Genomic DNA, 115,343 nt, shown 5'->3' with positions numbered 1-115,343 from the left:
CGAAGCCGAGCGCCAAGCGCATGACGAGCGGGTCGAGCCGGATGCTCACGGGCCTGACCAACGGCAGCCGCTACTACGCCCAGATCAAGGCTGTGGCCGCCGACCCCCTCTGCAGCTCCGTCAGCCCCATCGCATCGGGGATTCCCGCGGCCGGTAACCCGACCGCTCTGACCGTGACCGTGGTTCCGGCCGGGAAGGACCAGGTCAGGGTGAGCTGGACCGGCCAGGGCCGCAACACGAAGGTCGCCGTCATCGCGGGCTCCGAGGGGAGCCTGACCAAACATCCGTTCCAGTCCGCCTGGTACCCGGCAACCACATCCTCCATCACGCTGACCGTCCCGGCCGCCCTGCGCGCCCAGCTCGGAACCGGATCCGGCAACCCGATCTTCGTGAAGGTGGCCACCTACAACTCCCTCACCGCCGGCACGACCTTCCCGCGGGTGGCGAGCGTCACGAATGCCTACCGGCTCTCGCTCGCCGGCAAGTACAGCTGGGCTGCGGCCACGACGACGACCAAGGCCCTCCGCGTGGCCGAGTACAACGTGCAGAGTGTCGCGGCATCGGCGAAGCTCAGTGGCCGCACCTGGGCCCAGCGCCGGTTGAAGGTGGCCGCCTCCATCAAGGTGTCCGGGGCGGATCTGCTCGCCGCCGTGGAGCTGACGACCGCGGCCGCGGGCAACGGAAAGACGCAGTGGGAAGACCTGCGCGACCTGCTGGCGCAGCCCGGGTACGGCGGGTACCGGATCGCCAATGACAACGTCGGCGGGGCCGGCACGGGTGCGACCAAGGGCGCGCATTTGTTCTACGACCCCACCGTGGTCAGTGTGGTCAGCTCCGGAATCGTCTCCGGGAAGGACGTCACGAACCTCTACTACCCGGCCAGCTGGCCGGCCGGGCTGACCGACCGGTACCTGTCCTGGGCCAAATTCACGATGAAGAGCACCGGCAAACCGTTCTTCGCCGCCTCCGTGCACCTTCCGGCGGGCAGCAGCTACGCCACTCTCCGCGTGCGCGAGGCTGCAGCGATCGACAAGTACCTCACAGCCAAGGCCGGGACCCTCCCGATCGTGGTCATGGGTGACCTCAACTCGAGCTTTGCGGCATTGCCCGACGGGCCCCAGACCACGTTCACCCGGGCCGGGTACTACGACGCGAGTTCCGCGGTGCAGAAGGCAAACCCGCGCTACCCCACGGCGAACATCACGAACCAGGTCGACAACAAGACAGTCGTCGGGTACCCGTACACGCCGTACCTGTACCAGTACGCGGCTCCCCGTATCGACTACATCCTGGTCAAGAACTCCCCGGGTGCGCTCGCCTACCGGAACCAGCTGGTGCTCGTCAACGGCAAGTTCGACCCTGCCTACCAGGGCTCAGATCACAACCTGCAATGGGCGGACATCGGTATCAAGTAGGTCCGCACCACTGCGGTTCAGCGCGGTGACGGCGCTTCTGCCTCTCGGGTCACGGGCCGGCGCACCAGTGGCGTCCAGAAACCCACCGGGTCGATCAGCCAGCGGGTCGCCCGCTGAACGGGCCTCGTGCCCAGGAGCAGTGCCAGCGCGATTCCGCCCAGCAGGAGTGCGGCCACGGCGGCCACGTTCCAGTGCGGCCACGCCCCGATGATCGGCAGCAGGGGGTACAGGATGAGGATCTGCAGCACGTAGACGTAGATGGTCCCCTCGCCGAGCGGCGTGAAGATGGTGCGGGTGCGCGGCACGATCGCGAGGAAAGCGAACATGAGCACCGTCGCCACGGCGAGCACCAGGACCCGGACGAGGACGTTCTCCACGTTGCTCAGGCCGAACTTGTCGACCTTGCCGTACATGTACAGCCAGGCCCGGGCGATGCGGTCCTGCAGCAGGAAGATTGCGAACAGGGCGACCACGAGGAAGGCGGCCACCGACACGCGCAGCCAGAGGCGCGAGGTCAGCCGCTTGAACGACTCGACGTGCGCGGGGGTGACGAGCAGGCCGAGGGTGAAGAACGGCAGGAACGACAGGATCCTCGCCCCGGCGAGCTCGCCCGACACACCGCCGTAGGTCACGGACAGGATGGACACGGCAATCGAGATCAGCAGCGGGTGCGGGATGCTCAGCAGCAGCGGGGTCATCAGCCGCCAGACCACGAGGGCGAGCAGGTACCAGATGGCGAAGCCGGGGATGAAAAGGTTCAGGCTGAAATCTGCCCCGTTGAAGATCATCCGCTCGAGGGCCAGGAGCAGTTGCACCACCACGTAGGGAATGAGGAGCAGGGTGACCAGGCCCCGATTCTGACGCGGGGTCCCCCGGAAGTTGCGCGACAGGTAGCCCGAGACCAGGACGAACGCCGGCATGTGGAACGCGTAGATCCACTTGTAGAGGGCATCCGCGGCGTCGATGGGAATCGTCTCGAGCAGGTGCCCCAGCACGACCAGGACGATCAGCAGTCCTTTGGCGTTGTCGAGGAAGGGATCCCGCAAAGCCACCGAATTCTCACTCATGGTCTCAACTTATGTGGCGGGGCGGGCAATGACGAATCCGATGGCGGTGAAGCCGAGGTCCAGTGGGGCGGAGCGGAGTGCGACACCACGATCGCGCCCTGCCGAGAACGGGGACAGTGCTAGGACAGAATGGAGCCAACCGTTCCGATTCAGCAGGACGATAGCCGATTCACTGGCCGTGCCGTGGTTTCCGCCATGTTCGCTTGTCCGTTTAGCATCAGGAGCACACCATAGGTACGGCACCGCGACACTCCCTCTCCACGATGATTCCGGGTTTTCGGTACGACATCCAGGGGCTGCGTGCAATAGCGGTGGGCATGGTCGTCGCTTATCATCTGTGGCCGAACCGCCTGACCGGCGGGTATGTGGGCGTTGACGTTTTTTTCGTCATATCCGGCTACCTCATCACCTCGCATCTCCTCAAATCGCCTCCCCGTGACCTTCGTGGTCTGGCGCGATTCTGGGAGCGCCGGATCCGCCGCCTTCTGCCGGCATCGCTGCTCGTGCTGGCCGCGACGGCCGTCGCGGCTCGGCTGGTGGCGCCGCCGACGCAGTGGGGTTCGATCGCAAACGGCGTGATCTCCTCGGCGCTGTATGTTCAAAACTGGGCGTTGGCCCGGAGCTCTGTCGACTACCTGGCAGCGACGGACGTACCGATCCCAACACAGCACTTCTGGTCGCTCTCGCTCGAGGAGCAGTTCTACCTGGTTTGGCCCCTCCTCGTCCTGGCTGCTTTCTGGTTTGCCTCGCGCTACAAGCGCGGGGCACTGGGGGCGGTCCGCACCATGATTCTTGTTGTCATCGCGCTGTCACTGCTGACGTCCATCATCGTCACTGCCTCGGAACCCAACATGGCGTATTTCGTTACGCCCACGCGTATCTGGGAACTCGCCGTCGGCGGCCTGGTCGCCACCATGCCGCCCCTGACGGCCCTCGGACTTCACCGCGCCGTACCAGGGCTCATGGCCTGGGTCGGGCTCGGGGGCGTCGTTGCAGCCGGCCTGGCCTTCACGGAGGCAACGCCATTTCCTGGATACGCGGCGATCCTGCCGGTCGCAGGGACCGCGCTGGTCATTCTTGCTGGGTCACAGCACAGGTTGTCGCCGTCGGCGGTTCTCAGCTTTCGTCCGATTCAATGGCTGGGGAACGCGTCCTACTCGGTGTACCTCTGGCACTGGCCGCTGATTGCCCTGCTCCCCTATGTCAGCGGTGGCGCGCTGGGCCGACTAGACAAAGTGATCATCCTCGTCATTACGCTCGTGCTGGCTGCAGCAACCAAGACCTATGTCGAGGACAGGTACCGAACAGCTCGAAATGATCGGGCGCGCGTGCCGGTGTACCGTGTGGCAGCTGCCGGAATGGCGGTAGTAACCCTGATTGGATTCGCCCAACTGGCGGAGGTTTCCGTGCGCGCCAGTGTCGCTGCGGAGAGGCTGTTGGCAATTCAGGACGAGCTCGGCCCATGTCTTGGCGCGGGGGCGATCGCGAAGGGGCCGGAGGAGTGCCCCGAGAATGCCGGGTCTGCCGGCGATGCCGATCCATTGCTGGCGATGGATGACAAGTCCGACGCATACTCGGACGACTGCTGGGCGCTGATGCCCTTCACCGATCGGAAGGTCTGCACCTACGGCCAGGGTGAAACTCACATGGCCTTAGTGGGCAACTCGCATGCTGACCAATGGCTGCCTGCCCTGCAGGCCCTTGCCAGACATCGTAATTGGACGATTACCACCTTTCTCATTGAGCAGTGCAATCCAACCGATGCCGCACTGGGGTTCAACACGGTGGAGAAAACGGACAACTGCCTTGCCTGGGGAAAGTGGGTCATGGACGAGACGAAAGGCGATACATATGACCTCGTCATAACCTCCGAGAGGCAATCGGTCCCCGTGAAGGGTGAGACGCTCGCTACCACTCGCGACTCCGCAGTGCAGGGCTACAAGTCTTACTTGACCACGTGGAATGAGGCGGACACGAACGTCCTGGTGATCACTGACTCGCCCTATCCGTGGCAAGCGCGCGTGTCGATTCCAAGCTGTCTCTCACGAAACCCGGGCCGGGCAGATCTCTGCTCGGGAACGATGGAGACCTGGCACAAAATAGATGCCCTGCGGTTTGCGGCAGAAGAGCTGGCGCTGCCGAGGATCACCACGTTGAACATGGACGAGTACTACTGTCCGGATGACGTGTGCCCGGCCATCATCGGGTCCGTCATCGCGTACTCAGACGGCTCTCACTTCTCCGCGACGTTCGCAGAGACAATGGCTCCCTATATGGACGCCCCCATCACCGCGGCCCTGGAACGATGATCCGTCCAGCGAGACGCCCAGCGTCAGCGCAGGAACCGTCGCGCTTCGCTCAGGAAGGCGTCGGCGTAGCCGTCCGCCGGAATGTCACCCAGGTAGTAGGTCTTCAGCGCGTGCCGGGTCTCCCGCAGCGGGTCCGGCCCGATCAGGGCGTCGAGGCCGGCGTCGACGCTGGTGAGCCCCGAGTCGATCAGATACGCCGCCTTCGCGATCGGGAAGTCCGTGAGGAATCTCTTGACCGGGACGTTCATCACCGCCATGGCGAACGGCTTCTCTGAGTAGAGGAAGTCGGGCACGACGCTCGAGACGTCGGAGACGAGCGCATCCGCGGCGTTGAAGCAGTCGGTGATGCTCAGGGTCCGTTCGGCCGCCTCGCCCCACATGTGCGCTCGGCTCGATGCGACCGCATCCTGCCTGAGCATGGCCTTGATCCGCTCCGACTGCGCGGCGTGCGCCGGGTTCCGGTCGGTGTAGGGGTGCGGTCGGTAGATGACCGTGCAGTTGCGCGCCAGCAGCCCGCGCACGATCTCGTAGCCGATCGGCAGCGATGAGTAGTCGGAGTCCGCGTTGTGGCCGGCCCAGGTCGGCGCGTACAAGACCGTGGGGGCTCCCGGCGCGGCCTGCGCTCGCGCCCCGACCGCGATGCCTTCGACCTGCGGTCGCCCGACGATGGAGAACACCTCGGCCGGCACGTGCACTCCGTGCGAGGCGAACCGGTCGATGGCGGCCTGGCCGGCGACGAAGTTCTTGTCGAACATGCGAAACACCGGGTTGTAGCTGGGGGCCTTGTCGCTGTCGCCGTGATTGAGCTGGATGTGGGTGAGGTGCGGGTAGCGCACGAAATGGGAGTTGCGCACGGCGTTGTTCATGTAGAAGACGGTCTTGAGCGACGGAACGATCATCGCGTCCATGTCGGCCATCTCCTTGCGCAGCAGCACCGGGGCCGTGGTGAGCCTCGCCACACTGTCGAATGTGCCCTGATTGCGCACGATCACAAAGAAGCTGGCGTCGAGCCGCTCAAGGTAGGGCAGCCACATGGCCAGCTGGTACTCGGTGCCGTGCGGCGCGTCCCAGTGCACCGCGAAGACCGGCTTGCGCGCCTGGAGAACTTTCGTGACGACGCGTTCGGCGCCGCGCCGGGCGCGAATCCTCAGCACGCCGTCGATGAGGACTGCGAGGGTCGGCACGGCCGCTGCGAGGGCGACGAGCACCAGCCAGCCCGCGGGGGAACCGAGGGCGGCCAGCGCAGCGAACACGATGATCGCCAGGGCGTTGATCGGGAAGATGAATCCAGCGCTGAACAGGGGAGTGTTCCTGATTGCGGCACCGGGGAGGTGCGCCGAAAACGGGATCGCACCGCGGGCGACCCTTTCCGCGGTGCCTTCCCCCACGACGAGCCCGGCGAGGACGGCGGCGGCGAGCCAGCCCGGCCACCACTGCACGTCCCCGGCCGCGAACACCGTCGCGACCGCGAAGACGACGAGCGTTCGGGCGATGATGAAGGATCCCGTCGGCCTCACCGACCGCGCGAGCTCGGGCGCGAAGCGAAAGTTGAACACGATTGTGGCGGCGAAGCCGAGAGTCGCCAAGGTGAGCGTCAGCCAGGGCCAAGCACCGGCGAGAGCCGCGCACAGGGCGGCGACGGCGAGCAGGTCGGCCAGAAGGCCGTCGCCGGCGGCGGTGACGAAGCGCCCAGTGAAGGATCCCCTGACGGGCGCGGTGCTCATGGGTGTGGTGGTTCGCTGTTGAGCGGTGCGGGGGTGGGGAGCAGTACCTCGGTCAACAACTCACGTACCTCCGGCGACTGTGGGTTCGAACCACAGATAGATCTACTTCGTCACGGTATCAGACGGTTTGTCATCGAATGGCCCAAGAGCGCCGACACTCGACGCGCTGGTATGCGCTTCCGCGCTGTCCGGTCGGCGACGACTCGTATGCAAGGATGTGACGGGGGATGGTCGGTGGTTCCTCGGAATCCGGTGAGGTCTGGAGTGACAAGCGCATGGGCGTGCTGGGGAGAGTGAAGCAGCTCGTGCGAATCGCGCGGCAGGGGGCCAATGCGAGCACTCGCGAAGTGCCCCTGGTGAGTGTGGTTGTCCCCTTCTACAACGTGGAGTCATATCTGGGTCAGAGCGTTGACTCCATCCTCGCCCAAACGCTAACCTCCCTAGAAGTGATACTCGTTGACGACGGATCCACGGACGGCTCTGCTCGGATCGCGGCCGACATTGCCGCCCGGGACTCACGCGTCCAAGTGTTGACCCAGGCGAACGCGGGCCCCGGCGCCGCTCGCAATGTCGGCGTAGCCCGCGCGTCCGGTGCCTACCTGACCTTCGTTGATTCGGACGATCGGCTCCCCGCCGGCGCCCTCGACACACTCGTGCGCTCGGCGATGACGAATGACGCCGACATCGTCGTCGGCGCCATCAGGAGATTCGATTCCAATCGCGTCTGGCTTCCGGAATGGGTGAAGGGTGTCCACTCCTGTCCGGCGCAGGGGATTCGCCTGATCGAACTCCCGGGGCTGCTTCGCAATAACTACCCGGTGGGAAAGGTCTTCCGCCGCGCGTTCTGGAACTCGCACGACCTCGCCTTCCGTCGCGGAGTGATATACGAGGATCAACCGCTGATAGCGCAGATGTACTCCCGGGCGCGGTCGATCAATGTGCTGACGGAGATCACCTACGACTATCGCAGGCGCGAAGACCGTTCATCGATCAGCCAGCGACCGGAAGAGATCGCGGATCTACGCGACCGCATCGCGGCCTGGAACCTGAGCCTCAGCACACTGCTTGACGAGGCTGCCGCACCGGTTGTGGCCGGCTGGTACGACACCATCTACGGCACCCACCTGCACTGGTACCTCGACAACGATTCGATCTCCGATGGCGAGTACTGGCAACTCCTCGTATCCGTCGTCCGCCGCCTCCGAGGCCGAGAGCCAGAGGGTGTTCTGAGGAACACCTCGCCCGAGAAGCGCGTCGCAATCCTCCTGCTCGCAACAGGCAGGCACGCGGACTTCCTGGCGTTCAGGAATGCTGGCGGATACGACCTCGGCAGATTCCCGAGCCGTGTAACGGCGGCGGGCCTGCTGCACGAGTTGCCCCTGACCGCAGACGCGCTGGCAAGCCTTCCTGATGAGGTGCTCCTCACCCCGGAATCCTCCATGGCCCTGGGGCAACAGGTGCTCCGAGGCGGTTGGGTTGGCGAAGGGGCAGAGACAAGGCTCCAACTGGCCGGTCACGCCTTTATCCCTACCCTTGACCTGAGCGTCACTGCGTCACACATCGAGGTCTTTGCAACGAACCGGGCAACCGGCGAGATCGCCCATGCCCGGGTGCAGCGGTCCAACGACTCGGTGCTGCACCCGTCGCGGCCGGGCGATCTGGCCGAATACGAAGGCTCAGCCTATGTAGCCGAGTTCGCCCTTGCCTCGCTGCGGGGCCAGTCGGTCGTGCCCGCGCATTGGGACCTCTCGATCAGAGTGTCCTCCGGGCCGTTCAAGGTCACGGAGCCATTACGCAATCTCTCGTCCAAAGGGGGCCTGACCGAGACGGCCTGCTGCGTGTCCGACGGCGACGTGCGGGCCCGTGTGGCGAGCCAGACCAACCGGCATGTGGCTGTTCGAATCTTGCTGGAGAAGCCCGCCGCGCTGGTCGACCATGTCGCACTGCGTGGGAGGGACCTCGCCGTCTCCTTCAGATCAACCGGCGAGCGTCGCTTCGTGAGACTTCACCTGCAGGCCGCTGGGCTGCCGATCAGTCAGGTCATCCCGGTGTCCGAACAAGCCGACGGAAGCTTCGAGGTCGCCGCGCGCATCTCCGTGGTCGACGAGCACGACGGATCCGTTCCGTCGGCGGTTTCCTGGACAGTACGCGTTGAGGATTCAGCCGGCAAGCGAGTGCCGCTCAGCTGGGCAGAGGGCCGCAAGCACGGCCCCCCGCTCGGCACGGGAACGCTGCGCGCCTACGGCTCCGCGACCGGCAACCTCAAACTGGAGGAATATCCGCGGGGTTGCTTCTTCGTGACCGGTATCAGCACCGCGCCAGGCGAACTCGTTCTCTCGGGCGCTGCCGTGTTGCCTGACGATTGTGCCCTGCACTCGGTCGATGGTGGCGAGCTGATGGCATCCTCCACCATAGGGTCCGTCCCTGACGCGGCGGACATCCGCGTCGCCTTAGCCGAGGTCAACTCTGCCAGGGCGCGGGCCGTGAACGCGTTTGCGATCGCGGTCGACGCGTGCAGCCGGCATGAGTCTGGTCACTCCACACGAATTCCGGTGGTACTCGGTCAAGCGGCCCTTCTGGCTCTGCCGACCTGTGTGGAGAGCACGGCCATCGTGGCCGAGCGCGCCAAAGGGCGGACTCTAACGCTGCGGACGACGTCCGCCTCAGGAAGAATGCGAACTCAATGAACGATAGGAACCCCCCTGTGACGGCGCCGCTATTTTCGGTAATTTCCCCGGTCTATAACGTCGGGAGGTACCTCGAGGAATACTGCCAGTCCCTGGAGAATCAGACGATTGGCATCGAGAATCTGGAGGTCATTCTCGTGGATGACGGCTCAACGGACGATTCGCTTGAGCTGCTTCAGTCCTTCGCCGCGCGGTACCCGCATAATGTGCGCGTCGTCCATAAGGAAAACGGCGGCCAGGCATCCGCGCGAAACGCAGGCATCATTCTGGCCACCGCGCCGTGGGTCTGCTTCCCCGATCCCGATGACGTCCTCAGCCCAAACTACTTTGAGTCGATGCGCGACTATATGAAGGAGCCAGGGAGCGCAGAAACCGCGCTCTTCGCTGGGCGCGTGATCATCTGGGATGAAGCCACGGGTAAGCGGAGCGACAGCCATCCGACCAGCTTTCGATTCAGATTCGGCAATTCGACAACCGACCTCACCGCAAAGCCGAACTTCATCCATGGGAACGCCACCGTCAGCGCGTTCAAACGCGAGGTAATCGTGGCGTCCGGGCTCCGATTCGATGAGCGGCTGCGGACACGATTTGAGGACGCCGGCTTCATCGCGGAGTATCTACTCGTGTTCGACAAACCGATCCTCGGGTTGGTGAAGGACTCACGATACTTCTATCGCAGACGTTCAGACGGATCGTCGACGCTGCAAGGTAGCCACTCCGATGCGCGCTCCTACGTCGATGTTCCGCAGTTCGGGCACCTGTATGTGCTGAAGCTCGCCCAGGAACTCCGCGGGGAAGTGCCTCGATGGCTCCAATGGTTCATCATTTACGACATCGTATGGATGTTCAAGGCCGACCTCGCCGCGAAGGAGCCGACTCGCGCTCTGGCGCCAGAAGTGCTCTCCGCCTTCCACCGGTCTGTTGCTGAAATCATGACGTACATCGAACCGGAATCGGTCCTCGGATTCGACATGATGGCCGTGCCTCGCTGGATGCGGGAAGCCCTTGCCTTCGGATACTCGGAGCTGGATTACGTCGGACCGGTGTACATCGGCCCGACCGACGCCGCGCGCGATCTCATTCAGATCTGCTATCGATTCAGTGGCCACGAGCGGGCTGAGACTATTTGGGTCAAGGGCAAGAAGGTGCAGGCGCACCACGCAAAGACGCAACCGTTGGATGTCCTCGGTCGGACCGTGCTCCGTGAACGGAAGCTGTGGGTTTCATCTCTGGGGGCCATCCGATTTGAGCTTGACGGCAAGTTGCAGCCATTCATCACCAGCGAATCAAGCAACAGCGCCCACAAGTTCCGTCGCGAACAGATTCTGCGGGCGGAACGATTCCGGAAAACGAGCGGGATCCCCATGCGGTTCCGACAAGTTGAAGGCCGCATGAGCACACTGATGCTCGAGCGCGTCAAGGGGTGGTTGAGCGTCCGCAAGAGGGCGCTCCGCAAGGCCCACAGGCAGGACGTTCTCCTCGGGGCCATCCTGCGGTTGATGCCGGTCAGGCGAGCCTACGCAGGCGCCTGGGCGCTCCTCGATAGGGAATTCCAAGCGAACGACAGCGCCGAGGAGCTCTACCGGTGGGTCCGCGCCAACAAGCCCCAGGTGAAACTCCGTTTCGTCCTGCGGAAAGGTACTGCAGATTGGGCGCGCCTGAAAGGTGATGGGTTCAAGCTCGTCGACTACGGTTCCTACCGCTGGAAGGTGCTCATGCTCCTCGCCGAGCATGTCGTGTCGAGTCACATCGACGCATACATCTCCAACCCATTGCCGTCCCAACGCTATGGACGGCCGCAATGGAAGCTCACCTTCTTGCAGCACGGAATCATAAAGGGGGACATTTCTCCTTGGCTGAACACGAAGAACATCGATGTCTTCGTAACCTCAACGGAGGACGAGTATCGGTACATTTCGGGGGAGTCGGTTTACAAGTTCGGGCCGAAGGAGGTGCGGTTGACGGGCCTGCCTCGACACGACGCATTGTTGGCCAAGAGCGGTGCGCTCCGCGATAGTGAGGTCACCCAAATTCTGATCGCACCTACGTGGCGGAAATACCTGGCGGGTCGCGTTCTCGGCGCAGATTCGTCGGTGCGGGAAGCAAACACTGAGTTCATGCAGAGCGAATACGCGCAGGCTTGGCAGGAGCTGGTGCAGTCGGAGGAGCTTCGGCAATTCGCGGCAGGCAATGGCCTCAAGATCGTCTTCATGCCCCACCCGAATATCCAGCCCCACCTTGGCGAATTCGCGATCCCCCACTGGGTCGAGACAAAACTGTACGGGAACATCGATGTGCAGGATGTCGTATCGAGGTCCGCAGTGATGATCACCGACTTCTCATCCATCGCATTCAACATGGCGTACCTGTACCGGCCCGTCGTCTACTACCAGTTCGACACTGCGCGCTATGAAGCCGAACACATCGAGGGCAAGGGGTATTACGACTATCCGACCCACGGCTTCGGCCCGGTGGTACCGGATGTAAACGGCGTCATGGGCGGGCTCAGATCCTTGTGGAACGATCGTGAATTTGCCGGAGGCTACGCCGATCGGGCGAAACGAACGTTCCCGGTTCGTGATGGAAGGAACTCCGAACGCGTGTTCAAGGCGATCAGTGACTTGAACCGGCCGGTGTCTTTTGCCAGAGGCTCGAAGCCGGCGGCGGCGGATAGTTGGGAAAATCCTGACGAGGGGCTCGCATTGCAGCCTGATTGCGCGGATCGTCGCGAGGACAATCCGACAACTACGAACTTGGGGAGTTTCGGTGTCGACGGGGTAACGACCGTCGGTGGCGTCGACAGTCTTCATTGACGGACGGGCATCGGGTGTGGTCAAGCGTCACGGACGTGGAAAACCGATACGCCCTGTGCGCGGTGACCGGTGGGGCTCGTTCCTTCCCTGAGGGGCCGGGCATCGGTGAACCGCTGGCAGATGCAGCCAGGCGGGTTGAGTGAACCTCCCGGCCGCTCGTGTTCAACCGGACTACTTCTGCAGCGACGGCGCCTGCCCGGTCATTGTGGGGCACGTGATCGCATATCGCGATACCGCGGGCCACATTACCGGAACCTACGGCGAAACGCTTTCCCCCTATTTGACGGATCGTATACGCAGGACGCTGGCCGGTTAGGGCTGTTCGACTTCGGGCGGGTGGGGCCGCGCCGAACGCGCGGAAGCCACTAGTGTCCCCGGCAAGCCTTAAGCTGAAGCAAATGAGTGTCTCGGGTGGAAGTCTCGTTGCGACCAGAAGGTCGGTGACCTTCGCCGTCGACGGCGCCCCACCTTCCGGCAGCGTCGACATCCTCATCGACGGGCACCGCGTCTGGTCGACGACGCCGACCGACCCGGATGTGTACGGGCGCATCCGCCTGCACTGGCCTGCGGCCCTGGTGCCGTACATGAAGGGCCGCGCCACGATCTCGGTGCAGGATTCCGGCACCGGAGAGACGATCGCCGGCGCCGTCGGACAGATCGGGCGATCGACCTCGCCACTGGTTGTGGCCAACGACCAGGGGCACTGGCTGGCCGTCAACAAGTGGCAACGCATGGGCACATCGTTCGAAGGCGACGACTCGGGAATCCGCGGGCGGCTGCTCACCCGGTCGAAGGTGCTCGTTGACCAGCTCGAACACCTCGGCTACGTCGCCTGCATCACCGGGGGAACTCTGCTCGGAGCCGTGCGCCTGGGGGACATCCTGGCCAACGACGACGACATCGACCTGTCCGTGCTGCTGACCAACTCGCATCCCTCCGACCTCTCCCTCGACAGCTACCGCCTGGAGGACCAGCTCGGCGATCTCGGCTACATCGTCGTGCGGCACAGCAACGCGCATCTGCAGGTGACCTTCCTGCACGACAACGGAGAGATCGACTGCTACGTCGACATCTTCAGCGCCTTCTTCCGGAGCGACGAGGAGTTCTGCCAGCCGTTCCACGTGCGGTCCAACGTGCCCCGCACGTCGATCACCCCGGTGGGGTCGCGGGAGCTGGGCGGCGTGTCCTTCCCCGTTCCGGCCGTGCCGGAGGACTGGCTCGCCAGTTGCTACGGTCCCAACTGGGAGACGCCGGACCCCTCGTTCCGGTTCGCCACACCACCCGCCACGCGTCGCCGGTTCGACAGCTGGTTCGGCAGCCAGGACATGAACCGCGTCTACTGGGAAGAGGCACACGGCCGAGCGGCTGATCGCCGGCGAGCCGGCGGCGACGCGCTGCACGTGGCCGAGCTGGCCCGCCTGCTGCCTGTCGGCGCCCCGGTCGTGGACCTGGGCTGCGGAAGCGGCATCAACACCGAAGCGATCGCAGCGCAGGGGCGCGACGTCATCGGCGTGGACTACAGCTTCCGGGCGCTCGCGCTCGCCCGTGGATCGATCGCGCCGGACACGGTCGACCTGCGCTACCTCAACCTGTACGACCGACGCCGGATGCTCGAATTCGGTGCCGAGCTCGTGCAATCCGGCCGCGTGTGGCACGTGAACCTCGGCCAGGTGCTGGCCGGACTCACCCGGGAGGGTCGCGAGAACGTCTTCCTCCTGCTGCGCATGGTTCTGCGCGAGGGCGCGGTCGCCGTGGCCACCTTCGACACCAGCTATGCGGCGTGGCGCTATAGCGCCGACAACCCGGAAACCTGGCATCTTCCCGTGGACTGGCTGCGGGCCGAGGCAGGCAGACAGAAGCTCAGCGTCGAGATCGCCTCTACGTCATCCCGCCGCACGAAGCACGGGCGCCGCCGCACCGCAACGGTCGTGCTTCGACTCGCCGCTCCCTCAGCACAAGGTAAGAAGGATAACTAATGGACAATTATTTCGGCCGGATTCTCGCCCGCCTCGCTCCGCGTTCCACCAAGGTGCGCGGCGCCGACAACGCGGACCTGAGCCGACGACTGGTGGTCTGCGAAGCCGAGGTGCTGGAGCTTCGCCGGGAGGTCGATGAGCTCCGAATGGACAGCCTGCGCATCGCCGAACTGTACGACCTCGTGTTCGAGCGGTTGAAGTCGGAAGCGCCGGTTAGCAGCTAGCCGCGTCGCCGGCGCACGTCGATGACCTGCCCGGTGATGTCGGTGATGAGGGCGTCGATGGAGGCCAGGGCGACCTGTTCGGGCGTGAGCAGGGTGTCGTCGGGCTCCGCGCCGAAGGCCTGAACCCGCATGGCGGTCTTGGTGCGCTCCGGGTTGATGCAGTTCACGCGCACGCCGTGCTCCTGCCACTCCTCGGCCAGCGACTGGGTGAGGTTGACGGTCGCGGCCTTCGTGGCCGAGTACATGCCGTAGTTGGCCCGTCCGCGGGTGTACGAGCTCGACGCGAAGTAGAGCAGCTGGCCCCGGGATTCCTTCAGGTAGGGCAGTGCCGCCCGGGCGATGATGATCGGGCCGAGGAGGTTCACATCGAGCATGTTCTCCACCGCCTCCTGCGTGAAGTCCTCGACGTTGCCGATTTCGAGGATCCCGGCCGAGTTCACGACGTAGTCGATTCGGCCGGACTGCCGGTACACCTCGCTCAGGGCGAACTCGACGTCCTCGTGCTTCTCCACGTGCGTGTCCGTGGTCGACCGGCTGAACGCGAAGACGTCTGCGCCGTAGAGCTGCGCGGCTTCGAAGATGCTCAGGCCGATGCCGCTGTTGCCACCGAACACGACGACGGTCTTGCCCAGCATCGCCTTCTCCCGGTCCGCGGCCTCGAAACCCGCGGGATCGGCGGACTTGAGCTGGAAGAGCTTGTCGGCGATGAACACGTCGATGCCCTGGGTGATCTTCATGTTCTCGTCCGCGCCGGCCACGACGAAGATCGGCACATCCGGGGCGTAGCGCAGCACGACGCTGCAGTCGTCGGTCGCGACGAAGTCGGGGTCGGTATTGGCGGCGGCATACGCCCGGCGAATCGTGGAGAGCAGGAACCCCTGCGGCGTCTGGCCGCGGCGCAGGTGGTCGCGCACCGGCACGTCGGTGATGACGTCACCTCCGTGGGCCACCTCGATGATCGTGTCGGCGGAGGGGATCGCGGTGTCAACCGCGGCATAGCTGTCGAGGGCTTCGACGCAATCCTGGAGGATGCGGTGGTTCACGAACGGGCGAACCGCGTCGTGGAACAACACCTTGAGCTCGGCGTCGCCCAAGTGGGCAAGGGCCAGCTGGCTGGTCTCGTTGCGCGTGGCGCCGCCGGGCAGAATCGTCGTCAGCTTCGGGTATTTGCCGGTGACGGTGAGGTCGCGGACGGCGCCGAGGTGGTCGGGTTCCATCATGACGATGATCTCGTCGACCAGGGGCGAACCGTGCACGGCCCCGATGGTGTGCTCGATGATCGTCTTGCCGGCGATCCGGGCCAGCTGCTTGGGCATGCCCAGCCCGGCGCGCACGCCGATTCCGCCGGCCAGGATCACGGCTACCGTGCGGAGTGCGCTGTCTGTGCGGGGTGGTGTGGAGATGCTGAATCCTGTCCGGTGATCTCGTGGCTGGGGCGGTGCGGCCCGGCATCCATCGACAAATCGTAGCGCTCGCGGAGCGCGGGGGAGCGCGCACACAGCATTGCACGGCAAGATAGAGGGGTCCCCGCCCCGAGTCCCACCCCGAGAGCACATGCCTCCAGCACCCACACCGCCGCGCGTCGTCGCGGTCGTCGTCGCCTATAACCGGCGCGACCTGCTCCTCGAAGTGCTCGACGCCCTTGCGCGGCAGGACACGGCGCTGGGCAGGATCGTCGTCATCGACAACGCGTCAACGGATGATTCCGCCGCCGTCGCCGCGGCGGCAGGGCCCCTCGTCGACCTGGTCGTGCTCGAGCGGAACACCGGCGGCGCCGGCGGGTTCGCAGCGGGCCTGGCCGTCGCACTCGAACGGCACGCACCGGTCTGGGTCTGGATGATGGACGACGACACGATTCCGACCGCGTCGGCGCTGACCGAGCTGCTGGCCGCCGTGTCCGGAACGGACGCGGTCGTGGCCGGGTCCCGCGTGATCTGGACCGACGGCACCGACCACCCGATGAACACGCCCCGCGAAAAACCGTTCGTGTCCGGGGCGGAGCGCAAGGCCGCGGCCGACCGGGGCCTGCTCGCCGTGCGCAGCAGCTCCTTCGTCTCCATGCTGGTGCGCGCCGACATCGTGCGCGCGGAGGGCCTGCCCCTGGCCGACTACTTCATCTGGAACGACGACTTCGAATATTCGACCCGGCTGCTGCGAGGCCGCCGGGGCGTCTTCGTGCCCGGCAGCGTCGTCGTGCACAAGACCAGGGCGCTGGCCTCCACCGACATCGACCCCGGCCCCCGCTTCTACTACGAGGTGCGCAACAAGCTCTGGATGCAGCGCGCGTCCCGGAGCCTCAACCCGGGAGAGAAGCTCCTGTACGGAGCGTCGACGCTGCGCAGGTGGGTCCGCACCTTCATCCGCTCAGCCGACCGCGCCGTGCTCAGGGACGGGCTCTCGCGCGGACTCGCCGACGGCCTGCGCACCCGACCGCGCCACAACGCGGTCTCCCTGGCCGGGCTCGGCCCGGTGACGGATGCCGTGCGTGCCCTCGAGGGGCCCCATGACTGATGGCCCCCTGACCGGCGCGCACCCGACCGGCACCCCCGTGCCCGGCGCATCCTTTTCGCTCCTGCTGCCCGTCTACCGCGGAGACACGGCGGCGCATTTCCTGAAGGCGTTCACCACCAGCGTGCAGGGACAGACGCTGCCGCCGAGTGAGGTCGTGATCGTGCAGGACGGCCCGATCGACGCCGCCCTCGCCGCGGAGATCGGCCGCGTCGTGGCGGCAAGCCCGGTGCCGGTCGTGCACCACGTGCTCGAGCGCAACGTCGGGCTGGCGAAGGCGCTCACCGAGGGCCTCGCGCTCTGCGCGCACGACATCGTCGCGCGGATGGACGCCGACGACATCTCCCTGCCCGGCAGGTTTGCCGCGCAGGTTCCCCTCATCGACGGCGGGCTCGACCTGGTCGGCACCGGGATGCTGGAGTTCCTCGACGAGGCCGGCCGGATCGTCGGCCGCCGGGTGCCGAGAACCGGACAGGCCGAGATCGAGCGGTACGCGCGGTTCCACGATCCGTTCAGCCACCCCACCGTGGTCTACCGCCGCTCGGCGGTCTCGGCGGCGGGCGGCTACCAGAGCCTTGGCATGATGGAGGACTACTGGCTGTTCGCCCGGATGATCGCGGCCGGCGCCCTCGTCGACAACATCCCGGACCCGCTGGTGATGTACCGCGTGGGCGACGGGGCCTACGCCCGACGCGGCGGCCGCGCTCAATGGGACAGTGAGCTCATGCTGCAGAAGGCGCTTCGGCGCATCCGTTTCACCACTCGCGGCCAGTATCTGCGCAACGTCGCCGTGCGCGGCCTCTACCGGTATGTGCCGGAGCCGGTGCGCCGCTTCGCGTATCGCAAATTCATCGCCCGCGGCGGCGCTCTCAGCGAATAAACAGCGTTCTCCCCGAATTGGGGGTAGACCCTGACCCCCTCTATTTGGCCCCCGGGCGGGGCAATCCTGCCGATCTCTGTGATGCTTCATAGGATCAGTCATTGCGCGCAACCCTGCGGCAATCGACCTTCGGGGGGAATCGTCCATCATGCGAACCACACTGCGACGCGTCGCGGCCAAGTCGATCGGCCTCGTTGTCGCGGTGTCATTGCTGGTCTCCATCGGCCTCGTGGCCACCCCCGCGCAGCCCGCGGAAGCGGCCAACGGCGCCGATTTCAACCCCGGCATGATCATCAGCGACGCGATCTTCTATAACGGCCGGACCATGACCGCGGCCCAGGTGCAGACCTTCCTGAACGGGAAGGTTCCCACCTGCCGGAGCGGCTACACCTGCCTGAAGAGCTACCGCGAGTCGACGACGAGCCAGAGCGCCAAGAGCGAAGGCTGCGCGGCCTACGCCGGCCAGCTGAACGAAACCGCCGCCTCCATCATCGCCAAGGTCGGGATGGCCTGCGGCATCAACCCGAAGGCCCTCCTCGTGCTGCTCGAGAAGGAGCAGGGGCTGGTCACGGGGACACACCCTACCGCCAGCATCTACCGCAAGGCCACCGGCTTCGGCTGCCCCGACACCTCCGTCTGCGACTCGCTGTATTACGGCTTCTTCAACCAGGTGTACCAGGCCGCCTACATGTTCAAGAAGTACCAGGCCCGACCCGCGTCCCGCGGGTACGTCGCCGGCCGGTACAACACCATCCTCTGGAACCCCAACTCCGCCTGCGGCAGTTCCTCCGTGTACATCCAGAACCAGGCCACCGCCGGACTCTACATCTACACCCCGTACCGCCCCAACGCCGCGGCGCTCGCGAACATGTACGGCACCGGCAACTCCTGCTCCGCCTACGGCAACCGCAACTTCTGGCGGCTGTTCACCGACTGGTTCGGGTCGACCACGGGCGGCTACGCCACCTCGTCCTCGCTGGCCAGCCTCGACTCGACCACCATCGGCCTGCTGGGCACGGCCACGTCCCAGCCGATCACATACCCCGACGGCGGCATCGGCCAGGCCTTCCAGTACGGATGGGCCTACTGGCACAGCGCGACCGGCGCGTTCCGCACCACGGCTAACGTGGGCCGCTCCTACATCGCCCTGAAGGGACCCAACGGCATCCTGGGCTACCCAACCACCAACCCGAAGACCGAGCCGGGTTCCGGTGCGAGCCAGGCCTTCCAGAAGGGCTGGCTGTACTACTCGCCGACGACGAGCATCCATCTGGTCTCCGGCCCGGTCGGCCGGTCGTACGCCACCCTGGACGGTCCCGCCGGCGTGCTCGGCTTCCCGATCGCGGCAGCGAAGGTCGAGCCGGGCGGGGGAGCGAGCCAGAACTTCCAGAAGGGTGCCCTGTACTGGTCGCCGACCACGAGCATCCACCGGCTCTCCGGGGCAATCGCCACGGCGTACAGCTCCCTCGGCGGTCCGGCCGGCGTGCTCGGGTACCCCCTGGCGGCCCAGGTCGTCGATTCCTCCGGCACCAGCAGCCAGCTGTTCCAAAAGGGAACCCTGTACTCCTCGCCGACCCTCGGCACGAAGTATGTCCTGACCGCGCTGGGTGGCGAATACGCCAAGCTGGGCGGCGCCGCAGGAACCTACGGGCCCCCGGCCGAGAACACGACCACGTACCCGGATGGCGGACAGGGGCAGCGCTTCCAGAAGGGCTGGCTCTACCTGTCGACGGCCACCGGGCTCGACGCGACGATCGGCAAGATCGGCGAGACCTATGCGAAGTCGGGCGGCCCCGTCGGGCCCCTGGGCTACCCGGTGGCGCCGCAGAAGACCGAGCCGAACGATGGATTCAGCCAGGCCTTCCAGAAGGGCACGCTCTACTGGTCTCCGACGCAGGGCGGCTACTACCTGCTCGCAACGATGGCCGACCAGTACCTCACGGTCGGCGGCGTCGCGGGGAAGTACGGCCACCCGATCAGCAACACGACGGTCTACCTGGATGGCGGACAGGGCCAGCGCTTCCTGAACGGGTCGCTGTTCTGGTCCGCGGGGACCGGGCTCGATGCGACGGTCGGCCTCATCGACAACTCCTACCGGGCGCTGGGCGGCCCCGGCGGGCGCCTCGGTTACCCGCTGGCGGCGCAGAAGAATGAACCGGGCAGCGGGCTCAGCCAGGCGTTCCAGAAGGGCACGCTGTACTGGTCGCCGACGCGCGGCATCCACTATGTGCTGAAGCCCATGGCCGACGAGTACCTCACGGTCGGCGGCGTCGGCGGCACGTTCGGCCACCCGATCAGCAGCACCACGGTCTACAAGGACGGCGGGAGCGGCCAGCGCTTCGTGGGCGGCTGGCTCTACTATGGGGAGGCGACCGGGCTCGACGCCGTCGTCGGCAAGATCGGCTACTCCTACGCGGCGCTCGGCGGCCCCGGCGGGCGCCTCGGTTACCCGCTGGCGGCGCAGAAGTCGGAACCCGGCAGCGGGCTCAGCCAGGCGTTCGAGAAGGGCACGCTGTACTGGTCGCCCACGCGCGGCATCCACTATGTGCTGAAGCCCATGGCCGACCAGTACCTCAAGGTCGGCGGCGTCGGTGGCAGGTGGGGTCACCCGACCAGCAGCACGACGGTCTACCCCGACGGCGGGAACGGCCAGGCCTTCGTGGGGGGCTGGCTCTACTACGGGGCGGCGACCGGGCTCGACGCCGTGGTCGGCAGGATCGGCTACTCCTACGCGGCGCTCGGCGGCCCCGGCGGTCGCCTCGGCTATCCGCTGGCGGCGCAGAAGGCGGAACCCGGAAACGGGCTCAGCCAGACCTTCCAGAAGGGCACCCTGTACTGGTCGCCCACGCGGGGCATCCACTACGTGCTGAAGCCGATGGCCGACCAGTACCTCACGGTCGGCGGGGTCGGCGGCAAATTCGGTCACCCGATCAGCAGCACGACGGTCTACAAGGACGGCGGGAACGGCCAGCGGTTCGTGGGCGGCTGGCTGTACTACGGGGCCGCGAGCGGGCTCGACGCCGTGACCGGCATTGTCGGCGCGTCGTACTCCGCCCTCGGCGGGCCGAGTGGTGTGCTCGGTTACCCGGCCGCGGCCGGCAAGGTCGACGCAAAGGGCGGGACGAGCCAGGAGTTCGCCAACGGCTGGCTGGTCTGGTCGTCCGCGACCAGCATCGACCGGGTCGCCCGCGAAATCGGCGAGTACTACTACTCCAACGGCGGGCCGGCCGGCAAGCTGGGCTATCCGCTCGAGAGCACCAGGGTCGTCTCGCCCGGGGTGCTCGAGCAGGCGTTCCAGGGTGGACGCGTCCGGTGGACGACGGCAGGAGGAGCGGTCACGTTCTGAGTTGATCGGACGGCGGCATAGGATGGGCGGGGTGTCCACTCCACCCCGCATCCTCTGCATTTCGTTCTCGAATTTCCTTGCCGACTCCCGCGTGCTCCGGCAGCTGGAGGTCCTGCGGAAATTCGGTTCGGTGACGACGATCGGGTACGGCGAGGCCCCGCCCGGCGTCGCCGAGCACATCCGGGTCGACTCCGCACTGCCGTCCCTGCCGCAGACCCCGCTGGGGGTGCTCAAGCTCGCCGTCAGGGCCTACCGCTCGGTCGTGTTGGACGCCCCGGCGATGCAGAGCGCTCTGAAGCTGCTCGCTGGGCGGGAGTTCGACCTGGTTGTCGCCAACGAGGCGCGGGCGCTTCCGCTGGCGCATCGGATAGCCCAGGGCGCACCGGTCTGGGGCGATATGCACGAATGGGCTCCGGAGGAACGTACCCACGTGCTGTCCTGGCGTCTGCTCGTGGCCCCGTTCATGACCTGGGTCTGCGCCCGGTACCTGCCGGGCACGACGGTCGTGTCGACGATCAACGGCTCGATCGCGAAGCTCTACGAGGAGCAATTCGGCGTGCAATCGCGCATCGTGAGGAACGCCATCGGGTTCCAGGACCTGTCGCCGTCCCCGATGCAGGAGGGGCGCATCCGCCTGGTGCACAGCGGCGGCGCCGTGCCAGGGCGGAGCATCGAAACCCTGATCGAGGCCACCAAACGCCTTGACGACCGCTTCACCCTCGACCTCTACCTGGTGAAGGCGCGCGGCAGCGACAGCTACTGGGACTCGCTCGTCGCCCTGGCCTCCGAGTCGGACCGCGTGCGCGTGCACGACCCGGTGGCGCCCGCCGACCTGCCGCGCGTGCTCAACGCCTACGACGTGGGCGTCTTCGTACTGCCACCGCGCACCACCAACCACAGGCTGATGCTGCCGAACAAGTTCTTCGACTTCGTGCAGGCGCGGCTGGCCCTGGTCTTCAGCCCCGCGGTCGAGACGGATGTCCTGCTCCGCGAACACGACCTCGGCCGTCTGACGGCGGGCTTCAGCGTCGACGACCTCGTTGCCGTGCTGTGCGACCTGACCGAGCAGGACGTCGCCCGGTACAAGGCGAACGCGCATCGTGCGGCCGAGGTGCTCAACTCGCGCGAAGACGAGCGGGCCCAGGAGCAGATCCTTACCGAGCTGCTCGCCCCCGTGCACTGATGACCAGGGTCGGATAGAGCGCGGCCAGCCGCCGGTAGGCGAGCTCGGTCTCGTGGGTGCGGGCAATCCAGGCGGGGCCCGCCTTCGTGTCCCGGATGCCCGCGGCGAGGTCCGAGACCAGCGCGGCGGCCACGGCTTCGGGGTGCTCGAACGCGTCGGCGCCTCCGCCGACGGGCGGGGCGTCCGGGTAGAGCCCGGGCCGGAGCGGAACGTAGACCGGCACGCCGATGCCGAGGGCCTCGAGCTCGCTCGACCCGATCATGCCGGCGCTCTGGCCGACCACGGCCGTGGACGCGGCGATGAAGTCGAGGTACCGATCGTGCGGCATCCGCGGCACCAGGCGCACGCCGGCCGCGCGGGCCGCAGCTGCGCCGGGACCCCAGTCGAGGCCGGTGACCTCGTACCCCGGCGGGAGGCCGCGCACGAGCTCCCGGGCGATGGCGAGGGCATACTCGAGCCCCTTGACGTCTTCCCAGCGGGAGCAGAAGAAGACCCGGCGCTCGGGGGCCTCGGCCGGTGCGGGCAGCGCCGAGAGGGTCACGGGCACCGGGAGGTAGATCGCGTCGGGGCGGTGCGGCAGGATGTGCTCGGCCAGGTCGGGCGTCGAGTAGACCACGGCCCGCGCCTTTCGCACCCCCCAGAGGATGGAATCGCGCCAGGCCGGGTCGTACTGCAGGGTGCGGATGTCGGTCCCGTGCAGGTGCAGCACGAACGGCTTGGGCACGAACCGGGTGTGCTTGAGCATCGCCCCCGAGTGCACGTGGAGCAGGTCCACCCGGGCCGCCGCCAGGGCCAGCCGGGCCACCCAGGCCGCCCCGCGCGCGGCGAAGCGGAGGCGGCCGATCGGGCCCGACCACCCCGGGTCGGCGACCGCCCTGGGGAAGAAACGCCAGGGCTGGCCGTCGCGCGCGGCGCGCTCGAGGATGCGCTGCCCCGTGAACGCGGCATCGTTCACGTAGAGCACGCGCACCTTCGGCTGGGCCGCGCCCACGGTTACGGCCGTCCGATGACCCGGTAGGTCACGCCGGCCCAGGCCTCGGCCGAGCTGACCCGCCGGCCGTCGATGAACGCGGTGATTCCGGGCAGGTCGGCGGCGCCGAGCGTGCGGTACTCCGCGTGGTCCGCCTGCACCACGGCGGCGTCGACGGGCTCGCCGAGGTGGTACGGGGTGAACCCGAGGGACACGAGCTCGGAGTCGTCGTAGAGGGGGTCGTGCACGAGCACCTCGGCGCCGCGGGACTCGAGGGCCTTCACGGTGTCGAACACACCGGAGAAGGCGGTCTCCTTCACGCCGCCGCGGTAGGCGGCTCCCAGCACGACCACGCGAGCGCCGCGCACGTCGCCGTAGGCGCCCTCGAGCAGGCCGATGGTGTACTCGGGCATGGCCAGGTTCGCCTCGCGTGCGGCCCGCACGACCGTGGCATCCGGGTCGTTCCAGAGGTAGAGGCGCGGGTACACGGGGATGCAGTGTCCGCCGACGGCGATGCCGGGCTGGTGGATGTGGCTGAACGGCTGCGAGTTGGAGGCTTCGATCACCTTGTAGATGTCGATCCCGGACTTCTGGGCGAAGCGGGCGAACTGGTTGGCCAGGCCGATGTTCACGTCGCGGTACGTGGTTTCGGCGAGCTTGGCCAGCTCGGATGCCTCGGCGGAGCCGAGGTCCCAGACACCGTTCGGGCGGGGGAGCTCGGGGCGCGGGTCGAAGTCGAGCACCGCTTCGTAGAACTCGATCGCCCTGGCCGTGCCGGCGTCGGACAGGCCGCCGATGAGCTTCGGGTACTTGCGGAGGTCCTCGAAGATCCGGCCGGTCAGCACGCGCTCCGGGGAGAACACGAGGTGGAAGTCGCTGCCCTCGGTGAGGCCGGAGATTTCCTCGAGCATGGGCTTCCAGCGGTTGCGGGTCGTGCCGACGGGGAGGGTGGTTTCGTAGGCGACCAGGGTTCCCGGCGTCAGGTGCTCGCCGAGCGAGCGGGTTGCGGCGTCCATCCAGCCGAAGTCGGGGCGCGCGTCGGCGTCCACGAAGAGGGGAACGACGAGCACGACGGCGTCGGCGCCGGTGACGGCATCCGCATAGTCGGTCGTGGCCCGGAGCCGGCCGGCGGGGACCAGCTCGGAGAGAAGCTCCTGGAGGTGCGCCTCGCCGGGGAACGGCTCCTGGGCGGCGTTGACGAGTTCGACGGTGCGGGGGTTGACGTCGACCCCGACCACCTCGTGGCCCTTGGACGCGAACTGGACGGCGAGGGGCAGGCCGATCTTGCCCAGCGCGATGACGGCGATCTTCACAGGAATTCTCTCTTCTTCTCTCACTGTCCCGGGCTACGGGGCAGCACAACCGGTTACTTCGTACAGTTTCAAGCCAGCGTCCTCGGCGACAACCGTGAGCACGCTGGAGTCTTCGACGGCGGTGATGCCACCGTACTGGTCGGCCCGCTCGTCTTCGGCGAAGACGTACCGGTCACCGAAGTCGAGCACGTAGTCGACGCCGAGGGCGGCGGCGGCGGCACAGGCGGCCGGGGTGCCCTGGGCCAGGCCTTCGGCGAGGTCGCGGTACGACTGGGGGTAGCTGCCGCCGACGTGCGGGAAGAGGGCGGCGCGGCCGGTGTACGCGTAGACCAGCGAACTGCCGTTCCACGGGTTGCCGGCGATGACGCCGCCCTCGGGCACGATCCGGCCGACCTCGGCGAGGAAATCCCGTTCCGCGGTGCCGAGCAGGGGACTCGTGTCGCTCATCCGGTAGGTCGCCGCCAGGTTGGAGCGCGCGGCCTGGATGTTGCCGAGCTGGGTGCCGGCCACCGCGATGGCCACCAGGGCGACGGCCACGGCGGCCGAGACGCCGCGGGTGGCGGCCGGGGTCCGGCTTCCGGGCAGTATACGATCCGCCCCGCGCTGCGCGAAGCGGATGATCGCGAGCAGTCCCTGCACGGCCAGGGGCACCGCCACAATGGGCAGGAGCGCGGCGAGGCGGAAGGAGTCGTTGTACCAGAGACCGGTGATCGCGTCGCGGAGAGCGCCCTCGGGGCCGCCGTTCGCGACGGCGAACAGCAGCACGGCGACGGCCCAGGAGGCGCTGAGCCAGAGGAGGCGTCGACGGAACAGGGTGATGACCACGCCGGTGAGCACGACGATGGACGCGGCGAAGCCGAGGGTCAGGTTGCCGGGACCGGCCAGGGCGGCCTCGGCGATCGAGACCAGGAACGGCCGGTCGGGCAGCCAGGCGTTGTCGCTGGTCGCGACCCGGGTCCAGAGGAAGGCTTCGAGGGCGAATGCGGCCGCCAGGGCAACGACGGCAGCCGCGATCGGGCCGCCGGAGCGGGGTTCCCGGCGACGGCGACGCACGAAGACGACGCAGGCCTGCACGAGCAGCGGCGCGCTCAGGGCGAAGAGACTGAACAGGGCGTTCGGGTGGGCGATGCTCATCCCCAGCACCACCCAGGCGGTGAGCAGCCACAGCGCCACCGGCTTCAGCGTGGCGGCCGAGTCCTGCCTCAGCGCCATGACCAGGAGCCCGAGAGCGATCGGGACCAGCGCGACCGCGAGCAGGTTGGGGTAGAGCACCCCGAAGCCCAGCAGCACGATCGGGAACGACGCGAAGGCCGCGCTCATGGCCCCGGTCAGCACCAGGGCGAGGTGCCCAGGGCCGAAGAGCGCCCTGGCCAGGAAGATGCAGGCCACAGGCCAGACGAACGCCGCAGTGGCCACGGCGACGGCGTTCGTGGCCACCACGACCCCGGCGCCGGTGAGCTGCACCACGAGGGCGACGATGGCGTGCCACGGCGTCGGGTAGAAGGAACCGCTCGAACCGGGGGTCGACATCGTCATGTTGATCGGTGACGCGTCCCCGGTGTCGAGCACCCACTGCACCGCATTGAGGTGGAAGATCGCGTCGTAGGTTTGCGACGGGGTGTCCGCCTGAACGATGGCGGGCAGCACCGAGAAGGCGACCAGGGTGCCGCCGAGGGCGACGGCTGCCAGGCTCCAGCCGAAGACCGAGCCCCACTCCCGGGGCCCTGGGAGCGGCGGCAGCACGAAGAAGCGGCGCAGCGCGAACCCGATCGCGGCCAGCGGCAGGGAGACCAGGAACGGGGCCAGGAGGTTCCAGGGCATCCCGACCAGGGGCGCAACGACCGAGGAGAGCGCCACCGCCGACACGGAGCTCGCGACGCTCAGGCCGAGGAACGTGATGCCCCGCGCGCCGACCGCCCACGCGAACGGCGCGCCGATCAGCACGACCGTCAGCACGGCCACGGTCAGCGCGGGGATCGCCTCAAACCAGCTCACGAGTCACGCCTCCGGCCGCGCCGGGTCACTCGTCGTCGCCGGCCGAACCGGACTGCAGCGCCGCCGTTCCCGCGAAATGCGGGCGAAGCTTGTTCTCGAACATCGTCAGGGCCGACCCGATGGCCATGTGCATGTCGAGGTACTTGTAGGTGCCCAGGCGGCCGCCGAAGAGCACATCCTTCTCGGCCTTGATCGCGGGGCGGTAGGCCAGGAGCCGCTCGCGGTCCTCCGTGGTGTTGATCGGGTAGTACGGTTCGTCGCCGCTCTGGGCGAAACGAGAGAACTCGCGCATGATCACGGTCGCGTCGCGCGGGTAGTCGCGTTCGGGGTGGAAGTGCCGGAACTCGTGGATGCGCGTGTACGGCACGTCGAGGTCGGGGTAGTTCATCACGCTGGTGCCCTGGAAGTCTCCGGTCGGCAGCACCTCCTCTTCGAAGTCGAGGGTGCGCCAGGACAGCTCGCCCTCGGAGAAGTCGAAGTAACGGTCGATCGGGCCGGTGTAGACGACGGGAACCTGGCCGGCGACGTTGTTCTTGCTGAACTCCTGCGAGTCGTCGAAGAAGTCCGTGTCGAGCCTCACATCGATCTTCGGGTGGTCGGCCATCCGCTCGAGCCAGGCGGTGTAGCCGTCGACCGGGAGGCCTTCGTGCGTGTCGTTGAAGTAGCGGTTGTCGTAAGTGTAGCGCACCGGCAGCCGGGAGATGATCTCGGCCGGCAGGTCCTTGGGGTCGGTCTGCCACTGCTTCGCCGTGTAGTTCTTGATGAACGCCTCGTAGAGGGGACGCCCGATCAGTGAGATGCCCTTGTCGTTGAGGTTCTCCGGGTTGGTGCTGGCGAACTCGGCCGACTGCTCCCGGATGAGCGCGCGCGCCTCGTCCGGGCCGTAGGACGAGCGGAAGAACTGGTTGATCGTGCCGAGGTTGATCGGCATCGGGTACACCTCGCCCTTGTGGCTCGTGTACACCTTGTGCTGGTAGTTCGTGAAGGCGGTGAACCGGTTCACGTACTCCCACACCCGCTCGTTGGAGGTGTGGAAGAGGTGCGAGCCGTAGCGGTGCACCTCGATGCCGGTCTGGGGCTCGTTCTCGCTGTACGCATTGCCGCCGATGTGGCTGCGCCGGTCGATGACGGTGACGTTCAGGCCGAATTCGCGGGCACAGCGTTCGGCGATGGTGAGGCCGAAGAAGCCGGACCCGACGACGACGAGGTCGGTATTCACAAGACTCTCCATGGATCGGGGGACATTACAGGATACGTGGCGGGCGCGTGGGGAATGCCTGAATGGTCACGACAGCCCGCCCCCGGTGAGCACGGCTTCGGCGGCCAGGTTGCCGACGGCGCGGAGGGAGGCGTTCTGTTCGGTCCAGGCCACGCGGTGCGCGCGCAGGCGGGCGGCTTCCCCGGACTGGTGCGCTTCGAGGGCGCGGATCATCGCGTCGCCGACGGCGTCGACCGTGAACTCGGCGTGTTCGCCCAGCCCGTTGTCGCGCACCAGGGCGGCGCCGCTGCCCACGCCGGCGAAAACGACGGCGGTGCCGCAGGCGGCCGCGGCGTACGTCTTGGTGGGCCGGGCGAAGTCATAACCCAGGCCCGGGGCGATGCTCACCAGGGCCGCGGCGGCCCCGCGGAGCCAGGTGGCCGCCTCGCTCGGCGCGATCACACCGCCGAAGAACACGCTTCCCGGCGCGAGTTCGGCGGCTCGCCGGCGCAGCTCGGCCTCGGACGCGCCCTGGCCGAAGAAGCGCAGCTGAGCGTCGGGGAACCGCGCGAGCACCCGCGGCATCGCGCGCACGAAGATGTCCGCGCCCTGCCATTCCGACATCGTGCCGGTGTAGATCAGGTAGGGGTGTGTGCTCTCGGCGACGGGTCCGTCGAGGGTGAAGACCGTGGTGTCGACGCCATTGCCGACGGTGGCGATCTTCGCGGCGTCGACGCCGAACTCGCGGATCCGCACGGTGACCTCGTCGGAGATCGACAGCACCGTGGAGGCGTGGCGCATCACATGGCCCTCGAAGGCGCGCATCAGGGAAATGACCAGTCGCGGCGACTTGAGCGCGGTCAGGCCATCGGTCCAGATGTCCGCCGCGTAGTACGCGTACGGGCGGCGCTTGAGCCTGCTGATCACGGACACGACCGCTCCCGTTGTCGGGGGCGCCTCCGACACGGCGATGTCGTACCGGGACACGAGCAACCGCAGCACGAGCGGGATGTCGAAGCTCAGGTACTGCAGGTACCCGCGCACGTTGCCGCCGGCGTCGCGCAGCACGGGGAAGCGCGACAGTTCGAGGTCGTCGCGGTCAGCGGCCGCGGTCGGGGCCGTGGCCGGCGGGGTCGTCGTGATGACGCGCACCCGGCAGGAGCGGCGAAGGAATCCCGAGGCAAGTTCGTTCAGGCGGAATGCGCCCGCACTGACCTCCGGCGGGAACAGCCGCGTGGCGATGACCACACGTGTAGGTTTCGCCATGGCTCAGTCCGTCAGCAGACGAGTTTCTCCCGTGATCGCCGACTCGACGACCGCTTCGGCCACGCGCAGCGTCGCGAGACCCTCGCGCATGGTGACGATGTTCTGGGAGATGCCGAGGATCGCGTCGCGGAACGCCTCGTGTTCGGAGCGGAGCGGCTCCCGCTTGGTCAGGGCGAAGCGGGTCATCGACCCCTCCGTGACGCCGCGGAACGCCGCGACGGACTCCCACTCGGTGTTGATGGTGCCGTTCGCGAAGAACGTGAGGTCGGCGCTGAGGGTGTCGGCGACGAACGATCCGCGCTCGCCCGTGACCACGGTGACTCGCTCCTTGAGAGGGGAGAGCCAGTTGACGACGTGGTTGGTGATGATGCCGTTGGCGAGCTGGCCGATCGCGGACACCATGTCCTCGTGCGGGCGGCCGCTGCGCGTCGTGGTGTGGGCGGACACGCTGCGGTACGGCGACTGCGCGAGCCAGGCGGTCAGGTCGATGTCGTGCGTGCCGAGGTCCTTGACCACGCCCACGTCGGCGATGCGGGCCGGGAAGGGGCCCTGCCTGCGGGTGGCGATCTGGTAGATGTCGCCGAGCTCGCCGGCGGCCAGGCGGCGGCGCAGGTCCTGCAGGGCGGGGTTGAAGCGCTCGATGTGGCCGACGGCACCGACCAGCCCGCGCTGCTCGAACGCGGCGGCGATGCGTTCCCCGGCGTCGCCGGTGCTCGCGATCGGCTTCTCGACCAGGGTGTGCACCCCGGCGTCCGCCAGTTCGAGCGCGACGGCTTCGTGGTAGCCGGTCGGCACGGCCACGACCGCGGCGTCGATGCCCGCGGCGATGAGTTCGGTGACCGTGGGCAGCACGGCGAGGCTGCCGCCGACGCCGTGCGGGTCACCCTGGGGGTCGGCGATGGCGACCAGGTCGACGCCGTCGAGCTCCCGGATGACGCGGGCGTGGTGGCGGCCCATCATGCCGAGGCCGATGAGTCCGATGCGGAGGTTGGCCATTATGATCCTGCCTTCGCAAGTGAGTTGACGGCGGTGACGATGCGCTCCAGGTCGTCTTCGGACAGCGACGGATGCACCGGCAGGGAGAGCACCTCGCGGGAGGCCCGCTCGGTCTCGGGCAGATCGCAGACGAGGTTGAACGAGGGCAGGCGGTGGTTCGGGATCGGGTAGTACACCCCGGATCCGATGTTGAATTCCTCGCGCAGCGCGGCGGCGAATCCGTCACGGTCGTCGGTGACCCGGATCGTGTACTGGTGGTAGACGTGCGTGATGCCGGGCCCGACGAGGGGAGTCTTCACACCCTCGAGGTTCGCGTCGAGGAACGCGGCGTTCCGCTGCCGGGTCGCGGTCCAGCCGAGCACCTTGCGCAGCTGCACGCGGCCGATGGCGGCGTGGATGTTCGTCATCCGCGCGTTGAAGCCGACGAGTTCGTTCTCGTACTGCTTCTCCATGCCCTGGTTGCGGAGCAGCCGCAGGCGCCGTTCGACCTCGGGGTCGCCGGTCGAGACCATGCCGCCCTCGCCGCTGGTCATGTTCTTCGTCGGGTAGAGGCTGAACATCCCGAACGTGCCGAAGGTGCCGACCTTCCGGCCGTCGACGGCGGCGCCGTGCGCCTGCGCGGCGTCTTCGAACAGGCCGAGGCCGTGTTCGGTGGCGAGGTCGCCGAGGGCGGCGACGTCGGCCGGGTGCCCGTACAGGTGCACCGGCATGATGCCCACGGTGCGGGAGGTGATCTTCCGCGCCACGTCCTTCGGGTCCAGGCAGAAGTGATCGGGTTCGATGTCCGCGAAAACGGGGGTGGCACCGGTCAGGGCGACCGAGTTGGCGGTGGCCGCGAAGGTGAAGGAGGGCACGATGACCTCGTCGCCGGGGCCGACGCCGGCGGCGAGGAGGCCGAGGTGCAGCCCGGAGGTGCCGGAGTTCACGGCGACCGCGGCGCGGCCGTCGAGGAGCACGTCAGAGAACTCGCGTTCGAATTCGGCTACCTCGGTGCCCTGGGCGAGCATGCCGGAAAGCAGCACGGCGTCGACCGCGGCGCGCTCCTCGTCGCCGATGATCGGGCGTGCGGCCGGGATGAATTCGGTCATGACAGTGCCTCTCGCAATACGTTGTTCTCTTCGATGTAGCGGGTGCCGGTCTCCGGGCAGACCCACGCGTCGGCGTCCTGGACGAGCGGAACCCCCGCCTTGCCGACCCAGCGGATGCGCCGCGCCGGGACACCGGCGACCAGCGCGAACGCCGGGACGTCCCTGGTGACGACCGCGCCGGCGGCGACGGTGGCCCAGCGGCCGATGGTGACCGGGGCCACACAGACCGCGCGGGCGCCGATCGAGGCCCCCTCCTCGATGGTGACCCCGACCGGGGTCCAGTCGTGGGCGCTCTTGAGCGACCCGTCGGGGCTGATCGCCCGCGGGTAGGTGTCGTTGGTGAGCACGACGGCCGGGCCGATGAACACGCCGTCGGCCAGGGTCGCGGGCTCGTACACCAGTGCGTAGTTCTGCACCTTGCAGTTGTCGCCCATGGTCACGCCGGTGCCGATGTAGGCGCCGCGTCCGACGATGCAGTTGTCGCCCATCCGAACGTCTGCGCGCACCTGGGCCAGGTGCCAGACCTTGCACTCCTCGCCGAGGACGGCGTTGTCGGCGACATCAGCGGTTGCGGCAATGGTAGTCACGGAGAGGAATCCTTTCACGGCGCTTTCGCGGCACCGTTCACTGGTTTTTTTGAGGCGCCGAGCGTCACGGCTCGGGGCGAAAATCGCCGGAAGGTCGTTCCTGGAGGCCTTCGAGCCGCTCCAACCTTACCTTTTGCAGCGCGGACTCTTCTGCCAGCACCCGGGTCTTGTCTTCCAGCCCGGTCAGTTCGGAGCTGTGCTGCAGGCTCACCAGGAAGAGAATCACGATGCTCACGAAGAACACCAGGTTGGTCGGCACCTCGACCCCGAGCAGGTCGGCCAGGGCGGTGAGGGTGGCCGGGAAGATGCCGAGGACCAGGGCGAGGAGCGCCGCGACGAACCACCACACCGCGTGGCGCTCGCGCAGGCGCCGCCGGCGGAGCAGCTCCACGACGGTGAACAGGGCGATCAGGGCGGAGACGATCCCCAGGATGTAGGTTGCTGTGCTCACGTGGTGACCTCCGGCGGGACCTTCACATGCGGGCGCATCAACGCGAAGAGGAGCGCGATGCACGCTCGCCCCAGGTAGACGGCCGCCTTGAACGGATGGTGCGAGGGATTGCCGGCCTGGCGCGGGCGCATGGAGACGGGAACCTGGCTGATCCGCAGTTTGGCGCCGGCGGCGATCACCAGGGCCTCGAGCGTGTCACCGAGGTACTCGGCCGGGAAGTGCTCGGCGAACAGCGCGACGGCGCGCGGGCCGTTGGCCTTGAAGCCGCTGGTCACGTCGGTGAGCGGAACACGGCTGATCCGGCTGATGATCCTGGCCAGCACGACCATCGCCCAGAGCCGGGGGCCGCGGGCGTCGTAGTCCCCGGTGCCCGCGAAACGCGCGCCGATCACGATGTCGTTGGAGTCGAGCTTGTCGATCAGGGAGAGCACATTGCGCGGGTCGTGCTGGCCGTCGGCGTCGATTTGAACGACGTTGCGGTATCCGTGGGCGACAGCGAACTTGAACCCGGCGCGCATCGCGCCTCCGACGCCCAGGTTGAAGGGCAGGTCGAGAACCGTCGCGCCCGCGTCGAGGGCGCGCTGCCGGGTGGCGTCGGTCGAACCGTCGTTGACGACGAGGCAGCGGATGCCGGGAAGCACCTCCGCGATCTCGCGGAGCACCTCCCCGACCGAACCCTCTTCATTGAAAGCGGGCAGCACCAGCAGGGTCTGCTGCGCGTGTGCCGGCACGCCCGGGCTAGCCATGCGGGCGGGAATCCTTGAGCACGGTGCGCGCGGAGGGCAGGCCGTACACGGCGGCCGCGTCCCGCGCGAGGGAGGAGTGCACGCTCTTCCAGGCGGTGAGGATCGAGTCGCGTTCGACGGCGACGATCAGCCCGGCCTCCCGCAGCGCCTGGCGGGCCGCGGGGCTCCGTCGCACCGCACGCCACATGCGGCTGCCGCCGTCCCACGGGGTGAGCCGGAAGAGGTTGCGGCCGGCCGCCGACCCGGACAGGGCGCGCTGCACGCTAAGGCGGAGCCGCCCGGAGAGGGTGCCCGAATCGTCATGGCCCACGGCGATGCTGGGCGCCTCGCCGGCTCCCGCCTCCCAGCAGAGCACCGTGAGTTCGGGTCGCGCATCGGCGGGCAGGTCGTCGAGGCCCAGTTCGGCCAGGCTCTTGAAGATCGAACCGGAGGGGCTCACGAGTACGACGCGGTTCATCGCGGGGCCTCACTTTCGGACGCGGTGGTGTCGTGCGGGGCGCCGAGGGCCCGGATGCGGGGCAGCAGCTGGTTGGACCGTTCGTACTGCGCGGCCCAGTCCTGCACGGCGTGGCGTTCGCTGCTCGTCTGGTTCACGGCGCGTTCGGCCAGGGCGATGAGCGTGGCCGCGATCGCCTCGGCGCTGAGATCCGGTGTCGCGATCCAGGCCGCGGAGTCCTCAAGGATCTCGGTGGCGGCATTGCCCGGGTCGTGGATGGACGCGACCGGAAGGCCGGTGGCGCAGTACTCGAAGACCTTCCCGCTCGTCACGTACTTGCCGGTGCCGAGCACGAGCAGGAGGGCGTCGAAGGAATGGTAGGTGTCCGCGATCTCGGACTTGCCGACCGGGCCCAGGTACCGGATGCCCTGCTCACGGAACTCGGAGAGGAGGGCGAGGATTCGATCGTTCGGGATCCCGGAGTGGTCGAGGTAGCCGTAGATGTCGATCCGGGAGGAGGCCAGCAGCGGGGACCGGCTCCGGGCCAGGGCCCAGCCGTCGAAGAGCTCCCGCATGGGCACGTGGGCGGAAATCGTGCCGATGTAGCCGAGCACGAGCCCCTGCTCCCGGCCGGGGCGGGGCTGGTCGGAGAACTTCGCCATGTCGGCGTCGTACCCGTTGGCCACGACGTGCATTTTTTCGGCGTGCGCCGGGTAGATCTTCGCGTGCCAGGCGCGGATGGGTTCGTTGACGAACCAGACCTCCCTGGCGCTCTCGACCAGTTCGGTCTCCCAGGTGTCCTGCGGGCTCCCGGGAGGGGTCAGTCGCCGGCCGGAGAACACGTCGAGCTGCCAGGCGTCGCGGTAGTCCATGACGTACGGAACACCGAAGTCCTTGTGCAGCCGGAGGCCGGGGGTGAAGTCGACGTGCGGGTTGGCCGTGCCGATGGTGAGGCCGACCGGGTTGGCCCGGTGGATGCGCACGGCCGCCTCCTCGAGGGGAGTGAGCCAGCCGCCGTAGGTCCCCTCGGGGAACGAGCGGATGTCCTTGCGTGCGCGGTACCCGTTCCACAGCTCCGGGGCGTGGGCCCTCCAGAAGGACCAGGTGCGGATGTCGGTCTGGTAGGCGCCGCTGGTGAACGGCACGCGCACGACGGTGATCGACGGGTGGATCTGGGCCTCCAGCGTGCTGTCGATCCCGGTGCCCATCGTGAAGGTCTCGCGGTTGGCCGTCAGCACGGTGACCCGCCAGCCCTTCTCCGCGAAGGCGTTCGCCGTCGCGAGGGCACGGTAGACCCCTCCGCCGCGGCAGGGAGGGTATCCCCAGGCGACGTAGAGAAGGTGAGGCGCGTCCTGCTTGGTCATCTGTCCTGTCCGTTCGCGTGTTGCACCTGGTCGCCCGCCGATCGGGTCACAGCGGCAGGCCGCGGTACATGTCCGCCAGCCGGGCGGCGAGCATCGAAGCGTCGTGGGTGCCCAGCATCCAGGCCGGCCCGCCGAGGGCCCGCGAGGCATCCTGGGGTTGTTCGAGCGCGGCCAGGGCCGCGGTAACGAGCTCCACGGAGGTTTCCGCCGTGATCACGGGGGTGGTGGTGTCGTAGGCCGGGTGCAGCGGCATGACGACGGGCACCCCGATGCCGATGGCCTCGAGTTCGCTGGTGGCCACGACGCCCGCGGCCTGGCCGGCGACCACATGCGCGCCGGCAAGCCAGCGGAGGTACTCGGGCTTGGGCATCCGGGGCATGATTTCCACCCCGGCCTCGCGCGCGGCGCCGGCGGAGTCTCCCCAGTCCAGCCCCTGCACGCGAACGGCGCCGCCCGCCCGCGCGACGAGGCCGCGGGCGATGTCGAGCTGGAAGTCGGCGTTCTTGGAGCCGTCCCAGCGGGAGGCGAACACGATTGTCGGTGTTTCGGCCGGACGCCAGGCGGGCAGCGCCGGCACGTCAACCGGGATCGGGAAGTAGACGGCATCCGCGCGCGCCTGGATGGCGTGTTCCCTGAGGTCCGGCGTCGAGTAGAGCACGGCCTGCGCGGTGGCGGAGGCGCTCAGCATCACGTCGTGCGCGTAGGGCTGGTGGAAATGGTGACGGATGTCGGTGCCGTGGAAGTGCAGCACGTACGGCCGACGAGGCCACAGCTGCAGGTACGAGGTGCGCCTGCCGTAGTGCAGGTGGATCAGGTCGGAGGGGAGCAGGTCGATGATCCGGCCCGCATGCCAGGCCAGGGCGCCGGCGTACTTGCGCACGGGGTTCGAATCGTGGCTCAGGTCGCGCACGTTGCGGTAGCGCCAGTCGAGACCCGCCTCGCGGCCCTTCGCCGCGAGCAGCTTGCCGACGTCGGCCGCATCGAAGAGGTGGGTGACCGTCAGGTCCTTCTTCACGACTGGGCCTCCGGGGAGAGTCCGGCCAGGGCGGCCTGCGCGGCGAAGTCGGGAACGGCGTTGACGACTTCCTGGAAGGTGCCGCTGGCCTCGAGCCGGCCGTCCTTGAAGAAGAAGACGATGTCGGCGTGCCGGATCGTCGCCAGCCGGTGGGCGACGGTGATCACGGTGAGGTGCCCGACGAGGGCCTTGATCGCCTGGGTGACGGCGGCCTCGGTCGCGGTGTCGAGGGCGCTGGTGGCCTCATCCATGACCAGCACGCCGGGGTCGGGGTAGAGGGCCCTGGCGATGCCGAGCCGCTGCCGCTGGCCGCCGGAGAGGGCCATGCCGCGCTCGCCGATGGGGGCTTCGACTCCGCCCTCCCTGGCGTCGACCATGGAACTGAGCTGGGCGCGGTCCAGGGCGGTCACCACGCGCGCGGGCTCGACGTGCGCCGGGTCCCAGCTGAGGGCCACGTTCTGGGCGATCGACGCGTCGAAGAGGGCAACCTCCTGCGGCACGTAGCCGATTGAGGCGCGCCAGGCGTTGAGCACCGAGGTGAGCGGCTGCTGACCGACCGTGATGGTGCCCGACGTCGGGATCAACAGGCCGAGCAGGATGTCGACCAGCGTCGACTTTCCCGCGCCGGAGGCGCCGACGATGGCGACATGGGATCCGGCCGGGATGTTCATGCTCACCCGGTCCAGTGCGGGGGAATCCGCATCGGGGAAGCTGAAGCTCACCTCGTTCAGCGTGATGTCGCGCTCCGACGCCGGGGGGAGGACGGCGGTGTCGTCCGGGGTGATCTCGATCTTGCGCTGTTCCGCCTTGGCGATCTCGTCCAGCACCAGTTCGGCGAACGACGCGTTCGAGTGCATCTGGGACAGGATCGCCTGGAACCGGGTGAGCGAGGGGACGATGCGGAAACCGGCAACGGCGAACAGGGCGATCGCGCTGACCGCGCCGGTCTGGCCGCCGGTGATCCAGCCCATGCCGCCGACGAGGATGAAGCCGACGATCAGTGCCGATTCGAGGATGTAACGCGGGACCACGCTCAGGAAGGACAGGGTGGCACGCGACCGCGAGGCCTCCAGCCGGTTGCCGTGGACGGCCTGGCCGATGCCGGCCGTGGCGCCGCGGAGCGTGATCTCCTTGAGCGTCGCGACCGCTTCGGTGATCAGGCGGGAGGTGTAGAACGAGTACTCGCGGTTGCGCCGTCCGTGCAGCACGGCCTTCCGGGTGATCACCCGGGAGAGGAACAGGGCGATCAGGCCGAGGTAGACGATCGTGAGCGCGGCCGTCGACGGCTGGGCGATGGTCAGCACCAGCAGCACCGCGGCCGTGGACACGATCTCGCCGGCCAGGCTGCTCGCCGGGATGAGCACACCGTAGACGGTCGTGTTGACCCCGGCGTCGACCGAACGCACGATGTCGGCCGAGTTCATCCGGAGCCGCTCGACCCACGGCGTGCTCATGTACGCGGCGAACAGCTTGTCGCCGATGGCGACCTCGTGGTTCGCGAAGCGCCGAGTGCCGATCCGCACGACGAGCATGTTCAGCAGGGACTTCAGCACGATGGCGCCGGCGATGATCGCGAGGATGACCGTGTACTGGCCGACCTCCGAGATGGTGACGCCGAGCACCGGGATCGTCGTGGGCTCGTTCGAGATCATCCCGGGGAGCACGACGGCGAGGAGGCCGAGGGAGACGATGTCGAGCACCGAGAGGGCCATCGTCGCGCCGGTGTACCGCACGAGGAAGCGTTTCGAACCGGCGGGAAGCGCATTGAGCAGGTTTCGGACAATTGTGTACAAGGTCATTGCGGGGGCGGTCCTCCCTGGACTTGCGGCAGTGAGCGCTGGACTTGCGGCAGTGAGCGCATCCGACTCATCCTAGTTTGCTCAGCGGGAATGACCGTCTTCCGGTTTGCCGATGCTGCTAGCTTCAAGGTGTGCCGAAACCCCTGACCAACGCCGTGCGCCGGGTGCTGCAGGGCATCTGGCGCTCGCGGCACTCCTGGCCGGACCGGCTCAACGCGGTCGCGGACGGTCTCCTGTCCCGGGCGCCGGATCGGGTGCTCCGGGGGCTCGACCGGGCCGTCCTGGGCGGCGGCGCCCGCATCCCCGGCCCGGCGCAGGCACCCGACACGGACATCCGCTTGTACGTTGCCCCGGCCAATTTCGCCGGCCAGGGCGGCCAGTGGGCCCGCGCGGTCTCCCGGCATGTGCCCGGCGCCGGGGCGGTGAGCATGGGCTTCCAGGGCGCCGGCGCGTTCGGCTTCCGGGCCGACTACCCGGTCGACAAAGACGTGTACCTGTACTCCGGATCCTGGCAGCGGCGCCAGCTCCGGGCGGTCAGCCGGGGCTTCACCCACGTGCTGATCGAGGCCGAGCGCCCGCTGTTCGGCACCTTCCTCGGCTCGGTCGAGCGCGAGGTGGCGGCCCTGGCACGGAGCGGGGTCCGGGCCGCCTTCGTCTGCCACGGAACCGACATCCGGCTGCCCAGCCGCCACGCCCGGACGAATCCGTTCTCTCCCTACCGCGACGGCCTGCTCGCGCAGACGCCCGAGCTGGAACGGCGCGCCCGGGAGAACCGGCGGGTGCTCGACCGGTGCGGGCTCCCCGTCTTCGTCTCCACTCCCGACCTCCTGCTCGATGTCGCGCAGGGCCTCTGGCTCCCGGTCGTCGTCGACCTCGAGCGGTGGAAGCGCTCCAATCCGGCACTGACGGGCCCGCGCCCGGTTGTCGTCCACATTCCGAGCAAGGCGATCATCAAGGGCACCGACCTCGTCGACCCGATTCTGACGGCGCTGCATGACGACGGCCTGATCGACTACCGCCGGGTCGAGGGCGTCCCCTCGGGAGACATGCCCGAACTGTACGGTTCGGCGGACATCGTGGTCGACCAGTTCCGGATCGGCAGCTATGGGGTGGCGGCGTGCGAGGCGCTGGCATCCGGGCGGCTCGTGGTCTCGGATGTCTCGGAGCAGGTGCGCGCGGAGGTGGAGGCGGCCACGGGCCTGGCCCTGCCGATCGTCCAGGCGACCGCCGCCGAACTGGCCGAGGCCATCCGCCGGGTCGTGGCCGATCCCGGCCACTACCGGCAGGTCGCCGAGGCGGGTCCCCGCTTCGTCGGCGAGGTGCACGACGGCCGCTATTCCGCGCGCATCCTGGCCGCCCACTTCCTCTCGACGGGCGCCTGAAGACGCCGCTCAGGCACGCTCGCCTAGGATTGCCCGTGTGAAGTTACTGAGTGTCGTAGGTGCCAGACCGCAATTCGTCAAGCTTGCCCCGATCGCCCGGGCGGCGGCAGAGGCCGGGGTGGAGCACATCATCGTGCACACCGGTCAGCACTACGACCCGCTGCTCTCCGATGTCTTCTTCGAGGAACTCAGCATCCCCGCGCCGACCGTGCACCTCGGCGTCGGCTCCGGCAGCCACGGCGTGCAGACCGGAGCGATGCTCGGTGCCCTCGACGCCGTGCTCACCGAGCACAACCCCGACTGGGTCCTCGTCTACGGGGACACGAACTCCACCGTCGCCGCCGCGCTGAGCGCCGTGAAGCTGCACTACAAGGTCGCGCACCTGGAGGCCGGGCTGCGTTCCTTCAACCGGCGGATGCCGGAGGAACACAACCGGGTGCTCACCGACCACGCCGCCGACCTGCTGCTCCCGCCCACCGAGGTGGCGCTCGCGCACCTCACCGCGGAGGGGCTCGCCGACCGCTCCATCGTCGTCGGAGACGTCATGGCCGACGTGCTCTACCAGGTTCGCGACGCCGCCGCGGGCGGGCCCTCCCAGCTGCTCGAGTCCCTCTCCCTCGAGCACGGCGGCTTCTACCTCGCGACGCTCCACCGGGCCGACAACACGGATGACCCCGCCCGCCTGGCCGAGATCGTCGACAGCCTGTCCTCCCTCGACCGCCCGGTCGTGCTGCTCGCCCACCCGCGCCTGATCGCCAAGGCGGCGGAGTTCGGCATCGACCTGGCCACGGGCACGCTCATCCCGCATCAGCCGCTCGGCTACTCGGAACTCATTGCGGCCGTCATGGCCAGCGCGGGCGTGGTGACCGACTCGGGCGGCCTGCAGAAGGAAGCGTTCCTGCTGCGCGTGCCGTGCACGACCGTGCGCACGGAGACCGAGTGGGTCGAGACGATCGACCTCGGCTGGAACGTGCTGGCAACCTCGCGCGAGCAGATCGCCGCCGGGGTCACCCGGCCCTGGCCGGCCGCCACGGATGCCGCGCCCTACGGCGACGGCCACGCCGCCACCCGTGTGATCGCCGCGCTCCTCCAGCACTAGCCCCCCGCCCCCGCCCCCCGCCCCCGCCCCCGCGCGGCGCGAGCCGTGCACCCCAGCGCCGAGGCTCGCCGTTTCTGCCGAGAGTCGCCGGTGCAGCGGGGACTCTCGGCACAATCGGCGACTCTCGCGGCGGGCGACCGCGGCGGCGGCGGCCGGTGGGACCGGCCTGTGCGCCGACCTTGACTGTTCCGGTCGAGTTGCCCTGGTGTGCCGGGCAAGCTCGACCGCACCTGTCAATCTCGGCGAAGGTTGCGCCGAGACTCGCCGTTTCTGCCCAGTGTCGCCGTTGCAGCGGGGACTCTCGGCACAATCGGCGACTCTCGCGGCCGGCGAGCGGGCCGGCGAATCTCGCGAGCGGGCGGCTCAGCGGCCGAGCGTCTTGTCCCACTCCTTGACCGAGGTGATCTCGGGCAGCGCGTCCCGGTACTGGCGGGCGAGTTCGGGCCAGCGGCGACCGATCTCCCGGTGCAGGCGCCAGCTCTCGCGCAGCATCCGCCGGAACTGGCGGCGGTCCCGGGAATACCAGGTCTTCCCGGCGCCGTCGGCGGTCGAGACGAGCGCGCTGTCGAAATACGGCAGCCGGAACCAGACGCCGTCGCGCTTGGACAGCTCCACCTGCGGGCGCTCGACATTGGCCGCGGCCGGTTTGACCAGCCAGTGCCGGGCCACCATCTGCGCGGTGAAGAGGATCAGCGCCAGTCCGCGAGGTCCCCTGGCCTGCTGGGTGCCGGCCGGGATCGGGTACACCCGTTTGCCTTCATTGGTCACGGGGGTTTCGGCATCCGATTTCAGCACGCGCTTCTCGCGGAAGTCCGCGGCCTGGGCCCGGAGCTCGGCGAGCTTGGTCGGCAGCGTCGCGTGCATGTGCGCGGGGCCGCTCAGCACGTCGCGCAGGGCCTGCTGGCGCAGGGCAACCGGGTAGTACTGCATCGACAGCAGGTGCTTGATGTCCCAGATGCGGCTGTCGCGCAGGAGATCCCCGCCGCCCTTGAACGGCGAGTGCAGCAGCGCGGCCACGAACCGGTTGCGGGCGTGGAAATACGCCTGCCAGTCGATGGAGTCGTCCTTGTCCAGCCAGGACACATGCCAGAGCGCGGCGCCGGGCAGGCTGACGGTCGCGAATCCGGCCGCTCCGGCGCGGAGGCAGTACTCCGCGTCGTCCCACTTGATGAAGGCGGGGAGGGACAGGCCGACGGACCGGAGTGCCTCGGTCGGGATGAGGCAGAACCACCAGCCGTTGTAGTCCGCGTCCATCCGGGCATGCATCCAGCGGGTCTGGCGCAGGTTGCTGAACCGGAAGTCGTGGGGAACCTTGTCGTGCGGTTCGGAGTGCCAGACGAACGGCTTGAGGTCGACGGTCTCGGCGAAGGCGTGCAGCACCGGGCGGTCGAGCAGGTCGAACATGTGCCCGCCGACGAGTACGGGGCGCCGGCTGAACCGGCCGAATTGCAGCGCGCGGAAGATGCTTTCGGGCTCGACCTTGACGTCGTCGTCAAGCAGCAGCACGAAGTCGCTCTCTGGTCGGTCGAGTGTTTCCGCCATTGAGCGGGCGAAGCCCCCCGAGCCGCCAAGGTTGGGCTGCTCGATGACCTGGAGCTGGTCGCCGAGCCTGGCCGCGACGGCCGGGTAGGCGCCCTGCGCCTTGACCTTGTCGTTGCCCTGGTCGACGAGAAAGACCCGGTCGATCTCGCCCAGCAGCGCGCCGCTGCCGGCGAGGGCGTCCAGCGTTTCGACGCAGTAGTCGGGCTTGTTGAAGGTGGTGATCCCGAGGCAGACCTTGCCCGTCCGGGCGGGCTCGTCGGGGGTGGCCCAGCTGCCGCCGCGGAGCACGAGAGGCTCGGTCCCGGCGACGATGTCGAACCAGTACCAGCCGCCGTCGCCGAAGGTGACGACGGGGAGGTCGACGCTGGTGCTCATCGTTCCGGCCAGGGCGTGCGACTCGACGCGCTGGGCGATGCCGTGCGCGGTCGAGCGGTAGATCATCAGCGTCCCGGCGCCCTCCGTCTGCAGGTTCAGGCGGATCGAGCGCACCGTGGTCCAGTGCTGCCAGTAAGACGCGGGGAACGCGTTGAAGTAGCTGGCGAAGGAGACGCGCGCGGTGGCGCCGATCCGGATGCTCTCCCTCGAGATCAGGTCATCGATGTGCGCGTTGTCGCTCACCCGGGTCTCGGTGTCGCCGAATCGGGCCCAGGTGTCGGCGTCAAGATACAGCGACAGCACATCCGGGTCGTTCTCCAGCGGGAAAACCACGTTCTGAATCGTTGTCCAGTCAGTCAATCGTTCGTACTCCGTTCAGCTGCGCCGGACGTCACGTCCACCTACGACCCTACCGTCCGGCGCCGGGATGCCTCCTGCCCGCGACTGCGGGCGCCGCCCGCGCCTGCCCCGCCGCCCGATCAGGCGCGGGGGACACGCAGGAACGGACGCAGCACGACGAGTTGCACGGCCAGGACGCTCACTTCCGCGGCGGCGAGCCCGAACGCGAGCCCGGAGACCCCGAACCAGAGCGTCAACGGAATCATCAGCGCGCTTCCCACGACCGCGCCGACAATCGTGCTGACGGCCAGCGCCTTGGTCAGCCCGAAGGCGTTCATGCAGGCGAATCCGGTCAGCTGGGAGGCCAGAAGGGCGCCGAGGTTGATCCCCATCGCCAGCGCCAGGCTGAACGGGATCGTCAGGGTCCCGCCCGAGAGGATGGAGCCGGCCCAGGGGCCGAGCAGCGTGTAGCCCAGCGCGCCGACCCCGCCCAGCAGCAGCGCGATCCAGAGCACCCTCCGGGCCCGGAAGACCTGGACGTCCAGGCTGCGGGAGGGGACGTAACCCTGCGCCACCTGCACGATCGGCCGCGTCGAGTACAGCGCGAGCCGCACGATCCGCTCGGCGAGGGCGTAGGCGGCGGTCGCCTGTGGGATGAAAATGCCGACCAGGATGACCGGAACGTTCACGTACAGCGACGACGTGACGGACATCGTGACGGATGCCGAGTGCCCGCGCAGGTTACCCACGGCGGGCCGGGGCGAGAGGAAGAGCGTCCAGCCGGGGTACCGACGCAGGATGTCCCGGGTGGTGACCACCGTCGCGACGACGACGCCGAGACCCTGCAAGGCGACGAACCACAGCGGATTCCCGGTCGCCATCAGGATCAGCGCGCCGAGAACCGTCCCCACGTTGCGGGGGAGCGTGTCGAGCAGCAGGAAGCGGATGGGGCTGGACTCCCCGACGTAGAACCAGCCGCCGCCGAGGGCGGCCAGCACGCCGGTGGCGACCGTGACGGCCGCGAGCATCCCGTCGCCGCGCGAGAGCGGAATCGCAATCACGATCGCCACCGGCAGGATCGGCACGCAGAGCCAGATGCGGCTCATCAGCGAATCGAGGTAGAAGCGCCCGCGCTCCCCGTCGTCCAGCGTGGCCACCGTGGTCGGACCGGTGACACCCCAGCCGAACACGGCGATGACGAACGCGAACCCCGCCACGGCCTGCGCGACGGCGATCGTCGCCCAGGCGTCCTTCCCGGCGAAGATGATCACGGCCGGGATGACGGCGATGCTGATCACACCGCTCAGCAGGACCGAGATGCCGTAGCCGCCGGTGAACCTCAGCAGACGACGATTCACGCTAGTCCTCGAACCGCCGCGGATGCCGCGCCAGGGCGCTCCGCCAGCTCATGCCCTGCGATGCCTTCATCGCGCAGACGACGAGGAGCAGCCAGCCGAACTCGACCAGGATGGTGCTTTCCGCGGCCGACGCGACCAGCAGGGCGACGAGGGTCAGCGCCGGCCAGACGTGCACGAAGGTGCGCTTGTTCGAGGCGAGCAGCCAGGAACGCACGAAGGCGAGCCCGACCAGGGCGACGAAGGCGAGGAAGCCGACCAGGCCGGCCTGGAAATAGACGTCGAGGAACGCGTTGAGACCGGATGACTGGTCGCGGCCGGTGACGAAGTCGAGCCAGCCGTACGGGGTGACGTTGTTCGGCCAGTACCCGGCCCAGCCCCAGCCTTCGAGGGGATGCAGGGCGATCAGGCGCCACATTTCGCGCCACAGCGTGTAGCGCACCTCGAATTCGCTGCCGGCGTTGAGCAGTTCGATGAGCCGGCCGCGGGCAATCCACGCGCCGATCAGGGCGATCACGGTCGCGCCCAGGAGGCCGAGCTGCAGCATCCATCGTCCTTCGGCAGGCGTGCGCCGCAGCCAGTACAGGGCGAGGGCAGCGACGCCGACGAACAGGGCGACGAGCATGATCACCGGGGAACCGGCGAGAAGGATGCACAGCCCGGCCAGCACGAGCGACCCGATCGCCGGGCCCCGGCGCAGCGACCGCGACCGAAGTTCGACCGCGAAGGTGATGAACGCGAGGAGCGCGACCAGCCCGAGCACGTTCCGCGAACCGAAGATGCCCTGGATCGGCCCCAACCGGGCCAGGTTCCCCTGGATTCCGAGGAAGGCGATCGGCAGGTCGAGCAGCAGGCCGGAGACCACCTCGAGTGCGAGGGAGACCCCCAGCAGCACGCGGAGCACGTCGCCGGTGGCGCGCACAATCTGAATGGTGTCCCGGGCCAGGGCGATGTACACGGCCAGGAACGCGAAGGTCAGTTGGTAGCCGACCCCGGTGAGGGTGGCCACGGTGTAGCCGCTCCAGACCAGGGTGAGGGTGGACCAGCCCAGGAAGACGAGGATCGAGATCGGCAGCAGCCCGTGCCATTCGATGCTCGCGCGGCGGGCGGAGAGCGAGAACGCGGCCAGGGCCACGAGGCCGACCAGCACGGCGGCGAGCCCCGCCCAGCCCATCACGCTCTTCAGAAGCGAGATCGAGAAGGCCACGCCCAGTGCCACGTGGGTGAGCGAGGTCGCGAACCGGGGCGAAGCGAGGATGCGTGCCAGAGCCGACGGGACGGCGGAATTGTGCGCACGGGGGATCATGACGATTCCACGCTACCGTCTACGGCATCGGTGCGGCGGAGGCCTGCTGACGTTTCGTCATCAGGGCAAGCACGCAGAGGATGACCCAGCCGAATTCGACGAGCATCCGGCTCTCGGCCACGCTCTGGGCCAGCAGTGCGGCCAGCAGCAGCAGCGGCAGCAGCGCGGACGCCGTGTAGGGGGACTTGTCGGCCAGGCCATGGCGCGGGCGGTCGACCGCGAGGAACCAGGACCGCCAGAGCGTGGACAGCACGAGCGCGGAGAACACGATGAGACCGATGATGCCCAGCTGCAGCCAGACGTCGAGCCACGCGTTGTGCGCCTGCAGGTAGACGACTCCCTTCCGCACGGCGAGCCCGTCGAAGGGCTCCACCCACGGCGCCCAGTAGCTCACCCAGCCCCAGCCCTGCACCGGGCGCTGGGCGGCCAGCCCGGTCACGCTCGCCCAGATGTCGAATCGGCCGGTCAGGTCGGAGCTCTTGCCGAACAGGCCGAGAAGCTGCGGGGTGAACGCGATCAGGGCCCCCGCGGCGGCGAGAACGGATGCCCCGGCCGTCAGGTAGACCGGCCGGCGTCCGTCGGCGCCCGCCCGGCGCGCCCACAGGGCGAACACCAGGGTCAGACCCACCGCGGCGGCGGCCAGGGTGACGGTCGCCGAACGGGTGAGTACGAGCATCAGCACGGCGAGGGACAGCCAGGCGATCCCCCAGCCGCGCCGCACCGTGCCGGCGGCCAGCTGCACCGCGAAGACGATGACGGCGAGGAGGGCGAGGAAGCCGAGCAGGTTTCGGCTGGCCACGATGCCTTCGATCGGTCCGCCCTGAAGCAGCAGGCCGCGGGACCAGTAGAACGCCTGCGGCACCGTGTCGGTGCCGTAGTCGACCCAGAACGGCAGCACCGCGTGGCGCACGAATATTCCGACCCAGAGCTCGAAAAGCAGGGAGAGGCCCAGCACCCAGCGCAGGGCGACCGAGAACGCGCGCAGGAGTTCGGCCCAGGTCAGCGCCAGCGCCAGGAAGACCGCGGGCAGCGTGGTCGCCCACTGCAGGGCGATGCCGATCGCGCTCGCTCCGGGATAGAAGGACCAGGCCAGCGAGAGGGTCGCGAGCCCGAGGAAGGCGACCAGGGATTTCGGGAAGGCGCGCCACATCCAGTCGGGCCTCAGCCTGACCAGGCCGACGATGCTGCCGACGAGGAGCACCAGCGCGATCGCGCCCCACCCCCACCAGTCGAGCAGGTTGCGCCAGAACTGTCCGGCGACAAGCGTGAACAGCACGAACGTCGCAAAGGTGCGGACGACGAAACGGCTGCGGACGGGGGGCATGTGACTAAGGGTAGTGGCGCCGGCTCAGGCGGATGCGGCCTCGCCGCGGCATGCTTGCTAGTTTGGGTCGACGGAGCCAGGCAGGAGCCAGCCATGTTTGTGGGCATTTCCAACACACCGCGGGATTACGCATGGGGTTCACCGACCGCCATTGCGACCCTGCTCGGGCGTGAGCGCTCCGGCAAGCCGGAGGCAGAGTTGTGGCTCGGCGCGCACGCCGGCTCGCCGTCGACCATTGTCGACCCGGGCGTCGCGGGCGGGGCAACGAACCTGGCCGAGTGGATAGCCGCGTCACCGGAGCGGGCGCTCGGCGCCCGGCTGGCGGGTTCCTCCGCACCGCCACGGCTGCCGTTCCTGATGAAGATCCTGGCGGCCGGCAGCCCCCTCTCCCTGCAGGCGCACCCCTCGCCTGAGCAAGCCCGCGCCGGGTTCGCCCTGGAGAACGAGGCCGGCATCCCGGTCGACGCGGCCGGCCGGAACTACCGCGACCCGTTCCACAAGCCCGAACTCATCTACGCGCTCAGCGAGACCTTCGATGCGCTCTGCGGATTCCGCGACCTGGGCGAAATCCGGCGGATCCTGGCGGAGCTCCGAGCCCTGGACGCCGCGAGCGACGAGCCGCAGGCGGGAGCGCTCGACGCGTTCGAGAGCCGGCTCCTCGGGCCGGACGCGCTCCACGACGTCGTCGACTGGTTGCTGCGCGACGGGCGCGGCGGCGACACCGGCGAGGTCGCCTGGCTCGTCGAGCGCGTGGTCGCACTGGCCCGGCAGGCCGCGTACCTGGCCGAGGGCGGGGCCGTGATCGGCTTCGCGGCGGAACTCGCCACCGTGCGGGACCTGGCCGAGGCCTACCCCGGCGACCCGGGCATCGTGCTCTCCCTGCTGCTCAACCACGTGACCCTGCGCCGAGGCGAGGTGCTCTACCTGCCGGCCGGCAACATCCACGCCTATCTCTCCGGACTCGGGGTCGAGGTGATGGCCGCCTCGGACAACGTGCTCCGCGGGGGGCTGACTCCCAAGCACATCGACATCGACGAGCTGCTCGACGTGCTCGACTTCACCCCGCTCCCGGTGCCGTATCTGCCCCCGTCCGCCGATGGCCCCGGGGTGTCCGTGTACCGTCCCGACGTGCCGGACTTCCGGCTCGTGCGGGTTGACGCGGATGCCGCCGGCCCGGGCGATGTGCCCATGCGGCAGGTCACCCTGGCCGGGCCGGCGATCGCCATCTGCACGGCGGGCGGGTTCCTCGTGGCCGGCGCCGCGTCATCCGCACGCGTCAAGCGCGGCGACGCGGTCTTTGTCACCCCCGACGAGGGCACCATCACCTTCGCCGGCGCCGGCGAGGTCTTCCTCGCCACCACCAACACGCCCTAGTCCCTGGCCGGACGTCGCTGAGATGCGGACAAAGTACCTTCCCCGGCCGAACGAAGGTGCGTTGTCCGCAATTCAACTCTCGGCACGGGGCTGGAGCGCACGCGTCAGCCGGCGCGGCGGCTGCCGAAGGTGCGGCGGTAGGCCGTCGGGGTCGTCTGCAGCACCTCGAGGAAGTGGTGGCGCATGACGGCCGCCGCGCCGAAGCCGGTGTCGCCGGCGATGGCCTCCAGGCTCCACTCGGTCTCCTCGAGCAGTTGCTGGGCCCGGAGCAGCCGCTGGCGGTTGAGCCAGGCGGTCGGCGTCGTGCCGAGGTCCGCGCGGAAGCGGCGCGCAAAGGTGCGGGGCGACATCAATGACTTCCGCGCGAGCTGCTCCACCGTGAGTTCCCGGTCGAGGTTCTGCATCATCCACTCGGTGACGACGGCGAAGGAATCGCTCCGGCTCTCCACCACGGGCGACGCGATGAATTGCGACTGCCCGCCGTCGCGCTGGGGAGCGACGACCATGCGGCGCGCGATGATGTTCGCCGCGGCCGCGCCGAGTTCCTTGCGCACTATGTGCAGCGCGGCGTCGATCCCGGCGGCGGTGCCTGCCCCGGTCACGACCCGGCAGTTCTCGACGAACAGCACATCGGGGTCCACGTCGGTCTCCGGGTAGGCCCGGGCGAGGTCCGCCGCATACATCCAGTGCGTTGTGCTGCGTCGCCCGTTCAGGATGCCCGCCTCGGCGAGCACGAACGCCCCGCTGCAGACGCTGAGCACCCAGGCGCCGCGTGCCTCCGCATCCCGCACGACCCGCAGGATCTCCGGGTGGATCGGGGCGCCGGCCTCGTAGGCGGGGATCGCGATCAGGTCGGCGTCTGCGGCCGCGGAGAGATCCTCGTGTACCAGGATGTCGAAGCCGAGCTTGGTGCGGATCGGGCCCGGCTCCGCGGCGGTGACGTGGAAATCGAAGACCGGGCCGCCGTGCTCGCTCCGGTCGATTCCGAAGACCTCGCAGATGACCCCGAACTCGAACGGGGACATCCCCGGGGCAGTCCACGCCCTCCGGTTAGGCTGTCCCCGGTGGCAGCACGCGGTTGCCGCCGGAGCAGTGAGGGGCGCACATGGCTTGGTTAGTCACCGGGGGAGCCGGTTACATCGGCGCCCATGTTGTTCGCGCGTTCCTCGCCGAGGGCATCGAGGTCGTCGTGATCGACGACCTCTCCAGCGGCCATGCCGAGTTCGTCCCGGAGGGCGTGCCGTTCGTTCGCGGCAGCATCCTGGACGTCGAGCTCCTGCGCCGCACCTTCGCCGAACACGACCTGAGCGGCGTCGTGCACGTCGCCGGCTACAAGTACGCCGGTGTGTCCGTGCAGCGCCCCCTGCACACCTACGAGCAGAACGTCACCGCAACGGTGACCCTGCTGGCCGCCATGCAGGAGGCCGGGGTCGACCGGATCGTCTTCTCCTCCAGCGCCGCCGTCTACGGCACCCCGCGCACCGACCTCGTCACCGAGGACACTCCCAAGAACCCCGAATCGCCCTACGGGGAGTCCAAGCTCGTCGGCGAATGGCTGCTGCGCGACCAGGCGGTGGCGACCGGCCTCCGCCACACGTCCCTGCGCTACTTCAACGTTGTCGGTTCCGGCGCGACCGACTTGCGCGACACCAGCCCGCACAATCTCTTCCCCCTCGTCTTCGAGGCGCTCGCCGCCGGACGCACCCCGCGGATCTTCGGCGACGACTATGCGACGCCGGACGGAACCTGCGTGCGCGACTACATCCACGTGTCCGACCTGGCGGTCTCCCACGTTGCCGCGGCCGGTCGTCTGGATGCCGGTGAGCCGATCGAGCCCGTGTACAACCTCGGCAGCGGGGAGGGCGTCTCGGTCGGGGAAATCATGGCGACGGTGGCCGCCGTCACCGGAATCGACTTCGCGCCGGCGCATGAGCCGCGTCGTCCGGGAGACCCCGATCGCATCGTCGCGTCCGGCGAACTCGCGGCGCGGGACCTCTCCTGGAGCATGCGCCACAGCCTGGACGACATGGTGCGGAGCGCCTGGGAATCCCACCGGGCCGTCGCCGCCCCGAACGGGTGACATGTTTCCGATCCTTGGGCGAGTCGAAACCCTAGAGCCAATATCGAGGGTTTACTCTTTGCGACTTGACGTGGGGGGAACTACACCGATGTAATTAGTTCAAGACACGCAATGAATGCGCGTCGCACAAGGGGTGGGAGACGATATGTCAATATCTGGGTATCGTGCCGGGGTTCCTGAGGATTGGTTTGTCGATCCAGTCCGCTTGGGAGTGCCCGGAGTGCGCAAGGAAACGGGAGATGACAATCCCCTGGCGTGGCAGACGGATTCGCTCTGCGCCCAGACCGATCCGGAGGCGTTCTTCCCTGAGAAGGGCGGCTCGACCCGCGATGCGAAGAAGATCTGCGGATCCTGCGAGGTTCGCACGCAGTGCCTGCAGTACGCGCTCGCCAACGACGAGCGATTCGGGATTTGGGGCGGACTGTCGGAGCGCGAGCGCCGCAAACTGCGCAAGCGCGCCTGAACGCAGCGCGACTGAGGTCGCGGCGGCCGGTCGGATTTAGGGCGCGCCCCCCACGCTCCGGGGCGCGGGGCGCTCCCCGACCTAGGCTGTTCCCGATATGCAACCGCGAGTCACCGCCATCCTTGTCGCCCGTAACGGCGCGAATCACCTTGAGCGAACTCTCGAGGCCCTCGCCTCGCAGACCCGCCGGCCCGACGTCGTGGTCACGGTCGACTGCGGGTCGACGGATGCCACGGCGTCGCTTCTGGCCGCATTCGGCCCCACCCACTTCATCTCCGCCGAACACGACCTCACGTTCGGGCAGGCGATCGCCGCCGGTGTGAAGGTCACGGCCCCGCCGGAGTCCAGCCACGAAATGCTCTGGCTGCTCGCCCAGGACAGCGCCCCGGCGCCGGGCGCCCTGGAGGCGCTCCTCGGCGGGCTGGAGATCGCGCCATCCGTTGCCGTAGCCGGACCGAAGGTCATGGAATGGGACGCCGGAGACTACATCCACGATTTCGGCGAGTCGATGACGTCCTTCGGCGCCACCGTGACCCTGGTCGAGAGCGAACTCGACCAGGGACAGCGCGACGGCATGAGCGATGTGCTCGCCGTCGGCGCCGGCGGGATGCTCGTGCGGCACACCGTGTGGAACGAGCTCGGCGGCTTCGACCCGGCCCTCCCCGCCATCGACGACTCCCTCGACTTCTGCGTGCGGGTGCGGATGGCCGGCTACCGCGTCTCCGTCGTCGCCGCGGCCCGCGTCGCCTCCGCCGGTGACGGCGTCGCCGGCCCGGACGGATCCTCGCGGGGGCGCCCCCGCCGCAAACGCCTGCGGATGGAGCGTGCCGCCGGGCTGCACCGCCGCCTGGTCTACGCACCGGCCTGGGCCCTGCCGTTCCACTGGCTGTCGCTCGTTCCCCTCGCCTTCCTGCGCTCCATCTTCCAGCTGCTGCGGAAGGAGCCGGGCGCGATCCTGGGCGAGTTCTCGGCCGCGTTCGGTGCGGCAGTCCACGGGATGCGCGTGCTGCGCGCCCGCCGCCGGTTCGCCGCGACACGCAAGCTCGGCTGGGCCTCGATCGCCGGCCTGCGCGTGCCCACCGTCGAGGTGCGCCGCCGCCGGGCGCTCCGACGCGAGGCCAGCCTGACCGGCGTGCGCGGCGACCGGCCGGAGATCCGCTTCCTGGCGTCGGGCGGCGGCTGGACGGTGCTCGCGGCGGCGGTGGTGGGCATCACGGCCCTCGCTCCGGTGCTGGGCGCGCGCACGCTCACCGGCGGCGGCCTCCTGCCCCTGTCGAACACCCCTGCCGACCTCTGGGGCGCCACAGGCTACGGATGGCGCGACATCGGCCTCGGGTTCGTCGGCGCCGCCGACCCGTTCGCCGCCGTCCTCGCCATGCTCGGGTCGATCTTCTTCTGGGCGCCGTCCTTCGCCCTCGTCGCCCTGTACTTCCTCGCGCTTCCGCTCGCCGCCTTCGGCGCCTGGATGGCCGCATCGCGCCTGACCGAACGCGGATCGCTGCGCGCGGTCACGGCCGCACTCTGGGTTTTGTCACCCCCCTTCCTGACCGCACTGGCGGCCGGACGCCCCGCCGCCATCCTCGTGCACCTGCTCCTGCCGTGGCTCTTCTTCGCCGGTTACGCCGCGGCCCGCTCATGGTCGGCCTCGGCGTCGGCCGCCCTCCTCTTCGCGGCCGTCGTCGCCTGCGCTCCCTCCCTCGCTCCGGCACTGCTGATCGGCTGGATCGTGTCGGTCGCGGTGAGCGGACGCAGCGTCACGCGCTTCATCGGCATCCCGCTCCCCGCCCTCGCCCTGGCCGCGCCCCTGATCTGGGACCAGGGGCTCCGCGGCGCCTGGCTGTCGCTGCTCGCCGACCCCGGGGTCCCGCTCCCGAGCCACCCGGTATCCGGATGGCAGCTGGTCCTGGGCTTCCCCTCCGGCGAATTCGGCGGCTGGACCCCCCTCCTCGACACCCTCGGGATCCCCGGCGTCGACGCCGAGCTGCTCGTGCCGATCCTGCTCGCGCCGCTGGCCGTCCTGGCCGCGGTCTCGCTGTTCCTGCACGGGGCCAGGGCGGCCGGCTTCTCCGTGCTCACCGCCGTCCTCGGGCTGGCGACCGCCATCTGGGCCGGCCAGCTCTTCTTCGCTTCGCTCGGGGCGCAGCCGGTGGGCGTGTGGGCAGGGCCCGGGCTCAGCCTCTATTGGCTGGGTCTTGCCGGAGCCGTCCTCTGCGCCCTTCGCGGCCTGCGGATGTACGCCATCGCGCCGGCGGTGACGGCAGGCATCGCCCTGCTCATCGTGGTCGCACCGCTGGTGGGGTCGCTCTACCTCGGCTCGTCCGTCGTTTCCGCGGGCGGCGACCGCACCCAGCCCGCAATCGTCACCGCAGAGGCGCAGACGAACGCGCGTCAGGGCACGCTGCAGATCACCCCGCAGCCCGACGGCGGCATCCGGGCCACGGTGGTTCGCGGTGCCGGCGTCACCCTCGACAAGCAATCCACACTGTCGAGCACCGACCGGAGCCTGGACGCGCACGAGCGCGAACTGGCCGCGCTGGCCGGCAACCTCGTCTCCCGCAGCGGCCTGGACGCTTCGGCGGGCCTGAACGAATTCGGGATCCGCTTCGTGCTGCTGCGCCCGGCCGCGGTCACTCCGATCGGCACGGCGCGCGTCGCCCCGGTCACCCCGGTGGCCGCGGAGACGCTCACTCGAACGACGACGGCGCTCGACGGCAACGCAGCCCTGGCGCCGGTGGGCGACACGACCTTCGGCCGCCTGTGGCGGCACGACGCCCCGGCGGATGCCCTGGGCGACGTGGCGATTCCGGCGAACGCCGGGGGAGCGCTGGGCCTGATCGCCTTCCTCGTCGCGGCGGTGGTCATCGGAGCGACCGTGCTGCTGTCCATCCCCACCGGAGCGGGACCCGAGGCCGTCCGCCAGGCCAACCGCGACGCGATCCGGCGCACGGCGAGGGAGAAAACCAAGCAGAAGCGCCTCGCCAGGGCCAGGGCCAGGCCGGAGCGGGCGCCGAGGGCTGCGCGCGCCGGCAGATCCGTCCGCGGGGCAAAACCGGGCGCCCAAAGGGCTCGGGGCGGCGCCCCCACGCCGGCCGTAACACCCACGCCGGCCGAAACTCCAGATCCGGCCGTCACACCCACGCCGGCCGACGCCCCGACCCAGCAGCAGGAGGACGACCGTGACCGGTAATCGCGCAGTCCAAACGGGCTCCCGAATCGCCGCCGGCCTCCTCGGCCTCACCCTGGCCGTCAGCGCCGCGGGTGCAGCGGCGATCATCCCCTGGCCGACCGCGACCCGCACCCCGCCCTCCGCCCTGGTCGCGCCCATCCCGGCCGAGCAGCTGAGGGTGTGCCCCGGCCCGCTGCTGACCCTCGCCGAGGACTCGGGCCAGGCGCAGGCGGCGACATCCGTCGGCCGGGCGTCCGCCGTCTACGGGAGCACCTACGGGGCGAATGCGCCCACGGACATCGACGATGTCACCGAGCTCGCCGCCGCCGACAACCCGCGCAGCGAACGCGACGGCGGCCCCTTGCTCCTGCGCGTTCCCGCGCCCGAGGGCGCCACGGTGCCCTCGCTCGTGGCCGGAAGCCAGTCGCAGACCGCCCGGGGCGAATCCGTCGGCGGGTTTGCGGCCGCCGCCTGCGGCGAGGCCGGCGCCGACGCGTGGCTCGTGGGCGGATCGACCGACGTCGGGCGCACCAGCCTCGTGCTGCTGAGCAACCCGACCACCGTGGTCGCGAGCGTGGACCTGACCGTCATCGGCGAGACCGGCATCGTGGATGCGCCCGGCGCAAACGGAATCCTGGTGCAGCCCGGCGCGCAACGGATCGTCTCGCTGGCCGGCCTTGCCCCGAACCTCCAGTCGCCCGTCGTGCACGTCGAGGCACATGGCGGGCAGGTCGTCGCATCCCTCGAGCAGAGTCTCATCCAGGGAATCGAGCCGTCCGGCGTCGAACTGATCGCACCGTCGGCCGCCCCGTCCCTCACCCAGGTCATCTCCGGGCTGGTCGTCACGACGCAAGCGCCGCCGGCCGCGGAGACCGACGCCGACCACGTGTCCGACGAGATCCCCTCCGTGCGCATTCTCGCGCCCGGCGAGGAGTCGGCGCAGGTGGAGGTCGTCGTCATCGGCTCCGACGGGCCGGGCGCCCCGATCAAGGTCGACGTGCAGCCGGGCATCGTCGCCGAGATCCCGCTGCCGGGCCTGGCCGCCGGCAACTACGCCGTACGACTCGTTTCCGACCGGCCCGTCGTGATCGCCGCGCGCGCCTCGGCGGACGGCGCCGACGGCAAAGACTTCGCCTGGTTCGCGGCCTCGGCCCCGTTCCCCGGCGACTTCATGGTCAGCGTCGCGCGCGGCCCGGCACCCACCCTGCACCTGGTGAACACCGGCCAGGGCGAGGCCGAGGCGACGCTCACGGACGACACCGGCAAATCAACCACCCTCATGGTCGGCCCCGGCGCTACGGCGGCCCGGCGGCTGGCCGGCGGTGAGCGCTACGTGGTCTCCGGAGGCACATCGCTGGTGGCCTCGGTGAGCTATGCGGGAGCCGGGATGCTGTCCGGTTTCCCGCTCAACCCCTCCGGGCCGCTGGCGACACCGATCCGGGTCTACCCGCGCTGAGTCGCCGGCGCCGCAGCATCCGGGTCAGAGGTGGCGGAACCGGTCGGGCGCGAGGTCCCAGGGGTCCTTGCCGAGAAGCTCGGCGATGGCGCGGAACACGCAACTCTCGATCACCATCCGCTGGTGGAATTCGTCATTGCGGTGCAGCCGGGTCAGTCGCTGGATCGGCAGGCGGTAGAAGACGATGCGGCGCTCCGCGGCGTTCACCCACCAGCGCTCGACGCCGACCCCCGGGATGACGGAGCGCGGACCGGCGGCGACCTCGAAGACCACGTCGGCCAACTCGGGCCAGACGCCGCGCAGGTAGTCCACGGAGGAGGCGATGGTCATATCGAACAGGTCGATGCGCGTGCGCAGCGGGGGCAGGTACGGCCCGGTCGCGGAGCTGCGGATTCCGCGTCCGTGCCGGTCCCGGCCGCGCCCGCGAGCGGTGGGCGCCGGTGCCGGTTCTGCGGAACGGCGTGATCGGGGCATGTTGCCATCCTACTTCCGGCTCCGCCGGCGGTAGCCTGAAGCACTATGTCAAACCGGCCGTGTTCCCGAATCACCTGCGGCGATCCGGCCGTGGCCACGTTGACCTTCGTCTACGCCGACTCCATGGCCGTGCTCGGTCCCCTCTCGGCCGCGCACGAACCGCACGCCTATGACCTCTGCGAGCGGCACGCCGCCCGCACCTCCGCGCCAAAGGGCTGGCAGGTCGTGCGCCACCGCGTGATGGGGGACGCGGCGGGGTGAGGTAGATTTTGGGGCATGAGTTCCGCCCTGAACGACGATGCCATTGCCCACCTCAACACCATCGTCAAGGCGTATGACGTTCGCGGCCTGGTCGGCAGCACGCTGACCGCCGACATCGTCGCCGCCCTGGCGGCCGGGTTCGTCGACGAGGTCGGCGCGGCCGGGACCGAGGTCGTCGTCGGGCACGATATGCGCGATTCCTCCCCTGGGTTCGCGGCCGCCTTCGCCCGCGGCGCCCGGGCCCGCGGAGCCACGGTCGTCTCGATCGGCCTCTGCTCCACCGATGAAAGCTACTTCGCCTCCGGCAGCCTGAATGCACCCGCAGCCATGTTCACCGCCAGCCACAACCCGGCCGAGTACAACGGCATCAAGTTCTCCCGTGCCGGCGCGCAGGGCATCAGCATGGACACCGGGCTCGGCGCCATCCGCGACCGGGCGGCGGTCTACCTGGCCGAGGGCATCCCGGAGGTGGCCGTGCCCGGCGGCAGCCGCGACCTCGACGTGCTCGCCGACTACGCGGCGTACCTGCGCCGGCTCGTCGACCTGACCGGCATCCGGCCGATCAAGATCGTGGTCGACGCCGGCAACGGGATGGGCGGGCTGACCGTCCCGGCCGTGCTCGGCGAGGCCGTCGGCCTGGCGAAACTACCGATCGAGATCATTCCCCTCTTCTTCGAGCTCGACGGCACGTTCCCCAACCACGAGGCCAACCCCCTCGACCCGGCGAACATCGTCGACCTGCAGAAGGCCGTCGTCCTGCACGGGGCCGACCTCGGCCTCGCATTCGACGGCGACGCCGACCGCTGCTTCGTCGTCGACGAGACCGGCCAGGCGGTCAACCCCTCCGCCGTCGCCGCGATTGTGGCCCTGCGCGAGATCACCCGCGTCCGCGCAGCCCAGCCGGACGGGGAGATCTTCGTCATCCACAACCTGATCACCTCCCGCATCGTCGAGGAGACGATCGCGGCGGCCGGTGCCATCCCGGTGCGCACGCGGGTCGGCCACTCGCTGATCAAGGACGAAATGCGTGAGACCGGGGCGATCTTCGGCGGAGAGCACTCCGCCCACTACTACTTCCGGGACTTCTGGGGCGCCGACAACGGCATGCTCGCCGCGATGCACGTGCTCGCCGAGTACGGGCACCAGGACCGCCCGTTGTCGGAGCTGTCGGCCCGTTTCACGCCGTATGCGTTGTCCGGCGAAATCAACTCGACCGTCGAGGACGTGCCGGCCGCGTACTCGCGCATCGTCAAGGCCTACACCGGCAAGGCCGATTTCGACGAGTTCGACGGGCTCACCGTCACCGGCATGACCAGCACGGATGAACCGTTCTGGTGGTTCAGCGTCCGCCCGTCGAACACCGAGCCGCTGCTGCGCCTGAACGTCGAGGCGGCGACCCCCGCCGTGATGGCCCGGGTGCGCGACGAGGTCCTCGAGCTCATCCGCGGGTAGGCCGGGTCCGAACGCGCCGGGCGGAACAGGCCCGCAATACCGCGGGCTAGAGCCGGCCGGCCGCCTTGAGGGCGATGTAGCGGTCGGCCAGGGCGGGAGGCAGCGCCGCGGGGGAGCCCGTGACGACGTCGGCGCCCAGCTGGCGGATCGCCGCGGAGACGCGTCCGATGTCCAGGAGCGCCCGCTCGGCCGCCGCAGCGCGGTACACCGCTTCGCGGTTGCCGCGTTCCCCCACGGCTTCGGCCACGGCCGGGTCGGTGACGGAGGCGACCAGCACGGTGTGCCGCCGGGTCAGCTCGGGCAGCACCGACAGCAGGCCCGACGTCGCCCCGGCCGCATCGATCGAGGTGAGCAGCACGACGAGGGCACGCTGGCTGGTCAGCGCACGAACCTGCCCGGGCACCGCCGCCCAGTCCACCTCGATCAGCTCCGGCTCGATCAGCGCCATGGCGTCGACCATCCGGGAGAGCAGCTCCGCGCCCTGGGCCCCGTGCACCCGGCCCCGAACGCGCCGGTCCCACGCGAGCACGTCGACGCGGTCGCCGGCCCGCGAGGCCAGCGCGGCCAGCAGCAGTGCGGCCTCGAAGGCGGTGTCGAGGCGCGGCTCGGTGTCGACGCGCGCCGCCGATGTGCGCCCGGTGTCGATGACGATGACCACCCGGCGGTCACGCTCCGGCCGCCAGGTGCGCACCATCACATCGTTCCGGCGGGCCGTCGCACGCCAGTCGATGGATCGCACGTCGTCGCCGCGGACGTACTCGCGCAGGGAATCGAATTCCGTGCCCTGCCCGCGCACGAGCAGGCTGGTCCGCCCGTCGAGTTCCTTCAACCGGGTCAGCCGGGACGGCAGGTGCTTGGCGGAGGCGAACGGCGGCAGCACCCGGATGCGCCCCGGCGCGTCCAGGGTCGCCTGACGCGCCCACAGGCCGAGCGGCCCGAACGACCGCACGGTCACGTGCAGGGCCCGGCGCTCGCCGCGGCGGAACGGCGTCAGCGTGAGGGAGACCAGGCGGCGCTCCCCGGGCGGGATGGTGACCGGAGTGCGGTTGTTGCCGGCTCCCGCGGACGGCTGCCAGGCATCCCGCACGACGCCGTGCAGCGTGCGCCGGCCGGTGTTGGTCAGGGCGAGGCGGCTGGTCGCCGATTCGCCCAGCCGCACCCGGCCGGGGAGGCCTCGCTCGAGCGAGACGCTCCGGGGGGAGGCCGCCAGGGTCAGGTCGAGCAGGCCGAGCGCGAGCACCACCCCGAGCCACCACCCGAGCACGCCGAGGGCCTCCGGCGCGGTCCGGCCGAACAGCACGATCGGCACGGCGCCGAGGGCGACGAGTGCGACGAACCGTCCGGTGAGGGCCATCGACGGGTTAGATCGGTACCTGGATCTGCTGCACGATTCCGCGCAGGATGGCGTCGACGGAGACGCCCTCGAGCTCGGCCTCCGGCCGCAGCTGGATCCGGTGCCGCCAGACGGGCAGCACCATCGCCTGCACGTGGTCCGGGGTGATCGAGTCGTACCCGCCCAGCCAGGCCCACGCCTTCGCGGAGGCGAGGAGGGCCGTCGTCCCGCGCGGGCTCACGCCCAGCCGCACGGACGGGCTGCTCCGCGTCGCACGGGCCAGGTCCACGATGTAGGCGAGGACATCCGGGCTGGAACCGACGGAGGCCACGGACGCCTGCGCCGCGGCCAGCCCGTCCGACCCGAGCACGGCGGTGACCCCGGCCCCGGCCAGGTCGCGCGGGTTGAAGCCGGTGGCGTGCCGGCGCAGCACCTCGAATTCGGCGTCTCGTTCGGGGATATCGAGCACGAGTTTGAGCAGGAAGCGGTCCAGCTGCGCCTCCGGCAGCGTGTACGTGCCCTCGTATTCGATCGGGTTCATCGTCGCGGCCACGATGAACGGCTCCGGGAGCGGCAGGGAGACGCCGTCGACGCTGACCTGTCGCTCCTCCATCGCCTCGAGCAGGGCCGACTGGGTCTTCGGCGGGGTGCGGTTGATCTCGTCGGCGAGCAGGATGTTCGTGAACACCGGGCCCCGGCGGAACTCGAACTCCCCCTCGGCGGTGTCGTATACGAGTGACCCGGTGACGTCGCCGGGCATCAGGTCGGGTGTGAACTGCACGCGCTTCGTGTCCAGGCTCAGGGCATGACTCAGCGCGCGCACGAGCAGCGTCTTGGCGACGCCGGGCACCCCCTCGAGCAGCACGTGGCCCCGGGCGAGCAACGCGATGATCAGTCCGGTCACGGCGCCGTCCTGGCCGACGACGGCCTTGCCGACTTCGGTTCGCACCTGGGCGAGGGACTGGCGCAGCGTGTCGATGGCCGGGGCGGGAGTCGTCATGGGCTCATTCTTCCGTGTGACGGGGGCGTGGCCTGGCGGATCGCCCGGCGTTCGAGATCTTCGATCTGGTCGGACAGCCTGACGAGCTCGCGGTCGCTGGCCGGAATCGCCCCGATCAGGACCGTTCCGACCTGGTCCGTCGGCCGGCCGGTGATCGCCGCGACGGCGAGCACGATCTCGTCGGCCCCGGCGGTCCGGGGCAGGCCGAGGCGGGTGGCCAGTCGCTGGAGCGCGCCCATTCGCAGGGCGTCGATGGCGTGCAGGCGGGCGTCACCGCGCGCGTACAGCCGCGCCCTGCCCTCCATGGTTTCCCTGGCCCGAACCGTCACGGGCAGGTTCTCGGCGACCAGGGGGCCGAACCGGCGGCCACGCCAGACGAAGGCGGCCAGGGCGGTGAGCGCACCGAGGACGAGTGTCGGCGTGACCCAGCCCGGGGTCAGCTCGCCGAGCGAGGGCGGTCCGGTTTCGGCGACGTCGGCGAGCGTGGGCAGGTACCAGACGACCGTGTCGCCCTGGCCGAGCAGGTTCAGCGCGAGCGCCGCGTTGCCGAAGGTGCCGATCGATCCATTGCTCAGCTTCGAGCCGTCGGCGAGCAGGGTGAGCGCATGGTCGCCCACAGTGCGCTCGATCAGCGAATACCGGTCCCCGTCGCTGGGGAAGCAGCCGGTGAGCGTCGCCCGGCCCGGCCCGTCCTGCCCGATGAGCGTGAGGGTGGTGCCGCCGGGGGAGAGTTCGCCCGCCTTCACCGCGGCCGTCAGGTCGCATTCGGCCGGGAGGGAGTCCGCCCCGGAGACGCCGCCGAACCCGACGCCTGGCGCCAGCGCCTGCAGGGCGGCGAAGTGCGGATCGGTCAGGACGGTACGCGGCGCGAGCGCCGCCATCTCCGCGAGCCCGGCGGCGTCCAGGTAGCCCGCGGCATCCGAGAAGAACACGGTCGGGTCGGCCGCCGACCGGGTCGCGCGGCGGGCCTGGCCGAGGGTGTCGGCCAGGGTCACGCTCACGCCCCGGTCGCGCAGCACCTCGACCAGGGCGCGGCCGCCCGCCTCGCCCGCGTTGTCGGCGGCGAGCGGTGTCCCGCCGGCCGTGCTGCCGCCGGCCAGCAGCGCGGCAGCGACCGAGACGAGGATGGCGCCGGCCCCGGCCAGGATCCAGAACAGCCACCGCCGAGCCGAAACCCCGAGGGTCGGGGTCAGCGCGGGCGCGTTCGTGCCGTCCGGCCGCTCCCGCAGCGTGGCCGTCACGGCGCTGCCGACTCGAACAGAACGTCCAGGCGGCGCGGGCGCGCGGCGCGCAGGGCCAGTTCCAGGGCCCGGACCTGCAGGTAGTCGGGCTCCGTTCCCTGGTCGCCGAGATAGCGCAGGCGGTCGAAGCGCCGGGCGGCCTCGGCCAGGCCCGCGGCGTGCTCCGGGAAGGCTCCTGCCGCGCGGTCGGCGAAGGCGTGCGCGGTCGTGCCGGGCGTCACCAGCAGCACGGAGCGCTCGATGAGCCCCCGGGCCAGGGCCCGGAACGTTTCCTGGGCCGCGAGGGTCCAGTCCCCGCCGGCGGCCGCGGCGGCGGCCGCACGGCGGAGGTCTTCGGAGCTGCGCCGGTCGTCCGCGCCGAACAGTTCCGCGGCGGTGGTGCTGCGCCGAGCCCGCCGCGGCGGGCCGAAAATGAGGTACGCGGCCACCAGGGCCGCCCCGAGCAGCACCGTCAGGACGAGCGGAACCCAGGGTGCCAACAGGCTGTCGGAGGGGGCGGTGAGCGAGCCGAACCAGTCGAGGACGGCCTTCGACAGCCGGTCGAACCAGGTCGGCCTGGCGGCCTGGTAGGCGCCCTTCGCCAGCTCTTCGCGCAGCCACTGCCGGGCTTCCGGCGCGTCGGGATCGATCATGCCCGGGGGGCGCCCGTGTCCCGGCCGGGTGCCACGAGGTACGGGTCATCCGCCCCGGCCGATTCGACGAAGCGCTGAAGGTCCAGGTCCAGGCCCTCCTTGCGCATCCGCAGGTCGATGTAGATCAGGGCGGTTGTGGCGGATTGGATGACCGCGGTCACGGCGCCGAGCACCAGCGCGGTGAAAATGATCAGCACGTACAAGACGATGGACGGAATCCAGGCCTCGAACGCGTCGTTCGGATCGACCAGGGAAACGGCGACTCCGAACAGGATGCCCAGGGGGGTGGTCACGATCTGGGCGACGACGTTGACCATCGTGGCGACCAGGAACTGCACCCCGAGGGTGCGCCAGAAATAGCCGTCGGTCAACGACCAGGACCTGCGCGCCGCCGCCCGGATTCCGAGCCGTTCGAGCACGATCAGGCTCGGCACGAGCGAGGTCTTCGTGAACAGCCAGGTGCCCAGCGCCAGCAGGGCCAGGCCGCCCACGACGCCGAGGGCCACCCCCAGCGCCACCCACGCCCCGCCCAGCGTGACGAGGAGCGCAACGCCGGCGACCATGACGCCCCCGGCCAGGAGCGCCGCGGTGCTGAGCAGGACGGCCCAGAGAACGAGCGGCCACAGGCGGCCGCCGGCCGCCCGCCAGAGCCGGCCGAGGCGGAGTTTCTCACCGAGCGTCCCCCTGGCCACCTCGACCACGATGATGCCCTGCAGCAGGGCGGATGCGATCACCGACAGCGCGATGGGCACGATGGCCGACAGCACGATCGCCACGGCAGAGCCCGCCTCGACCGCATCGCGCTCGGCCAGGGACGCGCTCTCAATCCGGCCGAGGGCGAGGAACGTGACGACGCCGACGACCACCAGGGTGACCAGGGTGATGACGGCCTGCACGATCAGGGCGCTGCCGAAGGTGGCGCGAGGGTTCCGGCGCAGCACCTGGAACGGCGCCCAGAGCAGTGTGCCGAAGCCGAGCGGACGCAGCGGGATGAGACCGGGCTTCGGCGGGGGAGTCCAGCCGGACGGCGGTCCGCCGCCGGGCTGGGGCGGGCCGTACGCACCGAAGGGCGGCGCCGGACGGTCGGCGTTCGTCGGGGGGAGCCAGTTCTGGGGGTCCGTCACCCCATCATGCTGGCATACCCGGCCGCCGAAATCACGAGGATCAGGCTACTTGCGGCACCCTCCGCTACTCTTGTGCCAGAGATTGTACGACTCGGCCTGGAATCCACGGGCGAGCTGAGCGGAACGGACGTATGAACGCACGCATTTTGGTCGTCGATGACGACATTGCGCTGGCCGAGATGATTGGCATCGTGCTGCACGGCGAGGGTTTCGAGCCCTCGTTCTGTGCCGACGGCGCCCTGGCGCTCGACGCGTTCCATGACGGCAAGCCCGACCTTGTTCTGCTTGACCTGATGCTGCCGGGTCTCGACGGAATCGAGGTGTGCCGTCTCATCCGCGCCGAATCCGGCACTCCCATCATCATGCTGACCGCCAAGTCCGACACGACCGACGTCGTCAAGGGCCTCGAGTCGGGCGCCGACGACTACATGGTCAAGCCCTTCAATCCGAAAGAGCTGGTGGCCCGGATCAAGACGCGCCTCCGCCCGACCCCGGCGGGCGCCTCGGGCAGCCTGCAGATCGGCGACCTCGTCGTGGATGCGGCCGGCCACGAGGTCAGGCGCGGCGAACAACGGATCAACCTCACCCCGCTCGAATTCGACCTGCTCCTCGCGCTCGCGTCGAAACCGCAGCAGGTGTTCACCCGGGAGATGCTCCTGGAGCAGGTGTGGGGCTACCACTACAAGGCCGACACGCGTCTCGTCAACGTGCACGTGCAGCGACTGCGCGCCAAGGTGGAAGACGACCCGGACAACCCTCGCATCGTGATGACGGTGCGCGGCGTGGGCTACCGGGCCGGCGCGGCGGGGTAGGTCCCTCGTGGCTGCTCGGTCGGGCGTGACCGGCTTCGGCTGGCGGTCCTGGCGGTCCTGGCCCCGCCAGATCGTCTCCACGTGGCGCTCATCCCTGCAATTCCGCACGGTGGGCATCACGGTGCTGCTCTCCGGCGTGGCCATCGCCCTGGTCGGCGTGTACATGTCCGTCAGTATCGGCAATGACCTGTTCCAGTCCAGGCTGAACCAGGTGCTGCTCGAGTCGAACCGGGCGACCACCGCGGCCCAGGGCATCCTGAATTCCTCCGACGCCGCCGACCGGGTGCAGGTGCAGACCCTGCTCGGCTCCGCGCGCACGCAGGTGACCGCAGCCTCGTCGAGCCGCCTGATTGCCGTGTTCCGCGTGCCGGGGCAGGAGGCGTCGACGGTGGCTCCGCAGGACTTCTCGACCTTCGGTGCCTCGACCGGTGTCATCTCCAGCGACCTGCGCGGGGCGGTGCGAGGCAACTCCGGCGAACAGTTCTGGCAGTCCGTGACGCTCTCGACGGATGAGGGCATGCAGTTCCCCGGCGTCGTCGTCGGCTCCCAGCTCACCGTGCCCGTCGCCGGCCAGTACGAGCTCTACATCGGCTACAGCTTCCAGGACGCGGAGGCCACCCTGCTGTTCGTGCAGCAGACCCTCGGCGTGGCGGGAATTGCGCTGATGCTGTTGATCGGCGCCGTCACCTGGATCGTCGTGCGTTTCGTCGTCACCCCGCTCCGGGTCGCCGCGGAAACGAGCCAGAAGCTGGCCTCCGGCGACCTCGCCGTTCGGATCCCGGAGAAGGGCGAGGATGTCATCGCCACCCTGGCCCGGTCGTTCAACGGAATGGCGGACAGCCTGCAGAGCCAGATCAAGGAGCTCGCCGACCTCTCGGAGATGCAGCAGCGGTTCGTCTCCGACGTGTCGCATGAGCTCCGCACCCCGCTGACGACGATCAGGCTGGCCGGCGACGTGCTGTACGACCAGCGTGCGAGCTTCCCTCCGGCGACCGAGCGCACCGCGGAGCTGCTGCACACCCAGGTCGAGCGGTTCGAGCTCCTGCTCAGCGACCTGCTGGAGATCAGCCGGTACGACGCCGGATCCGTCCAACTCGAGTCGGAGCCGACGAACCTCGTGCACCTCGTTCAGGACACGATCGAGGGGATGCGCTCCCTCGGCGAGTCCAAGGGCACCGACCTCCGGCTCGTCGCGCCGGGCGGCCACCTCGACGCCGACGTCGACCCGCGCCGGATCCGTCGCATCCTGAACAACCTGATCGGCAACGCGATCGAGCATGGCGAGGGGAAACCCGTCGTCGTGTCGGTCGACAGCAACGCCGGTGCGGTCGCCCTGTCGGTGCGGGACTACGGCCTGGGGATGACGGAGGCGGAGGTCGCGCATGTGTTCGACCGGTTCTGGCGGGCCGACCCGTCGCGCCGGCGCACGATCGGCGGGACCGGCCTGGGGCTGGCGATCTCGCTCGAGGATGCGACCGCGCACCGCGGTCTGCTGCAGGTCTGGTCCGCGCCGGGCCAGGGGTCCTGCTTCCGGCTGACGCTGCCGCGGGGCACGAACGGAGAACTCGTGAGTTCGCCGCTGCCACTGCCGCCCGCGGATGCCCACCCCGTCGTCGCCGGCTTCGCCCCCGGCACAACGGAGGGCCACTATGCGTAACCGGAGATGCCGCCACCGGATCGGCTCCGGCGCCCTGGCGGTGCTCGCGGCCGCCGCCGTCCTGCTCACGGGCTGCTCGGGAATCCCGCGAGACGGGGCAGTGGAGGCCGGTCAGTCCGCCCTGCCGGACGACAACCCGGCGCCCGTGTTCCTGCCGTCCAAGCCGCTCAAGGACGGCAGCACGGATGCCATCCTGCGTGGCTTCATCGAGGCGGCGTCAAGCCCGGAGGGCAACTACGCCATCGCCCGGGAGTTCCTGACCCCGGACTACAGCAGCACCTGGGAGCCCGACGCGGGCGTCACGGTCGACGACGGGTCCGGGCGCAGCACGACGGTCGTCGACGAGACCACGATGCAGTTCTCGGTCACGCCGGTCGCCGAGGTCGATGCCAGGGGCCAGTACAGCACCGTTGATTCCTCCTCCCCGGTGCCCCTGCGCTACGAATTCGCACGGGTCGGCGGGCAGTGGCGGATCAGCGAGGCGCCCGACGGCACGGTGATCGACCGCAACACGTTCCGCGAGGTGTTCAGTGCGCAGGCGCTGTACTTCTTCGATCCGAGCTTCCGATACCTGGTGCCGGACCTGAGGTGGTTCCCGCGCGGGGCTTCGGCCCCCACGAAGATCGTCAAGGGAGTGCTCGCCGGTCCCAGCCCCTGGCTCTCCGGTGCGGTTGCGACGGCGTTTCCCGAGGGAACGAAACTCACCGCGGACGCGGTGCGGGTGGTGGCCCGGGACGCCAAGGTCGACCTCAACAGCGAGGCCCTGAACGCCGATCGGGTCTCCCTGCAACGCATGGAGGCGCAGCTTTCCCGCAGCCTCCCACCCGGTCTGACCGCAACGATCACCATCAACCAGAACTCACAGGACATCGGCGAGATGGGCTCGAACGCCCCGATCGCGAATCCACGCGTCGACGCCCGGGCCCTGCTGCTGCGGGACGGGAAGTTCGGATTCCTGGCGGCCAGCGGGGCAGCCCTCACGCCGATTGCCGGTATCTCGGAGCCGGTCGCCGCCCTGAAGCCGAGGGCCGTCACGCTCTCTCCCGGCCAGGCCATGGCCGCCGTGCTGACGGATGCCGGCGTGTACGGCGTCCGGGTCGGCGACGACCCGGTGCGACTCGATCCCCGCTCGGGCCTGATCGCTCCCTCCATCGACTCCGACGGCTACGTCTGGTCGGTGCCGTCGGCGCGGCCCGGCGAACTGTTCGTGTACACCCTCGCCGGCAAGGCGATCGCCGTTCCGGCGCCCTGGCAGGAGGCCTCGTCGATCGTGTCGCTGGACGTGTCCCGCGACGGTACCCGGCTGCTGGCCCTGTTGCGATCGGGGACAGACTCCCTTTTCGTCGTCGCGGCGATCAAGCGCGACAACAACGCGGTTCCGGTCGGCCTCGGCGAGCCCGTCGTGCTGTCTTCGGGCGCGGGCCTCCCGCTCGACGCGACCTGGATCGACGAGCTGACCGTGGGGTCGCTCATCCGGTTGCCCAGCGGGGAGGAACGCATCGTCGCCCAGCAGATCGGCGGCGGGACCACTGTGCTCGAGTCGGCGCCCGGCAGCGTCTCCATCGCCGGAAGCAACACCGTGCGGGAGCTGCGCGCCCTGTCGGCGGGGGGAGCCCTCCAGGTGCAGCGGGGGGTCGGCTGGCAGGAGCGCATCGACGAGGTCGTGCTCATCGCCACGCAGCAGGGTATTGCCGGCTAGGGCCTCCCTCCCGAGATGCCTCCCTCCTGGCACGCGCTCGTCCAGGCTGAGATGCGGACAAAGCACCCTCAGCTTCACGAGGAAGGTTCGTTGTCCGCAACTCAACCGGACGACGCCGGGGATGCGCGCGCTGCGGCCAATCCTGAACAGCACGATCTGGCGAAGGGACCGCACCGACCGGGGCTTCGCCTGTGGCCGGGGGGCCGGCCGAGCGCAGGATGGCCGCATGAGCCACCTCGACGCCGTCCGCCGCGCCGGACTCGACGCCTGGGGCGTGGTGCTCCCCACCGAGTGCAGCGGCTGCGGAGCGCCCGACCGGTCGCTCTGCGAGGAATGCCGCATGGCGCTCCGCCCCGCGGTGCACCCGTGCAGCCGGGACGACGTGCCGGTCTGGTCGGGCCTGGACTACTCCGGGGTGGCCAGGCGAGTCCTGGGCGCATTCAAGGACGGCGGCCGCACCGACGCGGCGGCCACGCTCGCGGTGCCCCTCCGGCTGGCCGTCGCAGCCGCGCTCGCGGCATCCGCCGCGGGCGGCCGTGTTCCGGACGACCGCGGCGTGCACCTGGTGACCATCCCGGCGTCCCGGAAGGCCTGGCGAGCCCGGGGCTTCCATCCCGTCGAACTGCTGCTGGCCAGGGCCGGCCTCGCCGGGACGCCCGTGCTCCGGCAGGTCGGCGGCACCACGGACCAGGTCGGTCTCGGACGCGAGGCCCGCGCCCGGAACAGGCACGGCTCGTTGCTCGCGCGGAGGCCGCTGGGGGGCTTCCGCTGCGTCGTCGTCGACGACATCCTGACCACCGGCGCGACGATCCTGGAGGCCCGGCGCGCCGTGCTCGAGGCGGGCGGCGAGGTGCTCGGACTGGCCACCCTCGCGGAAACGCGGCGGCTTTTCCCGGCCGCTGGACACTCCCCGGGAACTGGCAGGTGAAACGGGTGACTTATCCCGCACACCGGGCTACGGTGTTGTTAACGGCGCGCAACGATCGCCCAGAATCAGGGCGGTCCGCCGGATCTGGAGGTCGTCATGGAAACTAATATCGTTGGACGTAACCTGGGCATCACAGATCGGTTCCGGCAATACGCCCTCGACAAGTCCGAGAAGATCGCGGCCCTCGCCGACAAGGCCCTCGCCCTCGAGATCAGGGTGAGCCGCCATCGCGAGAAGAACGAGCGCACCGGTGCCGCCGGCAAGGACCGAGTCGAACTGACCCTGATCGGCAAGGGGCCCATCGTGCGTGCCGAGGCCGACGGCTCCGACAAGTACGCGGCGTTCGACGTCGCCCTCGGCCGGCTCCTGGAGCGCGTCCGCCGGGCGAAGGACCGTAAAAAGGTGCACCGCGGCGGCGCCCACCGCCCCACCTCGCTGCAGGAGGCCACCGCCGGGGGCTTCAGCGTCGTCGACATCACCCCGGCGGATGTGGAAACGCTCGAACGCGTGCGCACGGGAGGGATCCCGATCGTCACCGAGGAACACCCGGCCGAGCCGGCCGAAGAGGAGTACTGCCCGGTCGTGATCAGGCGCAAGGTCTTCGCCGCGGCGCCGATGACCGTGGACGACGCCCTCTACTTCATGGAGCTCGTCGGCCACGACTTCTACCTCTTCCAGGACGCGGAAACCAAGCGTCCGAGCGTCGTCTACCGGCGCAAGGGCTGGGACTACGGCGTCATCGAACTTGACGACAAAGCGGAAGAATTGCGCGAGGCGTAGGCCGCTGCCAGCCGACCCAGCCTGTGACCAACTAGCATTGCTATAGTTGCCGGCTGGGTCGGCGCTACGTGCGTCCGACCGGACGACAGGCGCGTCCGCGCGCCGTGACGACTAGTGGAGTGCATTCGTGGCCTCAATTCTGGAAAAGGTTCTTCGTGTAGGCGAGGGGCGCGTTCTGCGCCGCCTCGAGAACTATGCGAAGGCGATCAACGCGCTGGAAGAAGACTTCCGACACCTCACCGACGAGGAGCTGAAGAACGAGACCGTGCAGCTGCGCGAGCGGTACTCGAACGGCGAATCGCTGGACGACCTGCTGCCCGAGGCGTTCGCCGCGGTGCGCGAGGCATCCACCCGCACCCTGGGTATGCGCCACTTCGACGTGCAGCTGATGGGCGGGGCGGCCCTGCACCTCGGCAACATCGCGGAGATGAAGACCGGTGAGGGCAAGACCCTCGTCGCGACGACGGCCGCGTACCTCAACGCGATCACCAGCCGCGGCGTCCACGTCATCACCGTGAACGACTACCTCGCCAGCTACCAGAGCGAGCTCATGGGACGCGTCTTCCGAGCGCTCGGGATGACCACCGGCTGCATCCTCTCCGGCCAGACGCCCGAGCAGCGCCGCGACCAGTACCAGGCGGACATCACCTACGGCACGAACAACGAGTTCGGCTTCGACTACCTGCGCGACAACATGGCCTGGCAGGCCTCCGACATGGTCCAGCGCGGCCACTACTACGCGATCGTCGACGAGGTCGACTCGATCCTCATCGACGAGGCCCGCACCCCGCTGATCATCTCCGGCCCCGCCTCCGGCGAGGCCAACCGGTGGTTCAACGAGTTCGCCAGCCTCGCCAAGCGACTCGTCCCGAACGTCGACTTCGAGGTGGACGAGAAGAAGCGCACGGTCGGCGTGCTCGAACCCGGGATCGAAAAGGTCGAGGACTACCTCGGCATCGACAACCTGTACGAGTCGGCGAACACCCCGCTCATCTCCTTCCTGAACAATTCGATCAAGGCGAACGCCCTGTTCAAGAAGGACAAGGACTACGTCGTCATGAACGGCGAAGTGCTCATCGTCGACGAGCACACCGGGCGCATCCTGATGGGACGCCGGTACAACGAGGGCATCCACCAGGCGATCGAGGCCAAGGAGGGCGTCGCGGTCAAGGCCGAGAACCAGACCCTCGCGACCGTCACCCTGCAGAACTACTTCCGCCTCTACTCGAAGCTGTCCGGGATGACCGGTACGGCCGAGACCGAGGCCGCCGAGTTCATGAGCACGTACAAGCTCGGTGTCGTGCTCATCCCGACCAACAAGCCGATGACGCGGATCGACCAGGCCGACCTCGTCTACAAGAACGAAGAGGCCAAGTTCAGCCAGGTCGTCGAAGACATCCTCGAACGCCACGAGAAGGGCCAGCCGGTCCTGGTCGGTACGACGAGCGTCGAGAAGAGCGAGTACCTCTCCCGCCTGCTCGCCAGGAAGGGCGTGCGCCACGAGGTGCTCAACGCGAAGAACCACGCCCGTGAGGCCGCGATCGTCGCGCAGGCCGGCCGGCTCGGCTCGGTCACCGTCGCCACCAACATGGCCGGCCGAGGCACCGACGTGATGCTCGGCGGCAACGCCGAATTCCTCGCCGTAGCCGAGATGAACGCCAAGGGCCTCAGCCCGGTGGAAACCCCCGACGAGTACGAAGCCGCGTGGGATGACGTGTTCGAGAACGTCAAGGCGAACGTGACCGAAGAAGCCGAGAAGGTCATCGCCGTCGGCGGCCTCTACGTGCTCGGCACCGAACGCCACGAATCGCGCCGGATCGACAACCAGCTGCGCGGTCGCAGCGGCCGCCAGGGCGACCCGGGCGAAAGCCGGTTCTACCTCTCGCTCACCGACGACCTGATGCGCCTGTTCAACGCCGGCGCCGCGGAGAGCCTGATGGGCCGACAGGGTGTGCCGGACGACATGGCCATCGAGTCGAAGATCGTCAGCCGCGCCATCCGCAGCGCCCAGGCGCAGGTCGAAGGACGCAACGCCGAGATCCGCAAGAACGTGCTCAAGTACGACGACGTGCTGAACCGCCAGCGCGAGGCGATCTACAGCGACCGCCGCCACATCCTCGAGGGCGACGACCTGCACGAGCGCACCCAGAAGTTCCTCGAAGATGTCATCGACGAGGTGCTCGAGGTGCACACCGGCGAGGGCAACGGCGACGACTGGGACTTCGATGCCCTGTGGACCGAGCTGAAGACGCTCTACCCGGTCGGCCTGACGATCGACGAGGTCGTCGCCGAGGCCGGCAACAAGGGCAAGATCAACCGCGAGTTCATGCGCCGCGAAATCATCTCGGACGCGAAGCTCGCCTACCAGCGCCGCGAGGAATCCCTCGGCGCCCCGGCCATGCGTGAGCTCGAACGCCGCGTCGTGCTCTCGGTCATCGACCGTCGCTGGCGCGACCACCTCTACGAGATGGACTACCTCAAGGACGGCATCGGCCTGCGCGCCATGGCGCAGCGCGACCCGCTGGTGGAATACCAGCGCGAGGGCTTCGCCATGTTCCAGCAGATGATGGGCCAGATCCGCGAGGAAACCGTCGGCTTCCTGTTCAACCTCGAAGTCGAAGTCAGCCAGGCTCCGGGCTCCGTCGCCGGCCCCATCGTCGAAGCCAAGGGCCTGACGCCCAGCTCCACCGGCGAGGAAAAGCTCAGCTACACCGCCCCGAGCGATTCGGGCGGAGTCGAGGTGCGCAACCAGCGCGGCCAGATCCAGCAGGCGGCAACGGACCGCGCCCGCAAGGCCGCGGTAACCGACGAGGCGCCGGACGCCCCGGAAGAACCCGCCCAGCGCGGAGCCTTCGGCCAGCCGGCCACCCCGGTGAATCGCGCCGAGCGTCGCTCCCAGGGCGGAAAGAAGAAGTAGCCCGCCGACCCGGCCGCGGTCGTCGACGTCCCGGTGTAGATCGTGTCCGGGGTGCCGGCATCCGCGTGTCGGGTCAGAGCGCCAGCCACGTCGTGCACAGCCACCACGCGTCGGGGGCGCCGAACGCCGACGCGGGGTCGATTCCGGTGGCCTCCGCGAATCGCGCCAGGCGATTGCGCACCGTGTTGGGGTGCACGAACAGGTGTGCGGCCGCCGTCGTGACGTCTTGGCCGGCGTCGAGCCAGGCGACGACCGCCCGGGCGACGGGTTCCGCGCTGGTGCCGAGCTCCCGCCACGCGGGGGCGTAGTGGTTGGCGAGCATCGCGGCGATGTCGTGCCGGTCGCTCATGGCGGCCTGTGTGGCCACCTCGGCGACGTGCACGAGGCCCGGGCGCCCCATCGACTGGGCGGCGCCAAGCGCGGCGGACGCCAGGCGTCGCGCTGCCGCCAGCCCCTCGGGGTCGGTGGGTCCCGCGTATCCGCCCGCGGGTCCGAGCCTGTCGGCCCGGCCCGCGAAGCCGCCGCTCGGCTCTCCGCTGGTGACGGCCCAGAACCACCCGTCGACCCGGGCGGAAACGACCCGACCGGAAGCGCCCGGCCCGGAAACCGCCAGCTCACGTTGCCATTCCGCGGCGTCCTCGGCGTGGCCGACCACCACCCACAGCCCCCGGTCGACCGGCAGCCCGGCCTCGCTCGCCGCCAGCGCCGCGACGCCGCCGCCCTCGAACAGCCGACGCAGCATCGACGCGTCCAGGTCCTGGGCGGAGGGCGACGGCCCGGCCGACGCGGCGCGGTGCGCCACGATCAGCCGCGCCCGCACCGTCTCGGCCCAGTCGTCGTAGAGCTCCCTGACGTCGAACAAGAGCTCCGCGCTGACCCCGGACGGCCCGGCCAGTTCCCGCGCGCGGGCCCAGATGGTGCGCTCCGACACGTGCACCGCCCCGAGCACCGATTCGAGCGGCACCCCCTGGCGGGCCCGGGTGGCGGCGAAGTCCTCGACGAACGACAATTCGGTTTCGCTGGGCCCGCGCCGGTCGGCGAGGGCCCGCGTCGCTGCGAAAATGAGCGCTCGGGTGTGGCCGACGATGTCGGCCGTCGTCAGGGCGGCGGACTCGCGCACCAGGGTGCGCACCGAAGCCACGACGCCGCGCAGCAGGTGCTCGTCGGCGGCGATCTGGTCGATCAGGGAGACGACGGGGGCCCACTCTGCGCTGGATCTCACCGGCACAGTCTTCCCGTGATTGTGTGCCAGCACAACCCGGGGCAGAAATTCGGTGAATCCGGCCACCGCGAGCCGGGCATCCGTCGTCTAGGTTGGATTCTGGCACAACGTTGTGCCCGGCTCGACGAGGTGCCGCGATGAGGGGGAGTCACATGCAGGGGGTAACCGTCATCACCGGCGCAGCCGGGGGGATCGGCCGCGCGATGATGCTGCGTTTCTCTGAGGCAGGCCACACGGTCGTCGGCCTTGACCTGCCGGAAGCCTGCCCGCCGGACGACCCCTCCTACCGGGTCTGCGACATCACCGATGAGGCCCAGGTGAACGCCGTCTTCGAGGGGATTGTCGCCCGGTACGGCCGCATCGACGTGCTCGTCAACAACGCCGGACTCTCCGCCGTCGGCGCCCTCCTCGACCATGACGTATCCGTCTACCGCCGCGTCATGGAGGTCAACTACATCGGGGCGCTGATCTGCACCAGGGCGGCACTGCCCGCCCTCAACCGCACCCGGGGCCGCATCGTCGTCACCAGCTCCGTCACCGGATTCGCCCCCACCGTCGGGCGCCCCGCCTACGTCGCCGCGAAGCACGCCGTCACCGGCCTGTTCACCGCACTGCGGTACGAGCTTGCCGCATCCGGGGTCACCGTCACCATGGTTCACCCCACCTTCGTGACCGGCGGAATGGGGCAGGCGTCCGGCACCGATCTGAGCGTGCGCACCACCACCGGGTCCGAGATCAGCCAGGACGACGTCGCCAGGGCCGCCGTGCGCGCCGTGCGCCGCCGCCGCGACCTCGTGCTGGTCGGCAGGACCGCGAAGCTCGCCTGGTGGGGCCACCGCATCTCGCCCCGCGGATTCGGGTATCTGATGAATCGGGCCCTGATGAATCGCGCGCCGAAGAACCGCACGCCGAAGAACCGCGCCGTGACGGACCGCACGCTGCACGGAGAGACATCATGACCGGTCCCACCCGCGTCGCCGTGATCGGCGCCGGCGCAGCCGGACTCGCCGCTACCAAGGCGCTGATCGATGCCGGGGTCGACGTCGTCACCTACGAGAAGGGCGACCGACCCGGCGGGCTCTGGGCCCGCGACAACAGCAGCGGGCTGTCACCCGCCTACGTCTCGCTCCACCTCAACACGAGCAAGGGCCGCACCGAATTCGCCGACTACCCCATGCCCGCGGACTGGCCCGACTACCCGTCTGCCGACCATGTCGCAGGCTACCTGGCCGACTACGCCACCGCGTTCGCTCTGACGCCGCACATCCGCTTCTCCACGGGGGTCACCTCCGTCGAACGTGAAGGCGACGGCGACAGCGAGCGCGGAGCCGAGCCCGCCGGAGCGGGCTGGATCGTCGGCGCTGACGACGGCAGCAGCGAACGCTACGACGCGGTCGTCGTGGCCAACGGGCACAACTGGGACCCGCGCTGGCCCAGCCCCGCCTACCTCGGCACGTTCACCGGCACCACGATGCACGCCCACGACTACCGCACCGCCGAGGTGTTCCGCGACAAACGGGTACTGGTGGTGGGCATGGGCAACTCCGCCATGGACATCACCGTCGACGCCTCCTACGTGTCGCGCGGCCCGGTGCTGCTGTCGTCCCGGCACGGCGTGCACATCGTGCCCAAATACATTTTCGGGCGACCCTCCGACAAGATGAACGGCATCCTCTCGGTGCTGCCCTGGCGTGCCAGGCAGACGATCGCCCAGACCCTGCTGCGGCTCGCCGTCGGCAGCCCGGAAGACTATGGCCTGCCGGCGCCGGCCGGCGGGTTGTTCCAGAACCACCCCACCATCAGCGACACCATCATGCACCGGCTCACCCACGGTGAGGTGGTGGCCAGGCCCGGCATCGCGCGCTTCGACGGCGACCGCGTTGAATTCACCGACGGCAGCACCGAGACGGTCGACGTGATCGTCTGGGCGACCGGGTACCGGGTGAACATCCCGTTCCTCACGTCGGCCTGGCTGGGGGAGGACGCCGAAGAACTTCCCCTCTACCAGCGCGTGTTCCACCTGCAGGACCCCAGCCTGAGCTTCATCGGACTCATCCAGTCCACCGGTGCGGCGCTGCCCGTTCTCGAGGTGCAGGCGAAACTCGTGGCCGCCCACCTGTCCGGCGGGTACGCCCTGCCCGGCGCAGAAGACCAGCAGAAAGCCGTGGCGAGACATCTCGCCTACTCCGCCGCCCGGTGGGGTGGCGACCGTCGGCCCCGCATGCGCATCGACTTCGATGGGTACGTCGCCGCGCTGCCCAAAGAGATCGCCGCCGGGCGGGAACGCCTGCGCCGGGGCGCGAAACCATTCAGCATCGCACACGAGGGAGTCACCGCATGAGCCTGCGAAACGCACACGGCCTCAGGGTCATCATCACCGGGGCATCCGGAACCTTCGGGCGGGCCTTCACCGCCCGGCTGCAGGCGCAGGGCGCCGTCGTCGTGGGGCTCGACGTGAACGCCGACCCGGGCGCCGACATCCTGGCGTGTGACATCACCAGCGACGAGCAGGTGACAGATGCGGTGGCCCAGGCCATCCGGATGCTCGGCGGCCTCGACATCCTCATCAACAACGCGGGCATCGGCGGGCCGGCCCCGGCCGAGTTCGCCCCCGGCGCAGAGGTGCGCCGACAGCTCGAGGTGAACCTGCTGGGGACGTGGCGGGTGACGGCGGCCTGCGTGGACGCCCTCGTCGCCTCCCGCGGCCGCATCGTCATGCTCGCCTCCCGCATGGCGCTCCTGCAGCTGCCGCTCGCCGCCGCCTACGGGGCGTCGAAGCGGGCCCTCGTCGCGTACGCCGACGCCCTCCGGATGGAACTGGGCACCCACGTGGGCGTCACCTGCGTGTACCCGTCGTCGGTGCGCAGCCCCATCCACAGCTCGACCACGGCGGCCGGGCTCTCGCTCGAGGGCATGAGCCGGTACGAGCCGCTCGACGGCGTCGTCGATGCGGTGATGCGCGCCGCCCTCAGCCGTCGTCCGCGGCGGGACCTGCCCACCTCAGCGCGGGGTGCGCTGGAGTTCTTCCTGGCGCGCCATGTGCCGGCCCTCACCGACCGCATCGTCGCCCGCACTCTCGCCGGCCGTGCCGGTTCCGGGGCCTTCGCCGGCGCCCCGCTGGCCGCCGGCGTCGTCGCCCGCCACGAGGCCGTCGTCTCCGGGGCAGCCCGATGAGCAGGGCCACCGGCAGCGCCGTGCCGACCAGCGACGGCGCCCCCCGGGCATCCGGCGACGGCGCCCCCACCCTGCGCGCCCGCATGAGTGACCTGCTCGCCTACTCGAGCGGGTCCCTCGGCATGGGTGTGTGGGTCACCGTCCCCGGCCTGCTGCTGCTCTACTTCATGACCCACGTGCTCGGCGTCACCCCGTTGCTGGCCGGACTCACCCTGCTGCTGCCGAAGATCCTGGACGCCGTGGTGCATCCGCTGCTGGGCACCATCAGCGACCGGCACGCCCGCCGTTCGGGGCACCGGCGCGGCCTGCTGTGGTGGGGCCTGCTGCTGGCCGTCGCCATGACGGCCATGTTCAGTGTGCCGGCCGGGCTCACCGGTGGCGGCGCGGCGCTGTGGATCGCCGGCTGGTACATCGCCGGAAATATGCTCTTCGCCTGCTTCCAGGTGCCCTACCTGACCACGCCGTCCGACCTGAAGATCGGCTACCACGAACGCACCCGCGTGTTCATGTTCCGGCTGCTGCTGCTCACCATCGGCCTGCTCGGCGCCGGCGTCGCGGCCCCCGCGCTGGTGGCATCCGGGGCTCGCGGCGACTATTCGCAGATGGCGCTCATCCTCTCGGGGGTGATGGTGGTCACTGGGTTCGCCGGCATCGTGGGCGTGCGCCGGCTCACCGAGCACAGCGGTTTCCGTGCCCCGGATGATCGCGAGCACACCTTCCTCGGCGACCTGAAGATCGCGTGGCGCGACCGCAACTTCCGCCTGCTGGTGCTCTCCTACCTGTTCACGGGCACCACCACGCACCTGTTCCTCGCGGCGGTGCCGTTCTACACGCAGTACGTGTTCGGCGCCCCCGGACTCACCTCCCTGTTCATGGGGGCGTTCCTGGCCCCGGCGGTCTTCGCTGGGCCGATGTGGCTCGCCGTTTCGCGCCGGCTCGGCAAGCAGCGCGGGCTGTTGCTGTCGCAGCTGATTTTCATCGTCGGGTCCCTCGCGCTCGCCGCCGGCGGCACCCTCGGGATTGCGATCACCACCGCCGTCATCGTGCTGCTCGGCACGTCGTTCGCCGGCCTGCAACTGTTCGCGTTCTCGATGCTGCCGGATGCGGTGGCGGTCGCCGAGCGCGGCGGTACGTCCCGCGCGGGCGCGTACACGGGCGTGTGGACGGCGACGGAGGCGACCGGCACGGCGATCGGCCCGTACCTATACTCGGCGGTGCTCGCGATCGGCGGCTTTGTGTCGACGACCGCGGGGCAAGATGTGGTGCAGTCGGGGTTCGCTCAGACGGCGCTGGTCGTCGGCATCACCGTGGTGCCCGCGGTGCTCATGGTGGGGGCGATCGCGTTCCAGGCGCGCTGCCGACTGGACCGGGACACCGCATCCTGATGCGCCGGGACAGCCTCCTGATGCGCCGGGACCCTGTCTCCTGATGGACCTGGTTGTCGCGCTCTCGCTGGGCGGCATTGCGGTGGGCGCGCTTGTTCAGGCGGCCACGGGCATGGGATTCTCGCTCGTGGCCGCGCCGCTGCTCATCCTGGCGCTCGGCCCGCGGGAGGGTGTCGGCGCGGCGGTGGTGCTTGCGGCGTTGTCGCCGGTGGTGCCGCTGATCCGTGACGGGCGCCACGCCCAGCCGGGCGCGGTGGCGCGACTGCTGATCCCCACCCTCCTGTGCACGCCGGTCATCGCGTGGGCGCTGCAGGGCATCGACACCCGCTGGCTGGCTTTGGGCGCGGGGGCAGGGGTGATTCTGGCGGTGGGGATCCTGGCCAGTGGGGTGCGCTGGGGGTGGCTGGGGCATCCGCTGGGGGCGGTGGCGACGGGGGCGACCAGTGCACTGCTGAACGTGGTCGGGGGAGTGGGTGGGCCGCCGATCGGAATCTACGCGGCGAATGCCGGCTGGTCGCCGGTGGCCACGCGGGCCAACATGCACAGTTTCTTCATCATCCAGAACGTTGTGACCGCGCTCATCCTCGGGGTGGTGCTGCCGGGGTTGTGGCAGCTCTCCGCGCTCGCCGCGGGCACCATCTGCGGGCTTCTCCTGTCCGGGCGGATGTCGGCTCGGGTGCTCCGCACCGTCGTGTTGGTGATCTCGCTCGTCGGCGGCGTGAGCCTGGTCGCCGGGGCGGTCTCCTAGGCGCGGTCGCGCACGATCTCACCCCGCAGGTCGACCAGTCTGCCGCTCAGCCCGGCTGCTCCCGGAGCGTGAATCGCCCTGCATCGGTCGACGACGGCATCCACCGCTCAGAGAACATTGCGGGCGCTGAGAACCGTGCTTGCTCAGAGAACATTGATGGCGCTGGCCCGCCATCGACGGTCGAGGCCCTCCAGCCGGAGGGCCACCGCGCGCACCCGCACCCGGCTGTGCACGATCACGACGGCCTCGACGACACCGTCGCGCGGCTCGGAAATGATGACCCGCCCGATCGTGATGGTCGGCCTCTGGGCTCGCTGCCCTTTTACCGCGCGCGCACGCGCTGAGAGCACCACGCGCTTGAGCAGGTGCCGGTAGACGTCGTCGGTGACCCAGCGCGCGAGCTGGTCGAGTTCCCGGGCGCCGGCGAGCACCTCGATGACACAGCGCGTGAGGTTGATCACAAGCGGTTCCGGATCGGGGAGCTGGTTGCGCGGACTGGGCTGGTGCCCGAAGAAGTCTTCCGACTGGAACCCGCTGCGTTCCTCTTCGGCGCTCGAGTCTTCTTCGGGGGTGAGAGGGGTGCTCATGGCTCCTCCGATGTGCGTGATTCCGATGGCGCGTCGACGGGTGCTTGGCGTTCGGGTGGATCACGGGGCCGCCCCTGTTCGGGGGGAGCCCGTGGCAGAGACTCAATCAGGGGACGGGCGGCCCTGTCTAGCGCTTATAGGGCCTGTGGATAACACGAGCGAACCCCGGCTGGGCCGACTAGTTTCGGGGTGTGCGGTGGGACAACCTGTTCGACGACCTCGAGGGGCAGCTCGAGCATGAACTCCAGGCCGAAGAAATCGACCTCCGCGCGGAGGAGGAACGGCTGCGCCTCGGTCGGCTGTCCCTGCGCAGTCGGCTCGTCAGCCTGACCAGGGCGCCGGCCCCGGTGGGGGCGGGAATCCTGAGGGTTGCGCTGGTAACCGGTGAGACGATCACCATCCGACCGACCACCTTCGGCCGGGACTGGCTGGCCGCCGACCTCCTCTCCGCCGACCACTTGTCCGCCGACCGCAGCGCCGCCGACCACCGGAACGGCGGCCGTTTCGGAGCCCAGTGCGTCCTTCCCCTCGCGGCGATAGCGGGCGTGATCCTGCACCACGACCAGGTGGCCGTCTCCCTCGCCGCCGAGTCCGAATCGGCGGCCAGGGTCGTCGACCGTATCGGGCTGCCCTTCGTGCTGCGCGACCTCTGCCGGCGCCGGAAGAGTCTCCTGCTCCACACCCCGGCCGGCCTGATCACCGGCACGATCGACCGGGTCGGCCGCGACCACATCGATGTTGCCGTGCACGAGGCCGGAACCCTACGACGCGCCAATGAGGTTCAGCACTACCGAATCGTCCCGCTCGCCCAGATCCAGCTGGTGCAGCTGGACTGATGGCTGACGGCGGACGGGTCTCGGAGCCTCGTGTTTCCCGCCGCCGCAGGGGCGTCTCACAAGTTGACTTGCGGACAAAGTCCCTTCAATTTCGCAACGAAGGTTGTTTCTCCGCAAGTCAGTTACTCCGCACGTCAATTGGGAGTGCCGTGCGCGTGCGTCAGCTCGGCGGGTGCTGGGCAGGCGGGCGCTGGGCGCGTCTTGTCTCAGGTCTCCGGGCGGATGATCGTGCTTCCGGAGATTTCGGGGATGTTCGCGAAGTCGGACTGCTGCCAGAGCGACATCCGCCGGGCTTCCTCGTAGCGCGCTTCGATATAGGACTCGAGTACGATCCGCTCGATCCGCCAGGCGCCGCGGGCGCCGATTTTGATGGCGGGAAGCTCACCGCCGCGAACGAGTTCGAGCGCCTCGGCGGCCGGGATGTTGAGGATCTCGGCCGTGTCGGCGAGGGTCAGGAATCGGCCTACGGAGTTGGAGGACACGGAATCCGTCATGAATCGATTATCCGTCCTCGGCCCCGGCGCGGGGGCTGCCGGGCTGCGGCTGTGGATAACTTCCGCGCCCGGGCCGCCGGGGGACGACGATAGTGGGTCAGGGCTTTCACGGGCAGCGAGGTGGGCGGATGGCACGCACGGCGGCGAAAACACAGGACACCCCCACCCGAGGCACCCGGGCGCCTGGTTCCCGGCGCCGATTCAGATTCGATCCGCGGTTCGCGATCGGCGTGGCGCTCGTGGCGGCCTCCGTCGGGGGTGTGTCCGCGATCGTCACGAATGCGGACCGCACCACCGCCGTCTACACGGCCAGGGTCGCGCTGGCGGTCGGCGACCACATCGACGGATCCGACCTGCTGACGACCCAGGTCAGGCTCGGCTCCGCCGGCGACCTGTACGTCACGCCGGGCGGACTGCCGCCCGACGGGATGATTGTCACGCGCACCATCGCCGCAGGCGAACTGGTACCCGCCTCCGCCGTGGGCACGAGGGCCGGGCAGTCGGTGACGAACATCGTCGTCGAGCTCAGCGGCAAGCCGGCCGCTGCGATCGGGCCGGGATCGGTCGTGGATGTCTGGTCATCCCGGCAGACCGACCGCGGCGTCTTCGGCCCCCCGGCCGTGCTCGTCGGGCAGGCGGCGATTGTGCGACTCATCGAACCGGTCGGCTTCATGGCCTCCGACGGCGGGATGTCGGTGGAGATCCTCGTGCCCAAATCAAAGATCGCCGCCGTGCTTGAGTCCGTCGCCAACGGAGACGCGGTCGCCATCGTGCCGGTCAACACGGCGCTGGGGGAGTAGCCGTGGCCACGCTCGCGCTCGCCCTCGACCGGGACACCGAAGACCGGCTCCTGGCCGACATCGTGGAGTACGGGCACTCCATCGTCGCCCGGGTCGGCACCGCACGGGACCTCCTGGTCGCGCTGGACGTGCGCCCGCCGGAGGCCGTGGTGGTCGGTGCCGGCCGGGCGACGCTCACCGCTGAGCTGATCGCGGCGTGCGACGGGCGCGGCATCCGGTTGATCGCGCTCGCGGCATCCGACCTCGACCGGCGCCACGCGGCCTCGCTCGGCCTCTACGAGGTGGTGGATGCGGGAGCGGACTGGAGCGAGGTCGAGACCCTGCTCGTCGCCGGGATCGTCGTGCCGTTGCGGATCGGCGGCCGGGCGGGCGCCGGCGGCGCCCTGAGTGCAGGCTCGGTCATCGCCGTCTGGGGTCCCGCCGGGGCGCCGGGACGCACGACCCTGGCGATCAATATCGCCGCCGAGATCGCGGCCGCCGGGCACACCGTCGTGCTGGCCGACGTCGACACCTACAGCGGGTCGGTCGCGCCGAGCCTGGGCATGCTCGACGAGGCCCCCGGGTTCGCTGCCGGATGCCGGCTGGCCGGGTCGGACAGCCTCACCCAGTCCGAGCTCGAGCGGATCGCGCAACGGTACAACTCGCCGCAGGGCGCGTTCTGGGTGCTCACCGGCATCGGACGGCCCTCCCGCTGGCCCGAACTGTCTTCCGAGCGTGTGTCTCGCACGATCGACGCGCTGCGCCAGTGGGTGGACTACGTCGTGCTCGACACCGGCTTCAACCTGGAGAGCGACGAGGAAATCTCCAGCGACCTGTTCGCTCCCAGGCGCAACGCCGCGACGCTGACGGCGCTCCGGTCAGCCGACCGGGTTGTGGCCTGCGGCCTCGCCGACCCGGTCGGGATGGCCAGGTTCCTGCGCGCCTGGGTCGAACTGGCGGACCTGCTCACGACCGACCGGGTGAGCGTGGTGATGAACCGGGTGCGCGCGAGCGCGGTCGGGCTGGACCCCGCCGGCCAGGTCACCCAGGCGCTTCTGCGCTTCGGCGGCATCGAGTCGCCGATCCTCGTGCCGCACGACCAACAGGGGGTGGATGCGGCCGTGCTGACCGGGCGCACGCTCCGCGATGCCGCGCCGAAGTCACCGGCTCGGACGAGCATCCGTCGTTTCGTGTGCACGGAGCTGCTGCCCGTCCCGGAACCCCGCGCCGGGTTCCGGTGGCGGAAGCTGATCCCCGGCTGACACACGCCCGGGCGGACGGCTCAGTCGGCCAGGGGAATCACGTCGATGCGGTTGCCCGGTCCGGTGACCACCAGCACGCGCTTGCCGGCCACGCCGGCCAGGGCAGCGGCGAGCTGCGCGGCGTCGGGCGCGGGGACCGGCCCTTCGCCGGTGTCCGCGCGGGGCCACACGGTCACCGAGGCGCCGGTGGCAGCCTCGATGGCCTGAGACTGCGGCTCTGGGTCCGCTCCGGTGACCAGGAAGACGCGGGAGATGCGTCGTTCACGGGCGGCCGGGGCCAGGGCTCCGACGACCGCACGGTCACGCCGCCAGACACTGAAGTGGTAAGCGGAGACCAGAGCGGTCGCAACGAGCAGCCCGAGCGGGGCGCGGATTTTCTCGACCAGGCTCCCGGCCGACGCCGATTCGAGGGCGAACTCGAAGATCCCGTTGCCGACCACCAGCAGGGCGACCAGCGCCACTATCGCGCTGAGGCCGAAGACCGCGATGAGGTACACCCGGCGGCCGGTGGAGGCCATCTCGGCCTCCGCGACCGGGGCGGCGGGCTTCCACACCAGCCACCAGACCGGGCCGCCGACCACCAGGGCGCTGATGCCGCCGAGCAGCAGCGTGCGGGTGTCCGCGCCCGCGAGCGGGCTGCTCAGGGTCGCCAGGAGGGAGTTCACGATGATGCCGATGCCGGTGGCTGCGGCCACCAGGCCGACCCCGGAGGTGACCAGGGTGCCGGCCTGCCGAGTGTCGTGCGGACGGCCCCGGGAGATGAGCGCGTGGTAGTACCAGACCAGTGCGCCGATGGCCGCCGAGGCGATCGCCTCGCCCAGCGGGTCCAGGAGGTCGCCGATCGGGTCGGCGCGGTCGAAGGCCAGTCGCAGAAGAACGAACAGGGTCGCGCCGATCCCGCCGAGGGTCAGGACGCCCGCACCGAGGATTCCGATGACGACGAGCGCCACATTGGCGAACCCGGTCTTCAACCGGCGGGCATCGTCGTGGATCCAGTGCCACCACCAGATCGCCGCGCCCACAACGGCCCAGAGCAGAGCCTGCAGCGGGGACTCCCACCAGGGTTCGCCCACCGACGCCTGGTCGGATGCGCGGATGGCGGTGTCGAGGAGTGAGCCGAGGGCGTTCACGGCGCCGCCGACTCCGATCACCAGGCCGTAGAGGGCCCCGAGGACGATCGGCAGGGTGGCCAGGCGCACCGGTCGCTTGGCCGCGTGTCGCCACATCCACCGGTGCCAGGCCCAGACGCCGGCCCAGACCAGGCCGGTGGAGAAGTCGGAGGGCTGCCAGGTGCCGTCGATGAGTTGCAGCGCAGCCCCCAGCAGGGCGGAGGCGGAAAGCATGAGGGCCACCGTGTACATGCCGGCCAGGTACAGGCCCCACGCCAGGGAAGACCGCTCGGCCGGGTCGGCGAGCCTCCGCCAGACCGCCCACCAGAGGAGCGCCGCGAGCGGTCCGCCGATCAGGGTGAAGGCCAGCGAGCGCGCCAGGCCGGCGACGTCGTCGGACGCCAGCGCCGTTCCCGCCTCGAGGAGTCGCGAGAGCAGGCCGCTCAGGCCGGTGGCGCCGATCGCCACCAGGGCGAACAGCAGCACGTAGACGATCAGGCGACGCACGGTGCGCTGGGCGCCGCCCGCGGTCGGGGCCTGCGGTGTGGCGGTGTCGCTCATCACTTCACCGCCGTGTTTGTGCAGACGGTGAGTGACCACGGGGTCTGGTCGATCAGCCATTTTCCGTCAGACTTCACGAGGTCGAAGACCTCCTCGGTCTCGAACTCCGAGGAGTCGAACGGGCCTCCGCCCTCATAGGAGGTGACGAGGGAGACCTTCACGTCGGCCGAGTCCTCCCGTTCGGTCGTCGAGACCAGGGTGACCCTGACGTTGTCGGTGGATGCGTTCTCGAACCTCTCGCACGCCTCCCGCGCCTCGGGGGTGAGGTACTCGACGGCAGCGGACTCATCGCCGGCGATGACCGCCGCGGAATACCGCTGCACGACACCCGCCGGAGTCGACTCGTCGAGGAGCCTGGGTTCGCCGCGCGAGAACACGACCGCCAGGGCGACAATCACCAGGACGCCGATGACGGACAGGATGATCAGGAGTGTGCGGTCGGGTCGGACCGATTCCGATGCGTTCATAGTGCACATCATGGCGGATTCCGCCCCTGCCGCCTATGATTCCGGCCGAGCGCGTCGTCGGCCGTAGGCTATGACGGTGTCGACGCTCAGTGATCTCGTACTTGCCCAGGGCCGCAGCAGCGCGGAGGATGTGGACTGGCTCCACATGCTCGTCGCTGACGGCCAGCTCCTCGCCGACCTCGCCTTCGCCGACCTGGTCGCCTGGGTGCCCACGACGACCGGCAGCTTCGTGGCGGTCGCCCACCAGCGGCCGTCGAGCGCCGCGACCCTGTTCTACCGCGACTTCGTCGGCCAGGAGATCAAGGGGGAGTGGCGCAAACAGGTGACGGAGGCGTTCGAGACGGCCAGGATCATCGACACCACGGCCCCCGACTGGTACGAGGAGACCCCCACCCGGGTCCGGGCCATCCCGGTCATGCGGCGGCTCAGCTCGACCGGTTCCCAGGTCACCGACACGCCGATCGCCGTGCTCACCCGGCACACCAACCTGAGCGAGGCGCGCAGCCCCAGCCGCCAGGAGCTCACCTTCAACGACTGTGCCAACGACCTCTTCGCCATGATCGCCTCCGGGGACTTCCCCGACCTCGGTGCGCCGACGGGCCCGCGCCGCGGGGCCCCGCGTGCCTCGGACGGGCTGATCAGGCTCGACGTGGATGGGATGACCACCTTCGCCAGCCCCAACGCACTGTCCGCCTTCAACCGGATGGGCTTCGACGACGAGCTGGAAGGCGAGTCCCTCGCCGAAGTGACGGCCCGCCTGCTCACGGGAACGGCCGTCGTCGACGAGTCGCTGCCGCTGGTTGTGACCGGCCGGGCGCCGTGGCGCACCGACGTCGAGGCGCGCGGGGTCACGGTCTCGCTTCGCGCCATACCGATCCGCAACCGCGGCGAGCGGATCGGCGCCATGGTTCTCTGCCGAGACGTGACGGAGCTGCGGCACCAGGAGCGCGAGCTGATCACGAAGGATGCCACCATCCGGGAGATCCACCACCGGGTGAAGAACAACCTGCAGACGGTGGCGTCCCTGCTGCGCATCCAGGCCCGCCGAACCCACTCGGACACGGCCCGCGAGGCGCTCAACCAGGCGATGCGCCGCGTTGCGGCCATCGCCGTCGTGCACGACACCCTGTCGGAAGGGCTGAACCAGATCGTCGACTTCGACGCGGTGTTCGACCGGGTGCTGCTGCTCATCGCGGAGGTCGCCTCCGCGCACAACACGACGGCGCATCCGAAATCATCCGGGAGTTTCGGCACCCTGCCGAGTGCCTACGCGACACCGCTGGCCCTGGCCCTGACCGAACTGGTCACGAACGCGGTCGAGCACGGCCTCGCCGGGCGCGAGGGTGAGGTGTCCATCCAGGCGGAGCGGAGCGAGGAGACCCTCACCGTGACCGTGCGCGACAATGGCGCCGGAATGCCGGAGGGCAAGGTCGGCTCCGGGCTGGGAACGCAGATTGTGCGCACCCTGATCCAGGGGGAACTCAGCGGCACCATCGACTGGCACACCATGATGGGCAGCGGAACCGAAGTGACGATCGAGATTCCGCTGCGCTTCATGAAAGAAAGCCAGGACCGCTCCTGAGGAGCGGTCCCGGCTTTCTGTGCCGAAGCGCGGCGCTTAGGAAGCGCGGCGGGCGCGAGCGGCGCGGCGCTTGAGGGCGCGGCGCTCGTCTTCGCTGAGGCCACCCCAGACTCCGGAGTCCTGACCGGTCTCCAGTGCGTACTGGAGGCACACCTCGGTGACGGTGCAACGGCCGCAGACGGCCTTCGCCTTCTCGATCTGGTCCACGGCGGGGCCAGTGTTGCCAACGGGGAAGAAAAGTTCCGGGTCGGCGGTGAGGCAGGCAGCTTTGTCGCGCCAGTCCATAGGGGTGCTCCTTTATTGCAGATGGGGATGCCTGGCCAGATCGGCCGAAGATGCAGGGCCCGATCGCAGGAAAAGTACGGATCTACGCATAGAGATCGGCTCACCGCCCTGTGAGCGTCAACCGGGCCTCAAATATGGTCGCATAATGGTGGAGTCAAATCAATAGTTTTGTATGGGATAGTCCTGTGAACGAGCACGCAGATCAGAGCCGGGAGGGCGCGAGCGAGCCTTCGGGGACCCGGCGACCGCCCTCCCTGCTGGCCCTCACGGCCCTCCTGGCGGCCGAAGCGCTGCTTCTCTGGGTGGCCGCCGGATGGCTCGTGTTCGAGCTGCTCACGGAGACGCCGGCGTCCGTGGCCAGCGCCGTCGCCATCCTCGTGCTCGTCCTGATCGCTGCGCTCTGGGTGAGCGCGATCGCCCGGGGCGCGCTGCAGGGGCGGCCGTGGATCCGCGGCGCAGCCCTCACCTGGCAGCTGTTGCAGGTCTTCGTCGCCATCGGCTGCTTCCAGGGCCTCTACGCCCGCCCTGACCTCGGCTGGGCGCTGCTGCTGCCCTCGATCGCCGTGATCGTGCTGCTCTTCACCCCGCGCGTGCTGGCGGCGACGAGGCCCGTCTAGCCCGGCCGAGCGGATGCGCCGTCGCGGCGGTCTAGGCGTCCAGGCCGAGCTTCTTCCGCAGGCCGGCGACGTGGCCGGTCGCCTTCACGTTGTAGAGCGCCAGCTGGATCAGGCCCGACTCGTCGATCACGAACGTCGACCGGAGCACGCCCGTGACGGTCTTGCCGTACAGGTTCTTCTCTCCCCAGGCGCCGTAGGCCTTGTGCACGTCGAGGCTCTCATCGCTCAGCAGCGGGAAGTTCACGGCGTCGTGCTCCTGGAAGGTCTTGAGCCTGGCCGGGGCATCCTTCGACAGGCCCAGCACCTGATAGCCGGCCGCCGCGAGCGAGCCGAGGTTGTCGCGGAAGTCGCAGGCCTGGGTGGTGCAGCCCGGCGTCATGGCGGCCGGGTAGAAGTAGACGACGACCTTGCGCCCGGCGTAGTCGGCGAGCGAGACGGCTTTGCCGTCCTGGTCGGTCAGGGTGAACTGCGGGGCGGTGTCGCCCGCGGCGAGGCGCGTGGAATCGGTCATCCCCTCACGCTAGCGGCTCCCCGCCCCGCCCGACCCCGGTCAGTGGGAGGGGGCGGCGGCGAACGTGGCGAGCAGGCGCTGCAGCGAGTCAAGTCGCGCCTTGCCGGTGTCGCCGAGTTTGCCGGCCTCGACCGTCTCGATGATCGCGCAATCGGGGGAGTCCGGCAGGTGCGTGCAGCCCCTCGGGCATTTCTCCGCCACGGTGGCGAGGTCGGTGAACGCCTTGAGGATGTTGTCGGTGTTGATGTGCCCGAGGCCGAACGAGCGCACGCCGGGGGTGTCGATGACCCAGCCCCGCCCGGCGTCCGTTTCCAGCCGGAGCGAGATCGTCGACGACGACGTGTGCCGGCCTCGGCCGGTCACCAGGTTGACGACGCCGACGGCGCGTTTCGCGTCGGGCACCAGCGCATTGACCAGGGTGGACTTGCCGACGCCGGAGTGCCCCACAAAGACCGTGTCGTGCCCGACCAGGGCCTCGGAGATCGCTTCGAGCGGCATCGCGTCGTCGCGGCTCTGGAAGACGGGCAGGTCGAGGCCGGCGAAGTTGCTGAGGAACACGGCGGGGTCGGCCAGGTCGGTTTTGGTGATGCAGAGGATGGGCGAGACGCCGGCGTCGTAGGCGGCCACGAGGTACCGGTCGACCAGGCGGATCCGGGGTTCCGGGTTGGCCGCCGCCACCACGATGAGCATCTGGTCGGCGTTGGCGACGATCACGCGCTCCACCGCGTCCGTGTCGTCGGCGCTGCGGCGCAGCAGGGTCGTGCGCGGCACGATCCGCACGATCCGGGCCAGGCTGCCCTCGGCGCCGGTCGTGTCGCCGACGATGTCGACCCGGTCGCCGGTGACGACGGCGTGTTTGCGCAGCTCGCTCGCCCGGGCCGCTGTCACCCGGCGCTCGGTGGGCAGGTTCTCGTCGAGCATGACGGTGTACCGGCCGCGGTCGACCGAGAGGATGCGCCCGGTCAGGGCATCCTCGTGGCCCGGCCGTGTCTTGGTGCGGGGCTTGTTCCCCTTGCGGTTCGGGCGCACGCGCACGCTGGATTCGTCGAACTCCGGTTCGTCGTCCTCGGGGGTCGACCACCAGGTGGTCATCTAGTGCGCTGCCCCGGCGAGGAGGCCGTGCCACAGCTCGGGGAACTGGGGGAGCGTCTTGGCGGTCGTGCCGATGTTCTCGATTTCGACGCCGGGCACGGCGAGGCCGATGATAGCGCCGGCGGTGGCCATCCGGTGGTCCTCGTAGCTCTTCCACGGGCCCCCGTGCAGCGGCCGCGGGTCGACGCGCAGTCCGTCCTCGAGTTCCGTGACGGCGCCGCCGAGGCCGTTGATCTCGGCGGCGAGGGCGGCGAGGCGGTCCGTCTCGTGGTGGCGGATGTGGCCGATCCCGATGAACGTGCTCGGAGAATCTGCGAGCGCGGCCAGGGCGACGAGGGCCGGGACGAGCTCACCGCCGGTCGACAGGTCGAGGTCTACGCCGTGGATGCCCTCGCCGGCCGTGACGGTGAGGCGGTCGCCGTCGCGGCTGACGGTCGCCCCGAACAGCGGCAGAAGCTCGGCCAGGTGCGCGCCGACCTGGGTGGTCTGCGCCGGCCAGCCGGTGATGGTCACGCTGCCGCCGGCCACCAGCGCGGCGCAGAGGAACGGGGCGGCGTTGGACAGGTCGGGTTCGATGTCGGCGTCGGCGCCCCCGATCGGCCCGGGGCGGACGACCCAAACGCCTGCGGCCGGGCTCTCGACGCGCACGCCGCGACCGGCGAGGGTCGCGATCGTCATCTCGATGTGCGGCAGGCTCGGCAGGCGCTCGCCGGAGTGGCGAAGGTGCAGCCCGTGCTCGAAGCGCGGCGCGGCCAGGAGCAGCCCGGAGACGAACTGGCTCGAGGTCGACGCGTCGATGGTGATCTCCCCGCCGGCGAGGCTGCCCGTGCCGTGCACGGTGAAGGGCAGCGCGAGGCGGCCGTCATCGTTGATGTCGGCGCCGAGGGCACGCAGCGAGGTGATCGTGGTCGCCATCGGCCGGCGCCGGGCGCCGGCGTCGCCGTCGAATGTCGTCGGGCCGAGCGCGAGGGCGGCGACCGGCGGGAGGAACCGCATCACGGTGCCGGCCAGGCCGCAGTCGATCGTGGTCGAGCCGAGCAGCTCGCCCGGGGTCACCCTGAGGTCGGTTCCGTAGTCCCCGCCGCCGTCGACGGACTCGATCGTGGTGCCCAGCTGGCGGAGCGCTGCGACCATCAGGTCGCTGTCGCGGGAGTGCAGCGGAGAGCGCAGGAGAGAGGGCGAATCGGCCAGCGCGGACAACACCAGCTCGCGGTTGGTGAGCGATTTCGAGCCCGGAAGCGACAGCGTGGCGGCGAGCGGACCGGTCGCGGTGGGGGCGGGCCACGCGCCTTCAGCGTCCGCCGGCGCGGTGTCGCCGTACGGATCGAACTCCGGCTTGGAATATCTCGAGATCAGCATCGGTTATCAGAATAGTCGGTACGAAGTCGAGGGAGGTCCGAGTGGCAGGCGCAGCGCTGATGACCCGGCCGGTGATGACCCGACCGGTCAACCCAGAGGTCCACGGCTTAGGATTGCCGGTGATGACAACAGATGCGACAGCCGGTGCTGAGAAGCGGGACCTTTTCGAAGAGCAGGCCCTGCCGTTCATCGACCAGCTTTACGCGGCGGCGATGCGGATGACCCGCAACCCGTCCGACGCACAGGACCTGGTCCAGGAAACGTTCGTGAAGGCGTTCGCGGCCTTCAAGCAATTCGAGCAGGGCACCAACCTCAAGGCCTGGCTGTACCGCATCCTGACCAATACCTTCATCAATACCTACCGCAAGAAGCAGCGCGAGCCCTACCAGGGAACCATCGACGAACTCGAGGACTGGCAGCTCGGCGGCGCGGAATCGACGACCGCGATGTCGAGCAGGTCGGCCGAGGCCGAGGCCATCGACCACCTGCCGGACAGCGCCGTCAAAGACGCGTTGCAGTCCATCCCGGAGGATTTCCGGCTGGCCGTCTACTTCGCCGACGTCGAGGGGTTCTCCTACCAGGAGATCGCCGACATCATGAAAACACCGATTGGCACCGTCATGAGCCGCCTGCACCGTGGCAGGCGACTTCTCCGTGAGCTCCTGACCGGCTATGCGATCGAGCAGGGTCTCGACGCCGGCCAGGCCGCGCAGCAATCCGTGACAGGGAGCCGGAAGGAATCCGGGAGCATCAAATGACCGACTGTGGATGCGAGAAGGCCAAGGCCGAACTCGAGGAATACCTGCACAACGAACTCTGCGGGGAAGACGCGACAGATATTCGCGACCATCTCGCCGCCTGCGATGACTGCAGCTACGAGCACCTGGTGGGCAAGACGCTCACCGAGGCCGTGCAGCGCGCCTGCACGGAAATCGCGCCAGAGGATCTCCGGGACCAGGTGCTCCTCCGGCTCCGCACGATCCAGTCCGGCCACTGACCGTTCCGCACTGACCCTTCCGCAGCGATTCGCAGCGACCGTTTCAACCTTTTGGACGACGCGGAGCGGGCAACGGGGTCGATAATCTCGGTACCGTGACCAAAACTGCTGCGACTGCGCCCCTGAAAGACCCCAGCCGGAAGACGGACTCCGGAGTGCCCACCTGGTTGCGCGTCCTCATCCCGGTTGCGCTCATCCTGGTCTGGTTCGGGCTGTTCGGCGCTGGGGGCGCCTCCTTCGGCAAGATCAGCGAGGTCGCCACAAACGACCAGGCGCAGCAGCTGCCGGCCAGCGCGGATGCCACCCGGGTGCAGGCGCTGCAATCGGAGTTCCGCGGCGGCGACACCCTGCCCGGCGTGCTCGTGTACCAGAGCGACGGCGCCCTCACCGAGGCGGACCTGGCCGACATCGAGGCCCAGGTCGCAGAGCTCGCCACCATCGACGGGGTGGTGCCGGGTTCCGTCTCCCCGGTCATCGTCTCTGACGACGGTCAGGCCGCGGAGGTCTTCCTGCCCCTCGACACCGCGGTGAAGCCGGCCGAATCCGTTGGCGAAATCCGCGACTACCTCGCCGCCCACCCGATCGACGGGGTCGACGTGTACGCCACCGGTCCGGCCGGGCTGATCGCGGACCTGTCCGGCGCCTTCGCCGGCATCGACGGCATCCTGCTGCTCACCGCGCTCGCCGCCGTGCTGCTGATCCTGATCATTGTGTACCGGTCGCCGTTGTTGCCGCTGATCGTGCTCGGCACGAGCCTCGCCGCGCTCTGCGCGTCGGTGCTCGTCGTCGTGGCGCTCGCCGGGGCGGACGTGCTGATCCTGACCGGGCAGACCCAGGGCATCCTGTTCATCCTGGTGATCGGCGCGGCGACCGACTACTCCCTGCTCTACGTGTCGCGGTATCGCGAGGCGCTGCGCGACCACGAGCGCAAGTGGGACGCGACGCTGGTGGCGCTGCGCGGATCGCTCGAGCCCGTGCTCGCCTCCGGCGGGACCGTGATCGCAGGGCTGCTCTGCCTCCTGCTCAGCGACCTGAACTCCAACAAGGCCCTCGGCCCGGTCTCCGCGATCGGGATCGCCTTCGCCGTGCTCGCGGCGCTGACTCTGCTGCCCGCGCTGCTCCTCTGGGCCGGGCGCACCGCGTTCTGGCCCCTCCGTCCGGCCGTCGGCTCGGCCCACCCGAACCTCGCCGGCGCGGGCCGCGGGCTCTGGCCCGCGGTCGCCCGCCTGGTCAGCCGGCGCACCCGCCTCGTCTGGGTCGCCTCCACCCTGCTGCTCGCGGTGGCGTCGATCGGCGTGCTCCAGTTCAAGGCCGACGGCGTGCCGCAAAGCGACTTCGTGCTCGGAGCGTCGGAGGCCCGCGACGGGCAGGCCGTGCTCGCCGAACACTTCCCCGGCGGGTCCGGAACGCCGACGATCGTGATCGGGCCGGAGGGCGAGCTGCAGAACCTGGCCGACGTCATCCTGGGCACGGCGGGGGTCGACTCGGTCGCCGTTGTCTCAGCGGATTCGGTGAGCGGCTCGCTGCCGGTCACGACGGAGGGGCTGGCGCCGGTCGGGCCGCCCGGAACCCCCGTCGGCGAGCCGACCGTCATCGACGGCCGCGTGATGCTCCAGGCGACGCTCGACGACGTCGGGGATTCCGCGGCGGCCGAGTCCACCGTGCGCGAGCTGCGCACGGCCCTGGCCGACGTCGACGCCGGCGTGCTCGTCGGCGGGACGACGGCGATCGCGGTGGACACGAACGACACCGCGATCCACGACCGCACGCTGATCATCCCGGTCATCCTCGGAGTGATCCTGCTCATCCTGATGATGCTGCTGCGTTCGATCCTGGCGCCGGTGCTGCTCGTCCTCACGGTCGTGCTCTCATTCGGGGCGGCGCTCGGTGTGTCGGCCTGGGTGTTCAACGACCTGTTGGGTTTCCCCGGGGCCGATCCGTCGGTGCCGCTGTTCGGGTTCGTCTTCCTGGTGGCGCTCGGAATCGACTACAACATCTTCCTGATGACGCGGGTGCGGGAGGAGTCCATCCTGCACGGCACCAGGCCGGGCATCCTGCGCGGGCTCGTGGCCACCGGCGGGGTGATCACCTCGGCCGGGATCGTGCTCGCGGCGACGTTCGCGGCCCTGGGGGTGCTGCCGATCCTCTTCCTCGCCCAGATCTCGTTCATCGTGGCGTTCGGGGTGCTGCTCGACACGTTCCTGGTGCGGTCGCTGCTTGTGCCGGCGCTCGCCTACGACATCGGCCCGGCGATCTGGTGGCCCGGCAAGCTGGCTCGGCGCCCGTAGCGCAGCGCCGCCGCCGCACCCGGCCGTCGACAATCGCCGAAACTGCCGAGAACCGCCGTTCCAGTGGCGACTCTCGGCAGGAACGGCGACTCTCGGCGAGAAGCGGTTAGAGCGTCAGCGCCTGGCGCAGCAGGTCGGCCTGCTCGGCGGCGTGGCGCTTGGCCGACCCGGCCGCGGGTGACGCGGATGCCGCCCGGGAGAAGAGCCGCATGGCCCGCGGGCCGAGCTTGTTCGTCTCGAGGTAGAAGAACGGCCACGCGCCCTGGTTCTCCGGCTCGTCCTGCACCCACGCCAGCTCGGCATTCGGGTACAACTCGGCCACGTGCTTGAGTTCGACGGAGGGCAGCGGGTAGAACTGCTCCAGCCGCACCAGTGCGATCTCGGGGTTGGGGTTCTTCTCCAGCTCGTTCAGCAGGTCGTAGTAGAGCTTGCCCGCCATGAAGAGCACCCGCTTGACCGCGTTGCGGTCGGTGATGCGCGCATCGTCGATGACCGGTTCGAACTTGCCGTTGGTGAAGTCGGCCACGCCGCTGGTGGCGCCGCGCAGTCTCAGCATCGACTTCGGCGTGAACACGATCAGCGGGCGGCGCGGACGCATATACGCCTGGCGGCGCAGCAGGTGGAAGTACGACGCCGGGGTCGACGGCCGGGCCACGGTCATGTTGTTCTCCGCGCACAGCTGCAGGAAACGCTCGATCCGCGCCGAGGAGTGGTCGGGTCCCTGGCCCTCGTAGCCGTGCGGAAGCAGGAGCACGACGGAGGAACGCTGTCCCCACTTCTGCTCGGCCGACGAGATGAACTCGTCGATGATCGTCTGGGCGCCGTTGGCGAAGTCGCCGAACTGGGCCTCCCAGAGCACGAGGGCGTCCGCGCGCTCGACCGAGTAGCCGTATTCGAAGCCCATGGTCGCGTATTCGCTGAGCAGGGAGTCGTAGATCCAGAACTGTCCCTGGTTCTCGCTCAGGTTGGCCAGCGGCAGCCACTCCTGGCCGTTGACCCGGTCGTGCAGCACCGCATGGCGCTGGACGAACGTGCCTCGGCGGGCATCCTGGCCGGCGAAGCGCACCGGGGTGCCCTCCAGCAGCAGGGAGCCGAGGGCGAGCAGCTCGCCGAAGCTCCAGTCGATGTTGCCGTTGCGGCTCATGTCGAGGCGCTTCTGCAGCAGCTGCTGCAGTTTGTTGTGCACCGTGAATCCGGCGGGCTTGTTGTTGAACGCGTCACCGATCAGGTGCACGACACCCTCGGGGACCCCGGTCTTCTCCGGCTCTCCGGCCGAGTCGTCCGGCACGCCGAGCGCGCCGGCATCCGAGCCTCCGGGGAGGATGGGCGTCGAGGACGTCTGGGCGGCGTGCGTTTCCATGAACGCGCGCTCGAGCCGGTCCTGGAAGTCGCGGTGCGCGGCCTCGTACTCCTCCTGGGTGATGTCGCCACGGCCGACGAGGCCCTCCGTGTACAGCTTCCGGACCGAGCGCTTGGCCTCGATCAGGTTGTACATCAGCGGCTGGGTCATCGACGGGTCGTCGCCCTCGTTGTGGCCGCGTCGGCGGTAGCAGACCAGGTCGATGATGACGTCGCGCTTGAATTCCTGGCGGTAATCGAAGGCGAGCTCCGCGACCCGGACCACGGCCTCCGGGTCATCCCCGTTGACGTGGAAGATCGGCGCCTGGATGGTCTTGGCGACGTCCGTCGAGTACACCGAGGTGCGTCCCTCGCCGGGAGGCGTGGTGAAGCCGACCTGGTTGTTGACGACGAGGTGGATCGTGCCGCCGGTGCGGTATCCGCGCAGCTGCGACATCTGGAGGGTTTCCAGCACGACACCCTGGCCGGCCATCGCGGCGTCGCCGTGGATGAGGACCGGGAGCGTGGAGAACGTGCCGATGGGCTTGCGGTCCTGCTTGGCCCGCACAATGCCCTCGAGCACGCCGTCGACGGCCTCGAGGTGCGACGGGTTCGCGGCCAGGTAGACCGAGATCTCCTCGCCGTCCGCGCCGCGGAACACACCCTGGGTGCCCAGGTGGTACTTCACGTCGCCGGAGCCCTGGACGGTGCGGGGGTCCTGGGTGCCCTCGAACTCGCGGAAGATCTCGCCGTAGGTCTTGCCGGCGATGTTGGTCAGCACGTTCAGCCGGCCGCGGTGGGCCATGCCGATCGCGACCTCGTCGAGCTTGTGGTCGGCCGCACCCTGCAGGATCGAGTCGAGCAGCGCGATGGTCGATTCACCGCCCTCGAGGCTGAACCGCTTCTGGCCGACGTACTTCGTCTGGAGGAAGGTCTCGAAGGCCTCTGCTTCGTTCAGCTTGCCCAGGATGCGCATCTGCTCGTCGTGGGTGGGCTTGACGTAGGACTTCTCCATCTTCTCCTGGACCCACTTGCGCTGGCCGGGATCCTGGATGTGCATGTACTCGATGCCGGTCGTGCGGCAGTAGGAGTCGCGGAGCACGCCGAGGATGTCGCGGAGGAGCATCAGGCGCTTGTCACCGAAACCGCCGGTGACGAATTCGCGGTCCAGGTCCCAGAAGGTGAGCCCGTGGTTGGCGATGTCCAGGTCGGGGTGGCTGCGCTGCTTGTACTCCAGCGGGTCGATGTCGGCCATCAGGTGGCCGCGGACCCGGTAGGCGTTGATGAGTTCCTGCACCCGGGCGGTCTTGTCGACGGCGCTGGCCAGGTCGACGCTGATGTCCGGGGCCCAATGGATCGGGTCGTACGGGATGCGCAGCGCCGAGAAGATGTCCTCGTAGAAGTTGTGCTGGCCGGTCAGGAGCTCGTGCACGATCTTGAGGAACTCGCCGGAGCCGGCACCCTGGATGACCCGGTGGTCGTAGGTGCTGGTCAGCGTGATGGTCTTGGAGATGGCCAGGCCGGTGAGGGTCTTGACGCTCGCGCCCTGGAACTCCGCCGGGTAGTCGAGGGCGCCGGCCCCGATGATGCAGCCCTGGCCCTTCATCAGGCGGGGCACGGAGTGCACGGTGCCGATACCGCCCGGGTTGGTGAGCGACACGGTGGCGCCGGAGAAGTCGTCGGCGGTCAGCTTGCCCTTGCGGGCCCGGGTGACGAGGTCCTCGTAGGCGGAGAGGTACTCGCCGAAGGTCATCGTGTCCGCACGCTTGACCGCGGGGACCATCAGTGACCGGGTGCCGTCGGGCTTCGGCAGGTCGATGGCGATGCCGAGGCCGACGTGGGCCGGGGCGACGACCGACGGCTTGCCGTCGACCTCGTCGTAAAACACGTTCTGGCTCGGGAACATCTTGAGCGCCCGGATCAGGGCCCAGCCGATGAGGTGGGTGAAGGAGACCTTGCCGCCGCGGGCTCGCTTCATGTGGTTGTTCATGACGATGCGGTTGTCGATCAGAAGCTTGGCGGGAATGGTGCGCACGCTCGTCGCCGTCGGCACGGTGAGGCTGGTGGCCATGTTCGCGGCCAGGCTCTTCGACATGCCGCGGAGGGGCGTGACGACGTCCTTGGCTTCCGCCGCTTCACCGTCGGTGATGATGGCCTGAGGGCTCGTGATCGGCGCGTCGGCGGGGACCGGGAGCGGCCTGGCGGCGAGGGATGTGGTGCGCGCCTGAGGCTGCGAGCCGGGAGCGGCGGCGGGCGGGGCGCTCTCCGCGGCCCGTGCCGGTGCCGCTGCAGCGGGTGTCTCGGCCGCGGGCTCGGCCGCGGTCTGCGCACCTGCGCCGGTCGCGGTCTGGTGGTAGCTCTCCAGGACCGGCCACCACGACTCGTCGACGAGGGACTTGTCGACGAGGTACCTTTCGTACAGCTCGTCCACGAGCCACTCATTCGCTCCGAATTCACCCGACGTAGTCTCGTCGGATCCACCACCGGTCAACTGGCTAGACAAGCCGATCGCCCACTCTCTTCGTTGATTCTGAATGCCCCCGCACGATCACAAAATCGCCGGGTCAAGCTGTCTGTCCAGCCTAATCCCCTCGGGAGCGGCTGCGTTCATCGGCGTGGAGGGCTAGCTTTATTTCCATGCAGTTCTATGGAGCGTTTCCGAGCAACGACCTGACCTACTCCGATGTCTTCCTCGTGCCGAGCCAATCGGAGGTCAGGAGTCGCCTCGACGTCTCCCTCGCTCCGGGAGACGGGACGGGCGCCACCCTGCCCATCGTCGCCGCGAACATGAACTCCGTCACCGGACCGCGCCTGGCCGCCACGCTCGCTCGCCGCGGCGGGCTCGGGGTGCTGCCCCAGGACATGCCCCTGCAGGACCTCGATGCCGCCATCCGCTGGGTCAAGGCGCAGTCGGTGCGGTTCGACACACCCTTCGTTTTCGCCCCGGAAGACACCGTGGCGATGGCGCTGCGCCAGGTGCCGCCGGCGGACGGGCAGGGAATCCTGATCCACGACGCGCAGGGCGGCTACGTCGGCTGCATCGTCGCTTCCCGGCTGGCGACCGCGTTGCCGGATGCGCGCCTCGGCGACCTCCTGCACGGTGCGCTGGCCTCCCTCGACGCCGACGACCTCGACGGCCCGCGGGGCGCGTTCGACCTGATGACGGCCGCCGACCTCGACTTCGCGCCCGTGCTGCATCACGGTGAGATCGTCGGCACGCTCAGCCGCAAGAGTGCACTGCGCGCCACCCTCTACGAGCCCGCTGTCGACGCCCAGGGCCGCCTGCGGGTGGCCGCCGCGCTCGGCCTCAACGGCGACATCGCGGCCAAGGCCCGTGCGCTCGCCGCGGCCGGCGTCGACGTGATCGTGATCGACACCGCGCACGGCCACCAGGCCGGGATGGTCACGGCCATCCGGACCGTCGCGGACCTGGACCTCGGCATTCCGATCGTGGCGGGCAACGTCGTCACCGCCGAAGGCGTGGTCGACCTGGTCAAGGCCGGCGCCAGCATCGTCAAGGTGGGTGTCGGTCCCGGGGCCATGTGCACGACGCGCATGATGACGGCGGTCGGCCGCCCGCAGTTCTCCGCGGTGCTCGAGACCGCCGCCGCCGCGCGGGAGCTCGGCGCCCACGTCTGGGCGGACGGCGGGGTGCGCTATCCCCGCGATGTCGCCCTGGCGCTGGCGGCCGGGGCGGCATCCGTCATGATCGGCTCCTGGTTCGCCGGCACGATCGAGGCGCCCGGCACCCTGTCCGCGGATGCCACGGGAGCCCTGTTCAAGGAAAGCTGGGGCATGGCCTCCACCAAGGCCGTCCGCCAGCGCTTCGACCGCCTCGACGCCTATGAGCTGGCCCGCAAGACTCTGTTCGCCGAGGGGATCTCCAGCTCGAAGATCTACCTCGACCCGCTCCGCCCATCGGTCGAGGACCTGCTCGACATGATCACCTCCGGCGTGCGCAGCTCGTTCACCTACGCGGGGGCGACGACGATCGAGGAGTTCCACGAACGGGCCCGCGTCGGGGTGCAGTCGGCGGCCGGTTACGAGGAGGGCAAGGCTCTGCACGTGTCGTGGTGAGCGCGCCGACCTCCGCTCGTGCCCGGCCGGTATAGTTGAAAGATAATGGACGACCCCCACCCTGCAGCTTCGCCCAGCCCCTGTCCGTTACCCCCTCACCCCGCGCGTTCGCGGGCCGGGCTTTCCCACTTGACGTGCGGTGGAAGCCATGTTTGAGTGGCTGATGCTCGGCGTCGGCCTGCTCCTGACCGTCGGCACCGGCCTGTTCGTGGCCAGCGAGTTCGCCCTGGTCAACCTCGACCGCTCCGAGCTCGAGGCGAGGCGCGACCGCGGCGAGACGCGTCTGGGCCTGACCATCTCGGCGCTCAAGATCACGTCGACCCACCTCTCCAGCGCGCAGCTGGGCATCACGCTCACCACGCTGCTGACCGGTTTCACCATGGAACCCGCCCTCAGCTCGCTGCTCACCCCGCCGCTGACCGGCCTGGGCTTCGCCGAGGCCACCGTGCCCGTCATCGCGACGACCATCGCGATCGTCATCGCCACCCTGGTCTCGATGATCATCGGTGAGCTCGTTCCGAAGAACTTCGCCCTGGCCCTGCCGATCCACACCGCGAAGCTGGTGATTCCGTTCCAGACGGTGTTCACGACCGTGTTCAAGCCGGCCGTGGTCCTTCTCAACGGCAGCGCGAACGGCCTGCTGCGGATGGTCGGCATCGAACCCAAGGAGGAGCTCTCCGGGGCGCGCACGGCGGAGGAACTGTCCTCGCTGCTGCGCCGTTCGGCCAGCGCCGGGCTGCTGAAGAAGGACACGGCGACCCTGCTGCACCGCACCCTGCTCTTCTCGAGCCACACGGCCTCCGACGTGATGACCCCGAGGCCGCGGGTCGCCAGCATCCAGCGGACCGCATCGGCCCAGGCCGTCATCGACCTGACGAAGCAGACCGGCTACTCCCGCTTCCCGGTCGTCGACGAGAGCGTCGATGACGTGATCGGCATCGTTCACGTCAAGCAGGCCGTGGCCGTGCCCAGGCGACGCCGGGCGGATGTCCCCGTCTCCGCGCTGCAGTCGGATGCCCTCCGCGTGCCCGAGACGATGAAACTCGACGGGCTCCTCGCCGAGTTGCGGGGCCGCGGCTACCAGATGGCGGTCGTGGTCGACGAATACGGCGGCACCGCCGGCGTCGCCACGCTCGAAGACCTGGTCGAAGAACTCATCGGCGAGGTGGCGGACGAGCACGACCGCACCCGCGCCGGGGTGGTCAGGTCGCCGGATTCGCTCACCTTCCCCGGCATGCTCCGCCCGGACGAACTGGTCGAGCGCACCGCCATCGTCGTGCCCGAGGACGGGCCGTACGAAACCGTCGCCGGCTTCGTGATGAGCGAACTCGGCCGGCTGCCCGTGGTCGGCGACACCGTGCTGATCCCAGGGGGAGAGTTGACCGTGGAACGCCTCGACGGGCGCCGAATAGACCGGCTCCGGTTCACACCGGACGGCCGGGCACCAACCGAGACCGAGCGCGCGGGGGGCAAGGCATGAGCGACTGGGCAGGAATCGTCTGGCTGGTGGTGCTCCTCGCCGCCAACGCCTTCTTCGTCGCGGCCGAGTTCGCCGTGATCTCCGCGCGCCGATCCCAGATCGAACCGCTCGCCGAAGCCGGGAAACGGAGCGCCAAGACCGCGCTCTGGGCGATGGAGAATGCCACCCTGATGCTGGCCACCACGCAGCTGGGAATCACGATCTGCTCGCTGCTGATCCTGAACGTCTCCGAGCCGGCGATCCACCACCTGCTCGAGGGCCCGCTTGCCCTGACCGGGCTGCCGGAGGAGGCCATCGGGGTGATCGCCTTCGCGATCACGCTCCTGGTGGTCTCGTACCTGCACGTCGTGCTGGGCGAGATGGTGCCGAAGAACCTGTCGTTCTCGGTGCCGGACCGTGCCGTGCTCATCTTCGCCCCGCCGCTCGTGCTGTTCGGGCGGCTCGTGAAGCCTGTGATCGTCGCGCTCAACTGGGCCGCGAACGGGGTGCTGCGACTGTTCGGCGTGCAGCCCAAGGACGAGGCGACCAGCACCTACACGCTGGACGAGGTCGCAACCATCGTCAGCCAGTCGACCAGGGAAGGCCTCCTGTTCGACGGCAGCGGCGCGCTCAGCGCCGCATTCGAATTCACCAACCGCACGGTGAAGGATGTCGCGGTGCCGCTGGCCAAGCTGGTCAGCCTGCCGGAACCGGTCAGCCCCGCCGACGTGGAGAGGGCGGTCTCCAAGCACGGGTTCTCCCGGTACGTCCTGGTCAACCCGAGCCGGGAGCTCACCGGGTACATCCACCTCAAGGACGTCATCGACCTCGACGGCGACGCCTCCGCCGGCGCCGGCCAGGGAAGCTACGCCGAACCGATCCCGGCCAAGCGCGTCCGGCAGCTGGCCTCGATCTTCGAGGGCACCGAACTCGAGGACGCGCTGGCGACCATGCGTCGCACCGGGGCGCACGTGGCCAGGACGTTCACCTCGGCCGGCGAGACGACCGGGGTGCTCTTCCTCGAGGACATCATCGAGGAGCTCGTCGGCGAAGTCCAGGATGCCACCCGCCGAGAGTAACGGGCCCCTCGCGCCGGGCGCGACCCCGGCGTAGCCTGTGCGCTGGGGTTGAAGAAGGAGGCAAATCATGCTGAAGAATTCTGAGCTCATCGCGGTGCTCCCGGCCAAGGACCTGGGACGCGCCAGGGAGTACTACCGCGACAAGCTGGGACTGGAGGTTGCGGAGGAGACTCCCGGCGGCCTCGTCTACCGGATGGCGTCCGGGGCCGCGTTCCTGCTCTACGAAACGAGTAACGCGGGCACGGCCAGGAACACCCAGATGTGCTGGACAACTGCCGATATCGAGGCCGAGATGGCGGAGTTGCGCGGTCGCGGAGTCGTCTTCGAGGAGTACGACCTGCCCGGGCTGAAGACGGAGAACGGGGTCGCGACGATGGACGGCGAGCGCGGCTCCTGGTTCATCGACAGTGAGGGCAACACCCTCTGCCTCACGCAGCAGACGTAGCCCGGTCCTCCGGTTCCGGCCACTGGGCGCGAAGGTACTGCGGCGGCCAGTAGTCGAGGGTGACGCCGAGTTCGTGCGCGGCCCGCAGGGGGAAGTGCGGGTCGCGCATCAGCTCGCGGCCGAGCATCACCGCGTCGGCCTGGCCCGACGCCACGATCAGTTCGGCCTGGGCCGCGGTCGTGATGAGTCCGACCGCGCTGACCCTGACATCCGCCTCGGCCTTGACGGATGCCGCAAGCGGCACCTGGTAGCCGGGCGAGAGCGGGATGCGCACGCCCGAGACGTTGCCTCCGGAGGAGATGTCGAAGAAGTCGGCCCCGGCCGCGGCCGCCCAGCCGGCCACCGTGGCGGTCTGCCGCTCGTCCCATCCGCCCGGCGCGTAGTCGGTCGCGGAGAACCGCACCAGCAGGGGAACGGTGTCCGCGATCGCGGAGCGCACCGCCTCGACCACGCTGAGGAGCAGCCGGGCGCGGTTCTCCAGCGACCCGCCGAACTCGTCGGTGCGGTGGTTGCTCAGGGGGGAGAGGAACTGGTGCAGCAGGTAGCCGTGCGCGGCATGGATCTCGACGACGTCGAAGCCGGCGCCCACCGCTCGACGGGCGGCGGCAGCGAAATCGCGGATGACGGCGTCGATCCCGGCCGCGTCCAGGGCAACCGGGGCGTCGTATCCGGGGAACGGCACAGCCGTGGCCGACACGGTCTGCCAGCCGCCGTCCTCCTCCGCCATCGTCCCGTGTCGATCCGCGCCCCACGCGGGCCAGACCGATGCCTTACGGCCGGCGTGGGCGAGCTGGATGCCCGCTGCCGCTCCCTGCGAGTGGATGAAGCGCACGATCCGGGTCCAGGCCTCGGCCTGCGCGTCGTTCCAGAGGCCGGTGTCGACGTCGGAGATGCGACCCTCGGGGCTGACCGCGCTCGCCTCCGCAATGACGAGGCCGGCGCCGCCGGCGGCCATCGAGCCGAGGTGCACCAGGTGCCAGTCTCCGGGGACGCCGTCCTTTTTGGCAATGGCGTACTGGCACATCGGGGCGACCCACAGGCGATTTCGGAAGGTGACTCCGCGCACGCTCAGCGGTTCGAACAGGGCGGCAGTGGTCACTGGGATCCTTGGGGGGCGCGGGTGACGGTCGGGCGCAGGGCGCGACTGACCAATCGATCTCGAAACAACCTATCGTGGGGGCATGGCAAAACGGCGGGGATGGCTGGAATGGGAAGCCGAGCAGGCTCGGGACTGGATCGCCGTGCCGGGGCGCACCGACGACAAGTACTCCCGCGGGGTCCTGGGGATTCACACGGGCTCCGATGACTACCCGGGCGCGGCGGTCCTCGGCGTCGAGGCGGCGCTGCGCACCGGCGTCGGCCTCGTGCGCTACCTCGGCCCCGAACGCGCATCGACCCTCGTGCTCCAGCGTCGGCCGGAGGTCGTCACCGTCCCGGGCCGGGTTCAGGCCTGGCTGCTGGGCTCCGGCATGAACCCCAGGGAGCGCGGTGCCGGGGCCACTGCGGCGCTCGAGCGCGCCCTCGCCGAGGGGCTGCCCACCGTCTGCGACGCCGGGGCCCTGGCCCTGGCCGGCCGGGCGACCGGGCCGACGGTGATCACCCCGCACTTCCGCGAACTGGCCGGCCTGCTCACCGCGGGCGGAAGCCCGGTGACCGCCGCCGAGATCGCGACCGCCCCCGGCGAGTGGGCCATCCGCGCGGCTGAGGCGCTGCGGGTGACGGTGCTGCTCAAGGGCGCCGTGACCCACGTCGCCTCGCCCTCCGGCGCGCTCCTGACCGTCTCGACCGCGCCGGCCTGGCTGGCGACGGCCGGATCCGGCGACGTGCTCGGGGGCATCCTCGGAGCCCTGCTCGCGACCCACTCCGACCGGATCGCGGCTGATGCCGAATCGATCGCCGCGCTGGCCGCGACCGCAGCGCTGATCCAGGCGCTGGCCGCCGACCGGGCCTCGGCCGGCGGGCCGATCGCCGCCCTCGATGTGGCCGAGGCGGTGCCCGGGGCGATCGCGGAGCTGCTGGGCGCGCGCGGGGGAGAGTGAACGTGACCGCCCCGGACGCCCCGGCCGCCGTCGTTCGCGGCCGGCCCTTCGGCGCGAGGCGGACCGCGCTCTGGAGCGCATTCGGGCTCGTGCACGCGCTGCTGATCCTGCTCTGTTTCGTCAGCCCGGGCTGGCCGCTCGGTGACGTGGAGCAGGTGTACCGGTCCTGGGCCGAAGGGGCCGCGTCGGGGCGCTTCCAGGTCGGTATCGACACGCCCTTCGTCTACCCGATCCTGGCGTTCGGGCCGATCATCCTCGCTCTCGCCTTCGGACCGGCGCTGTACGCGGCCACCTGGCTCGGTATCGTCACGCTGCTGGATGCCGCCGCCTTCGCGCTGCTGCTCCGTCGCCCGGGGGAGGCCGCGACCCGTGCGGCCTGGTGGTGGCTCGGCTTCCTGCTCCTGCTCGGGCCCGTCGCCCTGGCCCGGATCGACTCGGTCACCGTGCCGATCGTGATCGTGGCCCTGCTCCTGCTCGAATCGCGCCCGCTCTGGGGGGCGGCGCTGCTCACGATCGCAACCTGGGTGAAGGTGTGGCCGTTCGCGGCGGTCGCCGCCCTGGTCGTCGCGTCGAGGGACCGCGGCCGGGTGCTGGGAACCGCCGCCGGAACGAGCGCCGTGATCGTGCTGATCGCCCTCATCCTCGGCAGCGGCCTCACCGTGTTCAGCTTCGTCACCGAGCAGACCGGTCGCGGCATCCAGATCGAATCATCGGTGGGGCTCGCCTGGATGTGGCAGGCTGCCGCCGGGCTGCCGGGCAGTTTCCTCTACTACGACCACGAGATCCTGACCTACCAGGTGACCGGGCCCGGCATCGATCTCGCCATCGTGCTGATGACGCCCCTCCTGGCGCTCGCCGTCGTCGCCGTGCTGCTGCTCGGCTGGCGCGCCATGCGGGACGGTGCCGGTTTCGACCGCCTCTATCCGCCGCTGCTGCTGGCCCTCGTGCTGACCCTGATCGTCTTCAACAAGGTGGGGTCGCCGCAGTTCATGGGCTGGCTGGTCGCCCCCGTCATTTTCGGGCTGCTGGTGCGCCCCGGCGCCTGGCGGACGCCCGCTGTGCTGGTCGCCGTCCTGGCCGGCCTGACCCAGCTGATCTACCCGCACCTCTACGACTGGCTGCTTCTGGCGCACCCCGCCATGGTCCTGCTGCTCACGCTGCGGAACCTGCTCGAGGTCGTCCTGCTCGGCTGGGCGATCCGGGAGATCTGGCGATCCCCACGTCCCGACTACCGGACCGGCGCACGCCGGCTCACCCCCGATCCGAAGGAGTAACCATGTTGGTCGCATTCTCAGTAGCCCCGTCCGGTGCCAACGACGCGGAGGGATCGGTGCACAGCGCCGTCGCCGCGGCGGTGCGCGTGGTGCGCGAATCCGGCCTGCCCAACCACACCGACTCGATGTTCACGACGATCGAGGGGGAGTGGGACGAGGTGTTCGCGGTAGTCAAGGCCGCGACCGAGGCCGTCGCAGCCTGGGGGCCGAGGGTGTCCCTCGTGCTCAAGGCAGACATCCGAACCGGCCGAACCGGCGAGCTGACCGGCAAGGTCGAGCGCCTGGAAGCCGCGCTCAGGGAAGGCCGGGACACCACGCCGTAGGCTGGAGGCATGCCCCCCTCCACCCACGGGCCGACGCAGCTGTCGCCGGCCCGTATTCGTCTTGCCCTCTTCGCCCTGGCCCTGGGCGGCTTCGCGATCGGCTCGACCGAGTTCGTGGCCATGGGCCTGCTGCCCAACCTCGCCGCGGACCTGCTGCCGGGGCTTCACGCGGCGCAGCCGGATGTCGCCAACGCGCAGGCGGGCTGGCTCATCACCGCTTACGCGCTGGGCGTCGTCGTCGGGGCGCCGACCATCGCCGCGGCCGCAACCCGCTGGCCGCGGAAGAAACTGCTGCTCGCCCTGCTCGTCGCTTTCACGCTCGGGACCATCGCCTCCGCCCTGCTGCCGAGCTTCGGGCTGGTGCTCGCGGCTCGGTTCGTCGCGGCGCTCCCGCACGGCGCCTACTTCGGTATCGCCTCCCTCGTCGCGGCCGACCTGATGGGGCCGGGCAAACGGGCCAGGGGCATCGCCGTGGTGCTCTCCGGCCTGACCATCGCCAACGTGATCGGCGTCCCTGCGATCACCTGGCTGGGCCAGGTCGCCGGATGGCGCGTGGCGTACCTCGCCGTGGCGGGCATCTTCGCGCTCACCTTCCTGGCCGTCGCCCTGGTCGTCCCCTTCCAGCCAGGGAACCCGCACAGCAGCATCCGGAGAGAACTGCGCGCGCTCGGCCGGCGGCAGGTCTGGCTGGCGCTCCTGATCGGCGCCATCGGTTTCGGCGGCCTCTTCGCCGTGTACACCTACGTCTCCCCGCTGGTGATGGACGTCACCGGCCTGGCCGCTTGGGCCGTGCCGATCGTGCTCGTCGTTATCGGCGCCGGCATGACCATCGGCAACCTGGTCGGCGGCGTGCTCGCCGACCGCAGCGTGCGGCGCACGATGTACGGAGCCTTCGGCGTCCTGGTGGTCGCGCTCTCCGCGCTGGCGCTCTCCGCGCGATTCCTGGCCGGGCTGCTGGCGGGCGTGTTCCTGGTCGGCGCGGCGGCTGCGGCCCTGGGGCCGACGATCCAGACCCGGCTGATGGATGTCGCGCACGACAGCCAGTCGATCGCCGCGGCACTGCACCACTCGGCGCTCAACGTCGGAAACGCCCTCGGTGCCTACCTCGGCGGCGTCGCCATCGCGGCCGGCCTGGGGTACGTCGCCCCGGTGTGGATCGGGCTTGGGCTCAGCGGGCTCGGCATCCTGCTCGCGGTCGTGACCTTCGCCATCGACCGTTCACGCCGGCGGTTGGGCGTGCACGTGCCCTACGGAACCGCGGCGATCACGGTCGTGCCGGCCACCTGGTTACGGGCACACTTGCCGGGCGGTTAGTCGGTCTGGAGCAGGATTCCGTCGCGGATGGCGCGCTTGCGCAGGGCGACCTTCGTGCCGACGTCGTGGCCGGCCAGGCGGTACTTCTCCCGGATGCGCTTGAGGTACGACTTGGCCGTTTCCTCGGAGATGCCCAGCTGGTAGGCCACGGCCTTCACGGGCTCACCGGCGCCGTAGAGTGCCATCACGCGGCGCTCCTGCGCGCTCAGGCGAGGGGAGTCCCCGTCTGAGCCGGCGTTGAGGGCGAGGTCGAGTTCGGCCGAGATGTACGATTCGCCGTTGTAGGCCGCGCGGATCGCCTCGACGATCATGCCGGCCTCTTCGCTCTTGACGAGGTAGCCGAGCGCGCCGGCGGCGAGTGCCTCCCGCACCAGGGCCGGCTCGGAGTAGGTGCTCATGAGCACGGTCTTGACGCCCGTCGTCTTCAGTGTCGAGATCTTCAGCGACACGGGGATGTTGTCCTTGAGGTCGAGGTCGAGCAGCACGACATCGACCGGGAACTCGGGGTGGGTGAGCAGCTCCGGCCAGGTCGTCACGGCGGCCACCATGTCGATGTCGTCGGCAGCGCCGCGGATCCACTCGGTGAGGGCACCCAGGAGCATTCGGTGGTCGTCGACCAGGGCCAAGCGGATGGGACCGTTGCTGTGCGTCACTGCTTCCTCCAACTGCCTCTGAGCCCGGTAGGCCACTTGGGAATCCTAGGCGTCCGCGGGATTGTCGACACTGCATTCGATATCCACTCGAAGACTTCCGTCCCGAATGGTATCGACGTGAGGGCCGACTATTCGGATAGCTTGCCACGTCTCGGGGTCTACTCGGCGGCGTGGCACACCTGTCGTCATCAATTCGATCGGGAATCGGACCTTCTTGCGAGAAACCGTGCCATGGGTCGGCGATATCGGCCCCAAAGTGAGCGAAACCGTCGACGCGGTCCGGGCGGTGTCGCTGATCAACAGCCAGATCGTGAGCAGGAGGGCATCGCGCTGGCTCGGCGCCAGCAGCCCGGCGAGCCCGGATGGGTCCTGCACCGTCACGGACGGGCCGAGGAACTCCGATTCGGTGACGGCGTGGTGCAGCCAGGTCTCGGTGCGGCCGTTGATGAGGTGGAGCCGCAGCTGCGTCGCGAGGGAAGCCGCAGTGGATGAGGTCTCCGGTGCCAGCGGCAGGGGAGTGCGCCCCTGCGCGACGTCGTCGAGGAGCGTCTCGGCGTCCAGGTCGAGCCGGGCCAGCTCCTCCGAGGCGAGCATGCCGACGGCGTAGCGGGGCTGGGAGACGGTGCTCTGCACCAGGACCAGGTCCAGTTCCAGCTCCACCATCCGCCGAAACGACCGCACGATGATCACGCCGAGCACCGGCGGGACGATGCCGAGGGCGATGCTGAGGATTTCGGGGGCCAGGGTGAGCAGGCTGGCGCGGTCCTCGAGGAGTGCCGCACCGGCCGTCAGCACACCGAGCACCCCCGTTGCCGCGAGCACATCGCGGGGCTCGCGCAGGGTGACCAGGCCGGTGAGCAACGCCCCGACGGCCGGGGCAGCGGTGGGGTAGACGTCGGCGTAGGACCGGCCGGCCGACCCGGCCAGGTCGAGGATGACGACAACCGCGCCGGTGATGAGCGCGAACGTGAACAGCCAGGGCGGCATCCGCGTGGACGACCTCTGCACGACCGCGACCGTGAAGACCGTAGCGATGAGCAGGATCAGCCAGGCGGCCAGGCTCGGCAGCGGGCTCGGCGTGCCGGGCAGTTGCACCACGAAGCGCCAGAACAGGAAGACGGCGATCGATCCGCCGCTGAAGACCAGTCCGACACCCAGGTGCCGGCCGCCGAGGCCGTTCGGGTCGGCGCGGGCGGCCTTGACGATGCGGCCCGTCCGGCGCAGGCTCCGGCGCGCGTCCGGGCGTGTGGCGCCGGGACTCGCTGGGGCCTGGCCTGCGGCGCCGGGGGTCACGGCGGCACGGCTGACCGCGCCCGGAGCGACCGCGCCCGGAATGACCGCGCCCGGTTCCACGGTCGGGCGGCTCACTTGGGCACCTCGAGCACAACCGTCGTGCCCGACCCGGGCGACGAGAACAGGCGGGCGTTGCCGCCGACGTCCCGGAGCCTGGCCACGACCGACTCGGTGAAGCCCAGGCGTTCGCTGCCGACTCCGTCGAGGTCGAAGCCGACCCCGGCGTCGGTGACCATCGCGCGGACGGTGGTGTCGTCATCCGTGATCGTCACATCGGCACGTTTGACGCCGGAGTGGCGACGCACGTTCTCCAGGCACTCGCCGAGGGCGAGCAGGAAGGAATCGAGGACCGTGCTGGGCAGCAGGACCTGCCCGCTGCCGTGCCAGTCCACCTCCAGCCCCATCCGGCCGAAGCGCTGTTTGACCGACTCGAGCGTGTTGCCGAGGGTGGATTCGCTCGCCGGTTCCAGTGTGTACACGCCCGAACGCCGCGGCGTGGTTCTCGAGCCACTCGGCGATCTCCTGGGCGTTCTGCGTGTGGCGCTCTACCCGGAGGCTGAGGGTCTCGATGCCCTGGATGAGCTGCCAGGCGCTGGCCGGCGCGATCGCGGCGCCGAGGTCGCGCAGCAGCTGCACGCGCGCCTTGATGATGTACGCGATCCCGTCGCCGACCGCGCCCGTGTAGCTGGCGCCGTGGTACGACGGGTCGGGCTCGGTGAGTCCGGGGAACTTCTCCACGTTCTTCGACCAGGCGAACTTTCCGCCGTCGACGACGATGCCGCCGATGACCGCGCCGTGCCCGCCGAGGAACTTCGTGGCGGAGTGCACGATGATGTCCGCGCCATGCTCGAACGGGCGGATCAGGTACGGGGTGGCGATCGTGTTGTCGACGATCAGCGGCACGCCCGATTCGTGGGCGACATCGGCCACGAGGGAGATGTCGAGCACGTTGATCTTCGGGTTGCCGATGGTCTCCGCGAAGAAGAGCTTGGTGTTGGGGCGAACCGCGCGGCGCCACTCGTCGGCGTCGTCCTGGTTCTCCACGAACGTCGTCTCGATGCCGAGCTTGGCGAGCGTGTACTTGAAGAGGTTGTAGGTGCCGCCGTAGATCGAGCTGGACGACACGATGTGGTCGCCGGCCTGGGCGATGTTGAGCACCGCGAACGTCGTCGCCGACTGGCCGGACGCCAGCAGCAGCGCAGCGGTGCCGCCCTCGAGGGCCGCGACGCGCTCTTCGACGACCGCCTGCGTGGGGTTCTGGATGCGCGTGTAAATGTTGCCGAACTCGGCCAGCGCGAACAGGTTCTGGGCGTGCTGCGCGGAGTTGAACACGTACGAGGTGGTCTGGTAGATCGGCGTGGCCCGCGCGTTGGTGACCGGGTCGGGCCTGGCGCCGGAGTGAACCTGCTTGGTTTCGAACTTCCAGGCTGAAGTGTTATCGCTCATGAGGTGGGTCTCCCTTGGGTCCGGGGCGGGCGTGGACCGTCCATCGCTCTGCAGCGAGCCTAAACACGCAGGTCCACACCGGCAACGGTGCCCGAAACACGGCGTCACATCTGCGCCGGACCGACCGATTTGCCGGGGCGGACGCCGCTGCGATCAGCGCGGTTCGCCCGGGGGGAGCACGATTGTCCCGGTGAGGGTGGCCGGTTCCCTGCGGAACAGCCAGCGCGCACGCGGTTCGACGAGCGGCCGGAACACCCTCCGCACGACGCCCTGCGAGAGCAGGACCGAGATCCCCACGCTGAGCAGCATCATGGCGGGGAGCACCCAGGCCGGCTGTGGGCCGTCCAGCACGCCCGACTCGCGGAACGGGAACAAGACGAAGCTGTGCAGCAGGTAAATGTACATGGTGGCGGCGCCCAGCTTGCTGAACCAGGTGAGGCGTCGGGGCACGAGCACCAGGAACGCCACGATCAGGCCGAAGGCGAGCAGGATGAGGCAGAGACGGATGACGCCGGCCCAGACCTGGTCGTATCCGATCGTGCCGTACGACTCGTCATAGAGCAGGAAGCGGCGAACCTTCAGCTCGCGCAGCCGGTCGATGCTCAGCACGATGACGACCGCCAGGGCGGTGAACAGGGCCAGGGCGGCCGCGCGCCAGCGCCACACCACCCGGGGGCCGAGGGCCAGCCAGCGGCCGGTGAGCTGGCGCTGGCGCAGGTGCCAGCCGAAGACGAAGAAGGGCAGCAGGCCCAGGGTTCGGGTGAGGGTGAAGGTCGCGTCGAGCGACTCGATGTAGCCGGCGCCGACGGAGATGAGGATGCTGATCAGCAGCGGATAGCGGAGCAACACCAGGTAGGGCAGCGAGATCCGCCAGATCGCGATCGCGATCAGGAACCACAGCGTCCAGGAGGCAGTCGCGTAATCGAGCCAGAAGTTGCCGCCGAGCAGCCAGCGCACGAGCGTCCAGATCGTTTCGAAGATCAGGTACGGGAAGACGATGTCGGTCAGCAGCCGGTGCAACTGCCGGGTGCCGGGCGGCCCCGACTTGGCGAAATACCCGCTCACGGCCACGAACAGGGGCACGTGGAACGCGTAGATGAACAGGTACGCCTCGTAGGCGACATCCGACTCGGCAATGAGTTTGAGGATGGCGTGACCCATCACCATGAGGGTGATCGCGATCCAGCGGGCGTTGTCCCAGATCGGGACCCGCCTCTTCTGGGCTGTCGTTGCGGCTGCGCCTGTGGTGCTCATTAGCCCCATTCTCCCTGCAGAATAGAAGAATGGGTACACGCAGAGTGGTCGTAACCGGTGCAAGTTCGGGAATCGGGGCGGCCAGCGTGCGCCTGTTCCGGCTTCGAGGGTGGGACGTCGTCGGGGTCGCGCGGCGTGCCGACCGTCTCGCGGCGCTCGCCGAGGAGACCGGCGCACAGGTCTTCACGGCCGACCTGACCCGGCAGGCCGACGTCGACGCGCTGCGCGATTTCCTGGCCGCGACCGGCCCGGTGCACGCCCTGGTCAACAACGCCGGCGGCGCCCTGGGCCTGGACAGCGTCGAGAACTCGAAGATCGAGGACTGGGCCTGGATGTTCGAGATCAACGTGCTCGCCGTGAAACGGGTGACCAGCGCCCTGCTGCCCCTCCTGCGTGCCGGAATCTCGTCGGGCGGCGGCTCGGCCGACATCGTGACCATCACCTCGATCGCCGGCCACGTCAATTACCTCGGCGGCGGCGGCTACAACGCGGCAAAGTCCGCCGCGCACGCGATGACGGAGGTGCTTCGCCTTGAACTGAACGGCGAACCCATCCGGGTGATCGAGATCGCCCCCGGCATGGTCAAGACCGACGAATTCGGCCTCGTGCGCTTCGGCGGCGACGCGGAGAAGGCGGTCGCGGCGTACGAGAACATTCCGAACCCGCTCACTGCGGAGGACATCGCCGAGACGATCGTCTCGAGCGTGGAGCGCCCGGCACACGTCAACCTCGACCTGATCACGATCAAACCGGTCGCCCAGGCGGCGCCGACGAGGATCGCCCGGGGCGAACTGCGGATGCGGGACTGACCGACCCCGGATCCGGGCTCAGTCAGCAATGTCCCAGACCCGGAGCGTTCCGTCGGAGGAGCCGGAGACGGCGAAGCGGCCGTCAGGGGTGATTGCAACGGCCTGGACAGCGGTGAGGTGGCCTTCCAGGGTGTGGAGCAGGCGCCCGGAGGCCAGGTCCCACACCCGCAGGGTCTTGTCGGAGGACCCGGACACTACCCTGCGCCCGTCGGGAGTCACCGCAATGGCCGAGACCTTCTTGGTGTGGCCCGCCAGGGTCTGCACTGGGCGCCCGGATGCCAGATCCCACACCCGCAGGGTCTTGTCGGACGATCCGGACACAACCCTTCGCCCGTCGGGAGTCACAGCGAGCGCCCAGACCGGACCTGCGTGACCCTTCAGGGTTTGCACCGTCGCCCCGGAGGCCAGCTCAAGCACCCGCACTGTCCTGTCGGTGCAGCCGGAGAGAACCAGGCGCCCGTCGGGGCTCACGGCGACGCCCCCAACAAAGCGGTTGCCCGGCAAGGTGCTCACCGCCGCCCCCGATGCCAGATCCCAGACTCGAAGCGTCCAATCCTCGGAGCCGGAAACAGCCCAGCGCCCGTCGGGAGTCACAACCACCGTGCGCACTGGCTTCTTGTGGCCCGCCAGGGTGTGAAGCAGGCGCCCGGACGTCAGATCCCACACCCGCACCGTCGTGTCGGAGGACCCTGACACAACGGATTGTCCATCGGGTGTCACCGCGAGCGCGAACACCATGGCGTGCGCGTCAAGCGTCCGAAGCGGGCGCCCCGTTGACAGGTCCCAGACCGTGGTTGGCCCGTTGCTCCCGCAGCCCAGGGCGCACGCCCCGTCGGGCGTCACAGCCACCGAGGACGAGCCACCGGGAGCAAGGGTGCGTATCAGCCTCGCCGATGCCTCAACCGGGGGCGGTTCACCGGTTCGTGTCCCCGAGATCACCACATTCAAGCCATAGGCGGTGGGTCCCACGCCGAACACAAACAGTGCCAACCACAAGGACGTCGTGGTGTTCGCGAAGTCGGTTCCCTCGGGATTCCAGCCGGTCGTGAAGTGCCTGACGAGGTAGAGGGAGCAGTACCCGATCACGGCGAGACCGAGGAACGTCAGCACGATCCCGGCGAGCCTCCACGCCACGGCACTGGTGGCCTTCCTGGCGCGCAGACCGCTCATCATCGCCACCTCCCGCCCCGTTGGCCCGGAGTCCTCGCCCCTGCGTGACCGGCATGTGCCTCTCAACAGGTTCAACCTAGCCCTCGCACCGACACAGGACCATGTCGTGGGACCCAGCTCACCCTCGCGGAGGGTGGACGAAGGCCGGGGCGAACTGCGGATGCGGGACTGACCGACCCAGGACTGCTGTCAGCTGCCTTCGCCGGCGCCGTGGACGGCCCGTTGCAGGTCGTCGAGCACGGTCGGATCCTCGATGGTCGGCGGAACCGTGTACGGCTCGCCGTCCACGATCTGCCGGATCGTCTTGCGCAGGATCTTGCCTGAGCGGGTCTTCGGCAGCCGTTCCAGGATGGTCACGTCGCGGAAGGCCGCGACCGGGCCGACGTGCTCCCTGACCAGCCCGATGAGTTCGGCGGCGAGGGTGTCGTGGTCGATCTGCTCGCCGGCCTTCAGCGTGACAAAACCGGCAGCGCGCTGCCCCTTGAGCGCGTCGTGCACGCCGAGGACCGCGCACTCCGCGACGGCCGGATGCAGGGTGAGCACCTCCTCGAGGGAGCCGGTCGACAAACGGTGGCCGGCCACGTTGATCACATCGTCAGTGCGGCCCATCACGTACAGGTAACCGTCCTCGTCGAAGTGGCCGGAGTCCCCGGTCGCGTAGTAGCCAGGGAAGGCCGACAGGTAGGCGCTCGTGTACCGGTCCTCGCTGCCCCAGACCCCCATCAGGGTGCCCGGCGGCAGGGGCAGGCGGATGGCGATGTTGCCTTCTTTCCCCCGCTTGACCGGCTTGCCCTTCGAGTCGAGGATCTCGATGTCGTAACCGGGCACGGGCACGGTGGCCGACCCGGGCCTGGTCGGGAGGGCCTCGATGCCGCGCGGGTTCGCGCAGATCGCCCAGCCCGTCTCGGTCTGCCACCAGTGGTCGACGACCGGGCAGTGCAGGCCGTTGTTGGCCCAGTGGAACGTTTCCGGGTCGAGGCGCTCACCGGCCAGGAACAGGCTGTCCAGGCTGGACACGTCGTGCTTCGCCAGCTCGCGCAGCCCCGGGTCGACCCGCCGGATGGCGCGGATCGCGGTCGGGGCGGTGAACAGCACCTTGACCTTGTAGTCCTCGACGACACGCCAGAAGGCCCCGGCATCCGGTGTGCCGATCGGCTTGCCCTCGTAGATCACCGTGGTGGCGCCGACCAGAAGCGGGGCGTAAACGATGTAGGAGTGGCCGACCACCCAGCCGACGTCGGAGGCGGCCCAGTACACGTCGCCGGGACCGACGTCGTAAATGTTGCGCATCGACCAGGCCAGGGCGACGGCGTGCCCGCCGTTGTCGCGCACGATCCCCTTGGGGCTGCCGGTGGTTCCTGAGGTGTAGAGGATGTACAGCGGGTCGCCTGAGCGCAGGCTGACCGGCCCGGCCGGGGTGGCCGTCGCCTCCTCGTCGGCCCAGTCCAGCCAGGTGGCGTGGGTGTCGTCGGTGTAGTCGGCTGCGCTGCCGGGAACCGCGTCACGGCCACGCACGATGACGGTCTTCACCGATCCGGCGCTGAGCTTCAGGGCGCGCTGCACGAGCGGGAGGTATTCGACCGCACGACCCGGTTCGAGGCCGCCGGAGGCGGTGACGATGACGCCGGGGCCGGCGTCGTCGATGCGCACGGCCAGTTCGTTGGCGGCAAAGCCGCCGAAGACGACGGAGTGAATGGCACCGATGCGGGCGCAGGCCAGCATGGCGACGATGGCCTCCGGGATCATCGGCAGGTAGATGATCACGCGGTCGCCTTTGTCCACGCCGTTGGCGCGGAGCACTCCGGCGAACCGGGCCACGCGCTCGAGCAGCTCGCTGTAGCTGAGCGACAGCCTCGTGCCGGTCATGGCCGAGTCGTAGATCAGGGCGGCCTGGTCGCCGCGGCCGGCGAGCACATGCCGGTCGAGGGCGTTGTAGCTCGTGTTCAGCTCCCCGTCGGGAAACCAGTGCGCGGCGCCGGGGGCGCGCTCGTCCAGGGCGACGGTCGGGGGAGTGACCCAGTCGATTCCGCGCGCGGCATCGAGCCAGAACTCGCCCGGCGATTCGATGCTCCGCGCCCAGGTCTCGCGGTAGCCGGCGTGTGGTTCGCCCGTCATGTTGAACCTCTCCATTGAGCCCTCTGTATACAAAGGATGCTCGAAGTATTGCACAATTGACGCCTGAAGCGCATAGTATGACCGTTGTGTATACACAAACCGATTCTGGGGTCCGCGAGCCTGTCACCGCGAGCGAGCCGCTCACCGCCAGCGAACGGGCCTACCGGCAGCTGCGCGTCGAGATTCTCGATGGGGACCTCCCGCCCGGTACGGGCCTGCTCGAGGTGGAGCAGGCCGCGCGCATCGGCGTCTCGCGCACCCCGCTGCGGGCGGCTGTGGCCCGGCTCATTTCGGACGGACTCGTGGCCGGGCGCAGCGGTCGGGGGTTTGTGGTCACCGAGATCTCGATCGAGCGGATCCGCGAGCTGTACGAGCTGCGCCAGGCGCTCGAAGAGCAGGCCGCCCGGCTCGCGGCACTGCGCCGCGACCCCGCCGTCTTCCGGGCCCTCCGCGAACAGTTCGTGTCGGCTCCCGAGCTGCTCCTCCAGGGCGAGGACGGCATCCACCGCTACTACGACCTGATCGACGACCTCGAGCGGGCCATCGACACGGCCGGCGCCAACCCGTACCTGGTCGGCGCCCTCGATGCCGTACGCACCCACCTTTCCCGCATCCGCCGACTGGCCAGGGGCAACCAGGCCCGCCTGCGGGCGGCCGCGACCGAACACCTCCTGATCATCGACGCGATCATCGCCGGCGACGCCAACCTGGCCGCCCACGCGACCCATGTCCATCTCCACCAGAGCCTCACCAGCGTCCTCGCGGCGATTGATGAGGAGACGGCCAACCGGGCCGACTGACCGAAAGGATTCATCGTGCAGCTCCACAACGTACGAGTACACCGCAGCGACGAGAATCTCGCCAGGGGAAGCCAGCTGGCCTGGAAGATCGCCGAGGTGGCAACCGATCCGGTAGAGGTGACCCCGGAGGTCACCGAGATGGTGATCAACCGGGTGATCGACAACGCCTCCGT

General features: G+C 69.4%; 94 protein-coding genes and 1 pseudogene (1 of these 95 running past the window's edge). 49 read left to right on the top strand and 46 right to left on the bottom strand.

The features are described from left to right. Window positions 1-1,415 carry the 3' portion of an endonuclease/exonuclease/phosphatase family protein gene (locus BLQ39_RS08125; protein ID WP_092323145.1) on the top strand. The gene continues 229 nt to the left of window position 1, outside the view, so the window shows 1,415 of its 1,644 coding nt (coding positions 230-1,644); its start codon lies beyond the left edge, outside the window; the stop codon is at window positions 1,413-1,415. A gap of 17 nt (window positions 1,416-1,432) precedes the next feature. Here BLQ39_RS08125 and BLQ39_RS08120 read toward each other — a convergent pair whose 3' ends face one another. Then, on the bottom strand, window positions 1,433-2,482 hold the full coding sequence (locus BLQ39_RS08120; RefSeq protein WP_092323143.1) for an acyltransferase family protein: 1,050 nt from the start codon (window positions 2,480-2,482) through the stop codon (window positions 1,433-1,435). A 263-nt stretch (window positions 2,483-2,745) separates the two neighbouring features. Between BLQ39_RS08120 and BLQ39_RS08115 the strand changes: the two genes are divergently transcribed. After that, window positions 2,746-4,791, top strand: coding sequence for an acyltransferase family protein (locus tag BLQ39_RS08115; RefSeq protein ID WP_092323142.1), 2,046 nt, complete (start codon window positions 2,746-2,748; stop codon window positions 4,789-4,791). Between the two features lie 23 nt (window positions 4,792-4,814). On the opposite strand, the gene BLQ39_RS08110 is transcribed toward BLQ39_RS08115, so the two are convergent. Next, entirely contained in the window at window positions 4,815-6,515 is a 1,701-nt protein-coding gene (locus tag BLQ39_RS08110; protein ID WP_092323140.1) for a CDP-glycerol glycerophosphotransferase family protein, read from the bottom strand. Between the two features lie 227 nt (window positions 6,516-6,742). On the opposite strand from BLQ39_RS08110, the gene BLQ39_RS08105 reads away from it, so the two are divergent. The 4 genes from BLQ39_RS08105 (at window position 6,743) to BLQ39_RS08090 (ending at window position 14,215) form a co-directional block, all read left to right on the top strand. Beyond that, window positions 6,743-9,202, top strand: coding sequence for a glycosyltransferase family 2 protein (locus BLQ39_RS08105; RefSeq protein ID WP_092323138.1), 2,460 nt, complete (start codon window positions 6,743-6,745; stop codon window positions 9,200-9,202). A gap of 17 nt (window positions 9,203-9,219) precedes the next feature. After that, window positions 9,220-12,015: a bifunctional glycosyltransferase/CDP-glycerol:glycerophosphate glycerophosphotransferase gene (locus BLQ39_RS08100; RefSeq protein WP_167738568.1), complete on the top strand. Its 2,796-nt coding sequence runs from the start codon at window positions 9,220-9,222 to the stop codon at window positions 12,013-12,015. 440 nt (window positions 12,016-12,455) lie between these two features. Continuing rightward, a complete protein-coding gene (locus BLQ39_RS08095; protein ID WP_167738569.1) occupies window positions 12,456-13,991 on the top strand; it encodes a class I SAM-dependent methyltransferase in 1,536 nt (511 codons plus the stop codon). Further along, the gene (locus BLQ39_RS08090; RefSeq protein ID WP_092323134.1) at window positions 13,991-14,215 is read left to right on the top strand and encodes a hypothetical protein; all 225 of its coding nucleotides are present in this window, start codon (window positions 13,991-13,993) and stop codon (window positions 14,213-14,215) included. Before BLQ39_RS08095 ends, BLQ39_RS08090 begins: the two co-directional genes overlap by 1 nt. Here the strand turns inward: BLQ39_RS08090 and BLQ39_RS08085 are convergent. After that, complete coding sequence (locus BLQ39_RS08085) at window positions 14,212-15,573, bottom strand: bifunctional cytidylyltransferase/SDR family oxidoreductase (protein WP_241986972.1); 1,362 nt, start codon at window positions 15,571-15,573, stop codon at window positions 14,212-14,214. The two genes, BLQ39_RS08090 and BLQ39_RS08085, sit on opposite strands and share 4 nt — an antisense overlap. Before the next feature lie 196 nt (window positions 15,574-15,769). On the opposite strand from BLQ39_RS08085, the gene BLQ39_RS08080 reads away from it, so the two are divergent. The 4 genes from BLQ39_RS08080 to BLQ39_RS08065 all read left to right on the top strand — a co-directional run bounded on the left by BLQ39_RS08080 (window position 15,770) and on the right by BLQ39_RS08065 (window position 22,132). Further along, window positions 15,770-16,726: a glycosyltransferase gene (locus tag BLQ39_RS08080; RefSeq protein ID WP_092323131.1), complete on the top strand. Its 957-nt coding sequence runs from the start codon at window positions 15,770-15,772 to the stop codon at window positions 16,724-16,726. Beyond that, window positions 16,719-17,603 (top strand): glycosyltransferase, encoded by an 885-nt coding sequence (locus BLQ39_RS08075; protein ID WP_241986973.1) that lies wholly within the window; start codon window positions 16,719-16,721, stop codon window positions 17,601-17,603. Before BLQ39_RS08080 ends, BLQ39_RS08075 begins: the two co-directional genes overlap by 8 nt. Before the next feature lie 148 nt (window positions 17,604-17,751). After that, window positions 17,752-20,949: an LGFP repeat-containing protein gene (locus BLQ39_RS08070; RefSeq protein WP_092323129.1), complete on the top strand. Its 3,198-nt coding sequence runs from the start codon at window positions 17,752-17,754 to the stop codon at window positions 20,947-20,949. A gap of 31 nt (window positions 20,950-20,980) precedes the next feature. After that, window positions 20,981-22,132 carry a glycosyltransferase family protein gene (locus BLQ39_RS08065; RefSeq protein WP_167738570.1) on the top strand — a complete coding sequence of 384 codons (1,152 nt, stop codon included), beginning with the start codon at window positions 20,981-20,983 and terminating at the stop codon, window positions 22,130-22,132. On the opposite strand, the gene BLQ39_RS08060 is transcribed toward BLQ39_RS08065, so the two are convergent. From BLQ39_RS08060 to BLQ39_RS07995, 14 genes are all read right to left on the bottom strand, one after another. Continuing rightward, the gene (locus tag BLQ39_RS08060; protein WP_092323126.1) at window positions 22,104-23,123 is read right to left on the bottom strand and encodes a glycosyltransferase family protein; all 1,020 of its coding nucleotides are present in this window, start codon (window positions 23,121-23,123) and stop codon (window positions 22,104-22,106) included. The two genes, BLQ39_RS08065 and BLQ39_RS08060, sit on opposite strands and share 29 nt — an antisense overlap. A 2-nt stretch (window positions 23,124-23,125) precedes the next feature. After that, complete coding sequence (locus BLQ39_RS08055) at window positions 23,126-24,415, bottom strand: nucleotide sugar dehydrogenase (protein ID WP_092323125.1); 1,290 nt, start codon at window positions 24,413-24,415, stop codon at window positions 23,126-23,128. 33 nt (window positions 24,416-24,448) lie between these two features. Then, on the bottom strand, window positions 24,449-26,410 hold the full coding sequence (locus BLQ39_RS08050; protein ID WP_092323123.1) for a DUF6541 family protein: 1,962 nt from the start codon (window positions 26,408-26,410) through the stop codon (window positions 24,449-24,451). 25 nt (window positions 26,411-26,435) lie between these two features. Next, the gene (gene glf / locus BLQ39_RS08045) at window positions 26,436-27,629 is read right to left on the bottom strand and encodes a UDP-galactopyranose mutase (protein ID WP_092323122.1); all 1,194 of its coding nucleotides are present in this window, start codon (window positions 27,627-27,629) and stop codon (window positions 26,436-26,438) included. A 66-nt stretch (window positions 27,630-27,695) separates the two neighbouring features. After that, on the bottom strand, window positions 27,696-28,874 hold the full coding sequence (locus BLQ39_RS08040) for a glycosyltransferase family 4 protein (protein ID WP_092323120.1): 1,179 nt from the start codon (window positions 28,872-28,874) through the stop codon (window positions 27,696-27,698). A gap of 3 nt (window positions 28,875-28,877) precedes the next feature. Further along, on the bottom strand, window positions 28,878-29,870 hold the full coding sequence (locus BLQ39_RS08035) for a Gfo/Idh/MocA family protein (RefSeq protein ID WP_092323119.1): 993 nt from the start codon (window positions 29,868-29,870) through the stop codon (window positions 28,878-28,880). Then, window positions 29,870-30,958, bottom strand: coding sequence for a DegT/DnrJ/EryC1/StrS family aminotransferase (locus tag BLQ39_RS08030; protein WP_092323117.1), 1,089 nt, complete (start codon window positions 30,956-30,958; stop codon window positions 29,870-29,872). The genes BLQ39_RS08035 and BLQ39_RS08030 overlap by 1 nt, the downstream gene beginning before the upstream one ends. Further along, window positions 30,955-31,545, bottom strand: coding sequence for an acyltransferase (locus BLQ39_RS08025; protein WP_092323221.1), 591 nt, complete (start codon window positions 31,543-31,545; stop codon window positions 30,955-30,957). The genes BLQ39_RS08030 and BLQ39_RS08025 overlap by 4 nt, the downstream gene beginning before the upstream one ends. Before the next feature lie 64 nt (window positions 31,546-31,609). Next, window positions 31,610-31,996 carry a DUF2304 domain-containing protein gene (locus BLQ39_RS08020; protein WP_092323116.1) on the bottom strand — a complete coding sequence of 129 codons (387 nt, stop codon included), beginning with the start codon at window positions 31,994-31,996 and terminating at the stop codon, window positions 31,610-31,612. Continuing rightward, on the bottom strand, window positions 31,993-32,742 hold the full coding sequence (locus BLQ39_RS08015) for a glycosyltransferase family 2 protein (protein ID WP_092323114.1): 750 nt from the start codon (window positions 32,740-32,742) through the stop codon (window positions 31,993-31,995). The genes BLQ39_RS08020 and BLQ39_RS08015 overlap by 4 nt, the downstream gene beginning before the upstream one ends. Further along, on the bottom strand, window positions 32,735-33,199 hold the full coding sequence (locus BLQ39_RS08010; RefSeq protein ID WP_092323113.1) for a hypothetical protein: 465 nt from the start codon (window positions 33,197-33,199) through the stop codon (window positions 32,735-32,737). The genes BLQ39_RS08015 and BLQ39_RS08010 overlap by 8 nt, the downstream gene beginning before the upstream one ends. Then, window positions 33,196-34,542 (bottom strand): glycosyltransferase family protein, encoded by a 1,347-nt coding sequence (locus tag BLQ39_RS08005; RefSeq protein ID WP_092323111.1) that lies wholly within the window; start codon window positions 34,540-34,542, stop codon window positions 33,196-33,198. The genes BLQ39_RS08010 and BLQ39_RS08005 overlap by 4 nt, the downstream gene beginning before the upstream one ends. A gap of 46 nt (window positions 34,543-34,588) precedes the next feature. Next, window positions 34,589-35,557, bottom strand: coding sequence for a glycosyltransferase family protein (locus BLQ39_RS08000; protein WP_092323109.1), 969 nt, complete (start codon window positions 35,555-35,557; stop codon window positions 34,589-34,591). Continuing rightward, complete coding sequence (locus BLQ39_RS07995; RefSeq protein ID WP_092323108.1) at window positions 35,554-37,356, bottom strand: ABC transporter ATP-binding protein; 1,803 nt, start codon at window positions 37,354-37,356, stop codon at window positions 35,554-35,556. Before BLQ39_RS07995 ends, BLQ39_RS08000 begins: the two co-directional genes overlap by 4 nt. Before the next feature lie 131 nt (window positions 37,357-37,487). Between BLQ39_RS07995 and BLQ39_RS07990 the strand changes: the two genes are divergently transcribed. Both BLQ39_RS07990 and wecB read left to right on the top strand, forming a co-directional pair. Continuing rightward, window positions 37,488-38,738, top strand: a complete 1,251-nt coding sequence (locus tag BLQ39_RS07990) for a glycosyltransferase (RefSeq protein ID WP_092323106.1) — start codon at window positions 37,488-37,490, stop codon at window positions 38,736-38,738. A 37-nt stretch (window positions 38,739-38,775) separates the two neighbouring features. Next, the gene (gene wecB / locus BLQ39_RS07985) at window positions 38,776-39,837 is read left to right on the top strand and encodes a non-hydrolyzing UDP-N-acetylglucosamine 2-epimerase (protein WP_092323105.1); all 1,062 of its coding nucleotides are present in this window, start codon (window positions 38,776-38,778) and stop codon (window positions 39,835-39,837) included. A gap of 363 nt (window positions 39,838-40,200) precedes the next feature. Here wecB and BLQ39_RS07980 read toward each other — a convergent pair whose 3' ends face one another. The 4 genes from BLQ39_RS07980 to BLQ39_RS07965 form a co-directional block, all read right to left on the bottom strand. Next, a complete protein-coding gene (locus BLQ39_RS07980) occupies window positions 40,201-42,114 on the bottom strand; it encodes a glycosyltransferase (RefSeq protein WP_092323103.1) in 1,914 nt (637 codons plus the stop codon). A 119-nt stretch (window positions 42,115-42,233) separates the two neighbouring features. Then, complete coding sequence (locus tag BLQ39_RS07975) at window positions 42,234-43,451, bottom strand: lipopolysaccharide biosynthesis protein (protein ID WP_092323101.1); 1,218 nt, start codon at window positions 43,449-43,451, stop codon at window positions 42,234-42,236. A gap of 1 nt (window position 43,452) precedes the next feature. Next, window positions 43,453-44,754: an O-antigen ligase family protein gene (locus tag BLQ39_RS07970; RefSeq protein ID WP_092323100.1), complete on the bottom strand. Its 1,302-nt coding sequence runs from the start codon at window positions 44,752-44,754 to the stop codon at window positions 43,453-43,455. A gap of 19 nt (window positions 44,755-44,773) precedes the next feature. Then, complete coding sequence (locus BLQ39_RS07965) at window positions 44,774-46,078, bottom strand: O-antigen ligase family protein (protein WP_092323098.1); 1,305 nt, start codon at window positions 46,076-46,078, stop codon at window positions 44,774-44,776. A gap of 93 nt (window positions 46,079-46,171) precedes the next feature. On the opposite strand from BLQ39_RS07965, the gene manA reads away from it, so the two are divergent. Beyond that, complete coding sequence (gene manA, locus BLQ39_RS07960; protein ID WP_092323096.1) at window positions 46,172-47,452, top strand: mannose-6-phosphate isomerase, class I; 1,281 nt, start codon at window positions 46,172-46,174, stop codon at window positions 47,450-47,452. 104 nt (window positions 47,453-47,556) lie between these two features. Here the strand turns inward: manA and BLQ39_RS07955 are convergent, their stop codons facing one another. Beyond that, window positions 47,557-48,477, bottom strand: coding sequence for a GlxA family transcriptional regulator (locus tag BLQ39_RS07955; RefSeq protein ID WP_092323095.1), 921 nt, complete (start codon window positions 48,475-48,477; stop codon window positions 47,557-47,559). 80 nt (window positions 48,478-48,557) lie between these two features. Here BLQ39_RS07955 and galE point away from each other — a divergent pair, with 80 nt between their 5' ends. The 4 genes from galE to BLQ39_RS07935 all read left to right on the top strand — a co-directional run bounded on the left by galE (window position 48,558) and on the right by BLQ39_RS07935 (window position 54,617). Next, window positions 48,558-49,532, top strand: coding sequence for a UDP-glucose 4-epimerase GalE (gene galE, locus BLQ39_RS07950; protein ID WP_092323093.1), 975 nt, complete (start codon window positions 48,558-48,560; stop codon window positions 49,530-49,532). 145 nt (window positions 49,533-49,677) lie between these two features. Further along, window positions 49,678-49,995, top strand: coding sequence for a WhiB family transcriptional regulator (locus BLQ39_RS07945; RefSeq protein ID WP_092323092.1), 318 nt, complete (start codon window positions 49,678-49,680; stop codon window positions 49,993-49,995). 97 nt (window positions 49,996-50,092) lie between these two features. Continuing rightward, entirely contained in the window at window positions 50,093-53,182 is a 3,090-nt protein-coding gene (locus BLQ39_RS07940; protein WP_092323090.1) for a glycosyltransferase family 2 protein, read from the top strand. After that, window positions 53,172-54,617, top strand: coding sequence for a DUF5719 family protein (locus BLQ39_RS07935; protein ID WP_092323089.1), 1,446 nt, complete (start codon window positions 53,172-53,174; stop codon window positions 54,615-54,617). The genes BLQ39_RS07940 and BLQ39_RS07935 overlap by 11 nt, the downstream gene beginning before the upstream one ends. A gap of 24 nt (window positions 54,618-54,641) precedes the next feature. Here BLQ39_RS07935 and BLQ39_RS07930 read toward each other — a convergent pair whose 3' ends face one another. Further along, entirely contained in the window at window positions 54,642-55,091 is a 450-nt protein-coding gene (locus BLQ39_RS07930; RefSeq protein WP_092323087.1) for a metallopeptidase family protein, read from the bottom strand. Window positions 55,092-55,136: 45 nt separating this feature from the next. On the opposite strand from BLQ39_RS07930, the gene BLQ39_RS07925 reads away from it, so the two are divergent. Both BLQ39_RS07925 and BLQ39_RS07920 read left to right on the top strand, forming a co-directional pair. Next, window positions 55,137-55,352, top strand: coding sequence for a DUF3499 family protein (locus BLQ39_RS07925; RefSeq protein WP_092323086.1), 216 nt, complete (start codon window positions 55,137-55,139; stop codon window positions 55,350-55,352). Window positions 55,353-55,367: 15 nt separating this feature from the next. Next, window positions 55,368-56,804 (top strand): phosphomannomutase/phosphoglucomutase, encoded by a 1,437-nt coding sequence (locus BLQ39_RS07920; protein ID WP_092323084.1) that lies wholly within the window; start codon window positions 55,368-55,370, stop codon window positions 56,802-56,804. A gap of 46 nt (window positions 56,805-56,850) precedes the next feature. Here BLQ39_RS07920 and BLQ39_RS07915 read toward each other — a convergent pair whose 3' ends face one another. The 5 genes from BLQ39_RS07915 to BLQ39_RS07895 are packed head-to-tail and all read right to left on the bottom strand — an operon-like array spanning window position 56,851 to window position 62,134. After that, window positions 56,851-58,158, bottom strand: coding sequence for a DUF58 domain-containing protein (locus BLQ39_RS07915; RefSeq protein ID WP_092323082.1), 1,308 nt, complete (start codon window positions 58,156-58,158; stop codon window positions 56,851-56,853). Window positions 58,159-58,165: 7 nt separating this feature from the next. Continuing rightward, the gene (locus BLQ39_RS07910) at window positions 58,166-59,137 is read right to left on the bottom strand and encodes an AAA family ATPase (RefSeq protein ID WP_092323081.1); all 972 of its coding nucleotides are present in this window, start codon (window positions 59,135-59,137) and stop codon (window positions 58,166-58,168) included. Next, the gene (locus BLQ39_RS07905) at window positions 59,134-60,378 is read right to left on the bottom strand and encodes a DUF4350 domain-containing protein (RefSeq protein ID WP_092323079.1); all 1,245 of its coding nucleotides are present in this window, start codon (window positions 60,376-60,378) and stop codon (window positions 59,134-59,136) included. Before BLQ39_RS07905 ends, BLQ39_RS07910 begins: the two co-directional genes overlap by 4 nt. Then, window positions 60,375-61,010, bottom strand: a complete 636-nt coding sequence (locus tag BLQ39_RS07900) for a DUF4129 domain-containing protein (protein ID WP_092323078.1) — start codon at window positions 61,008-61,010, stop codon at window positions 60,375-60,377. Before BLQ39_RS07900 ends, BLQ39_RS07905 begins: the two co-directional genes overlap by 4 nt. Further along, window positions 61,007-62,134: a hypothetical protein gene (locus BLQ39_RS07895; RefSeq protein WP_092323076.1), complete on the bottom strand. Its 1,128-nt coding sequence runs from the start codon at window positions 62,132-62,134 to the stop codon at window positions 61,007-61,009. Before BLQ39_RS07895 ends, BLQ39_RS07900 begins: the two co-directional genes overlap by 4 nt. Before the next feature lie 131 nt (window positions 62,135-62,265). Here BLQ39_RS07895 and mtrA point away from each other — a divergent pair, with 131 nt between their 5' ends. The 6 genes from mtrA to secA all read left to right on the top strand — a co-directional run bounded on the left by mtrA (window position 62,266) and on the right by secA (window position 70,927). After that, complete coding sequence (gene mtrA / locus BLQ39_RS07890; protein ID WP_092323075.1) at window positions 62,266-62,946, top strand: MtrAB system response regulator MtrA; 681 nt, start codon at window positions 62,266-62,268, stop codon at window positions 62,944-62,946. Window positions 62,947-62,953: 7 nt separating this feature from the next. Continuing rightward, entirely contained in the window at window positions 62,954-64,603 is a 1,650-nt protein-coding gene (gene mtrB, locus BLQ39_RS07885) for an MtrAB system histidine kinase MtrB (RefSeq protein ID WP_241982910.1), read from the top strand. Beyond that, window positions 64,596-66,302, top strand: coding sequence for an LpqB family beta-propeller domain-containing protein (locus tag BLQ39_RS07880; protein ID WP_166784464.1), 1,707 nt, complete (start codon window positions 64,596-64,598; stop codon window positions 66,300-66,302). Before mtrB ends, BLQ39_RS07880 begins: the two co-directional genes overlap by 8 nt. A 226-nt stretch (window positions 66,303-66,528) precedes the next feature. Next, on the top strand, window positions 66,529-67,230 hold the full coding sequence (locus tag BLQ39_RS07875) for a ComF family protein (RefSeq protein WP_092323072.1): 702 nt from the start codon (window positions 66,529-66,531) through the stop codon (window positions 67,228-67,230). Window positions 67,231-67,326: 96 nt separating this feature from the next. Continuing rightward, on the top strand, window positions 67,327-68,010 hold the full coding sequence (hpf, locus tag BLQ39_RS07870; RefSeq protein ID WP_092323070.1) for a ribosome hibernation-promoting factor, HPF/YfiA family: 684 nt from the start codon (window positions 67,327-67,329) through the stop codon (window positions 68,008-68,010). 127 nt (window positions 68,011-68,137) lie between these two features. After that, window positions 68,138-70,927 carry a preprotein translocase subunit SecA gene (gene secA, locus BLQ39_RS07865; protein ID WP_092323069.1) on the top strand — a complete coding sequence of 930 codons (2,790 nt, stop codon included), beginning with the start codon at window positions 68,138-68,140 and terminating at the stop codon, window positions 70,925-70,927. 73 nt (window positions 70,928-71,000) lie between these two features. Here the strand turns inward: secA and BLQ39_RS07860 are convergent, their stop codons facing one another. After that, window positions 71,001-72,149 (bottom strand): PucR family transcriptional regulator, encoded by a 1,149-nt coding sequence (locus BLQ39_RS07860; protein ID WP_092323218.1) that lies wholly within the window; start codon window positions 72,147-72,149, stop codon window positions 71,001-71,003. Between the two features lie 152 nt (window positions 72,150-72,301). On the opposite strand from BLQ39_RS07860, the gene BLQ39_RS07855 reads away from it, so the two are divergent. From BLQ39_RS07855 to BLQ39_RS07835, 5 genes are read left to right on the top strand one after another with little or no spacing between them, the layout of a single operon-like run. Continuing rightward, on the top strand, window positions 72,302-73,108 hold the full coding sequence (locus tag BLQ39_RS07855; RefSeq protein ID WP_166784463.1) for an SDR family NAD(P)-dependent oxidoreductase: 807 nt from the start codon (window positions 72,302-72,304) through the stop codon (window positions 73,106-73,108). Beyond that, window positions 73,105-74,490 (top strand): flavin-containing monooxygenase, encoded by a 1,386-nt coding sequence (locus BLQ39_RS07850; protein ID WP_092323066.1) that lies wholly within the window; start codon window positions 73,105-73,107, stop codon window positions 74,488-74,490. Before BLQ39_RS07855 ends, BLQ39_RS07850 begins: the two co-directional genes overlap by 4 nt. After that, window positions 74,487-75,323 (top strand): SDR family NAD(P)-dependent oxidoreductase, encoded by an 837-nt coding sequence (locus BLQ39_RS07845; RefSeq protein WP_092323064.1) that lies wholly within the window; start codon window positions 74,487-74,489, stop codon window positions 75,321-75,323. Before BLQ39_RS07850 ends, BLQ39_RS07845 begins: the two co-directional genes overlap by 4 nt. After that, on the top strand, window positions 75,320-76,708 hold the full coding sequence (locus BLQ39_RS07840; RefSeq protein WP_241986975.1) for an MFS transporter: 1,389 nt from the start codon (window positions 75,320-75,322) through the stop codon (window positions 76,706-76,708). Before BLQ39_RS07845 ends, BLQ39_RS07840 begins: the two co-directional genes overlap by 4 nt. Before the next feature lie 43 nt (window positions 76,709-76,751). Then, the gene (locus BLQ39_RS07835; RefSeq protein ID WP_092323063.1) at window positions 76,752-77,456 is read left to right on the top strand and encodes a TSUP family transporter; all 705 of its coding nucleotides are present in this window, start codon (window positions 76,752-76,754) and stop codon (window positions 77,454-77,456) included. A 143-nt stretch (window positions 77,457-77,599) separates the two neighbouring features. On the opposite strand, the gene BLQ39_RS07830 is transcribed toward BLQ39_RS07835, so the two are convergent. Next, window positions 77,600-78,043, bottom strand: coding sequence for an Rv3235 family protein (locus BLQ39_RS07830; RefSeq protein ID WP_241982908.1), 444 nt, complete (start codon window positions 78,041-78,043; stop codon window positions 77,600-77,602). A gap of 191 nt (window positions 78,044-78,234) precedes the next feature. On the opposite strand from BLQ39_RS07830, the gene BLQ39_RS07825 reads away from it, so the two are divergent. Further along, complete coding sequence (locus BLQ39_RS07825; RefSeq protein ID WP_092323061.1) at window positions 78,235-78,879, top strand: hypothetical protein; 645 nt, start codon at window positions 78,235-78,237, stop codon at window positions 78,877-78,879. Between the two features lie 206 nt (window positions 78,880-79,085). Here BLQ39_RS07825 and BLQ39_RS07820 read toward each other — a convergent pair whose 3' ends face one another. After that, the gene (locus tag BLQ39_RS07820; RefSeq protein WP_092323060.1) at window positions 79,086-79,373 is read right to left on the bottom strand and encodes a helix-turn-helix domain-containing protein; all 288 of its coding nucleotides are present in this window, start codon (window positions 79,371-79,373) and stop codon (window positions 79,086-79,088) included. A gap of 128 nt (window positions 79,374-79,501) precedes the next feature. Between BLQ39_RS07820 and BLQ39_RS07815 the strand changes: the two genes are divergently transcribed. Beyond that, on the top strand, window positions 79,502-80,173 hold the full coding sequence (locus BLQ39_RS07815; RefSeq protein ID WP_092323058.1) for a hypothetical protein: 672 nt from the start codon (window positions 79,502-79,504) through the stop codon (window positions 80,171-80,173). A gap of 2 nt (window positions 80,174-80,175) precedes the next feature. Beyond that, complete coding sequence (locus BLQ39_RS07810; protein WP_092323057.1) at window positions 80,176-81,414, top strand: CpaE/TadZ family protein; 1,239 nt, start codon at window positions 80,176-80,178, stop codon at window positions 81,412-81,414. A 20-nt stretch (window positions 81,415-81,434) separates the two neighbouring features. Here BLQ39_RS07810 and BLQ39_RS07805 read toward each other — a convergent pair whose 3' ends face one another. After that, a complete protein-coding gene (locus BLQ39_RS07805) occupies window positions 81,435-83,084 on the bottom strand; it encodes a DUF5671 domain-containing protein (protein WP_092323055.1) in 1,650 nt (549 codons plus the stop codon). Further along, window positions 83,084-83,551 (bottom strand): LpqB family beta-propeller domain-containing protein, encoded by a 468-nt coding sequence (locus tag BLQ39_RS07800; RefSeq protein WP_092323054.1) that lies wholly within the window; start codon window positions 83,549-83,551, stop codon window positions 83,084-83,086. The genes BLQ39_RS07805 and BLQ39_RS07800 overlap by 1 nt, the downstream gene beginning before the upstream one ends. A gap of 76 nt (window positions 83,552-83,627) precedes the next feature. On the opposite strand from BLQ39_RS07800, the gene BLQ39_RS07795 reads away from it, so the two are divergent. Next, window positions 83,628-85,133, top strand: coding sequence for a sensor histidine kinase (locus BLQ39_RS07795; protein WP_092323053.1), 1,506 nt, complete (start codon window positions 83,628-83,630; stop codon window positions 85,131-85,133). A 36-nt stretch (window positions 85,134-85,169) separates the two neighbouring features. On the opposite strand, the gene BLQ39_RS07790 is transcribed toward BLQ39_RS07795, so the two are convergent. Further along, window positions 85,170-85,418, bottom strand: a complete 249-nt coding sequence (locus BLQ39_RS07790) for a WhiB family transcriptional regulator (protein ID WP_092323051.1) — start codon at window positions 85,416-85,418, stop codon at window positions 85,170-85,172. 185 nt (window positions 85,419-85,603) lie between these two features. Here BLQ39_RS07790 and BLQ39_RS07785 point away from each other — a divergent pair, with 185 nt between their 5' ends. Next, window positions 85,604-86,035, top strand: coding sequence for a hypothetical protein (locus BLQ39_RS07785; protein ID WP_092323050.1), 432 nt, complete (start codon window positions 85,604-85,606; stop codon window positions 86,033-86,035). 31 nt (window positions 86,036-86,066) lie between these two features. Here BLQ39_RS07785 and bcp read toward each other — a convergent pair whose 3' ends face one another. The 3 genes from bcp to aroA are packed head-to-tail and all read right to left on the bottom strand — an operon-like array spanning window position 86,067 to window position 88,997. Next, the gene (gene bcp / locus BLQ39_RS07780) at window positions 86,067-86,546 is read right to left on the bottom strand and encodes a thioredoxin-dependent thiol peroxidase (RefSeq protein WP_092323048.1); all 480 of its coding nucleotides are present in this window, start codon (window positions 86,544-86,546) and stop codon (window positions 86,067-86,069) included. A gap of 39 nt (window positions 86,547-86,585) precedes the next feature. Then, a complete protein-coding gene (gene rsgA, locus BLQ39_RS07775; RefSeq protein ID WP_092323047.1) occupies window positions 86,586-87,638 on the bottom strand; it encodes a ribosome small subunit-dependent GTPase A in 1,053 nt (350 codons plus the stop codon). Further along, complete coding sequence (aroA, locus tag BLQ39_RS07770) at window positions 87,639-88,997, bottom strand: 3-phosphoshikimate 1-carboxyvinyltransferase (RefSeq protein WP_092323045.1); 1,359 nt, start codon at window positions 88,995-88,997, stop codon at window positions 87,639-87,641. A 122-nt stretch (window positions 88,998-89,119) separates the two neighbouring features. On the opposite strand from aroA, the gene BLQ39_RS07765 reads away from it, so the two are divergent. The 3 genes from BLQ39_RS07765 to BLQ39_RS07755 all read left to right on the top strand — a co-directional run bounded on the left by BLQ39_RS07765 (window position 89,120) and on the right by BLQ39_RS07755 (window position 92,282). Further along, on the top strand, window positions 89,120-89,755 hold the full coding sequence (locus BLQ39_RS07765) for a sigma-70 family RNA polymerase sigma factor (protein ID WP_241982911.1): 636 nt from the start codon (window positions 89,120-89,122) through the stop codon (window positions 89,753-89,755). Next, on the top strand, window positions 89,752-89,994 hold the full coding sequence (locus BLQ39_RS07760) for a zf-HC2 domain-containing protein (protein WP_092323044.1): 243 nt from the start codon (window positions 89,752-89,754) through the stop codon (window positions 89,992-89,994). The genes BLQ39_RS07765 and BLQ39_RS07760 overlap by 4 nt, the downstream gene beginning before the upstream one ends. 95 nt (window positions 89,995-90,089) lie before the next feature. After that, the gene (locus BLQ39_RS07755; RefSeq protein ID WP_370255607.1) at window positions 90,090-92,282 is read left to right on the top strand and encodes an MMPL family transporter; all 2,193 of its coding nucleotides are present in this window, start codon (window positions 90,090-90,092) and stop codon (window positions 92,280-92,282) included. Window positions 92,283-92,388: 106 nt separating this feature from the next. Here the strand turns inward: BLQ39_RS07755 and BLQ39_RS07750 are convergent, their stop codons facing one another. Next, on the bottom strand, window positions 92,389-96,123 hold the full coding sequence (locus BLQ39_RS07750; RefSeq protein WP_092323040.1) for a multifunctional oxoglutarate decarboxylase/oxoglutarate dehydrogenase thiamine pyrophosphate-binding subunit/dihydrolipoyllysine-residue succinyltransferase subunit: 3,735 nt from the start codon (window positions 96,121-96,123) through the stop codon (window positions 92,389-92,391). A 134-nt stretch (window positions 96,124-96,257) separates the two neighbouring features. Between BLQ39_RS07750 and guaB1 the strand changes: the two genes are divergently transcribed. The 4 genes from guaB1 to BLQ39_RS07730 all read left to right on the top strand — a co-directional run bounded on the left by guaB1 (window position 96,258) and on the right by BLQ39_RS07730 (window position 100,680). Then, complete coding sequence (gene guaB1, locus BLQ39_RS07745; RefSeq protein WP_092323039.1) at window positions 96,258-97,697, top strand: GMP reductase; 1,440 nt, start codon at window positions 96,258-96,260, stop codon at window positions 97,695-97,697. Window positions 97,698-97,845: 148 nt separating this feature from the next. After that, on the top strand, window positions 97,846-99,177 hold the full coding sequence (locus BLQ39_RS07740) for a hemolysin family protein (protein WP_092323037.1): 1,332 nt from the start codon (window positions 97,846-97,848) through the stop codon (window positions 99,175-99,177). After that, window positions 99,174-100,235 carry a hemolysin family protein gene (locus BLQ39_RS07735; RefSeq protein WP_092323036.1) on the top strand — a complete coding sequence of 354 codons (1,062 nt, stop codon included), beginning with the start codon at window positions 99,174-99,176 and terminating at the stop codon, window positions 100,233-100,235. Before BLQ39_RS07740 ends, BLQ39_RS07735 begins: the two co-directional genes overlap by 4 nt. 67 nt (window positions 100,236-100,302) lie before the next feature. Further along, the gene (locus BLQ39_RS07730; RefSeq protein WP_092323034.1) at window positions 100,303-100,680 is read left to right on the top strand and encodes a VOC family protein; all 378 of its coding nucleotides are present in this window, start codon (window positions 100,303-100,305) and stop codon (window positions 100,678-100,680) included. Here the strand turns inward: BLQ39_RS07730 and BLQ39_RS07725 are convergent. Continuing rightward, on the bottom strand, window positions 100,664-101,779 hold the full coding sequence (locus BLQ39_RS07725) for an NADH:flavin oxidoreductase/NADH oxidase (RefSeq protein WP_092323033.1): 1,116 nt from the start codon (window positions 101,777-101,779) through the stop codon (window positions 100,664-100,666). The genes BLQ39_RS07730 and BLQ39_RS07725 overlap by 17 nt on opposite strands. Before the next feature lie 82 nt (window positions 101,780-101,861). Here BLQ39_RS07725 and BLQ39_RS07720 point away from each other — a divergent pair, with 82 nt between their 5' ends. From BLQ39_RS07720 to BLQ39_RS07705, 4 genes are read left to right on the top strand one after another with little or no spacing between them, the layout of a single operon-like run. Beyond that, a complete protein-coding gene (locus BLQ39_RS07720; RefSeq protein WP_092323031.1) occupies window positions 101,862-102,719 on the top strand; it encodes an ADP-dependent NAD(P)H-hydrate dehydratase in 858 nt (285 codons plus the stop codon). A gap of 2 nt (window positions 102,720-102,721) precedes the next feature. Beyond that, window positions 102,722-103,993 (top strand): glycosyltransferase 87 family protein, encoded by a 1,272-nt coding sequence (locus BLQ39_RS07715; RefSeq protein ID WP_092323215.1) that lies wholly within the window; start codon window positions 102,722-102,724, stop codon window positions 103,991-103,993. Between the two features lie 2 nt (window positions 103,994-103,995). Next, on the top strand, window positions 103,996-104,316 hold the full coding sequence (locus BLQ39_RS07710; protein WP_092323030.1) for a thiamine-binding protein: 321 nt from the start codon (window positions 103,996-103,998) through the stop codon (window positions 104,314-104,316). A gap of 9 nt (window positions 104,317-104,325) precedes the next feature. After that, the gene (locus tag BLQ39_RS07705; protein ID WP_092323028.1) at window positions 104,326-105,630 is read left to right on the top strand and encodes an MFS transporter; all 1,305 of its coding nucleotides are present in this window, start codon (window positions 104,326-104,328) and stop codon (window positions 105,628-105,630) included. Here the strand turns inward: BLQ39_RS07705 and BLQ39_RS07700 are convergent. From BLQ39_RS07700 to BLQ39_RS07680, 5 genes are all read right to left on the bottom strand, one after another. Next, the gene (locus BLQ39_RS07700; protein ID WP_092323027.1) at window positions 105,627-106,283 is read right to left on the bottom strand and encodes a response regulator transcription factor; all 657 of its coding nucleotides are present in this window, start codon (window positions 106,281-106,283) and stop codon (window positions 105,627-105,629) included. The two genes, BLQ39_RS07705 and BLQ39_RS07700, sit on opposite strands and share 4 nt — an antisense overlap. A 45-nt stretch (window positions 106,284-106,328) precedes the next feature. Next, window positions 106,329-107,651 carry a hypothetical protein gene (locus tag BLQ39_RS07695; RefSeq protein ID WP_092323025.1) on the bottom strand — a complete coding sequence of 441 codons (1,323 nt, stop codon included), beginning with the start codon at window positions 107,649-107,651 and terminating at the stop codon, window positions 106,329-106,331. After that, complete coding sequence (locus BLQ39_RS16125; protein WP_338419123.1) at window positions 107,648-107,881, bottom strand: sensor histidine kinase; 234 nt, start codon at window positions 107,879-107,881, stop codon at window positions 107,648-107,650. The genes BLQ39_RS07695 and BLQ39_RS16125 overlap by 4 nt, the downstream gene beginning before the upstream one ends. Next, a complete protein-coding gene (locus BLQ39_RS07685) occupies window positions 107,832-109,022 on the bottom strand; it encodes an O-acetylhomoserine aminocarboxypropyltransferase/cysteine synthase family protein (protein ID WP_241986977.1) in 1,191 nt (396 codons plus the stop codon). The genes BLQ39_RS16125 and BLQ39_RS07685 overlap by 50 nt, the downstream gene beginning before the upstream one ends. 153 nt (window positions 109,023-109,175) lie before the next feature. Further along, the gene (locus tag BLQ39_RS07680) at window positions 109,176-110,276 is read right to left on the bottom strand and encodes an acyltransferase family protein (protein ID WP_241986978.1); all 1,101 of its coding nucleotides are present in this window, start codon (window positions 110,274-110,276) and stop codon (window positions 109,176-109,178) included. Window positions 110,277-110,305: 29 nt separating this feature from the next. On the opposite strand from BLQ39_RS07680, the gene BLQ39_RS07675 reads away from it, so the two are divergent. Continuing rightward, window positions 110,306-111,085 (top strand): SDR family NAD(P)-dependent oxidoreductase, encoded by a 780-nt coding sequence (locus tag BLQ39_RS07675; protein WP_174775371.1) that lies wholly within the window; start codon window positions 110,306-110,308, stop codon window positions 111,083-111,085. Window positions 111,086-111,103: 18 nt separating this feature from the next. On the opposite strand, the gene BLQ39_RS07670 is transcribed toward BLQ39_RS07675, so the two are convergent. Both BLQ39_RS07670 and BLQ39_RS07665 read right to left on the bottom strand, forming a co-directional pair. After that, the gene (locus BLQ39_RS07670) at window positions 111,104-112,255 is read right to left on the bottom strand and encodes a WD40 repeat domain-containing protein (RefSeq protein WP_166784353.1); all 1,152 of its coding nucleotides are present in this window, start codon (window positions 112,253-112,255) and stop codon (window positions 111,104-111,106) included. Window positions 112,256-112,444: 189 nt separating this feature from the next. Beyond that, window positions 112,445-114,370 carry an acetate--CoA ligase gene (locus BLQ39_RS07665; RefSeq protein WP_092323214.1) on the bottom strand — a complete coding sequence of 642 codons (1,926 nt, stop codon included), beginning with the start codon at window positions 114,368-114,370 and terminating at the stop codon, window positions 112,445-112,447. 86 nt (window positions 114,371-114,456) lie between these two features. Here BLQ39_RS07665 and BLQ39_RS07660 point away from each other — a divergent pair, with 86 nt between their 5' ends. Both BLQ39_RS07660 and BLQ39_RS16120 read left to right on the top strand, forming a co-directional pair. Beyond that, window positions 114,457-115,170, top strand: a complete 714-nt coding sequence (locus BLQ39_RS07660; RefSeq protein ID WP_241977259.1) for a GntR family transcriptional regulator — start codon at window positions 114,457-114,459, stop codon at window positions 115,168-115,170. A 12-nt stretch (window positions 115,171-115,182) separates the two neighbouring features. Continuing rightward, window positions 115,183-115,343: pseudogene (locus BLQ39_RS16120) on the top strand (MmgE/PrpD family protein); the annotation flags it as partial.

The organism is Cryobacterium psychrotolerans (assembly GCF_900101115.1).
GTDB lineage: Bacteria > Actinomycetota > Actinomycetes > Actinomycetales > Microbacteriaceae > Cryobacterium > Cryobacterium psychrotolerans.
Note: the sequence above shows the minus strand (reverse complement) of the source record. Positions and strands in the feature narration are given on the sequence as shown.

Excerpts from the sequence above, each read along its gene's own strand:
- BLQ39_RS07840 (WP_241986975.1), top strand. The coding sequence starts at position 75,320 with ATGAGCAGGGCCACCGGCAGCGCCGTGCCGACCAGCGACGGCGCCCCC.
- BLQ39_RS07765 (WP_241982911.1), top strand. The coding sequence starts at position 89,120 with ATGACAACAGATGCGACAGCCGGTGCTGAGAAGCGGGACCTTTTCGAA.
- BLQ39_RS07760 (WP_092323044.1), top strand. The coding sequence starts at position 89,752 with ATGACCGACTGTGGATGCGAGAAGGCCAAGGCCGAACTCGAGGAATAC.
- BLQ39_RS07805 (WP_092323055.1), bottom strand. The coding sequence starts at position 83,084 with ATGAGCGACACCGCCACACCGCAGGCCCCGACCGCGGGCGGCGCCCAG.
- BLQ39_RS07995 (WP_092323108.1), bottom strand. The coding sequence starts at position 37,356 with ATGACCTTGTACACAATTGTCCGAAACCTGCTCAATGCGCTTCCCGCC.
- BLQ39_RS08105 (WP_092323138.1), top strand. The coding sequence starts at position 6,743 with ATGGTCGGTGGTTCCTCGGAATCCGGTGAGGTCTGGAGTGACAAGCGC.
- BLQ39_RS07680 (WP_241986978.1), bottom strand. The coding sequence starts at position 110,276 with ATGAGCACCACAGGCGCAGCCGCAACGACAGCCCAGAAGAGGCGGGTC.
- BLQ39_RS07800 (WP_092323054.1), bottom strand. The coding sequence starts at position 83,551 with ATGAACGCATCGGAATCGGTCCGACCCGACCGCACACTCCTGATCATC.
- BLQ39_RS07920 (WP_092323084.1), top strand. The coding sequence starts at position 55,368 with ATGAGTTCCGCCCTGAACGACGATGCCATTGCCCACCTCAACACCATC.
- aroA (WP_092323045.1), bottom strand. The coding sequence starts at position 88,997 with ATGCTGATCTCGAGATATTCCAAGCCGGAGTTCGATCCGTACGGCGAC.
- BLQ39_RS07710 (WP_092323030.1), top strand. The coding sequence starts at position 103,996 with ATGTTGGTCGCATTCTCAGTAGCCCCGTCCGGTGCCAACGACGCGGAG.
- guaB1 (WP_092323039.1), top strand. The coding sequence starts at position 96,258 with ATGCAGTTCTATGGAGCGTTTCCGAGCAACGACCTGACCTACTCCGAT.
- bcp (WP_092323048.1), bottom strand. The coding sequence starts at position 86,546 with ATGACCGATTCCACGCGCCTCGCCGCGGGCGACACCGCCCCGCAGTTC.
- BLQ39_RS07675 (WP_174775371.1), top strand. The coding sequence starts at position 110,306 with ATGGGTACACGCAGAGTGGTCGTAACCGGTGCAAGTTCGGGAATCGGG.
- BLQ39_RS07820 (WP_092323060.1), bottom strand. The coding sequence starts at position 79,373 with ATGACGGATTCCGTGTCCTCCAACTCCGTAGGCCGATTCCTGACCCTC.
- BLQ39_RS08080 (WP_092323131.1), top strand. The coding sequence starts at position 15,770 with ATGCCTCCAGCACCCACACCGCCGCGCGTCGTCGCGGTCGTCGTCGCC.
- BLQ39_RS08110 (WP_092323140.1), bottom strand. The coding sequence starts at position 6,515 with ATGAGCACCGCGCCCGTCAGGGGATCCTTCACTGGGCGCTTCGTCACC.
- BLQ39_RS07955 (WP_092323095.1), bottom strand. The coding sequence starts at position 48,477 with ATGTCCCCGTTCGAGTTCGGGGTCATCTGCGAGGTCTTCGGAATCGAC.
- BLQ39_RS07790 (WP_092323051.1), bottom strand. The coding sequence starts at position 85,418 with ATGGACTGGCGCGACAAAGCTGCCTGCCTCACCGCCGACCCGGAACTT.
- BLQ39_RS07730 (WP_092323034.1), top strand. The coding sequence starts at position 100,303 with ATGCTGAAGAATTCTGAGCTCATCGCGGTGCTCCCGGCCAAGGACCTG.
- BLQ39_RS07915 (WP_092323082.1), bottom strand. The coding sequence starts at position 58,158 with ATGGCCCTCACCGGACGGTTCGTCGCACTCGTCGCCCTCGGCGCCGTG.
- BLQ39_RS08040 (WP_092323120.1), bottom strand. The coding sequence starts at position 28,874 with ATGGCGAAACCTACACGTGTGGTCATCGCCACGCGGCTGTTCCCGCCG.
- BLQ39_RS08030 (WP_092323117.1), bottom strand. The coding sequence starts at position 30,958 with ATGACCGAATTCATCCCGGCCGCACGCCCGATCATCGGCGACGAGGAG.
- BLQ39_RS07970 (WP_092323100.1), bottom strand. The coding sequence starts at position 44,754 with ATGATCCCCCGTGCGCACAATTCCGCCGTCCCGTCGGCTCTGGCACGC.
- BLQ39_RS07880 (WP_166784464.1), top strand. The coding sequence starts at position 64,596 with ATGCGTAACCGGAGATGCCGCCACCGGATCGGCTCCGGCGCCCTGGCG.
- BLQ39_RS07930 (WP_092323087.1), bottom strand. The coding sequence starts at position 55,091 with ATGCCCCGATCACGCCGTTCCGCAGAACCGGCACCGGCGCCCACCGCT.
- BLQ39_RS07835 (WP_092323063.1), top strand. The coding sequence starts at position 76,752 with ATGGACCTGGTTGTCGCGCTCTCGCTGGGCGGCATTGCGGTGGGCGCG.
- BLQ39_RS08070 (WP_092323129.1), top strand. The coding sequence starts at position 17,752 with ATGCGAACCACACTGCGACGCGTCGCGGCCAAGTCGATCGGCCTCGTT.
- BLQ39_RS07740 (WP_092323037.1), top strand. The coding sequence starts at position 97,846 with ATGTTTGAGTGGCTGATGCTCGGCGTCGGCCTGCTCCTGACCGTCGGC.
- BLQ39_RS07705 (WP_092323028.1), top strand. The coding sequence starts at position 104,326 with ATGCCCCCCTCCACCCACGGGCCGACGCAGCTGTCGCCGGCCCGTATT.
- BLQ39_RS07965 (WP_092323098.1), bottom strand. The coding sequence starts at position 46,078 with ATGCCCCCCGTCCGCAGCCGTTTCGTCGTCCGCACCTTTGCGACGTTC.
- BLQ39_RS08075 (WP_241986973.1), top strand. The coding sequence starts at position 16,719 with ATGACTGATGGCCCCCTGACCGGCGCGCACCCGACCGGCACCCCCGTG.
- BLQ39_RS08115 (WP_092323142.1), top strand. The coding sequence starts at position 2,746 with ATGATTCCGGGTTTTCGGTACGACATCCAGGGGCTGCGTGCAATAGCG.
- BLQ39_RS07940 (WP_092323090.1), top strand. The coding sequence starts at position 50,093 with ATGCAACCGCGAGTCACCGCCATCCTTGTCGCCCGTAACGGCGCGAAT.
- BLQ39_RS07855 (WP_166784463.1), top strand. The coding sequence starts at position 72,302 with ATGCAGGGGGTAACCGTCATCACCGGCGCAGCCGGGGGGATCGGCCGC.
- BLQ39_RS07845 (WP_092323064.1), top strand. The coding sequence starts at position 74,487 with ATGAGCCTGCGAAACGCACACGGCCTCAGGGTCATCATCACCGGGGCA.
- BLQ39_RS07735 (WP_092323036.1), top strand. The coding sequence starts at position 99,174 with ATGAGCGACTGGGCAGGAATCGTCTGGCTGGTGGTGCTCCTCGCCGCC.
- BLQ39_RS07685 (WP_241986977.1), bottom strand. The coding sequence starts at position 109,022 with ATGAGCGATAACACTTCAGCCTGGAAGTTCGAAACCAAGCAGGTTCAC.
- manA (WP_092323096.1), top strand. The coding sequence starts at position 46,172 with ATGTTTGTGGGCATTTCCAACACACCGCGGGATTACGCATGGGGTTCA.
- BLQ39_RS07910 (WP_092323081.1), bottom strand. The coding sequence starts at position 59,137 with ATGACGACTCCCGCCCCGGCCATCGACACGCTGCGCCAGTCCCTCGCC.
- BLQ39_RS07830 (WP_241982908.1), bottom strand. The coding sequence starts at position 78,043 with ATGAGCACCCCTCTCACCCCCGAAGAAGACTCGAGCGCCGAAGAGGAA.
- BLQ39_RS07720 (WP_092323031.1), top strand. The coding sequence starts at position 101,862 with ATGGCAAAACGGCGGGGATGGCTGGAATGGGAAGCCGAGCAGGCTCGG.
- BLQ39_RS07850 (WP_092323066.1), top strand. The coding sequence starts at position 73,105 with ATGACCGGTCCCACCCGCGTCGCCGTGATCGGCGCCGGCGCAGCCGGA.
- BLQ39_RS08090 (WP_092323134.1), top strand. The coding sequence starts at position 13,991 with ATGGACAATTATTTCGGCCGGATTCTCGCCCGCCTCGCTCCGCGTTCC.
- BLQ39_RS08010 (WP_092323113.1), bottom strand. The coding sequence starts at position 33,199 with ATGAACCGCGTCGTACTCGTGAGCCCCTCCGGTTCGATCTTCAAGAGC.
- BLQ39_RS07925 (WP_092323086.1), top strand. The coding sequence starts at position 55,137 with ATGTCAAACCGGCCGTGTTCCCGAATCACCTGCGGCGATCCGGCCGTG.
- BLQ39_RS07815 (WP_092323058.1), top strand. The coding sequence starts at position 79,502 with ATGGCACGCACGGCGGCGAAAACACAGGACACCCCCACCCGAGGCACC.
- BLQ39_RS07900 (WP_092323078.1), bottom strand. The coding sequence starts at position 61,010 with ATGATCGATCCCGACGCGCCGGAAGCCCGGCAGTGGCTGCGCGAAGAG.
- galE (WP_092323093.1), top strand. The coding sequence starts at position 48,558 with ATGGCTTGGTTAGTCACCGGGGGAGCCGGTTACATCGGCGCCCATGTT.
- BLQ39_RS08035 (WP_092323119.1), bottom strand. The coding sequence starts at position 29,870 with ATGGCCAACCTCCGCATCGGACTCATCGGCCTCGGCATGATGGGCCGC.
- BLQ39_RS07875 (WP_092323072.1), top strand. The coding sequence starts at position 66,529 with ATGAGCCACCTCGACGCCGTCCGCCGCGCCGGACTCGACGCCTGGGGC.
- BLQ39_RS08005 (WP_092323111.1), bottom strand. The coding sequence starts at position 34,542 with ATGACCAAGCAGGACGCGCCTCACCTTCTCTACGTCGCCTGGGGATAC.
- hpf (WP_092323070.1), top strand. The coding sequence starts at position 67,327 with ATGGAAACTAATATCGTTGGACGTAACCTGGGCATCACAGATCGGTTC.
- mtrA (WP_092323075.1), top strand. The coding sequence starts at position 62,266 with ATGAACGCACGCATTTTGGTCGTCGATGACGACATTGCGCTGGCCGAG.
- BLQ39_RS07670 (WP_166784353.1), bottom strand. The coding sequence starts at position 112,255 with ATGAGCGGTCTGCGCGCCAGGAAGGCCACCAGTGCCGTGGCGTGGAGG.
- rsgA (WP_092323047.1), bottom strand. The coding sequence starts at position 87,638 with ATGACCACCTGGTGGTCGACCCCCGAGGACGACGAACCGGAGTTCGAC.
- BLQ39_RS07945 (WP_092323092.1), top strand. The coding sequence starts at position 49,678 with ATGTCAATATCTGGGTATCGTGCCGGGGTTCCTGAGGATTGGTTTGTC.
- BLQ39_RS08120 (WP_092323143.1), bottom strand. The coding sequence starts at position 2,482 with ATGAGTGAGAATTCGGTGGCTTTGCGGGATCCCTTCCTCGACAACGCC.
- BLQ39_RS08015 (WP_092323114.1), bottom strand. The coding sequence starts at position 32,742 with ATGGCTAGCCCGGGCGTGCCGGCACACGCGCAGCAGACCCTGCTGGTG.
- BLQ39_RS07665 (WP_092323214.1), bottom strand. The coding sequence starts at position 114,370 with ATGACGGGCGAACCACACGCCGGCTACCGCGAGACCTGGGCGCGGAGC.